The 113447-nt window shown below is 60.8% G+C and carries 100 protein-coding genes and 5 pseudogenes (2 of these 105 running past the window's edge); 48 read left to right on the top strand and 57 right to left on the bottom strand.

Annotation, left to right across the window (positions count from 1 at the left end; translation table 11 throughout):
• A protein-coding gene (locus ACK59Z_RS01035; RefSeq protein ID WP_108192086.1) for a peptidoglycan DD-metalloendopeptidase family protein crosses the window boundary here: on the top strand, positions 1-242 show its 3' portion. It extends 655 nt beyond the left edge of the window; the window shows 242 of its 897 coding nt (coding positions 656-897); its start codon lies beyond the left edge, outside the window; the stop codon is at positions 240-242.
• Between the two features lie 12 nt (positions 243-254).
• Here ACK59Z_RS01035 and ACK59Z_RS01030 read toward each other — a convergent pair whose 3' ends face one another.
• From ACK59Z_RS01030 to phoB, 3 genes are all read right to left on the bottom strand, one after another.
• Positions 255-1595, bottom strand: coding sequence for a hemolysin family protein (locus ACK59Z_RS01030; protein WP_003253336.1), 1341 nt, complete (start codon positions 1593-1595; stop codon positions 255-257).
• Positions 1596-1768: 173 nt separating this feature from the next.
• Entirely contained in the window at positions 1769-3076 is a 1308-nt protein-coding gene (gene phoR / locus ACK59Z_RS01025) for a phosphate regulon sensor histidine kinase PhoR (protein ID WP_108192085.1), read from the bottom strand.
• Between the two features lie 48 nt (positions 3077-3124).
• Positions 3125-3814, bottom strand: coding sequence for a phosphate regulon transcriptional regulator PhoB (gene phoB / locus ACK59Z_RS01020; protein ID WP_003253341.1), 690 nt, complete (start codon positions 3812-3814; stop codon positions 3125-3127).
• Positions 3815-3987: 173 nt separating this feature from the next.
• Between phoB and ACK59Z_RS01015 the strand changes: the two genes are divergently transcribed.
• Entirely contained in the window at positions 3988-4359 is a 372-nt protein-coding gene (locus tag ACK59Z_RS01015) for a hypothetical protein (RefSeq protein WP_020190123.1), read from the top strand.
• 120 nt (positions 4360-4479) lie between these two features.
• Here ACK59Z_RS01015 and ubiA read toward each other — a convergent pair whose 3' ends face one another.
• Both ubiA and ACK59Z_RS01005 read right to left on the bottom strand, forming a co-directional pair.
• Positions 4480-5370 carry a 4-hydroxybenzoate octaprenyltransferase gene (gene ubiA, locus ACK59Z_RS01010; RefSeq protein ID WP_004575206.1) on the bottom strand — a complete coding sequence of 297 codons (891 nt, stop codon included), beginning with the start codon at positions 5368-5370 and terminating at the stop codon, positions 4480-4482.
• Positions 5370-5927, bottom strand: coding sequence for a chorismate lyase (locus ACK59Z_RS01005; RefSeq protein ID WP_108192084.1), 558 nt, complete (start codon positions 5925-5927; stop codon positions 5370-5372). Before ACK59Z_RS01005 ends, ubiA begins: the two co-directional genes overlap by 1 nt.
• 225 nt (positions 5928-6152) lie before the next feature.
• Here ACK59Z_RS01005 and ACK59Z_RS01000 point away from each other — a divergent pair, with 225 nt between their 5' ends.
• The 4 genes from ACK59Z_RS01000 to ACK59Z_RS00985 all read left to right on the top strand — a co-directional run bounded on the left by ACK59Z_RS01000 (position 6153) and on the right by ACK59Z_RS00985 (position 8495).
• Positions 6153-6320: a rubredoxin gene (locus tag ACK59Z_RS01000; protein ID WP_003253349.1), complete on the top strand. Its 168-nt coding sequence runs from the start codon at positions 6153-6155 to the stop codon at positions 6318-6320.
• Between the two features lie 16 nt (positions 6321-6336).
• Positions 6337-7485, top strand: coding sequence for an NAD(P)/FAD-dependent oxidoreductase (locus ACK59Z_RS00995; RefSeq protein WP_060544887.1), 1149 nt, complete (start codon positions 6337-6339; stop codon positions 7483-7485).
• Between the two features lie 187 nt (positions 7486-7672).
• Positions 7673-7972: an HU family DNA-binding protein gene (locus ACK59Z_RS00990; protein WP_003253355.1), complete on the top strand. Its 300-nt coding sequence runs from the start codon at positions 7673-7675 to the stop codon at positions 7970-7972.
• Between the two features lie 148 nt (positions 7973-8120).
• On the top strand, positions 8121-8495 hold the full coding sequence (locus ACK59Z_RS00985) for an SCP2 sterol-binding domain-containing protein (RefSeq protein ID WP_014754871.1): 375 nt from the start codon (positions 8121-8123) through the stop codon (positions 8493-8495).
• 72 nt (positions 8496-8567) lie between these two features.
• Here the strand turns inward: ACK59Z_RS00985 and ACK59Z_RS00980 are convergent, their stop codons facing one another.
• The 6 genes from ACK59Z_RS00980 to exbB form a co-directional block, all read right to left on the bottom strand.
• Positions 8568-9971, bottom strand: a complete 1404-nt coding sequence (locus tag ACK59Z_RS00980; protein ID WP_003253359.1) for an aminoacyl-tRNA deacylase and HDOD domain-containing protein — start codon at positions 9969-9971, stop codon at positions 8568-8570.
• Between the two features lie 78 nt (positions 9972-10049).
• Positions 10050-12128, bottom strand: coding sequence for an ATP-dependent DNA helicase RecG (recG, locus tag ACK59Z_RS00975; protein WP_108192083.1), 2079 nt, complete (start codon positions 12126-12128; stop codon positions 10050-10052).
• 3 nt (positions 12129-12131) lie between these two features.
• On the bottom strand, positions 12132-13058 hold the full coding sequence (locus tag ACK59Z_RS00970; RefSeq protein ID WP_003253362.1) for a hydrogen peroxide-inducible genes activator: 927 nt from the start codon (positions 13056-13058) through the stop codon (positions 12132-12134).
• Between the two features lie 94 nt (positions 13059-13152).
• Entirely contained in the window at positions 13153-13884 is a 732-nt protein-coding gene (locus ACK59Z_RS00965; protein WP_003253366.1) for an energy transducer TonB, read from the bottom strand.
• Entirely contained in the window at positions 13881-14309 is a 429-nt protein-coding gene (gene exbD / locus ACK59Z_RS00960; protein WP_003253367.1) for a TonB system transport protein ExbD, read from the bottom strand. Before exbD ends, ACK59Z_RS00965 begins: the two co-directional genes overlap by 4 nt.
• 3 nt (positions 14310-14312) lie before the next feature.
• Positions 14313-15275 carry a tonB-system energizer ExbB gene (exbB, locus tag ACK59Z_RS00955; RefSeq protein WP_108192082.1) on the bottom strand — a complete coding sequence of 321 codons (963 nt, stop codon included), beginning with the start codon at positions 15273-15275 and terminating at the stop codon, positions 14313-14315.
• Between the two features lie 189 nt (positions 15276-15464).
• Here exbB and ACK59Z_RS00950 point away from each other — a divergent pair, with 189 nt between their 5' ends.
• Positions 15465-16322: an SDR family oxidoreductase gene (locus ACK59Z_RS00950; RefSeq protein WP_014861182.1), complete on the top strand. Its 858-nt coding sequence runs from the start codon at positions 15465-15467 to the stop codon at positions 16320-16322.
• Positions 16323-16491: 169 nt separating this feature from the next.
• On the opposite strand, the gene ACK59Z_RS00945 is transcribed toward ACK59Z_RS00950, so the two are convergent.
• The 5 genes from ACK59Z_RS00945 to ACK59Z_RS00925 all read right to left on the bottom strand — a co-directional run bounded on the left by ACK59Z_RS00945 (position 16492) and on the right by ACK59Z_RS00925 (position 21228).
• Positions 16492-17223: a hypothetical protein gene (locus tag ACK59Z_RS00945; RefSeq protein ID WP_004575213.1), complete on the bottom strand. Its 732-nt coding sequence runs from the start codon at positions 17221-17223 to the stop codon at positions 16492-16494.
• Positions 17224-17279: 56 nt separating this feature from the next.
• A complete protein-coding gene (locus tag ACK59Z_RS00940) occupies positions 17280-17660 on the bottom strand; it encodes a RidA family protein (RefSeq protein WP_003253379.1) in 381 nt (126 codons plus the stop codon).
• A 23-nt stretch (positions 17661-17683) separates the two neighbouring features.
• Positions 17684-19792, bottom strand: coding sequence for a bifunctional GTP diphosphokinase/guanosine-3',5'-bis pyrophosphate 3'-pyrophosphohydrolase (gene spoT, locus ACK59Z_RS00935; RefSeq protein ID WP_004575214.1), 2109 nt, complete (start codon positions 19790-19792; stop codon positions 17684-17686).
• 59 nt (positions 19793-19851) lie between these two features.
• A complete protein-coding gene (gene rpoZ, locus ACK59Z_RS00930) occupies positions 19852-20115 on the bottom strand; it encodes a DNA-directed RNA polymerase subunit omega (protein ID WP_003253383.1) in 264 nt (87 codons plus the stop codon).
• A 240-nt stretch (positions 20116-20355) separates the two neighbouring features.
• Positions 20356-21228, bottom strand: a complete 873-nt coding sequence (locus ACK59Z_RS00925) for a LysR family transcriptional regulator (protein ID WP_020192232.1) — start codon at positions 21226-21228, stop codon at positions 20356-20358.
• Positions 21229-21433: 205 nt separating this feature from the next.
• Between ACK59Z_RS00925 and ACK59Z_RS00920 the strand changes: the two genes are divergently transcribed.
• The 3 genes from ACK59Z_RS00920 to ACK59Z_RS00910 all read left to right on the top strand — a co-directional run bounded on the left by ACK59Z_RS00920 (position 21434) and on the right by ACK59Z_RS00910 (position 25249).
• Positions 21434-22816 (top strand): glutamine synthetase family protein, encoded by a 1383-nt coding sequence (locus tag ACK59Z_RS00920; RefSeq protein WP_003253387.1) that lies wholly within the window; start codon positions 21434-21436, stop codon positions 22814-22816.
• Positions 22817-22820: 4 nt separating this feature from the next.
• Positions 22821-23588 carry a gamma-glutamyl-gamma-aminobutyrate hydrolase family protein gene (locus ACK59Z_RS00915; RefSeq protein ID WP_108192081.1) on the top strand — a complete coding sequence of 256 codons (768 nt, stop codon included), beginning with the start codon at positions 22821-22823 and terminating at the stop codon, positions 23586-23588.
• Positions 23589-23707: 119 nt separating this feature from the next.
• Entirely contained in the window at positions 23708-25249 is a 1542-nt protein-coding gene (locus ACK59Z_RS00910; protein ID WP_108192080.1) for an APC family permease, read from the top strand.
• Between the two features lie 522 nt (positions 25250-25771).
• On the opposite strand, the gene gmk is transcribed toward ACK59Z_RS00910, so the two are convergent.
• Positions 25772-26392, bottom strand: coding sequence for a guanylate kinase (gmk, locus tag ACK59Z_RS00905; RefSeq protein ID WP_108191979.1), 621 nt, complete (start codon positions 26390-26392; stop codon positions 25772-25774).
• A 13-nt stretch (positions 26393-26405) separates the two neighbouring features.
• Positions 26406-27269 (bottom strand): YicC/YloC family endoribonuclease, encoded by an 864-nt coding sequence (locus tag ACK59Z_RS00900; RefSeq protein WP_108191980.1) that lies wholly within the window; start codon positions 27267-27269, stop codon positions 26406-26408.
• Positions 27270-27496: 227 nt separating this feature from the next.
• On the opposite strand from ACK59Z_RS00900, the gene rph reads away from it, so the two are divergent.
• Both rph and ACK59Z_RS00890 read left to right on the top strand, forming a co-directional pair.
• Positions 27497-28219, top strand: coding sequence for a ribonuclease PH (gene rph, locus ACK59Z_RS00895; protein WP_003253397.1), 723 nt, complete (start codon positions 27497-27499; stop codon positions 28217-28219).
• Between the two features lie 23 nt (positions 28220-28242).
• Positions 28243-28611, top strand: a complete 369-nt coding sequence (locus ACK59Z_RS00890; protein WP_003253399.1) for a DUF4870 domain-containing protein — start codon at positions 28243-28245, stop codon at positions 28609-28611.
• A gap of 33 nt (positions 28612-28644) precedes the next feature.
• Here ACK59Z_RS00890 and ACK59Z_RS00885 read toward each other — a convergent pair whose 3' ends face one another.
• The gene (locus tag ACK59Z_RS00885) at positions 28645-29424 is read right to left on the bottom strand and encodes an exodeoxyribonuclease III (RefSeq protein WP_003253401.1); all 780 of its coding nucleotides are present in this window, start codon (positions 29422-29424) and stop codon (positions 28645-28647) included.
• 80 nt (positions 29425-29504) lie between these two features.
• On the opposite strand from ACK59Z_RS00885, the gene pyrE reads away from it, so the two are divergent.
• On the top strand, positions 29505-30146 hold the full coding sequence (gene pyrE / locus ACK59Z_RS00880) for an orotate phosphoribosyltransferase (protein ID WP_003253405.1): 642 nt from the start codon (positions 29505-29507) through the stop codon (positions 30144-30146).
• A 158-nt stretch (positions 30147-30304) separates the two neighbouring features.
• Here pyrE and argB read toward each other — a convergent pair whose 3' ends face one another.
• The 4 genes and pseudogenes from argB to coaBC form a co-directional block, all read right to left on the bottom strand.
• Positions 30305-31210: an acetylglutamate kinase gene (gene argB / locus ACK59Z_RS00875; RefSeq protein WP_004575216.1), complete on the bottom strand. Its 906-nt coding sequence runs from the start codon at positions 31208-31210 to the stop codon at positions 30305-30307.
• 30 nt (positions 31211-31240) lie between these two features.
• A pseudogene (locus ACK59Z_RS00870) lies at positions 31241-32608 on the bottom strand (phosphomannomutase/phosphoglucomutase); the annotation flags it as partial.
• 144 nt (positions 32609-32752) lie between these two features.
• The gene (gene dut, locus ACK59Z_RS00865; protein WP_003253408.1) at positions 32753-33208 is read right to left on the bottom strand and encodes a dUTP diphosphatase; all 456 of its coding nucleotides are present in this window, start codon (positions 33206-33208) and stop codon (positions 32753-32755) included.
• A 5-nt stretch (positions 33209-33213) separates the two neighbouring features.
• The gene (coaBC, locus tag ACK59Z_RS00860) at positions 33214-34425 is read right to left on the bottom strand and encodes a bifunctional phosphopantothenoylcysteine decarboxylase/phosphopantothenate--cysteine ligase CoaBC (RefSeq protein ID WP_409292112.1); all 1212 of its coding nucleotides are present in this window, start codon (positions 34423-34425) and stop codon (positions 33214-33216) included.
• Positions 34426-34551: 126 nt separating this feature from the next.
• Between coaBC and radC the strand changes: the two genes are divergently transcribed.
• Positions 34552-35232 (top strand): RadC family protein, encoded by a 681-nt coding sequence (radC, locus tag ACK59Z_RS00855; RefSeq protein ID WP_020190327.1) that lies wholly within the window; start codon positions 34552-34554, stop codon positions 35230-35232.
• Between the two features lie 134 nt (positions 35233-35366).
• Here the strand turns inward: radC and ACK59Z_RS00850 are convergent, their stop codons facing one another.
• On the bottom strand, positions 35367-36956 hold the full coding sequence (locus tag ACK59Z_RS00850) for an ABC transporter substrate-binding protein (protein ID WP_409292110.1): 1590 nt from the start codon (positions 36954-36956) through the stop codon (positions 35367-35369).
• Between the two features lie 361 nt (positions 36957-37317).
• Here ACK59Z_RS00850 and rpmB point away from each other — a divergent pair, with 361 nt between their 5' ends.
• Positions 37318-37554 (top strand): 50S ribosomal protein L28, encoded by a 237-nt coding sequence (rpmB, locus tag ACK59Z_RS00845; protein ID WP_003253504.1) that lies wholly within the window; start codon positions 37318-37320, stop codon positions 37552-37554.
• 11 nt (positions 37555-37565) lie between these two features.
• Positions 37566-37721, top strand: a complete 156-nt coding sequence (gene rpmG / locus ACK59Z_RS00840; protein ID WP_003253507.1) for a 50S ribosomal protein L33 — start codon at positions 37566-37568, stop codon at positions 37719-37721.
• Between the two features lie 67 nt (positions 37722-37788).
• On the opposite strand, the gene ACK59Z_RS00835 is transcribed toward rpmG, so the two are convergent.
• Both ACK59Z_RS00835 and ACK59Z_RS00830 read right to left on the bottom strand, forming a co-directional pair.
• Entirely contained in the window at positions 37789-37992 is a 204-nt protein-coding gene (locus tag ACK59Z_RS00835) for a hypothetical protein (RefSeq protein WP_108191982.1), read from the bottom strand.
• Between the two features lie 83 nt (positions 37993-38075).
• A complete protein-coding gene (locus tag ACK59Z_RS00830; protein WP_003253509.1) occupies positions 38076-38435 on the bottom strand; it encodes a cupin domain-containing protein in 360 nt (119 codons plus the stop codon).
• Between the two features lie 196 nt (positions 38436-38631).
• Here ACK59Z_RS00830 and ACK59Z_RS00825 point away from each other — a divergent pair, with 196 nt between their 5' ends.
• Both ACK59Z_RS00825 and ACK59Z_RS00820 read left to right on the top strand, forming a co-directional pair.
• Positions 38632-40125: an aldehyde dehydrogenase gene (locus tag ACK59Z_RS00825; RefSeq protein ID WP_003253510.1), complete on the top strand. Its 1494-nt coding sequence runs from the start codon at positions 38632-38634 to the stop codon at positions 40123-40125.
• A 110-nt stretch (positions 40126-40235) separates the two neighbouring features.
• Positions 40236-41375, top strand: a complete 1140-nt coding sequence (locus ACK59Z_RS00820) for an MFS transporter (protein ID WP_003253511.1) — start codon at positions 40236-40238, stop codon at positions 41373-41375.
• A gap of 34 nt (positions 41376-41409) precedes the next feature.
• Here ACK59Z_RS00820 and ACK59Z_RS00815 read toward each other — a convergent pair whose 3' ends face one another.
• Both ACK59Z_RS00815 and ACK59Z_RS00810 read right to left on the bottom strand, forming a co-directional pair.
• Positions 41410-42963 carry a phospholipase D family protein gene (locus ACK59Z_RS00815; RefSeq protein ID WP_047603710.1) on the bottom strand — a complete coding sequence of 518 codons (1554 nt, stop codon included), beginning with the start codon at positions 42961-42963 and terminating at the stop codon, positions 41410-41412.
• Between the two features lie 60 nt (positions 42964-43023).
• A complete protein-coding gene (locus ACK59Z_RS00810; protein WP_409292107.1) occupies positions 43024-44454 on the bottom strand; it encodes a PLP-dependent aminotransferase family protein in 1431 nt (476 codons plus the stop codon).
• A gap of 178 nt (positions 44455-44632) precedes the next feature.
• Here ACK59Z_RS00810 and ACK59Z_RS00805 point away from each other — a divergent pair, with 178 nt between their 5' ends.
• The gene (locus ACK59Z_RS00805) at positions 44633-44863 is read left to right on the top strand and encodes a DUF1127 domain-containing protein (protein WP_019752785.1); all 231 of its coding nucleotides are present in this window, start codon (positions 44633-44635) and stop codon (positions 44861-44863) included.
• Positions 44864-45063: 200 nt separating this feature from the next.
• Here ACK59Z_RS00805 and ACK59Z_RS00800 read toward each other — a convergent pair whose 3' ends face one another.
• The gene (locus ACK59Z_RS00800; RefSeq protein ID WP_409292104.1) at positions 45064-46356 is read right to left on the bottom strand and encodes an NAD(P)/FAD-dependent oxidoreductase; all 1293 of its coding nucleotides are present in this window, start codon (positions 46354-46356) and stop codon (positions 45064-45066) included.
• Between the two features lie 143 nt (positions 46357-46499).
• Between ACK59Z_RS00800 and ACK59Z_RS00795 the strand changes: the two genes are divergently transcribed.
• Entirely contained in the window at positions 46500-46853 is a 354-nt protein-coding gene (locus ACK59Z_RS00795) for a YkgJ family cysteine cluster protein (RefSeq protein ID WP_003253518.1), read from the top strand.
• A gap of 2 nt (positions 46854-46855) precedes the next feature.
• On the opposite strand, the gene ACK59Z_RS00790 is transcribed toward ACK59Z_RS00795, so the two are convergent.
• The gene (locus ACK59Z_RS00790; protein WP_003253520.1) at positions 46856-47344 is read right to left on the bottom strand and encodes an Lrp/AsnC ligand binding domain-containing protein; all 489 of its coding nucleotides are present in this window, start codon (positions 47342-47344) and stop codon (positions 46856-46858) included.
• Positions 47345-47500: 156 nt separating this feature from the next.
• On the opposite strand from ACK59Z_RS00790, the gene dadA reads away from it, so the two are divergent.
• From dadA to ACK59Z_RS00765, 5 genes are all read left to right on the top strand, one after another.
• Entirely contained in the window at positions 47501-48805 is a 1305-nt protein-coding gene (gene dadA / locus ACK59Z_RS00785) for a D-amino acid dehydrogenase (RefSeq protein ID WP_003253522.1), read from the top strand.
• A gap of 144 nt (positions 48806-48949) precedes the next feature.
• Positions 48950-50023, top strand: coding sequence for an alanine racemase (gene alr, locus ACK59Z_RS00780; RefSeq protein WP_409292102.1), 1074 nt, complete (start codon positions 48950-48952; stop codon positions 50021-50023).
• A 107-nt stretch (positions 50024-50130) separates the two neighbouring features.
• Entirely contained in the window at positions 50131-50679 is a 549-nt protein-coding gene (locus ACK59Z_RS00775; RefSeq protein WP_003253526.1) for a cupin domain-containing protein, read from the top strand.
• 154 nt (positions 50680-50833) lie between these two features.
• Positions 50834-51238, top strand: a complete 405-nt coding sequence (locus tag ACK59Z_RS00770; protein WP_033723760.1) for a cytochrome c5 family protein — start codon at positions 50834-50836, stop codon at positions 51236-51238.
• A 227-nt stretch (positions 51239-51465) separates the two neighbouring features.
• Complete coding sequence (locus ACK59Z_RS00765) at positions 51466-53325, top strand: acetyl-CoA hydrolase/transferase C-terminal domain-containing protein (protein WP_409292100.1); 1860 nt, start codon at positions 51466-51468, stop codon at positions 53323-53325.
• Between the two features lie 110 nt (positions 53326-53435).
• Here the strand turns inward: ACK59Z_RS00765 and ACK59Z_RS00760 are convergent, their stop codons facing one another.
• Positions 53436-54008, bottom strand: a complete 573-nt coding sequence (locus ACK59Z_RS00760; protein ID WP_003253535.1) for a xanthine phosphoribosyltransferase — start codon at positions 54006-54008, stop codon at positions 53436-53438.
• A gap of 64 nt (positions 54009-54072) precedes the next feature.
• Complete coding sequence (rep, locus tag ACK59Z_RS00755; protein ID WP_003253537.1) at positions 54073-56082, bottom strand: DNA helicase Rep; 2010 nt, start codon at positions 56080-56082, stop codon at positions 54073-54075.
• Positions 56083-56379: 297 nt separating this feature from the next.
• Between rep and ACK59Z_RS00750 the strand changes: the two genes are divergently transcribed.
• A complete protein-coding gene (locus ACK59Z_RS00750) occupies positions 56380-58047 on the top strand; it encodes a putative bifunctional diguanylate cyclase/phosphodiesterase (protein ID WP_409292098.1) in 1668 nt (555 codons plus the stop codon).
• A 183-nt stretch (positions 58048-58230) separates the two neighbouring features.
• Here the strand turns inward: ACK59Z_RS00750 and ACK59Z_RS00745 are convergent, their stop codons facing one another.
• Positions 58231-59619, bottom strand: a complete 1389-nt coding sequence (locus ACK59Z_RS00745; protein WP_060538446.1) for a NorM family multidrug efflux MATE transporter — start codon at positions 59617-59619, stop codon at positions 58231-58233.
• A gap of 157 nt (positions 59620-59776) precedes the next feature.
• Here ACK59Z_RS00745 and ACK59Z_RS00740 point away from each other — a divergent pair, with 157 nt between their 5' ends.
• Positions 59777-60703: a LysR substrate-binding domain-containing protein gene (locus tag ACK59Z_RS00740; RefSeq protein ID WP_047603706.1), complete on the top strand. Its 927-nt coding sequence runs from the start codon at positions 59777-59779 to the stop codon at positions 60701-60703.
• 52 nt (positions 60704-60755) lie between these two features.
• Here the strand turns inward: ACK59Z_RS00740 and ACK59Z_RS00735 are convergent, their stop codons facing one another.
• Together ACK59Z_RS00735 and ACK59Z_RS00730 are read right to left on the bottom strand one after the other, a co-directional pair.
• On the bottom strand, positions 60756-62150 hold the full coding sequence (locus tag ACK59Z_RS00735) for a VOC family protein (protein ID WP_004575228.1): 1395 nt from the start codon (positions 62148-62150) through the stop codon (positions 60756-60758).
• A gap of 203 nt (positions 62151-62353) precedes the next feature.
• Positions 62354-63244: a LysR family transcriptional regulator gene (locus tag ACK59Z_RS00730; RefSeq protein ID WP_003253545.1), complete on the bottom strand. Its 891-nt coding sequence runs from the start codon at positions 63242-63244 to the stop codon at positions 62354-62356.
• Between the two features lie 135 nt (positions 63245-63379).
• Here ACK59Z_RS00730 and ACK59Z_RS00725 point away from each other — a divergent pair, with 135 nt between their 5' ends.
• Together ACK59Z_RS00725 and ACK59Z_RS00720 are read left to right on the top strand one after the other, a co-directional pair.
• Entirely contained in the window at positions 63380-64870 is a 1491-nt protein-coding gene (locus ACK59Z_RS00725) for an aldehyde dehydrogenase family protein (protein WP_003253547.1), read from the top strand.
• Positions 64871-65027: 157 nt separating this feature from the next.
• Positions 65028-66314: an FAD-binding oxidoreductase gene (locus ACK59Z_RS00720; protein WP_003253548.1), complete on the top strand. Its 1287-nt coding sequence runs from the start codon at positions 65028-65030 to the stop codon at positions 66312-66314.
• A gap of 108 nt (positions 66315-66422) precedes the next feature.
• On the opposite strand, the gene ACK59Z_RS00715 is transcribed toward ACK59Z_RS00720, so the two are convergent.
• Positions 66423-67850 (bottom strand): mechanosensitive ion channel domain-containing protein, encoded by a 1428-nt coding sequence (locus ACK59Z_RS00715; RefSeq protein ID WP_409292095.1) that lies wholly within the window; start codon positions 67848-67850, stop codon positions 66423-66425.
• A gap of 321 nt (positions 67851-68171) precedes the next feature.
• Here ACK59Z_RS00715 and ycaC (ACK59Z_RS00710) point away from each other — a divergent pair, with 321 nt between their 5' ends.
• The 4 genes from ycaC (ACK59Z_RS00710) to ACK59Z_RS00695 all read left to right on the top strand — a co-directional run bounded on the left by ycaC (ACK59Z_RS00710) (position 68172) and on the right by ACK59Z_RS00695 (position 72268).
• The gene (gene ycaC, locus ACK59Z_RS00710) at positions 68172-68801 is read left to right on the top strand and encodes an isochorismate family cysteine hydrolase YcaC (RefSeq protein ID WP_003253552.1); all 630 of its coding nucleotides are present in this window, start codon (positions 68172-68174) and stop codon (positions 68799-68801) included.
• 117 nt (positions 68802-68918) lie between these two features.
• Positions 68919-69227 (top strand): hypothetical protein, encoded by a 309-nt coding sequence (locus tag ACK59Z_RS00705; protein WP_108191097.1) that lies wholly within the window; start codon positions 68919-68921, stop codon positions 69225-69227.
• Positions 69228-69267: 40 nt separating this feature from the next.
• Positions 69268-70086 (top strand): alpha/beta fold hydrolase, encoded by an 819-nt coding sequence (locus ACK59Z_RS00700; RefSeq protein ID WP_003253555.1) that lies wholly within the window; start codon positions 69268-69270, stop codon positions 70084-70086.
• Positions 70087-70426: 340 nt separating this feature from the next.
• Positions 70427-72268, top strand: a complete 1842-nt coding sequence (locus tag ACK59Z_RS00695; RefSeq protein WP_409292161.1) for an amidohydrolase — start codon at positions 70427-70429, stop codon at positions 72266-72268.
• A 216-nt stretch (positions 72269-72484) separates the two neighbouring features.
• On the opposite strand, the pseudogene ACK59Z_RS00690 reads toward ACK59Z_RS00695, so the two are convergent.
• The 3 genes and pseudogenes from ACK59Z_RS00690 to ACK59Z_RS00680 form a co-directional block, all read right to left on the bottom strand.
• Positions 72485-74080: pseudogene (locus tag ACK59Z_RS00690) on the bottom strand (MFS transporter); the annotation flags it as partial.
• Between the two features lies 1 nt (position 74081).
• On the bottom strand, positions 74082-75344 hold the full coding sequence (locus ACK59Z_RS00685; protein ID WP_409292092.1) for an OprD family porin: 1263 nt from the start codon (positions 75342-75344) through the stop codon (positions 74082-74084).
• Positions 75345-75532: 188 nt separating this feature from the next.
• Positions 75533-76444: a LysR substrate-binding domain-containing protein gene (locus tag ACK59Z_RS00680; RefSeq protein WP_010955764.1), complete on the bottom strand. Its 912-nt coding sequence runs from the start codon at positions 76442-76444 to the stop codon at positions 75533-75535.
• A 228-nt stretch (positions 76445-76672) separates the two neighbouring features.
• Between ACK59Z_RS00680 and ycaC (ACK59Z_RS00675) the strand changes: the two genes are divergently transcribed.
• On the top strand, positions 76673-77302 hold the full coding sequence (ycaC, locus tag ACK59Z_RS00675) for an isochorismate family cysteine hydrolase YcaC (protein WP_012274792.1): 630 nt from the start codon (positions 76673-76675) through the stop codon (positions 77300-77302).
• A 195-nt stretch (positions 77303-77497) separates the two neighbouring features.
• Here the strand turns inward: ycaC (ACK59Z_RS00675) and ACK59Z_RS00670 are convergent, their stop codons facing one another.
• The 4 genes from ACK59Z_RS00670 to ACK59Z_RS00655 form a co-directional block, all read right to left on the bottom strand.
• Positions 77498-78076 (bottom strand): PBECR2 nuclease fold domain-containing protein, encoded by a 579-nt coding sequence (locus ACK59Z_RS00670; RefSeq protein ID WP_108191100.1) that lies wholly within the window; start codon positions 78074-78076, stop codon positions 77498-77500.
• A 170-nt stretch (positions 78077-78246) separates the two neighbouring features.
• Positions 78247-78540: a hypothetical protein gene (locus ACK59Z_RS00665; protein WP_108191101.1), complete on the bottom strand. Its 294-nt coding sequence runs from the start codon at positions 78538-78540 to the stop codon at positions 78247-78249.
• A 691-nt stretch (positions 78541-79231) separates the two neighbouring features.
• The gene (locus ACK59Z_RS00660; RefSeq protein WP_409292090.1) at positions 79232-81019 is read right to left on the bottom strand and encodes a monovalent cation:proton antiporter-2 (CPA2) family protein; all 1788 of its coding nucleotides are present in this window, start codon (positions 81017-81019) and stop codon (positions 79232-79234) included.
• Between the two features lie 199 nt (positions 81020-81218).
• Positions 81219-82205: a GlxA family transcriptional regulator gene (locus tag ACK59Z_RS00655; protein ID WP_409292088.1), complete on the bottom strand. Its 987-nt coding sequence runs from the start codon at positions 82203-82205 to the stop codon at positions 81219-81221.
• Between the two features lie 180 nt (positions 82206-82385).
• Here ACK59Z_RS00655 and ACK59Z_RS00650 point away from each other — a divergent pair, with 180 nt between their 5' ends.
• Positions 82386-82748 (top strand): helix-turn-helix domain-containing protein, encoded by a 363-nt coding sequence (locus ACK59Z_RS00650; protein WP_033726508.1) that lies wholly within the window; start codon positions 82386-82388, stop codon positions 82746-82748.
• Between the two features lie 73 nt (positions 82749-82821).
• Positions 82822-83448, top strand: a complete 627-nt coding sequence (gene ycaC / locus ACK59Z_RS00645; RefSeq protein WP_003253573.1) for an isochorismate family cysteine hydrolase YcaC — start codon at positions 82822-82824, stop codon at positions 83446-83448.
• 96 nt (positions 83449-83544) lie between these two features.
• Here the strand turns inward: ycaC (ACK59Z_RS00645) and ACK59Z_RS00640 are convergent, their stop codons facing one another.
• Positions 83545-88593, bottom strand: coding sequence for an AAA family ATPase (locus ACK59Z_RS00640; RefSeq protein WP_409292085.1), 5049 nt, complete (start codon positions 88591-88593; stop codon positions 83545-83547).
• Between the two features lie 239 nt (positions 88594-88832).
• On the opposite strand from ACK59Z_RS00640, the gene ACK59Z_RS00635 reads away from it, so the two are divergent.
• Positions 88833-89825 (top strand): response regulator, encoded by a 993-nt coding sequence (locus tag ACK59Z_RS00635; protein ID WP_004575820.1) that lies wholly within the window; start codon positions 88833-88835, stop codon positions 89823-89825.
• The gene (locus ACK59Z_RS00630) at positions 89822-90190 is read left to right on the top strand and encodes a response regulator transcription factor (RefSeq protein ID WP_173881306.1); all 369 of its coding nucleotides are present in this window, start codon (positions 89822-89824) and stop codon (positions 90188-90190) included. The genes ACK59Z_RS00635 and ACK59Z_RS00630 overlap by 4 nt, the downstream gene beginning before the upstream one ends.
• A 67-nt stretch (positions 90191-90257) precedes the next feature.
• On the opposite strand, the pseudogene ACK59Z_RS00625 reads toward ACK59Z_RS00630, so the two are convergent.
• A pseudogene (locus tag ACK59Z_RS00625) lies at positions 90258-91391 on the bottom strand (YifB family Mg chelatase-like AAA ATPase); the annotation flags it as partial.
• A gap of 371 nt (positions 91392-91762) precedes the next feature.
• Between ACK59Z_RS00625 and ACK59Z_RS00620 the strand changes: the two are divergent.
• The 4 genes from ACK59Z_RS00620 to ACK59Z_RS00605 are packed head-to-tail and all read left to right on the top strand — an operon-like array spanning position 91763 to position 97193.
• Positions 91763-92887 carry a tyrosine-type recombinase/integrase gene (locus tag ACK59Z_RS00620; protein ID WP_409292083.1) on the top strand — a complete coding sequence of 375 codons (1125 nt, stop codon included), beginning with the start codon at positions 91763-91765 and terminating at the stop codon, positions 92885-92887.
• Positions 92871-94913, top strand: a complete 2043-nt coding sequence (locus tag ACK59Z_RS00615; RefSeq protein WP_409292081.1) for a hypothetical protein — start codon at positions 92871-92873, stop codon at positions 94911-94913. The genes ACK59Z_RS00620 and ACK59Z_RS00615 overlap by 17 nt, the downstream gene beginning before the upstream one ends.
• A complete protein-coding gene (locus ACK59Z_RS00610; RefSeq protein ID WP_409292079.1) occupies positions 94888-96738 on the top strand; it encodes a tyrosine-type recombinase/integrase in 1851 nt (616 codons plus the stop codon). Before ACK59Z_RS00615 ends, ACK59Z_RS00610 begins: the two co-directional genes overlap by 26 nt.
• Positions 96738-97193, top strand: a complete 456-nt coding sequence (locus tag ACK59Z_RS00605; RefSeq protein ID WP_409292077.1) for a hypothetical protein — start codon at positions 96738-96740, stop codon at positions 97191-97193. The genes ACK59Z_RS00610 and ACK59Z_RS00605 overlap by 1 nt, the downstream gene beginning before the upstream one ends.
• Positions 97194-97232: 39 nt before the next feature.
• Here the strand turns inward: ACK59Z_RS00605 and ACK59Z_RS00600 are convergent, their stop codons facing one another.
• Entirely contained in the window at positions 97233-97529 is a 297-nt protein-coding gene (locus ACK59Z_RS00600) for a helix-turn-helix domain-containing protein (RefSeq protein ID WP_409292075.1), read from the bottom strand.
• 84 nt (positions 97530-97613) lie between these two features.
• Between ACK59Z_RS00600 and ACK59Z_RS00595 the strand changes: the two genes are divergently transcribed.
• The gene (locus ACK59Z_RS00595) at positions 97614-98030 is read left to right on the top strand and encodes a hypothetical protein (RefSeq protein ID WP_409292073.1); all 417 of its coding nucleotides are present in this window, start codon (positions 97614-97616) and stop codon (positions 98028-98030) included.
• Between the two features lie 340 nt (positions 98031-98370).
• Here ACK59Z_RS00595 and ACK59Z_RS00590 read toward each other — a convergent pair.
• From ACK59Z_RS00590 to ACK59Z_RS00565, 6 genes and pseudogenes are all read right to left on the bottom strand, one after another.
• A pseudogene (locus ACK59Z_RS00590) lies at positions 98371-98550 on the bottom strand (hypothetical protein); the annotation flags it as partial.
• A 226-nt stretch (positions 98551-98776) separates the two neighbouring features.
• A complete protein-coding gene (locus tag ACK59Z_RS00585; protein ID WP_409292071.1) occupies positions 98777-99196 on the bottom strand; it encodes a hypothetical protein in 420 nt (139 codons plus the stop codon).
• 435 nt (positions 99197-99631) lie between these two features.
• Positions 99632-100045, bottom strand: coding sequence for a hypothetical protein (locus tag ACK59Z_RS00580; RefSeq protein WP_409292069.1), 414 nt, complete (start codon positions 100043-100045; stop codon positions 99632-99634).
• A gap of 464 nt (positions 100046-100509) precedes the next feature.
• Positions 100510-101643, bottom strand: coding sequence for a DNA methyltransferase (locus tag ACK59Z_RS00575; protein WP_252378364.1), 1134 nt, complete (start codon positions 101641-101643; stop codon positions 100510-100512).
• 4 nt (positions 101644-101647) lie between these two features.
• The gene (locus tag ACK59Z_RS00570; protein WP_409292067.1) at positions 101648-102409 is read right to left on the bottom strand and encodes an SIR2 family NAD-dependent protein deacylase; all 762 of its coding nucleotides are present in this window, start codon (positions 102407-102409) and stop codon (positions 101648-101650) included.
• Positions 102410-102512: 103 nt separating this feature from the next.
• Positions 102513-103604 carry a ParA family protein gene (locus ACK59Z_RS00565; protein WP_409292065.1) on the bottom strand — a complete coding sequence of 364 codons (1092 nt, stop codon included), beginning with the start codon at positions 103602-103604 and terminating at the stop codon, positions 102513-102515.
• Between the two features lie 331 nt (positions 103605-103935).
• On the opposite strand from ACK59Z_RS00565, the gene ACK59Z_RS00560 reads away from it, so the two are divergent.
• Positions 103936-104886, top strand: a complete 951-nt coding sequence (locus ACK59Z_RS00560) for a DUF6896 domain-containing protein (RefSeq protein ID WP_409292063.1) — start codon at positions 103936-103938, stop codon at positions 104884-104886.
• A 63-nt stretch (positions 104887-104949) separates the two neighbouring features.
• Here ACK59Z_RS00560 and ACK59Z_RS00555 read toward each other — a convergent pair whose 3' ends face one another.
• Complete coding sequence (locus ACK59Z_RS00555) at positions 104950-105927, bottom strand: SMEK domain-containing protein (RefSeq protein WP_409292061.1); 978 nt, start codon at positions 105925-105927, stop codon at positions 104950-104952.
• 514 nt (positions 105928-106441) lie between these two features.
• A pseudogene (locus tag ACK59Z_RS00550) lies at positions 106442-106807 on the bottom strand (magnesium chelatase domain-containing protein); the annotation flags it as partial.
• A 262-nt stretch (positions 106808-107069) separates the two neighbouring features.
• Here ACK59Z_RS00550 and ACK59Z_RS00545 point away from each other — a divergent pair.
• A complete protein-coding gene (locus ACK59Z_RS00545; RefSeq protein WP_409292159.1) occupies positions 107070-109139 on the top strand; it encodes a DUF4034 domain-containing protein in 2070 nt (689 codons plus the stop codon).
• Here ACK59Z_RS00545 and ACK59Z_RS00540 read toward each other — a convergent pair.
• Positions 109093-109446 (bottom strand): gamma-glutamylcyclotransferase family protein, encoded by a 354-nt coding sequence (locus ACK59Z_RS00540; RefSeq protein ID WP_108191104.1) that lies wholly within the window; start codon positions 109444-109446, stop codon positions 109093-109095. The two genes, ACK59Z_RS00545 and ACK59Z_RS00540, sit on opposite strands and share 47 nt — an antisense overlap.
• Positions 109447-109713 (bottom strand): accessory factor UbiK family protein, encoded by a 267-nt coding sequence (locus tag ACK59Z_RS00535; protein WP_003253640.1) that lies wholly within the window; start codon positions 109711-109713, stop codon positions 109447-109449.
• Between the two features lie 519 nt (positions 109714-110232).
• Here ACK59Z_RS00535 and glnK point away from each other — a divergent pair.
• The 3 genes from glnK (at position 110233) to sutA (ending at position 112708) form a co-directional block, all read left to right on the top strand.
• Positions 110233-110571 carry a P-II family nitrogen regulator gene (gene glnK, locus ACK59Z_RS00530; RefSeq protein WP_002555808.1) on the top strand — a complete coding sequence of 113 codons (339 nt, stop codon included), beginning with the start codon at positions 110233-110235 and terminating at the stop codon, positions 110569-110571.
• 46 nt (positions 110572-110617) lie between these two features.
• Positions 110618-111949, top strand: coding sequence for an ammonium transporter (locus tag ACK59Z_RS00525; protein ID WP_003253642.1), 1332 nt, complete (start codon positions 110618-110620; stop codon positions 111947-111949).
• A 429-nt stretch (positions 111950-112378) separates the two neighbouring features.
• On the top strand, positions 112379-112708 hold the full coding sequence (sutA, locus tag ACK59Z_RS00520) for a transcriptional regulator SutA (protein WP_003253643.1): 330 nt from the start codon (positions 112379-112381) through the stop codon (positions 112706-112708).
• 180 nt (positions 112709-112888) lie between these two features.
• Here sutA and ACK59Z_RS00515 read toward each other — a convergent pair whose 3' ends face one another.
• On the bottom strand, positions 112889-113447 hold the 3' portion of the coding sequence (locus ACK59Z_RS00515) for an HAD family hydrolase (RefSeq protein WP_003253644.1). Its footprint extends 137 nt past the window's final position; only the last 559 of its 696 coding nucleotides appear in the window; its start codon lies off the right edge, out of view — the gene reads right to left on this strand; it ends in the stop codon at positions 112889-112891.

The following is a 113447-nucleotide window of genomic DNA, read 5'->3' as shown; positions in this document are numbered from 1 at the left end:
TGCACCCGGATGGCACCATGGGCGTATACCTCCACCTGATGCGTGGTTCGGTGGTGGTAGCGGAGGGGCAACGGGTACGGCAGGGCCAGATGCTGGCCAAGTCGGGCAATACCGGCAACAGCACTGGGCCGCACCTGCATTTTGTGGTGCAGCGCAATGTGGGGTTGGCGCTAGAGTCGATACCTTACCGCTTCGACAGGCCGATCAGCGGGTTGCCGGATTTCACTGCCGGCAACCCCTGACCGATTGGGCCATCAATCCAGCTTCAGCACCTTGGCCAGTACGATCTTGGGCCCTTTCATCTTCTTGATGATGATGCGCAGCCCTTCGACCTCCAGCACTTCCTCTTCTTCCGGCACGCGCTTGAGCGTCTCGTAGATCAACCCGGCCAGGGTTTCGGCCTCGATGTGGTCAAGGTCGATACCCAGCAGGCGTTCGACCTTGAACAGTGGGGTGTCGCCGCGCACCAGCAACTTGCCCGGCTGGTAGGCGAGAATGCCACGCTCGGTCTTGCGGTGCTCGTCCTGGATGTCGCCCACCAGCACTTCCAGCACGTCTTCCATGGTCAGGTAGCCGATCACCTTGCCATCGGCTTCCTCGACCAGCACGAAGTGCGCGCCGCCCTTACGGAACTGCTCCAGTAACTGTGCCAGCGGCATGTGCCGCGACACGCGTTCGAGTGGCCGGGCAAGGTCCTCCAGGTCGATGGTCTCTGGCAAGTGCTCCAGCTCAGCCAGCTCCAGCAGCAGGTCCTTGATATGCAGCAGGCCGGTGAATTCTTCGCGCTCGGCGTCGTACACCGGGTAGCGGCTGAACTTGTGGCGGCGCACCAGGGCCAGGATCTGCTTCAGAGGCGCATGGGCGTCGATGCTGATCATGTCCTCACGCGAGTTGGCCCAGTCGACCACTTCCAGCTCGCCCATTTCCACGGCCGAGGCCAGCACGCGCATGCCTTGGTCGCTTGGGTCCTGGCCACGGCTGGAGTGCAGGATCAGCTTAAGTTCTTCGCGGCTGTAGTGGTGCTCGTGGTGCGGGCCAGGCTCGCCCTGGCCGGCAATACGCAGGATGGTATTGGCGCTGGCATTGAGCAGGTAGATGGCCGGGTACATCGCCCAGTAGAACAGGTAAAGCGGCACGGCGGTCCACAGCGACAGCAGCTCTGGCTTACGGATAGCCCAGGACTTGGGGGCCAGCTCGCCAACCACGATGTGCAGGTACGAGATGACGAAGAAGGCGACGAAGAACGAGATCGCCTTGACCAGCTCGGCGCTGTCCACGCCGAAATAGGCCAGCAATGGTTCCAGCAGGTGGGCGAAGGCGGGCTCACCCACCCAGCCCAGGCCCAGCGAGGCGAGGGTAATGCCCAATTGGCAGGCCGACAGGTAGGCGTCGAGCTGGTTGTGAACCTTGCGCAGGATGTTGCCACGCCAGCCGTGCTTTTCGGCGATGGCCTCTACGCGTGTAGCGCGCAGCTTGACCATGGCGAACTCCGCAGCAACGAAGAAGCCGTTGAGCAGCACCAGCAGGAAGGCAAAGATGATCATGCCGAAGTCGGCGAATAACGAGGTGAGGCTAATACCAGAGGAAGGGTCCATGATGGAGTTTTTACGGGGTCCGTCTTTGAGATAGAGAGAAAAAAAGTGCCAGCTTTTGCTGGCACAGGGGATCCAATGTAGCGGCTGGGGCCGTAAAAGCAAAGGGCAGCGGACTCATTGCAGTCCCTGTGGGAGCAGGCATGCCCGCGAAGGCCCGCGCAGCAGCCTCAATCTCAAGCCTTTTCGTTGGCCAATTGTGCTGGCGCAAAGTGACAGGTAAAGGTGCTGCCATGCCCCGGTACACTGCTGATTTCCAGCTTGCCCCGGTGGCGCATCAGCACATGCTTGACGATTGCCAGCCCCAGCCCGGTACCGCCGGTATTCGATGCACGGCTGGAGTCTACGCGGTAGAAGCGCTCGGTCAGGCGTGGCAAGTGCTTGGCATCGATGCCCACCCCCGAGTCCTGCACCGACAGGTGTGCGCCCTGGGCATCGGCCCACCAGCGGATGCGGATGTTGCCTTCGTCCTGGGTGTACTTGACCGCATTGAACACCAGATTGGAAAAGGCACTGCGCAGTTCCGACTCGCTGCCCTTCAGCTTGATGCCAGGCGCAGCCTCCAGGCTGATGCGCTGGTTGCGCGGCCCGGACAGGGCCTGGGCGTCGTTCTTGATGGCGGCGAGCAGGGCATCGACCGCCACCGGCTGGTTGTCCGATGGGTAATCGGTGGCTTCCAGTTTGGCCAGTAGCAACAAATCGTTGAGCAGGGTTTGCATGCGCGAGCCTTGCTGGCTCATTTGCTGCAGGGCGCGGCTCCAACGCGGGTTCACGTCCTCGACGTTGTCCAGCAGGGTTTCCAGGTAGCCGGTGATTACCGTCAGCGGCGTGCGCAGCTCGTGAGACACGTTGGCGACGAAGTCCTTGCGCATCTGTTCCAGCTGGTGAATGCGGGTGACATCGCGCACCAGCATCAGGTGTTCATTGTTGCCGTAGCGGGTGATGTGCAACTGCACACGCATTCGGTCATTGATCGGCGAAGGGATTTCCAGCGGTTCGAGGTAGTTTTCTGCCTCGAAGTACTCTTTGAAGAGCGGGTGGCGCACCAGATTGGTCACTTGCTGGCCGCCGTCCTGTGGGGTCTTGAAGCCCAGCAGGGTCTCGGCGGCGCGGTTCCACCATTCCAGGTTGCCGTCGCTGTCGAGCATGATCACCGCGTCACGCAGCGCAGCGGTGGACTCCTGCACCCGGTCGATCACTGCCTGCAGGCGGCCCCGTACGCGCTGGTCGCGGCGTTGCAGGTGGTAGATGCTATCGAATACCTCGCCCCACAGGCCGTAGCCATCGGGCGGTGCTTCGTCGGGTTGGTGATTGCGCAGCCAATCGTGCAAGCGCAGCAGTTGCTTGAGGGTCCAGCCCAGATAGAGCGCCAGGCCTATGGCCAGGCTCCAGCCATAGTAGCCGCTGACCAGCCCGCCGATCAGGCAGACGGTAATCAGCAACAGCAGATGGCGAATCAGGGTTGCATGCCAGTTCTGGTTCAATTGACGATCCTTGTACAACGATGTGCAGCTTGGCGCTCCAGAGCTCGATCAGCTCTTGGTCGAGAAGCGGTAGCCAGTGCCCCGGACGGTTTGTACCAGATTCTCGTAAGCTTCACCCAGCGCCTTGCGCAGGCGACGGATGTGCACGTCGACGGTACGTTCCTCGACGTAGACGTTGCCGCCCCACACCTGGTCCAGCAATTGGCCTCGGGTGTAGGCGCGCTCCTGGTGGGTCATGAAAAACTGCAGCAGGCGGTATTCGGTAGGGCCCATCTCGGCCGGCTTGCCGTCGATGGTCACACGGTGGCTGATCGGGTCGAGCAGCAGGCCGCCGACCTCGATCGGCGCCTCGCTGTCGCTCGGGCCAGTGCGGCGCAGCACGGCTTTCAGTCGCGCTACCAGTTCACGCGGCGAGAACGGCTTGGTGATGTAGTCGTCGGCGCCCACTTCCAGGCCCTGGATCTTGTTGTCTTCTTCACCCTTGGCGGTGAGCATGATGATCGGAATATCACCGGTCAGCTCGTCGCGCTTCAGGCGGCGGGCCAGCTCGATGCCGGAGGTGCCCGGCAGCATCCAGTCGAGCAGGATCAGGTCCGGTTTGCGGTCGACGATGATCGCGTGGGCCTGTTGGGAGTTTTCCGCTTCCAGGCAGTCATAGCCGGCCATTTCCAGGGCAACGGCGATCATCTCGCGAATGGGCGCTTCGTCGTCGACGATCAGAATGTTCCTGCCTACCATGCTCAAAACCTCTCCTGGATTCGGTGTCTTGGCCCGCATTAGATAACGGAATTATTGCAGCTGTGTGACAGGGTGTTGGCCGTTCTGGCGACATTCCGTGACTGAACTAGGCTACAGAGGGCCGCTTTAATGGCAACCCGAACCCATTTCCCCCCGAAACAATGGTGAATCCAATGACACGACATACGCTGAGCTGGATGGCCCTTTTCACTGCGTTGGCGCTCCCGGGGGTGGCGTTGGCCCACCATGCCATGGAGAAGGATGGCATGTGGGTCGATCATGCCGGCATGACCCTGTACACCTTTGACAAGGATGCGGGTGGCAAGTCGATGTGCAATGGCGAGTGCGCCAAGAACTGGCCACCGTTGATGGTCAAGAAAGAAGACGAAGCACCGAAGGATAAATGGACCCATGTAACGCGTGACGACGGTTCGATGCAGTGGGCTTACGACGGCAAGCCGCTGTATACCTTCATCAAGGACAAGAAGGCCGGTGACATGACCGGTGACGGCATGAAAGACGTCTGGCACGTTGCCAAGCCTTGAGATAGCCGGGGCCGCTGTGCGGCCCATCGCGACACAAGGCCGCTCCCACATGGTTCGACGTACGCCGATCAATGTGTGCGGCCTTGTGTCGCGATGGGCTGCGCAGCAGCCCCAAACTACTCAGCGCAACGCGTAATCCAGCACCACCCCGATAAACACCAGCATCCCCGCCCAGTGGTTGTGCAGAAACGCCTTGAAGCACGATTCCCGGTCCAGCTTGCGCGTTGACCAGTATTCCCAGGCAAAGCAAGCCGCCGCGCCCAGCAACCCAAGGTGGAACCAGCCACCCAGGTCGAAGCGGCTACCGGCCAGCAACAGGCAGCCCAGCGACAGCAACTGCAGGGTCAGGATGATGCTGCGATCAGCGTCGCCGAACAGGATCGCAGTGGATTTCACACCAATTTTCAGGTCGTCATCGCGGTCGACCATGGCGTAATAGGTGTCATAACCCACCGTCCACAGCAGGTTGGCGATATACAGCAGCCAGGCGCCGGCCGGCAACTCACCGCCAGCGGCTGTGAAAGCCATGGGAATGCCCCACGAATACGCCGCCCCCAGCACCACCTGCGGGTAGTAGGTGTAGCGCTTCATGAACGGGTAGCAGAACGCCAAGGCCACCGCCCCGAACGACAGCCAGACGGTGCGGCTGTTGGTGCACAGCACCAGCAGGAAACTCACCCCGACCAGAATCGCGAACAGTGTCAGCGCCTCGCGTGGCCGCACCCGGCCACTGGCCAGGGGGCGGTCGGCGGTCCGCTTGACGTGGCCGTCAACCTTGCGGTCGGCAAAGTCGTTGATGCAGCAGCCGGCCGCGCGCATCAGCACCACACCAAGGCCGAAGATGAGCACATTGGCCAGGGTGGGTGACCCATTGCCGGCAATCCACACTGCCGACAGGGTCGGCCACAACAGCAGGTAGATGCCTATCGGCCGGTCCATACGGCTGAGCTGGACGAAGTCCCAGGCCCGTGGATGCAGGCGGTTGAGCGACTTGAGCAGTTGCAGGTACATCAGCGGATTTCCTCCTTGGCCGCTTGCCACAATGCCGGCAGAAACACTTCTGCCACCAGCAGGTCCAGACCGTTGCGCTCGAAGCGCGAGCGGCGGCCCCAAAGCGCCGCATGTGCAGCTTCGGACGGCAGCCAGGCCTGTGGATAAGTGCACACTTCGAGTGGATGACGGATGAACGCCTGGTCGCAGAACAGCAGCTCGCCCAGCGAGCGGCTGCCCAAGGATTCCAGGTCCAGACCGCCACGTTCCAGGGCGCTGCGGCTGGCCACGCTGCGGGCGAACACCCAAGGTTGGCCATGGCCGCGCAGGTACACTTCGCGCACCCAGCCTTCGGCGCCAGCAGCGATGCCCAGCGCTTGGCATTCGTCATCGCGCAGCAGCTGCCAGCCCTCGAACAGCGGGGTGACGGAAAAGTGATCGATGGACAGACGGGTCAGGCGGCGGGTCAGCGAGCCCTCGTCGAACAGCCAGTCAAGGGTGGGCTGGTCGATGTCGGTCGCCAGCTGTGAATACGGCAGCCACGCGACAGCGGCTGCTTGCGGGGATTCGTACGACACGTCGATATGCTTTGTTACAGCCAGAGAGGCGGCGAGCTTAGCATGATTGCCCCAACTGCTTGCATACTGCCGGCAGGGCCGCTACAAAGCCCCCACGCATTGCGCGCTGGCCCTGTTCGCGGGCAAGCCCGCCAGGCCTGCGCGGTCACTGTAGGCGCGGGCTTGCCCGCCAAAAGGCCATCAGCCGCAACACAAGCCCCAGCCTGAACCGAGGAAATAGACCTGATGAAAAAGTGGCAATGTATTGTCTGTGGCCTGATCTACGACGAAGCCGAAGGCTGGCCCGACGACGGCATCGCCCCCGGCACCCGTTGGGAGGATGTGCCTGAGGATTGGCTGTGCCCCGACTGTGGCGTCGGCAAAAGCGACTTTGAAATGATCTCCATCGGTTAATCGAGGAAAGCACGACATGACGTCCCCTGTGGTAATCATCGGTACCGGCCTTGCGGGCTACAACCTGGCCCGTGAATTTCGCAAGCTCGATACGCAGACGCCGCTGTTGCTGATCACCGCCGACGATGGTCGTTCGTACTCCAAGCCGATGCTTTCCATGGGCTTTGCCAAGCAGAAGGACGCCGACGGCCTGTGCATGGCTGAGGCGGGTGCTATGGCCGAGCAATTGAACGCCGAGGTCCGCACCCATACCCGCATCAGCGGCATCGACCCGGGCCACAAGCGGCTGTGGATCGGCGAAGAAGCCGTGGAATACCGCGATCTGGTGCTGGCCTGGGGGGCGCAGACCGTGCAGGTGCCGATCGAGGGTGATGGCGGCCATCTGGTATTCCCGATCAACGATCTGGAGGACTACGCGCGCTTCCGTGCTGCCGCCGCGGGCAAGCAGCGTGTCCTGATCCTTGGCGCCGGCCTGATCGGCTGCGAATTCGCAAACGACATGAGCCTGGGTGGTTTCAAGGTCGACGTTGTGGCGCCGTGTGAACAGGTCATGCCGACCCTGCTGCACCCAGCCGCTGCGGCGGCTGTACAGGGTGGGCTGGAGGGGCTGGGAGTACGCTTTCACTTGGGGCCGGTGCTGACCCGCCTGCAGCAGGTGACCCAAGGCCTGGAGGCGCACCTGTCGGATGGCAGCGTGATTGCCTGCGACCTGGTCGTTTCGGCCATCGGCCTGCGCCCACGTACCGACCTGGCTGCCGCAGCTGGGCTGCAGACCAATCGAGGTGTAAGCGTAGACCGCGAGCTACGTACATCACACGCCAACATCTTCGCCCTTGGCGACTGTGCCGAAGTCGATGGCATCAACCTGCTGTACGTGATGCCGCTGATGAGCTGTGCCCGGGCGCTGGCGCAAACCCTGGCCGGCAAGCCGACGGCAGTTTCCTACGGGCCGATGCCTATCACCGTGAAAACCCCGGCCTGTCCGCTGGTCGTCTCGCCAGCGCCACAGGGTTGCGAAGGCACCTGGCAGGTAGAGGGGCAGGGCAGTGACCTCAAGGTGCTCTGCCTTGATGCCGACGGCAAGTTGCTGGGCTACGCCCTGACCGGAGCGGCGGTGATGGAGAAGCTGGCGCTGAATCGTCAGTTACCAGCGGTTATGGCGTAAATAGCGGCTGTTCTGTCGGATTTATCCTGTTGTTGCCTGCACAATGGCCGCCCAGATACTGGCGCGGCCCCTGAGCTCGTGCCATTCTCACTCCCGTCTGCCGCAGATTAGAGCCTGCGGTGCCTTGAGCGCTGCTCCCAGAGGCAGCACGGCATAACAACAAGAATTCCGTCAAAGAGGCTTCACTATGCGCAAACCAGAACTCGCCGCCGTCATCGCCGATAAGGCTGATCTGACCAAGGAAAAGGCCAATCAGGTTTTGAACGCGATTCTCGACAGCATTACCGGTGCCCTGGACAAGGACACCGTGACCTTGGTCGGTTTCGGCACCTTCGAAAAACGTCATCGCGGCGCGCGTACCGGCAAGAACCCGCAAACTGGGGAACCGGTCAAGATCAAGGCCAGCAATACCGTGGCCTTCAAGCCTGGCAAGAACCTGCGCGACAGCGTTAACGCCCCCGCCAAGCCAGCCAAGAAAGGCAAGTGATCGCTCCCTGACAACCCCTGTGTCGGCCAAGCGGGCGCCCCAAGGCGCCCGTTGTGCTTTCTGCAGGCAAAATGTTTCGAACTTGCATAAATAGTTCTGTAAAAGGATAAACTGCGCGCCTTAGTCACTTTTCATTCGAGGCGCGTTGATGAAGTTCCGCTTTCTTCTCTGGGCCATGGGGCTGTTGATGGCCAGGGCCAGCCGAAATAACCCCGCATTCCAGCAGCAGCTCAAGGGCAAGGACTTGGTGTTCCAGATGCAGACCTTGGACGGCAAGGTCGCCCGACACTTCATCGTCAGCAACGAGCGCATCAGCAGCAAGGGCGGCGCGCACCCACAGCCGGCGTTCGCCATTGCCTTCAGGGACGCCGCTTATGGCTTCGCCACCATGCAGGCGGGTAACAAGCAGCTGGCGTTCATGCAGGGGATTCAGGAAAAGCACATCCAGATCAAGGGCAATCCGGCGTTGGTGATGTGGTTCCAAGGGTTGATGAAATACCTGAAACCTAAGAAGAAAGGCTGAAACCCGACGGGGATGCTGACGCTTCACCTGTGGGAGCGGGCATGCCCGCTCCCACAGGCTATGTGCTAATGCTTAATGCGGTGTGTGGAACTGCGAAGCCAGCTCACGCAACAGGTTCTCGGCTTCGAGCACCTTGTTCACCACATCCTCAGCCTTGTCCCGGGTAATGCTCAGGCGTTCCAACAGCTCGTCAGGAATCTCTTCCTGCGGCCCTGAGCCTATACCTCGCGAGCGCAGCAGGCGGGTGGCCAGGCACACCAAGTTGGGGAACGCGAAATATTCGCCGTCGTAGGCTGGATCGTGCTGAAAGCGCAAGGCAGTCGACAGCTCTTCTGGCATGTCCCACAGCTTCATCAGCCAGGCACCGATCTGTTCGCGGCTGATGCCCAGCAAGTGTTGTTCCACATAGGTGTGGTTCAAATGCGGGTTGACCTCAAGGTGGCGGCAAATCAGCGAAAAATGCGGTGGGAACACGTGCGCCAGCAGCAGGTAGCCAAAGTTGTGCAGTAGCCCGGCCAGGTAAGTCAGCCCGGCCTCGGGGCGTTCTGCGCGCGGCATGGCGCGGGTCAGGCCTTCGATGATCGCGGCGGTGTAGATCGATTGTTGCCAGTAGGGCGTGGCCTGCTGCGGGTGGTCTTTGGGCAGGCTCAAGGTCTTGCCCAGCGCCAGGCCCAAGGCCAGGTTGATCACCAGGTCGAAACCCAGCACACGCACGATGGCGTCTTCTACCGAGCGGATCTTGCCCGGTGATCCATAGTAGGGCGATGCAGCCCAGCTCACCACCTGTGCCGCCAGCGCCGGGTCGGTTTCGACTACGCCGGTGATGTCGTCGATGCTGGCGTTGGGATCTACCCGCAGCTTGATGATCTTCTGCGCGGTGTCGGCGAGCGGTGGAATTTCGATGGTCTCTTCCAGGCGTTTCTGAATGCGTCGGGCAGTGAAGGCCTGGACCGCATCGGTGATTTCCCGGGTGTCGTCATCGGGGCGGTCGAGATTGGGGCTGATCGCTTCGACTTGCTGGCCAAAGCTGCTGGCGCTGGCCTTGGCCAGCATGCGCTTGAAGTGTGCGCGTTCGATTTCCAGCAACAGGCCGGCTTCGCCTGACTGGATAAAGACAGTTTCGGCGTCGAGCAGGCTCTTTTCGTACTGGCATGGCGAGCTGGTCAGCGCCGGGATGCCCGGCAGGGCCTTGAGGTGGTGCTTGTCGAGCATCTGCTTCAGGCGCGGCACCGACACCGCGGTCAGCTTGCGCCCGGTCAGCTCGGCCAGGCGGTTGAGGTCCAGCAGGTGGCTCTGCGGGAACAGCACCATGAGGGCGCCGACCTCGTCGTCGAGAAGGACAGCCTGCACCCGCGAAGCCGCAGGCAGGTGCGAGTGTTCGACCACCTGGCGGTAGGGCACGCCGAGCTTGTCGAGCAGCAGCCTGATGACGGAGGGGGCGTGTGGGGTTGCGGTGTCCAGGGCAACTTCAGTCATGGTCCGTATCCACTGTTTCTTTTAAACGCGAAGTATAACCAGCCTGCGAGCAAATCTGGATCCATTCTGGGACTGGCGTCACACTTGGCCATATTGTTGGCCGTGGCGCAGCCAGCGGTCCAGCAGCGGGCTGACGTGTTCCGGCCAGCGTGATACCAAGGCCTGGGCCGCGTCGCGCACGGCCGGCAGCAGGTCGGCGTCGCGCATCAGGTCGGCGACCTTGAACTGCAGCAGACCGGTCTGGCGGGTGCCGAGCATCTCACCCGGGCCCCGCAGTTCAAGGTCTTTTTCGGCGATGATGAAGCCGTCGTTGGTCTCGCGCATGATCCCCAAGCGCTCGCGGCCGATCTGCGACAGCGGCGGGTGGTACAGCAGCACGCAATGGCTCACGGCACTGCCTCGGCCTACCCGGCCGCGCAGCTGGTGCAACTGTGCAAGGCCCAGGCGCTCGGGGTTCTCGATGATCATCAGGCTGGCGTTGGGCACGTCCACGCCCACCTCGATGACCGTGGTCGCGACCAGAAGCTGCAGGTTGCCAGCCTTGAACTCGGCCATGATCTCGGCTTTTTCCGCCGGTTTCATGCGCCCGTGGATCAACCCCACCCTCAGCTCGCCTAGCGCGCTGCCAAGCTCCTCGTAGGTGCTTTCGGCGGCCTGGCAGGTGAGTTCTTCGGACTCTTCGATCAGCGTGCATACCCAATAGGCCTGGCGCCCCTCGGCGCAGGCGGCGCGTACCCGCTCGACCACTTCGAAGCGGCGGCTGTCGGCCACCAGCACGGTGTTCACCGGCGTACGGCCTGGCGGCAATTCGTCGAGCACCGAGGTGTCCAGGTCGGCGTAGGCGCTCATGGCCAGCGTGCGCGGAATAGGTGTGGCGGTCATGATCAACTGGTGCGGGCACAGTTCGCCGGCCACGCCCTTCTTGCGCAGGGCCAGGCGCTGCTGCACGCCGAACCGGTGCTGTTCGTCGATGATCGCAAGGGCCAGGTGCTTGAACCTTACCTCTTCCTGGAACAGCGCGTGGGTGCCGACCACCATGGGTGCACCGTTGGCGATCTGCTCCAGGGAAGCAGCCCGGGCCTTGCCCTTGAGTTTGCCGGCTAGCCAGGCGACTTCGATGCCCAGCGGTTCCAGCCAGCGCTTGAAGGTAATGTAGTGCTGCTCGGCGAGGATCTCGGTGGGTGCCATCAATGCCACCTGGTAGCCAGCCTCCAGCGCCTGCAGCGCCGCCAGTGCTGCGACCACGGTCTTGCCGGCACCCACGTCGCCCTGCACCAGGCGCATCATCGGTTCGTGTTGGCTAAGGTCGTAGGCAATTTCGTTGGCTACCCGCTGCTGCGCGCTGGTCGGCTGGAAGCCCAGGTTAGCCAGGTATTGCGCCTGCAGGCGCGTGGCCTTGGGCAGTACCGGCGCACGCAGGCTGCGCAGGCTTTCGCGCAGGCGTTGCTGCGACAGCTGATGGGTCAGCAACTCTTCGAAGGCCAGGCGGTGTTGAGCCCAGTGCTGGCCTTCGGCGAGCTCGTCGAGGTCAGCGTCGGCCGGCGGGTTGTGCAGGTAGCGGATGGCTTCGTCCAAGGGTGCCAGTTGGTAGTCCCGGGCAAGCTCGTCAGGCAGCCAGTCGGGCAGGCTACGCGGGCCAAGCAGCGCAAGGCTCTGCTGGCACAACAGGCGCAGGCGTTGCTGGGTAAGGCCTTCGGTGGACGGGTAGATCGGCGTCAGGGTCTGCTCCACCGGTGGTGGTGGCTCGTTGCCGTTCAGCGCACGGTACTCCGGGTGGTAGATCTCCAGGCCCGAAGCGCCAGGGCGGGCTTCTCCGTAGCAGCGCAGGTGGGTGCCCCGCTTCAGGCCCTCCTTCTGCGCGTTGCTGAAGTGGTAGAAACGCAATGTCAGCACACCGCTCCCGTCGCCCAGGCGCACCACCAGGCTGCGGCGCTTGCCCATGGTCACATCGGCACCACTGACCACGCCCTCGATAACCGCGTCCTGGCCGGGACGCAGTTGGCCGATTGGCACCACGCGCGTACGGTCCTGGTAGCGCAGGGGCAGGTGGAACAACACGTCCTGCAGGTTTTCCAGGCCGACCTTGGCGAGTTTCTCCGCCATAGCCTCGCCCACGCCTTTCAGTACTGTGACCGGGACCTTCGACAGCTCACTCATGACTCAGGCCGGTTGTTCCGCAGGGTTTTTGGCGACCGAGCACAGGCGGATCGAATCGGCGAGGATCTCGATGGCCTTTGGCCGCGGGAAGCTGGCGCGCCAGGCGATGGCGACCGTGCGGAACGGTGCCGGTGCCGTCAGCGGGCGCACTTCGATGACGCCGGGGGCATAGTGATGGCTGTGCACTGCCGACAGCGGCAAGATTGATACGCCAAGGCCGGAAGCCACCATGTGACGGATGGTTTCCAGCGAGCTGGACTCAACCGTGGTGTGCCGTGAGCCTTCACCCCCCTTGTTCAGGGTAGGGCAGGCTTCCAGTACCTGGTCACGGAAGCAGTGGCCCTCACCAAGCAGCAGCAGGCTCTTGTCGTTGAGCATGGCGGTGTCGATGGTCTTCTTCGCCGTCCATGGGTGGTCGGCAGGCATCAGGGCGCAGAACGGTTCGTCGTATAGCGGTAGCGTCAGCACGTCGGCTTCGTTGAACGGCAGGGCGATGATCACCGCGTCCAGTTCACCATTGCGCAGCTTTTCGCGCAGTACGTGGGTGAAGTTTTCTTCGATGTACAGCGGCATTTGCGGCGCTACGCGGTGCAGCTGCGGGATCAGGTGCGGGAACAGGTAGGGGCCGACTGTGTAGATAGCGCCGACCTTGAGCGGAGCGGTCAGCTGATTTTTGCCGGCCTGGGCCAGCTCGCGAATGCCTTGGGCCTGCTCCAGTACCTTCTGCGCTTGGGCGACGATGTTTTCGCCGACCGGGGTCAGACGTACTGCGCTTTTGCTGCGCTCGAAGATCAGAACGCCAAGCTCGTCCTCGAGCTTCTTCACACCGACCGACAGGGTGGGTTGGCTCACATGACAGCGCTCGGCGGCATGGCCGAAGTGCTGTTCCTGGGCGAGTGTGACGATGTAGCGTAATTCTGTGAGGGTCATAACGTGCGTCCATGAAGTTGCGAGCCCAGCATAGCGGCTGCAATTGATAGACGCACGTTATCAGACTTGCCGAATTGTGACAGAAACAAAAGTCTTAGCGGCGGTCCAGTGAGTAGACGAACGGTGCCACGACTTCAATCGTGCCATTGTTCAGCAACTCGGGTGGTGGCTTGGGTACCGTGCCGGCCCGACGGATCATTTCCAGGGTCGCCCGGTCCAGTGCGGCACTGCCCGAGCCACCGGCCATGGAGTACGACACGACCTTGCCTTCGGCGTCGACCACGAAGCGCAGGCGGTTCATGCCTTGCAGGCCACGACGGCGCGCGTCTTCCGGGTAACGCTTGTACTTGGCAAGGTGGCGCAGCAGGTCGCTCTGCCAGGTTGGCAGGGCGTTGCTGTTGGACGCAATGCTCGGTGCCGGTGCCGCGGACTTCTGCGGTGGCGTGTTGCTGGGCGGTGCGTCCACCGTTTGCTCGGTGGGTGGTGCTTCCTTCGGCGGCTCAGGCTTTTTCTCGGGCTTGGGCGGCTGGGGCTTGGCCTTTGGCTTGGGCGGCTTGGGGATGGCGATCTTGGGCTTGGGCGCTTCTGCCAGCTTCGGCAACGGTGGTTCCTCGACCGGTGCCGGTGGCTGCGGAGCTGCCTTTGGGGGTGGTGGTGGCGCAGGCTCCGGCAACGGTGCCAGTTCGACCATCATCGCTGCCGGGGGCAGTTCGATGGCCTGTGGTACCGACCAGTTGAGCGTCAGCAGCACGGCGACCACGTGCACACCCAGCACGATCGCCAGGCTGCCACCGTAGCGCGCCATGTTAGAGCGCGTTTTCATCATTTCTTGGCTGCCGTCTCGAGACCTACCAGACCGACTTTCAGGTAGCCGGCCGCGCGCATGTTGTTCATCACCTCCATCAGGTCGCCGTAATCCACGCCTTTGTCAGCCTGGAAGAAGATGGTGGTTTCCTTGTCACCCTTGGTCTTGGCGTCGAGCATCGGGCCAAGCTGGTCGGGTGCAGCAACCTGATCGTCGCCGACATACAGCTTCTGGTCGGCCTTGACGCTGACGAACACCGGTTTCTCTGGCCTTGGCGCCGGTTTGGCGGTTGAGGCCGGCAGGTCGACCTTGATGTCGACCGTGGCCAAGGGGGCGGCGACCATGAAGATGATCAGCAGCACCAGCATCACGTCGATGAACGGCGTAACGTTGATTTCGTGGTTTTCGGCGAGGTCGTCGCCACCTTCGTTGAGATGCAGGCCCATGGCTTACCCCACTTTCACCATGTGCGGGGCGGCGCGCTCGCTACCCTGGTGGTCCAGATCACGGCTGACCAGCAGCAGTACCTGAGCGGAGGCATCGGACACCTGTGCCTTGTAACCGGCAATGGAGCGGGCGAAGACGTTGTAGATGACCACGGCCGGGATTGCCGCGACCAGGCCCAGAGCAGTGGCCAGCAGCGCTTCGGCGATACCTGGGGCAACGACGGCCAGGTTGGTGGTCTGGGTCTTGGCGATGCCGATGAAGCTGTTCATGATGCCCCATACGGTACCGAACAGGCCAACGAACGGTGCGGTCGAGCCGATGGTTGCGAGGACGCCGGTGCCGCTGCTCATGGTACGGCCGCTGGCATGCACCAGGCGCTCCAGACGGAAGCTGACGCGCTCCTTGATGCCTTCTTTTTCGCGAGCGTTAGTCGAAAGGCGCATCTCTTCGAGGGCATCGTGGACCAGGGTATGGGCCAGGGTGCCTTCCTTGTTGGAGACTTCGCTGGCTTCCTTCAGGGTGGTGGACTTCTTCAACTGGGCGATTTCACCCCGCAGGCGGCGCTTGGCGCCCATCAGCTCGAAGCCTTTGGCAATCCAGATGGTCCAGGTGATGATGGAGGCGATGGCCAGGCCGATCATGACGATCTTCACCACGATGTCGGCGTTCTTGTACATGCCCCATGGGGACAGGTCATGGGCCATGCCCAGCGAGGTGTCTTCGACCAGGGCTTGAACGCTTGGGTCTGCATCTGCCGGGTTGGTGGCAGTGGAACCAGGCGCCGGCGCATCGACCGGGGCAGCAGCGGGTGCGGCCGGGGCAGTAGCAGCCGCAGGTGTGGCGGCGTTGGTGGTTGGCTCATCGGCCATGGCCACCGGGGCCAGCACCAGGCTGAGTGTCAGCGCGGCGATGGCGCGCCAGGCGCGCGACGGGGTTGGCGAAGCGGAAGGTTGAGTACGTGTCATGCTGGCCGGACCTGATGAAGAAAAAGTGAACGTTCTCCAAGGCCTCGATGTAGGCCGAGAACAATTTGGCGGCCATTATTGCAAGTAATTCTTGTTAACAAAAGTAATATTGTAGCTTTTTTCGCCTATGGTCTAGCCGCCCATCGTGTAGCGTGGCCAGGCTGATCAATTGGTCTAGGGAGTTTAGAGATGTCAGACCTTTCCGTGATGGTGGTGGGTTGTGGTGATGTGGGTGGGCGTCTGGCCAAGCAGATGTTGGCTAAAGGCTGGCAGGTGAGCGGCCTGCGCCGTTCTGTTGGTCAGCTGCCCGCAGGGGTTCAGCCGGTTGCCGCAGATTTGGCCGAACCGTCGATACCGCAGGCCTGGCCACAGGGCCCGCTGGACTACCTGGTGTACTGCGTGGCGGCCAGCCAGCACGATGAGGCGGGTTACCAAGCAGCCTATGTCGATGGTTTGCGCCATGTGTTGGCCTGGTTGGCCGAGCGTGGCCAGCGCCCGCGTCGCCTGCTGTTCGTCTCAAGCAGCAGTGTGTATGCGCAGAAAGGCGGCGAGTGGATAGAGGAGGGCGCTGCCACCGAGCCTGAGGGCTATTCCGGGCGTGTGATGCTGGAGGCTGAACGGTTGGCACTGGCCAGCGGCATCCCGGCGAGCGTGGTCCGCCTGACCGGTATCTATGGCCCAGGGCGTGAGTGGTTGCTGAGCCAGGTGCGTCAGGGTTACCGCGTTGCCGAGGAGCCACCGCTGTATGGCAACCGCATTCATGCCGAAGATGCCGCCAGCCTGCTGGCGTTTCTGCTGCAGGCCGATGCTGATGGCAAGGCTCTGGACGACTGCTACATTGGCGTTGATGACGACCCGGCGCCGCTGGCCGATGTGGTGGCCTGGCTGCGGGCGTACATGGGGGTTACCGAATGGTCCGATGAGCAGCGGGTGCGGCGTACTGGCAGCAAGCGCTGCAGCAATGCGCGGGCGCGGGCGCTGGGCTGGGCGCCTGAGTATCCGAGCTACAAGGAAGGCTACGCCGCGATCCTGGCAGGGAAAGCCTAGCTGGCAAGTGGCGCGATGCCTTGTGGGAGCAAACGTCTTGCTCAATTTCTAAAAGCTGGCGCGATCCCTGTGGGGGCGGGCTTGCCCGCGAACACGGGCGAAGCCCGTGCCATCCACCGCGGTGTCTTCTTCGCGGGTAAACCCGCTCCTACAGGGGCCGCGCATCATCTCAGCTGCGCTCCAGCGCCCACTGACGCTTGCCCGCTGCCAGTTCTGGCATTTCATCGGGCTGGGCACGGTTCACTGCCTGGAAAATCTCCAGCTTGTCACCATCGCGCTTGATGATGAACGGTGCGCCACGCTGGTTGCGCTCCAGCCACAGGCTGTCATTGTTGCCACCCATGGTCGCGCAATCACCTGCCAGGCACAGGGCGAAGCGGTCCGGCCCCGGTAGGCCGGTGACGTTGCCGGTATCGCTGAAGCGTACACTGGCACCTTTGCCTTGGCCGTCGACGATCTTCCAGTCACCACCCAGGTAGGCCTGGTAAAGCGCTTTCTCGAAGCTGCTGCCCAGTGGTGCATTGGCTGTCGCCGGTGCCTTGGCGCGCACGAAGGTTTGCTTGGCGCCGTTCTGGGCGACGGCCAGCAGCTCGTCGCCATCGAGCGAAAGCTGCTCGGTCTGGCCGCCTTGGAAACGGGCCTGCCATTGCTTTTCATTGGCGCTCAGCTGGCCGTCAGCGGCCTCGAAACCATTGCTATAGCTAGCTTGCTGATTGGCCACGTCGAGCTTCCACTCGAACACTGGGCCGTGCTCATTCAGCGCCTGACGCAGGCTGCCGGCTTTGACCGCCGCAGTGATGGCTTCCTGGTTGATCCAGATACCGTTGAAATCTTCGGGTTTGTGGCTGGTGCAGCCGCCCAGTAGCAGGGCTGCCAGCGCAAAGGGCAGTGCTTGACGCATGACGGGGTAACCTTGCAGAGGAAGGAGGGTGACGGGCAGGGCCCGTCACCAGGGCATCATTCGATGACCAGGATGGCGTCCATTTCGACCTGGGAGCCTTTCGGCAACGCGGCAACGCCGATGGCGGCGCGGGCCGGGTAGGGCTGTTCGAAGTAGCGGCCCATCACCTCGTTTACCTTGGCGAAGTGGCTCAGGTCTGTGAGGAAGATGTTCAGTTTCACGATGTCCTTGAACGAACCGCCAGCAGCTTCAGCCACGGCCTTGAGGTTCTCGAACACCTGCACGGTCTGGGCTTCGAAGCCTTCGACCAGTTCCATGGTCTTCGGGTCCAGAGGGATTTGGCCCGACATGTACACGGTGTTGCCGGCCTTGATCGCCTGCGAGTAGGTGCCGATGGCGGCAGGGGCCTTGTCGCTGTTGATGACGGTTTTGCTCATGATGACTCCTTGCGGTTGGCGGACTACGTACGCATGCGGGTGATGCGGACCACACCGGTCAGGGTACGCAGCTTCTTGATCACACGCGCCAGGTGCACGCGGTCGTGCACGCTGACCACCAGTTGGACCACGCTGATACGGCCGTCGCGTTCGTCCATGCTGATCTTTTCAATGTTGCCGTCGGCGGCGTTGACGCTGCTGGCCAGCAGGGCGATCAGCCCGCGCTGGTGTTCCAGTTCGACACGCAGTTCGACATTGAACTCGCCAGTGATGTCCTTGGCCCAGGAGAGTTGCACGCACTTTTCGGGGTTGTGGCGGATTTCACTGATGTTGCGGCAGTTCTCCAGGTGCACGACCATGCCTTTGCCGGCTGACAGGTGGCCGACAATCGGGTCACCCGGGATCGGTGTGCAGCACTTGGCGTAGCTCAGCACCAGGCCTTCGGTACCGCGGATCGCCAGCGGGCCTTCTGGCGCCGGCAACTGTTCGCCTTCGGCCGACAGCAGGCGGCGCGCGACCACGTAGGCCATGCGGTTGCCCAGGCCGATGTCTTCGAGCAGGTCTTCTAGCAGCTCCAGGCGGTACTCGGCGAGAATAGACTCGATGCGTTCCTGGGGGATTTTCTCCAGGCTGCTGTCGAAGCCAGTGAGCACCTTGTTCAGCAGGCGCTCGCCCAGGCTGATGGATTCGGAACGGCGCTGTTGCTTGAGCGCGTGGCGGATATTCGTGCGTGCCTTGCCTGAGACCACAAAGTTGAGCCAGGCCGGGTTTGGCCGAGCGCCCGGGGCGCTGACGATTTCCACTGTCGAGCCGCTTTGCAGCGGTTCGGACAGCGGCGCCAGGCGGCGGTTGATGCGGCACGCGATGCAACTGTTGCCAACGTCGGTGTGCACCGCGTAGGCGAAGTCGACGGCCGTGGAGCCTTTGGGTAACTCCATGATCCGGCCTTTGGGCGTGAACACGTAGACCTCGTCCGGGAACAGGTCGATCTTCACGCTCTCGATGAATTCCAGGGAGTTGCCGGCACGTTGCTGCAGTTCGAGGATACCCTTGACCCACTGGCGGGCACGCGCGTGGCTGCCCTTGGGCTGCTCGTCGTCGTTTGACTTGTACAGCCAGTGCGCGGCGATGCCGTTGTTGGCCATCTCTTCCATTTCGCGGGTGCGGATCTGGATTTCGATGGGCACGCCGTGCATGCCGAACAGGGTCGTGTGCAACGACTGGTAGCCATTGGCCTTGGGGATCGCGATGTAATCCTTGAAGCGTCCGGGCAGCGGCTTGTACAGGTTGTGCACGGCGCCGAGCACGCGGTAGCAGGTGTCAACCTTGTCGACAATGATGCGGAAGGCATACACGTCCATGATCTCGTTGAAGGCACGGCGCTTGCCGCGCATCTTCTTGTAGATGCCATAGAGGTGTTTCTGCCGACCGCTGACCTCGCCCTCGATGCCGTCGGCGGACAGGCAGTTGGCCAGCGAGTGCTCGATCTTGGCGACGATTTCTTTGCGGTTGCCGCGTGCGCTCTTCACTGCTCGATGAATCAGCGACGAGCGCATCGGGTGCATGGCCTTGAAGCCAAGGTCTTCGAACTCCACGCGCACGGTGTGCATCCCCAGGCGGTTGGCGATGGGGGCGTAGATCTCGAGGGTTTCCTTGGCGATGCGCCGGCGTTTTTCGCCAGACAGCACTTCCAGGGTGCGCATGTTGTGCAGGCGGTCGGCCAACTTGACCAGGATCACGCGGATATCGCGGGCCATGGCCATGGCCATCTTCTGGAAGTTTTCCGCCTGTGCCTCGGCCTTGGTCTCGAAATTCATCTGGGTCAGCTTGCTGACCCCATCGACCAGTTCGGCCACGGTCTCGCCAAACTGCTGGCTGAGGGCTTCCTTGGCGATGCCGGTGTCTTCGATCACATCGTGCAGCATGGCCGCCATCAGGCTCTGATGGTCCATGTGCATGTCGGCGAGGATGCTGGCCACGGCCAGCGGGTGGGTCACGTAGGGCTCGCCACTGCGGCGGCGTTGCCCATCGTGAGCCTGTTCGGCGTAGAAATAGGCACGCCGAACCAGGTTGACCTGTTCGGGGCCAAGATAGGTCGACAGCCGTTCGGCCAAGGCTTCTATACCCGGCATGGGTTCACCTCCTGCCGAGGAAGAGGGCCTTGCGCCGTACGACGTCGACCTGGCATCAATCAGACAGCCTCGTTGTTCTCGTCCTCGAACGCGGCGAACACCGGATCCTCGGTGACGATCTCTTCAGCGGCGATGAACTCGTTGGTGACGATGCCTTCGGCAATTTCACGCAGGGCAACAACGGTTGGCTTGTCGTTTTCCCACGCAACGCGTGGCTCTTTGCCGCCGGTCGCCAGCTGGCGAGCGCGCTTGGTCGAGAGCATGACCAGCTCAAAGCGGTTATCCACGTGTTCCAGGCAGTCTTCAACAGTTACGCGGGCCATGGTCTTCCTCAGTAGCAATTGCGGTGGGCGTGCAGCCCATTAATGGGCAGGCGGACTCGATAGTATAAAAATTCACCAGCCAATAGGGAAGCGCTGTTTTGCCGGGCGGTACCTGCAAACCCTGCGATGCCTTCTTCGCGGGTGAACCCGCTCCTACAGGGACCGCGTAGCTTGTCGCGGCGGGTTTACCCGCGAAAGGGCCGGAACAGACACCCTCAGTGCATGAGCCTGACGATAACCTCAGAGCATCGCGTCACGCAACCGCGGGGTCAGCTCTTCGAACAAGGTTTGCACCGAGCGCAACGCACGGCAATCCGGCCGGGTCAGCAACCACAGCTGAGTGTCGCAGCCGGGCAGGGGGCCGCTGAGTGCATCCACCCCGGGCAGCGCATGCACCATGTAGTCCGGCAGTGCTGCCACGCCCAGGCCGGCCATTACCAACTGGGCGATGGTCGACATGCTGCTGCACTGGTAGCGCGGGCTCAGGCCCGGGTGTTGTTGGTTGCGCCAGACCACCGTAGGGTGGTCCTGCATCGAGTCGTCTGGTGCGATCCACGGCACGCTGGCGGGGGACTCACTCAGGCGCTCGCGCCACTGTGGCTGGCCGCAGACTACATAGGAGGTCGAACCCAGGTTGCGGCCAACCAGGTGCTCCGGAGGTGTGTTGGTCAGGCGCAGGGCGATGTCGGCGTCGCGCCGGCTGAGGTTGGCGAAGGTGTTGGAGGTGCCCATCTCCAGCGACAAGGCCGGGTAGTTGGGCATGAACTCGGCCAGTGCCGGCAGCAACAGGCTGTGCATCACCGCCTCCGTGCAGGTCAGGCGCACCGTGCCGCTGACCACCTGCTCGCCACTGGTCATGGCAATGCGCGCCGCTTCCAGCGCCTGCTCGGCACGTTCGGCCTGCTCGGCCAAGGCCTGGGCGGTGTCAGTCGGCAGATAGCCCTTTCGGCTCTTGACGAACAAAGCAGTGCCCAGCGCCGACTCCAATCGGCGGATCGAGCGGAATACGGTCGAAACGTCGACTTTGAGCAGTTCGGCGGCTTTGGCCAGCGAGCGGCCACGTTCCAGTGCCAGGACCAGAGAGAGGTCTGCGTGGGTTATCTGATATTGCATTGGTGCACGCTCTGCTTGCCAAATTGCCAATGTCTGTTGCGTCTGGGCCATTTTATAGTGAAACGGCCCCCCGGAATCAATGCGCCCGGTCGGGTAACCAGTCCCCACGATGGGAAAGTGAAAAGAACAACAGCTGCAACCATCGTCGCCCGTGAGGCGCCAGCCGTATCCCCACATCGCCGCAGCACATCAAAGGATGTACACCATGACGTCGGTAACCCCGTGCGCCAGTTCTTCCAGCGAGATGAATGACTTCCTCCAGGCCCATCCGGACACGCAGTACGTAGACCTGCTGATCTCCGACATGAATGGCGTGGTACGTGGCAAGCGCATCGAGCGGGCCAGCCTGCACAAGGTGTACGAGAAGGGCATCAACCTGCCCGCATCGCTGTTCGCCCTTGATATCAACGGTTCCACTGTCGAAAGCACCGGCCTTGGCCTGGACATCGGCGACGCCGACCGTATCTGTTTCCCGATCCCCGGCACCTTGTCGGACGAGCCGTGGCAGAAGCGCCCCACCGCCCAGCTGCTGATGACCATGCACGAGCTGGATGGCCAGCCGTTCTTCGCCGACCCGCGTGAAGTGCTGCGCCAGGTGGTGAGCAAGTTCGACGACCTGGGCCTGGATATTTGCGCCGCGTTCGAGCTGGAGTTCTACCTGATCGACCAGGACAACCTCAACGGCCGCCCGCAGCCGCCGCGCTCGCCGATCTCCGGCAAGCGCCCGCAGTCGACCCAGGTGTACCTGATCGACGACCTCGACGAGTACGCCGACTGCTTGCAGGACATGCTCGAAGCAGCCAAGGAGCAGGGCCTGCCTGCCGACGCCATCGTCAAGGAAAGCGCCCCAGCGCAGTTCGAGGTCAACTTGCACCACGTGGCGGATCCGCTGAAGGCCTGCGACTATGCGATCCTGCTCAAGCGCCTGATCAAGAACGTCGCCTACGACCATGAAATGGACACCACCTTCATGGCCAAGCCCTACCCGGGCCAGGCAGGCAACGGCCTGCATGTGCACATTTCATTGCTGGACAAGAAAACCGGCAAGAACATCTTCGCCAGTGACGATCCGCTGCAAAGCGATACGCTGCGCCACGCCATTGGTGGCGTGCTGGAAACCATGCCGGCGTCGATGGCTTTCCTTTGCCCCAACATCAACTCCTACCGCCGCTTCGGTGCGCAGTTCTACGTGCCCAATGCGCCGAGCTGGGGCCTGGACAACCGCACCGTGGCCGTACGCGTGCCCACCGACAGCAGCGACAACGTGCGCCTTGAGCACCGAGTAGCCGGCGCCGATGCCAACCCGTACCTGATGCTCGCGGCGATCCTTGCCGGCGTTCACCATGGCCTGACCAACAAGGTCGAGCCCGAGGCGCCGATCGAAGGCAACTCCTACGAGCAGCTGGAGCAAAGCCTGCCGAACAACCTGCGCGATGCCCTGCGCGCGCTGGATGACAGCGAAGTCCTCAACCAATACATCAGCCCGGACTACATCGATATCTTCGTGGCCTGCAAGGAAAGCGAACTGGCCGAGTTCGAAGTGTCGATTTCCGACCTCGAGTACAACTGGTACCTGCACACGGTGTAAGCCCATGAGCGCAAATGCGGTCCCTTTGATCGGTGTCAGCGCCTGCCGTCAGCAGGTAGGGAAGAACTCCTCGCACACGGTCGGCGACAAGTATGTCGAGGCGGCTGGCTTTGCCGGCTTGCCACTGATCTTGCCGGCTCGTGATGGCGGCAGCGACACGCAAGCGCTGCTGGCCCGCCTGCACGGCATTGTTTTTACCGGCTCGCCTTCAAATATCGAGCCGCATCATTACAATGGCGCCCCCAGTGTGGCGGGTACCCGGCATGATCTGGCGCGTGATCGCCTGACCCTGCCGCTGCTGCAGGCAGCCATTGCCGTCGGTGTGCCCGTATTCTGCATCTGCCGAGGCTATCAGGAGCTGAACGTGGCCCTTGGCGGCAGCCTGCACCAGCGTGTGCAGGAACTGCCTGGCTACCTTGACCACCGCGAACCTGAGGACGCCCCCCTGGAGGTGCAATACGGCCCTCGCCACTCGGTCAGCATCGAGCCTGGCGGGTTGTTCGAGCGCATGGGGCTGGTGGCGCAGTTCGAGGTCAATTCGCTGCACAGCCAGGGCATCGATCGTCTGGCGCCGGGCCTGCGCGTCGAGGCACGGGCCCCGGATGGCCTGATCGAGGCGGTGTCCATGCCTGCGGCGCCGGGCTTTGTGCTTGGGGTGCAGTGGCACCCGGAGTGGCGCTTCAAAGAAAACCCGGTCTCGCTGCGTCTGTTTCAGGCGTTTCGCGAGGCCTGCAATGCCTACGCAGCACGGGAGGGCTCACGGCAGGGATGATTCTGGCGTCAGCCGAAGGTCTCGGATGACTCGTCCCCGATAGCAAGCTTTCAATGAGTGAAAGCGAGCCTTGTACCCAAGGCTTGTTAAAACAATTCCAAAATTTACGGCAAATACTCATGAGCAATTACACAGAAGCCGGCCGCCCACCCGATGTGGCGGCCGACGCGGGCAGCACTCAGCGCAGCAAAGGCCTGGCCAAGGGCCGCTTGGGCCTGCTGGCCAGCGTGGTGCTGGGCATTTCCACCATCGCCCCTGTCTATACCCTGACCGGGGCCCTTGGCCCGACCGTACGTGAGGTGGGCGCCCACCTGCCGGCCGTGTTCATCGTGGGCTTCCTGCCGATGCTGCTGGTTGCCCTGGGCTATCGCGAGCTGAACTCGGCGGAGCCGGACAGCGGTACTTCGTTTACCTGGTCGGCGCGTGCATTCGGCCCGATGATCGGCTGGATCGGCGGCTGGGGACTGGTGGTTGCCACCACGATCGTGCTGTCAAACCTGGCAGGTGTGGCGGTGGACTTCTTCTACCTGTTCCTTGGCCAGATCACCGGCAAGCATGAGCTGGCAGCGTTGGCCGACAACCTGTTGATCAACATCGTTACCTGTTGCGTGTTCATTGGTTTGGCAGTGTGGATCTGCTGTCGGGGTATCGCCACCACAATGACTGTGCAGTACGGCTTGGTGGCCCTGCAGTTGCTGGTGTTGATCGGCTTTGCTTTCGCCGCTTTCGGCGGCACCACCGCGCCGCCACCGCTGGCGTTCGATTTCGCCTGGTTCAACCCGTTCGGTGTCGAGTCGTTCTCGGCCTTTGCCGCTGGCCTGTCACTGTCGATCTTCATCTTCTGGGGCTGGGACACTTGCCTGACCGTCAGTGAAGAATCGGTGGGCAGCGAAGAGGTGCCGGGCAAGGCCGCTACCTGGACCGTGATGTTGATTCTCGGCCTGTACCTGTTCACCGCCATCGCCACCCTGCAGTTTGCCGGTATCAGTGAAACGGGTCTGGGCCTGAACAACCCGCGCATCCAGGAGAACGTCTTTGCCCACCTGGCCGGCCCGGTCATGGGGCCGCTGGCGATCCTGATGTCCATCGCTGTGCTGGCCAGTACGGCGGCGTCGCTGCAGTCCACCTTCGTGGCGCCGGCGCGCACCCTGTTGGCCATGGGTTATTACGGCGCTGTACCGCAGAAGTTCGCCAGCGTCTGCCCGCGCTCGCAAACGCCGCGCTATGCCACCATCTGCGCCGGCCTGGCCGCAGGCCTGTTCTACGTGACCATGCGTACGCTGAGCGAGAACGTGCTGGCAGATACCATCACGGCATTGGGCATGATGATCTGCTTCTACTATTCGCTGACCGCGTTTGCCTGCGTCTGGTATTTCCGCGGCAGCCTGTTCGACAGCCTGCGCCATTTCATCATGCGCGGCCTGTGCCCGCTGGTGGGTGGGGTTATCTTGTCGGTGATCTTCGTGCGTACCGCCATCGACAGTGCGTCGCCGGACTTCGGCAGCGGCTCGCATGTGGGCGGTCTGGGGCTGGTGTTCGTGATTGCCGCGATCATCTCGGTGCTTGGTATCGGCCTGATGATGCTGTCGCGCATGCGTGCGCCGGCGTACTTCCTCGGGGCTACCCTGCGTCAGCAGGCTACCTTGCCACTGCAGGAATAAACCAATGGGGCCGCTCTGCGGCCCTTCGCGGGCACGCCCGCTCCCACAGGCCGGTGCTCAGCCTCAGCCCAGCGCGGTATCGAGAAACATCATCACCGCAAACCCACCCATCAACCCTAGGATCGCCGTTGTGTCCTACAGGTATGAACTGCAGATGGTCATGGTGGGGCAGCAGGACCTGGCACGGGTAATGGACTGGTGGCAGTGCTGGGCATCAAGGTCGAACCGGCGCTGAAAGCCCTAAAAGTCGCCGTCCACATCTAAAGCCTGGCGCAGTCCTTGTGGGAGCGGCCTTGTGTTGCGAAAAGGCTGCACAGCAGCCCCGGGATTTCAGCGTCGATGCAAATGATGCGGGGGCCGCTTCGCGGACCTTTCGCGACACAAGGCCGCTCCCACTCGCGCCAGCTTTTAGAAATTGAGCAAGACAGTTGCTCCCAAAGGTGTGGCACAAGCCTCAAGGCAGTGATTAACCCGTGGGAGCGGGCGTGCCCGCGAAGGGCTGCAATGCAGCCCCATCGATCTTTAGCCGATCATTTGCTTCAGCAGCGCCGCATGACGCTGCTGCTGCTTCTTCAACAGCAGCCGATTCGAGCGGAACACCGCTTTCAAGTCTGCCAGCGCCGCGTTGAAATCATCATTGATGATCACGTAGTCATACTCGTCGTAGTGCACCATCTCGCTGACCGCTTCCTTCATGCGCCCGGCAATGATCTCTTCGCTGTCCTGCCCGCGACCGTCCAGGCGGTGGCGAAGCGCCTCCTGGCTTGGAGGCAGGATGAACACCGACAGCGCCTGTGGCATCAGCTTGCGCACCTGCTGGGCACCTTGCCAGTCGATTTCCAGGATCAGGTCGTAGCCTTGGTCCAGGGTGTGCTGCAGCGCGCTGCGCGAAGTACCGTAGAAGTTGCCGAACACTTCGGCATGCTCCAGAAAGTCTCCTTGCGCGATCAGCGTCTTGAACTCCTCGTGGACGACGAAGTGATAGTTCACCCCGTGCTGCTCGCCCGGGCGCATGGCGCGGGTAGTGTGCGAGACCGAGACGCGAATCTGCTGGTCGTCTTTGGTCAGGGCGGTGACCAGACTGGTCTTGCCGGCACCCGAGGGGGCCGAAACGATGTAGAGGGTGCCGCTGCTGTGGTTCATGGTCGGGGTGGCCTTACTCGATGTTCTGTACTTGTTCACGCATCTGTTCGATCAGTACCTTCAGGTTGACCGCCGCTTGCGTGCTGCGTGGGTCGAAGGCCTTGGAGCCAAGGGTGTTGGCCTCGCGGTTGAGCTCCTGCATCAGGAAGTCCAGGCGCCGGCCAGCGGCGCCGCCACCCTTGAGCACGCGGCGCACTTCGGTGACGTGGGTGCTGAGGCGGTCGAGCTCCTCTGCCACGTCGCTTTTCTGGGCCAGCAGTACCATCTCTTGCTCCAGGCGCTGTGGGTCCAGCTCGGCTTGCATGTCGCCGAAGCGGTCGAGAATCTTCTGCCGCTGCGCCGCCAGCATCTGCGGCACCAGGGCGCGCAGGGTCGTGACTTCGCTGGCCATGTTGTCCAGGCGTTCGTTGATCAGCCGCGCCAGTTCCTGGCCTTCGCGCTGGCGCCCGGCCTTGAGTTCGGCCAACGCTTCGTCGAACAGCGCCATGGCTTCGGCGTTCAGTGCCTGTGGGTCGCTGGTGTCGGCCACCAGCACGCCTGGCCATGACAGCACTTCCAGCGGGTTCAGGGGGGCAGGCTGCTTGATCAGGTCCGCCACTTCTTCGGCGGCGGCAACCAGTTGCTTGGCGCGCTCATGGTCCACTTTCAGCGGTTTGCCATTGCTGTCCTCGTTGAGGCGCAAGGTGCATTCCACCTTGCCTCGTGACAGGCCCTGGCGCAGGCCTTCACGTACACCGCCTTCGAGGTCGCGCAGGGCCTCGGGCAGGCGCAGGTGCGGCTCCAGGTAACGGTGGTTGACCGAACGCAGCTCCCAGACCAGGGTGCCTTGGCTGCCGGCGCGCTCGACACGAGCAAAAGCGGTCATGCTGTGCACCATGGGGAGTACCTCGCGTAATGAATGAACGGTGGGAGCCTCTCGGCTGCAAGGCGCAGGATTGTAGCGCAGTGTCGCCGTGGCGCCCAATCCGCCTATGTTACCGACGGGTGGCTACTGCGGTAGGAAAAGGCGACGGGCTGTGCCGGGCGCGACAATAGGCATGTCTTCCCCGGGCTGCGGGCTCTATAATGCTCGGCAGATTCAAAGTCCCAGTACAGGTATCCCAGATGAAACGTCCAAGTGGTCGCGTTGCCGATCAGCTCCGCTCGATCCGCATCACCCGCAACTACACCAAGCACGCCGAAGGGTCGGTACTGGTCGAGTTCGGTGACACCAAAGTCATCTGCACGGTCAGCGTTGAAAACGGTGTACCGCGCTTCCTCAAAGGCCAGGGCCAAGGCTGGCTGACCGCCGAGTATGGCATGCTGCCGCGCTCCACCGGCGAACGTAACCAGCGCGAAGCCAGCCGTGGCAAGCAGGGTGGCCGCACTCTGGAAATCCAGCGCCTGATCGGCCGTTCGCTGCGCGCCGCGCTGGACATGAGCAAGCTCGGTGACATCACCCTGTACGTCGATTGCGACGTGATCCAGGCCGATGGCGGTACCCGTACCGCGTCCATCACCGGCGCCATGGTTGCCTTGTGCGACGCTTTGGCAGTGATCAAGAAGCGCGGCGGCCTCAAGGGCGGCAACCCGCTCAAGCACATGATCGCAGCGGTATCTGTCGGCATGTACCAAGGCGAAGCGGTGCTCGACCTGGACTACCTGGAAGACTCCGCAGCCGAAACCGACCTGAATGTGGTCATGACCAGCGCTGGTGGTTTCATCGAAGTGCAGGGTACTGCCGAAGGCGCACCGTTCCAGCCGGAAGATTTCAACGCCATGCTCGCTCTGGCGCAGAAGGGCATGAACGAGATTTTCGAGCTGCAGCAGGCAGCACTGGCTGACTGAAGCCAGCCACGGAGGTGCGGGGCATGAGCGATTCGAACCTGTCGATCACCCCGCCCAATGCCGAAATCCGGCAATGGGCGATGTTCTGCCACCTCTCCGCGCTGTTGGGCCTGGTAGTGCCGCTCGGGCACCTGCTGGGTCCGCTGGTGCTATGGCACCTCAAGCGCGAGCAAGACCCTTTTATCGACGCCCAGGGCAAAGAGGCGCTGAACTTTCAAATCAGCGTGACCATTGCCGGGTTCATCTGCTTTCTGCTGATGTTCGTGTTTATCGGGCTGGTGCTGTTTGCCATGCTCACGGTGGCAGTGATGATATTGATCATCATTGCGGCGGTGCGGGCGAATGAGGGCAAGCCCTATCGCTACCCGATGATCTGGCGGCCGATCAAATAGCCATTGGGGCTGCAACGCAGCCCCAATGGCCTTTTAGATGGTCAGCGTCCAGTCATAGTCGACGATCAGCGGCGCATGCTGGGAGAAGCGTGGCTGACGCGGCAGGCGAGCGTTGCGTACGAAGCGGCGCAGGCCCGGGGTGAGAATCTGGTAGTCGAACCGGTAGCCCAGGTTGAGCATCTCGGCCTGCTCGTTGTCTGGCCACCAGCTGTACTGGTCGCCTTCACGGCTGACTTCGCGCAAGGCATCGACATACCCCATCTCGCCAGTGATTGCATCCATCCAGGCGCGTTCTGGCGCCAGGAAGCCTGGCGACTGCTGGCTGTCACGCCAGTTTTTGATGTCGAGCTTCTGCTGCGCCACGTAGAACGAGCCGCAATAGATGTATTCGCGACGCTTGCGACGCTGCTTGTCCAGGTACTTGGCGAAGTCGTCCATCAACTTGAACTTCTGGTTCAAGTCTTCGTCGCCGTTCATGCCCGAAGGCAGCAGCAGGCTGGCAATACTGACTTTGTCGAAATCTGCTTGCAGGTAACGCCCGTAGCGGTCGGCTGTCTCGAAGCCCAGGCCGGTGATGACTGCCTTGGGCTGCATGCGCGAGTAAAGGGCCACACCACCTTGGGCAGGCACCTCCGCGTCGCAGGCATAAAGGAAATAGCCATCGAGCTGGAAAGCTGGGTCGTCGAGTTCAAAGGCCGAGGCGCGGGTATCCTGAAGGCAGATGACGTCGGCATTCTGGGCTTGCAGCCAGCTGAGCAAACCACGCTCGGCCGCAGCCTGAATGCCATTTACGTTCACACTGATGATCCGCATAAATGGCCCCATAAATCTCGTGCGTGTATGATACCCGAGCTCAACCCATTTAGCTAAATCCGTGGTGTCCGGGACTATTCATGCAGCCGTATCAGCGCGACTTTATCCGTTTTGCCATCGATCGCGGGGTACTGCGTTTCGGTGAATTCACCCTGAAATCGGGGCGTACCAGCCCGTATTTCTTCAATGCCGGCCTGTTCAACACCGGTTCCGCCCTGGCGGAACTGGGCCGTTGCTACGCCGCCGCCATCGTCGACAGCAAAATCCCCTTCGATGTGCTGTTCGGCCCGGCCTACAAGGGTATCCCTTTGGCGGCGACTACCGCCGTGGCCCTTGCCGACCAGCATCAGCTCGACGTGCCATGGTGCTTCAACCGCAAGGAAGCCAAGGACCACGGCGAAGGTGGCAGCCTGGTCGGCGCGCCGCTGGCCGGTGACGTGCTGATCATCGACGACGTGATTACTGCCGGTACCGCCATTCGTGAGGTCATGCAGATCATCAACGCCCAGCAGGCCAAGGCCGCTGGTGTACTGATCGCGCTGAACCGGGAAGAGCGCGGCAATGGCGAACTGTCGGCGATCCAGGAAGTGGAACGCGACTTCGGTATCCCGGTGGTCAGCATTGTTTCGCTGACCCAGGTGCTGGAGTTCCTGGCTGACGATCCACAGTTGAAGCAGCACCTGCCGGCTGTCGAGGCCTATCGGGCGCAGTACGGGATCTGATCCTGGCCTAGGAATGAAAAAGGCGACCTTCTTCAGAGGGTCGCCTTTTTTTGTGCCGCCTGATCTGGCCCTTTCGCGGGTAAACCCGCTCCTACACGGGATTTCCTTTGTAGGAGCGGGTTTACCCGCGAAGAGGCCAGTGCAGGCTAACCGATCAATCAGCGCGGCTTGCGGTTGGTAATGAGGGTGCCCACGCCGCTGTCGGTGAAAATCTCCAGCAGCACTGCATTCGGCACGCGGCCATCAATGATGTGCGAGCTGTTCACGCCGCCCTGTACCGCATCCAGCGCGCACTTGATCTTCGGCAGCATGCCGCCATAAATGGTGCCGTCAGCGATCAGTTCGTTGACCTGCTCGGTGGTCAGGCCTGTCAACACCTGGCCCTGCTTGTCCATCAGGCCGGCGATGTTGGTCAGCAGCATCAGCTTCTCGGCCTTCAGCGCCTCGGCAACCTTGCCCGCCACCAGGTCGGCGTTGATGTTGTACGACTCACCGTTGGCACCCACGCCGATTGGCGCAATGACCGGGATGAAGTCGCCCTTCACCAGCATGTTCAGCAGGTCGGTGTTCACGCTCACCACTTCACCGACGTGGCCGATGTCGATGATTTCCGGAGTGGTCATCTCTGGCGTCTGGCGGCTGACGGTCAGCTTGCGGGCGCGGATCAGCTCCGCGTCCTTGCCGGTCAGGCCGATGGCGCTGCCGCCGTGGCGGTTGATCAGGTTGACGATGTCTTTGTTGACCTGGCCACCCAGCACCATCTCCACCACGTCCATGGTCGCCGAGTCGGTGACGCGCATGCCGTCGATGAAGTGGCTCTCGATCGACAAGCGCTTGAGCAGGTCGCCGATCTGCGGGCCACCGCCGTGGACCACCACCGGGTTGATGCCCACAGCCTTCATCAGCACGATGTCACGGGCGAAGCCCGTCTTGAGCTCCTCGCTCTCCATCGCGTTGCCGCCGTACTTGATCACCAGGGTCTTGCCGACAAAGCGGCGGATGTAAGGCAGTGCTTCGGACAAAACCTCGGCTACATGGGAAGCGGCATCGCGATCGAGGGTCATGCAGGGCTCCTGTAAGGAACAGATAGTCGGTCAGAACGGCAGTTGCAGCTCAGGCTCTACCCGCAGCAACTGGGTGCGGAAAACATCCTTGATACGTTGCAATTCGGCGTCGCTGTCGGCCTCGAAACGCAGCACCAGCACCGGGGTGGTGTTGGAGGCGCGAACCAGGCCCCAGCCATTGGCGTAGTCGACCCGCACACCGTCAATGGTGGTCAGGTGGGCTTCGCCCCAGTCGGCGTCGCGTTGCAGTGCATCAATGATGCTGAATTTACCCTCGTCGGTCACATCAATATTGATTTCCGGCGTGGAAATATCATTCGGGAAGGCGGCAAACAGGTCTTCGGCGCTCTGCTGGGTCTTGCTGAGGATCTCCAACAGGCGCGCGGCGCTGTAGATACCGTCGTCAAAACCGTACCAACGTTCCTTGATGAAGATGTGACCGCTCATCTCGCCTGCCAGCAGCGAACCGGTCTGCTTCATCTTCTTCTTGATCAGCGAATGGCCGGTTTTCCACATCAAGGCGCTGCCACCGTGCTGTTCGATCAGCGGGGTCAGGCGGCGGGTGCATTTGACGTCGAAGATGATCTCGGCACCTGGGTTGCGCGACAGCACGTCCTGGGCAAACAGCATCAGCAGGCGGTCGGGGTAGACGATGCTGCCGGTGTTGGTCACCACGCCGACGCGGTCGCCGTCACCGTCGAAGGCCAGGCCGATATCGGCACCGGTTTCCTTGACCTTGGCGATCAGGTCTTCGAGGTTCTCCGGCTTGCCCGGGTCCGGGTGGTGGTTGGGGAAGTTGCCGTCGACCTCGCAGAACAGCGGGGTCACTTCGCAGCCCAGGGCTTCGATCAATTGCGGTGCAACCACGCCAGCGGCGCCGTTGCCGCAGTCCACCACCACCTTGAGCTTTTTCGCCAGCTTTACGTCGCCGACGATCTGCTGGAAGTAGCGGTCGAGGATCTCGACCTTTTCCACGCGGCCTTGGGCCAGGGTCAGGTCGTTGGTTTTCAGGCGGGTCAGCAGGGCCTGGATCTGTTCGTTGGCCAAGGTGTCACCGGCGATGACGATCTTGAAACCGTTGTAGTCCGAAGGGTTGTGGCTGCCAGTCAGCATCACACCGGACTTGCCGGCCAGCACGTTGGCTGCGTAGTACAGCGCCGGGGTAGGCACCAGGCCGACGTCGCTGACGTGGCAGCCCGCATCGACCAGGCCTTTGATCAGCTGTTCCACCAGCATCGGGCCCGACAGGCGGCCATCGCGCCCTACCGAAACCTGCGGTTCGCCCTGGGCCAGGCTTTGCGCGCCGATGGCGCGGCCGATCCAGTAGGCGGTTTCGGCGTGAAGGGTCTTGCCGACCACGCCGCGTATGTCATATGCGCGGAAAATGCTGTCGGGCAATGCGGCGGGGACCAGGTGGGCCATGTCGTTCATCTCTGGAAGCTCCATTAGTCAAAGGCTTTCTGGGCAGGCGCAAACTGAACGCTTGGACGGTGGTTTCGCCAGAGAGTTCGCCATCCTTGGCCTGAACGGTCATTTGCCGGCTCAGTGGCTGCCGGAGTGACCGAAGCCGCCAGCGCCACGCTGGCTTTCGTCGAATGCTTCGACGATGTCGAAGTGAGCCTGCACCACCGGTACCAGCACCAGCTGGGCGATGCGCTCGCCCACCGCGATGGTGAACGGCGTGTTGCCGCGGTTCCAGCACGACACCATCAGCTCGCCCTGGTAGTCCGAATCGATCAGGCCGACCAGGTTGCCCAGCACGATGCCATGCTTATGGCCCAGGCCCGAGCGCGGCAGGATGACTGCCGCCAGGCCCGGGTCGCCGATGTAGATCGACAGGCCGGTAGGAATCAGGATGGTCTGGCCCGGTTCGAGGAGGGTGTCTTCCTTGAGCAGGGCGCGCAGGTCGAGGCCGGCGGAGCCGGGGGTGGCGTACGCGGGTAGCGGGAATTCGCTGCCCAGGCGTGGGTCGAGGATCTTGGCTTGAAGAGCGTGCATGTAACTTATTGAACCTGGTTAAGCCGTTCGGCGATGAAGGCGACCAGTTGCCGGGCAATCTTGCCCTTGCTGGTCTGCGCGAAGAGGGTCTGGTGCTGCTGGCGGTCGATCACGGTCAAGGCATTTTCTTCGCTGTTGAAGCCGATGCTGGGGTTGGCCACATCATTGGCGACAATCAGGTCGAGGTTCTTGTCCTTGAGCTTGCGCGTGGCGTAATCGAGCAGGTGCTCGGTTTCGGCGGCAAAGCCGACGCTGAACGGGCGGTCGGCGCGGCCAGCAATGGTGGCAAGGATATCGGGATTACGCACCATCTGCAGCAGCATGCCGTCGCCGGTCGTAGGATCTTTCTTCAGTTTTTGTGTGGCAACCACTTCGGGGCGGTAGTCCGCAACCGCTGCCGAGGCAATGAACAGGTCGCACGGCATGGCCACTTCACAGGCCGCGAGCATGTCTCGCGCGCTGACGACGTCGATGCGGCTGACCCGGTCAGGGGTTGGCAAGTGCACAGGGCCCGTGACGAGGGTCACCCGAGCCCCTGCTTCGGCGGCCGCTTCGGCCAGGGCGAAGCCCATCTTGCCGGAGCTATGATTGGTGATGTAGCGCACCGGGTCGATGTTTTCCTGGGTAGGCCCGGCGGTGATCAGCACGTGCTTGCCGGTCAGTGCCTGGCGCTTGAAGCTTTCCGCGGCGCACCAGGCCAGGTCGGTAGCTTCGAGCATGCGCCCCAGGCCGACGTCGCCGCAGGCCTGGCTGCCGGATGCCGGGCCGAACACCTGAATGCCACGGCTCTTGAGCAGCTCGAGGTTGGCTTGGGTGGCCGGGTCACGCCACATGGCCTGGTTCATCGCCGGCGCCACGGCGACGGTGGCGTCAGTGGCCAGCACCAGCGTGGTCAGCAGGTCGTCTGCCATGCCTTGGGCCATGCGTGCCATGAGGTCGGCGGTGGCAGGGGCGATCAACACCAGGTCCGCCCACTTGGCCAGTTCGATATGGCCCATGGCTGCTTCGGCGGCCGGGTCGAGCAGGTCCATGTGCACGGGGTGGCCCGACAGCGCCTGCAGGGTCAGCGGGGTGATGAATTCGGCACCACCCCGTGTCATGACGACGCGCACCTGCGCGCCGTGCTCGAGGAGACGGCGAATCAGCTCGGCGCTTTTGTAGGCGGCAATGCCGCCACCCACGCCGAGAACGATGCGCTTGCGATACAGCCGCTGCATAGGCTTGCCTTTTTCCAGTGAGAGCGGGCGGCGACGTTTGAAAATGCCTGCGGCGGAACGTCGCATGTACGAGGCGAAATAGATTAACACAGGGCCGAAATGGGCCGCAGCAAAGGCAGGGGTGGAATGAACATCAGGGAGTGGCCGGCGGAAGAACGGCCTAGGGAGAAGTTGTTGCAGCGAGGGGCAGGGAGCCTGACAGATACGGAGCTGCTGGCCGTTTTTCTCGGCTCAGGCGTACGTGGGCGTAATGTCGTGGAGCTTTCGCGAGGCTTGTTGGTGAAGTTCGGCAGCTTGCGCCGGTTGCTGGAGGCCGACCGCGAGGCCTTCGTCGGCGAGCTTGGGTTGGGCCCGGTGAGGTACAGCCAGCTGCAGGCTCTGCTTGAGATCGGCCGCAGGCACCTTGCAACGTCGATTGAGCGCGAGTCTGCCATGGACAGCCCGGCAGCGGTGCGACGCTACCTGAAAGCCATGCTCAGGCATGAGGCCAGCGAGGTGTTCGGGTGTCTGTTTCTCGATACCAAGCACCGGCCACTGGCATTTGAGATCCTGTTCAGGGGCACGATAGATCGGGCGAGTGTCTATCCGCGAGAGGTGGTGCGGCGGGCGTTGGTGCACAACGCTGCGGCATTGATCCTGTGCCACAACCATCCTTCAGGGATCAGTGAGCCGAGTCAGGACGATGTGCATTTGACCCTGTCGTTGAAGCGGGGGCTGGCGTTGATCGATGTGCGGGTGCTGGATCACATCATCATTGGTGATGGGGAGCCGTTGTCGATGGTCGAGCATGGGTGGATTGTGGCCTGAGGGACTACTGAGAGCCTTATAGGGTCAGTACGGGCCCTTTCGCGGGTAAACCCGCTCCTACAGGGGTAGCGTCAACTGCCAGGCTGGCGCTGTCCTGTAGGAGCGGGTTTACCCGCGAAGAGGCCGGTACAGGCTTACTTGGTCACCGTCACCTTGCTGAAATCCAGCCGCCCGAACGGGCTCACCTGGTACCCCTCGACGCCTTGGCGCAGCAAGGTCGCCGCCGTCGGGTGCGCCAGTGGCACCCACAGCGCCTGCTGCTGAATCAGTGTCTGCGCCTGTTGGTACAGCCGGCTGCGCACGCTCTGGTCGTTGGTGGTGCGCCCGGCGCTGATCAGCTGGTCGAGGCGGCTGTCGCAGAAGCGTGCGAAGTTGGTCCCTGACTCGACCGACGCACAGGAAAACTGCGGGCTGAGGAAGTTGTCCGGGTCGCCGTTGTCGCCCGCCCAGCCCATGAACAGCAAGTCATGCTCGCCGGCCTTGGCGCGGCGTATCAGTTCGCCCCACTCGATCACGCGGATCTCCGCTTTCACGCCAATCTTCGCCAGGTCGGCTTGCAGCATCTGCGCGCCAAGGCTGGGGTTGGGGTTAAGCAGGCTACCCGAGGGCCGGGTCCAGATGGTGGTACTGAAGCCTTCGGCCAGCCCGGCCTTGGCCAGCAGGGCTTTGGCTTTCTTCAGGTCCAGTGGGTAGCCGGGCAGGTCCTTGGCGTAGCTCCAGGTGTTAGGCGGGTAGGGGCCGTTGGCAGCCACCGCAGAGTCTTCGAACACGGCCTTGAGGTAGGCCTGCCTGTCGAAGGCCAGGTTGATCGCCTGGCGCACTTCCGGCTTGTCCAGCGGCGGGTGCTGGCTGTTGATGGCGACGAAGGCAGTCATGAATGCCGGGGTGGTGGCCACCTTGAGGTTACTGTCCTTGCCCGCTTCGGCAATGTCCAACGGCTTGGGCGACAGGGCAACCTGGCACTCGCCACGCTTGAGCTTCTGCAGGCGCACGTTGGCATCGGTGGTGATGGCGAAGATCAGCGGGTCGACCGCCGGCTTGCCGGCGAAGTAGTCCGGGTTGGCGCGGTAGCGCACCACGGCGTCTTTCTGGAAACGCTGGAACACGAACGGCCCGGTGCCGATCGGTTGGTTGTTGAGATTTTCCGGTGTGCCGGCCTTGAGCAGCTTGTCGGCGTATTCGGCGGAGTAGATCGAGGCGAAGCCCATGCTCAGGGTGGCCAGGAAGGTGGCGTCCGGGTGGCTGAGGGTGAAGCGCACGGTGTTCGGCGACGGTGCCTCGATCGCCTTGATCAGGCTGCCCAGCTGCAGCGATTGGGCATGCGGGTAGCCGCCCGGCGCAGTCTTGTGCCAGGCATGGGCCGGGTAGAGCATGCGCTGGAAGCTGAACAGCACGTCGTCGGCATTCAGCTTGCGGCTTGGCTTGAAGTAGGGGGTGCTGTGAAACTTGACGTCATCGCGCAGGGTGAAGTCATACACCAGGCCGTCGGCCGATACCGTCCAGCTGGTCGCCAGGCTCGGCACCACCTTGCCTTGCGCCGCATCGAACTCCACCAGGCGGTTCATCAGCACGTCGGCGGTGGCGTTGGTGGTAGTGAGCGAATTGTACTGCACCACGTCGAAACCTTCGGGGCTGGCCTCGCTGCAAACGCTCAGCGGAGCGGCCTGGGCAACGCCGGCGGCGAACAGGGAGGTGAACAATAAGGAAAGTGCGGCGGCACGCATGGTGGCTCCTTGGCTGTCAGTGGCCCATCTGCCAGTGCAGTCTGTAAAAGGCCTACCCTAGTGCGCCCGCCGGCAAATGACCACACCCTTTTTTGCAAATCTTGCGACGAGCGGTCGACGACTGGCGGGGCCTGCCGCTATGCTGGCCCGGCGCGTTCTGGCTAGCGGTAATGTGCATCTACTGTTGTTGCAGCCAAGTCTTTCTGGTATAAAGCAGCGCTCTTTTCTAGGGGCTCGGCCTGTCGCATCAGCGGATCCGGTCGATAAGGCCTCCAGAATCACGGCGCCCAGGCGCCAAAGACTGAGAGATTAAGCGGCCAACCCATGCCGGGTTGGGCATGTGGTTTTAGAGGGCTGAGTCATGTCGAGAGTCTGTCAAGTTACTGGTAAGGGTCCAGTAACCGGGAACAACATTTCCCACGCAAACAACAAAACCCGTCGTCGTTTCCTGCCGAACCTGCAGCACCACCGTTTCTGGGTTGAATCCGAGAAGCGTTTCGTGCGTCTGCGCGTTTCCGCCAAAGGCATGCGTATCATCGACAAGCGCGGCATCGACGCCGTTCTGGTTGACATCCGTAAAGCTGGCGCCAAGGTTTAAGGGAGAGCATCATGCGTGAATTGATCCGTCTGGTTTCGAGTGCCGGTACCGGCCACTTCTACACCACCGACAAGAACAAGCGCACCACCCCGGACAAAATCGAGATCAAGAAATATGATCCGGTTGTTCGCAAGCACGTGGTGTACAAGGAAGCCAAGATCAAGTAATTGATCGGCGACCTGAAAAAAAACCCGCATCCGAAAGGACGCGGGTTTTTTTTGGGCTGCAGCAGGGTCAGTTGAAGGCGAAGCTCTGGATCATCAGGTCGGCGTCGGCCTTGATCTGGATGCGCTCGGCGTCGTAGTCGTGGGTGGACATCTCGTTGGGGCCAACCACGCGAGTGCGCCCGGTGAGGGCGCAGATGGTGCCTTTCAGTTCCGGCACGTAGCGGGTGCCGACCAGGTGAGCGAGGGTTTGCAGAACTTCTTCGTTGGTCATGCTGATTTTCCTTGTGAGGCTGAATGGCCCGAAACGGGCAGGGTCATCCTCACGCATGCCTGCAAAATCCCTGCGCTACATAATTATTTCTGCTCGAACATCACATAGATCTTGCGGCACGGCTCCAGCACCTCCCAAGTGCCTTTGAAGCCGGCGGGGATGACAAACCGATCGCCGGCACGCAGGGTTTTAGCCCCACCGTCCTGGTCGCGCAGCACCGAAACGCCCTGGACGATCTCGCAGTATTCGTGCTCCGTGTAGTTCACTGTCCACTGGCCCACCTCACCTTCCCATACGCCAGCGGCAAACTGCCCACACGGGCTGGAATAATGGTTGTAGACCGCCTGGTCCGGTTCGCCCTTGAGAATTTTCTCTGCAGCCGGGCGGTAGCGTTCGGCTTCGGTGAGGACCTGCGCGAAGTCGATGATGCTATCGATACTCATGGTTCGGCTCCTGTTGTTGTTTAATAAAATGAACATCAGTAGGCTTTTGAGCCTCTCGTGTCAAATATATTGATAGTTTACACCGGCTGGTTTAGGGTATCGCTTGCCAGTGTGCGCTTGGCGCCCGGCCAGAATTCTGACAACGCCTGTGAGTCCTCAGTGCGGCGTTGCACCTAAACAAGAGGAGGAGTTTCGTATGACCACCCTGACCCGTGCGGACTGGGAACAACGTGCCCAGCAACTGAAGATCGAAGGCCGTGCCTTCATCAACGGCGAATACACCGATGCCGCATCCGGTGAAACCTTCGAGTGCCTGAGCCCGGTCGACGGACGCTTCCTGGCCAAGGTTGCCAGCTGCGACCTGGCCGATGCCAACCGCGCTGTTGAAAACGCCCGTGCCACCTTCAACTCCGGCGTGTGGTCGCAGCTGGCCCCGGCCAAGCGCAAGGCCAAGCTGATCCGTTTCGCCGACCTGCTGCGCAAGAACGTCGAAGAGCTGGCGCTGCTGGAAACGCTGGACATGGGCAAGCCGATTGGCGACTCCTCCAGTATCGACATCCCAGGTGCGGCCCAAGCCATCCACTGGACTGCCGAAGCCATCGACAAGGTCTACGACGAAGTTGCCCCGACCCCGCATGACCAGCTTGGCCTGGTTACCCGCGAGCCGGTAGGTGTGGTCGGTGCCATCGTTCCTTGGAACTTCCCGCTGCTGATGGCCTGCTGGAAGCTCGGCCCGGCGTTGGCCACCGGTAACTCGGTCGTGCTCAAGCCGTCCGAAAAATCGCCGCTGACTGCCATCCGCATCGCCCAACTGGCGATCGAAGCCGGTATCCCGGCTGGCGTGCTGAACGTGCTGCCAGGCTATGGCCACACCGTGGGCAAAGCACTGGCCCTGCACATGGACGTCGATACCCTGGTGTTCACCGGTTCGACCAAGATCGCCAAGCAGCTGATGGTTTACGCGGGCGAGTCGAACATGAAGCGCATCTGGCTGGAAGCCGGTGGCAAGAGCCCGAACATCGTCTTTGCCGACGCCCCGGACCTGCAAGCTGCCGCCGAAGCCGCCGCCAGCGCCATCGCCTTCAACCAGGGCGAAGTGTGCACTGCAGGTTCCCGACTGCTGGTCGAGCGTTCGATCAAGGACAAGTTCCTGCCGATGGTGGTAGAAGCCCTGAAAGGCTGGAAGCCAGGCAACCCGCTGGACCCGCAGACCACTGTCGGTGCCTTGGTCGATACCCAGCAGATGAACACCGTGCTGTCGTATATCGAGGCTGGCCACAAGGACGGCGCCAAGCTGCTGGCCGGCGGCAAGCGCACCCTGGAAGAGACCGGCGGCACCTACGTCGAGCCGACCATCTTCGACGGCGTGACTAACGCCATGCGCATTGCCCAGGAAGAAATCTTCGGCCCGGTGCTGTCGGTGATTGCCTTCGACACCGCCGAAGAAGCCGTGGCCATTGCCAACGACACCCCGTATGGCCTGGCCGCTGGTATCTGGACTTCGGACATTTCCAAAGCCCACAAGACCGCTCGTGCCGTGCGTGCAGGCAGCGTCTGGGTCAACCAGTACGATGGTGGCGACATGACCGCGCCGTTCGGTGGCTTCAAACAGTCGGGCAACGGCCGTGACAAGTCGCTGCACGCACTGGAGAAGTACACCGAGCTGAAGGCGACCTGGATCAAGCTGTAACCCGGTAGGTCCTTTTCGCGGGCAAGCCCGCTCCTGCAGGTCTTCGCGACCGTTGCAGGAGCGGGCTTGCCCGCAATTGGGCCCTTGGAAATATTGGCTGGGAGGCTGTAATGCGTTGGGGTACCTACTTCGCCGTACTGGCATCGGTGCTCAGTGTCGGGCTGGCGCTTGGCGTGAGCATGCCGCTGGTGTCCCTGCGCCTGGAGGCCTGGGGCTACGGCAGCTTCGCCATCGGCGTGATGGCGGCAATGCCGGCGTTGGGCGTACTGGCCGGCGCCAGCCTGGCCAGCCGCCTGGCAGGTTGGGTTGGCGTACCGTCGGCGATGCGCCTGTGCCTGTGGGGCGGGGCGCTGTCGATTGGCCTGCTCGCGTTGCTGCCTAGTTACCCGTTATGGCTGCTGCTGCGGCTGATGATCGGCATGTCCCTGACCGTGGTGTTCATCCTTGGCGAAAGCTGGATCAACCAACTGGTGGTCGAACAGTGGCGTGGCCGGTTGGTGGCGCTATATGGCAGCAGCTACGCCCTGAGCCAGTTGGCCGGGCCGTTGGTGCTGGGTTTCCTCGGCTCTGATGACGACTTCGGCTTCTGGGCGGCGACCGGCCTGCTGCTGGCCGCGCCGCTGGTTCTGCTGGGGCGTGGTGGGGCGCCGAGCACGGAAGCCTGCAGTGTCACCTTTGGCGACCTGTTCGCCTTCTGCCGACGCTTACCGGTAATTGCCTGGGCCATTGCCCTGTTCGCCTCGTTCGAGGCGATGATCCTCACGTTGCTGCCGGTGTATTGCCTGCAGCAGGGCTTCAGCACCGAAATCGCCTTGTTCATGGTGAGTACCGTGGTGGTGGGTGATGCAGTGCTGCAATTGCCCATCGGCGCGCTGGCCGACCATATGTCGCGACGTACCCTGTTCACTGGCTGTGCGGTGACCCTGCTGGTGTCCAGTCTGGCGATCCCGCTGCTGTTGCACACCCCGGTTATCTGGCCGTTGTGGGTGTTGTTCGGCGCCAGTGCCGGCGGCTTGTTCACCTTGTCGCTGGTGCTGATCGGTGAGCGCTACCGCGATGATGAGTTGGTACGGGCCAATGCCCACGTGGCCCAGCTGTGGGGCATTGGCTGTTTGCTCGGGCCGTTGTTGGCGGGGGCGGGGAGCCAGTGGATCAGCGGGCATGCGTTGCTGTTCCTGATGGCGGCCGGGGCTGCGGGGTTGGTGGTATTGACCCGGCGGCGCGGAGCCTTCGAGCCGGTTTCTGCCTGATGATTTTTGGGGCCGCAAGGCCCCGGAATCGCCGCTACAGCATTTTCTCCAAGCCAACCGCCTTGCTGATCCAGGCATTGAGCCGTCGCCAGATCCCGCCCGGCTCAGACGTCAGCACGTGCCGTTGGCCATTGTCCTCGGTTGCCCACACCAGCTTGTTACCTATCAGTTTCACCTGATAGCTCAGCGCAGGCGCCATACCCTGCTGGGCCAGCTCGCGGGTGTATTCGGCCAGCTCCGGGCTGTCCACCAGTACCCCGACCTCGGTGTTCCACAATACTGAGCGCGGGTCGAAGTTGAACGAGCCGATGAAGGTCTTGCGCCGGTCGAACACGATCGCCTTGGTGTGCAGGCTCGAATCCGAGCTGCCACGGAAACTCAGTCGCCCCGCGCTGGGGTCGCCTGGCTGGCGGCGAAGCTCGTAAAGCTGCACCCCGTGCTCAAGCAAGGCACGACGATAGGGTGCATAGCCTCCATGCACTGCCGGCACGTCGGTGGCTTCCAGCGAGTTGGTCAGCAGCTTCACCGAAACGCCAGCGTCGGCGCGGCCGGTCAGGTACAGCAGCCCCGGTTCGCCCGGTACAAAGTAGGCCGATGCCAGGACCAACTCGCGGTGCACGTTAGCCAGGTCCGGTGCCAGTTGCTGGCTCAGCAGTAATTGCGGGTCCGGTTCGTCTTCGGCCAACACCTTGCTGGGCGCATCCCATAGCGCCTGGGCGTGAGCCCAGATCAGCTCGTTGCGCCACACATCCAGGCGCGGCTGCGACTGGTAGGCCATCAAGCGGTCGTACAGGGCCTTGCGCTGGGTCCTGGCTTTGGCCAGCGACACTTCCAGGCGCTGGCGGCTGGCCCGCAGGTCATTGGCATCCGGGTCATGCCAGAGGAAGTCGGTGATCGGCCGGCTGAGGGCGCTGTTCCAGTACTGGTCGAAGCTGTGCCCCAACTGCTCGGCTACCGGGCCCACGCCCAGCAGGTCGATGTCGGTGAAGTTGAGGTTGGGCTCGGCATCGAAATACTCGTCGCCCAGGTTGCGCCCGCCGACGATGGCCATGCTGTTGTCCACCAGGAACAGCTTGTTGTGCATGCGCCGGTGCTGGCGCGACAAGTTGAACAGCCGGCCCACGGCGCGCGTAACGCCGGTACTGCGCCCCAGATGCAGTGGGTTGAACACTCGAATCTGGATGTTCGGGTGGGCATTAAGGGTGCCCATGACGGTGTCCAGGCCGTCGCTGGTGGTGTCGTCGAGCAGGATGCGCACGCGCACGCCACGGTCGGCAGCGCGCAGCAGTTCATGCACAAGGGCGCGGGTACTGAGGCCGTCGTGGACGATGTAGTACTGCAGGTCGATGCTCGCCTGGGCGTTGCGTATCAGTTCGGCGCGGGCGCGAAATGCCTCGTTGCTGTTGGGCAGCAGGCGAAAGCCCGAGCGGCCGCCATAGGGCGCGGCTTGGCGCAGCACCGAGCGGCCAAAGGCCGAGTCGTGGGCAGGCAACGCCTGACTGGTTTCGCGGGGCGCGCTGATGCTTGTGCAACCGGCAAGGCCGAGCAACAACACCAGCAGCAGAGGCAAGGCTCGCTGGAGTCTCAAGGGTGGACCGTCCTGTGCAGCAAGGGCTTTAGGGGTTTGACCGTGACGGGCGGCGCAAAGTTACGCGTCGGCGCTTTCGTCATCCAGTAGACGAAGGGCGGTTTCACCTACCTTACGCACGGAGGCTTCGATTTGCGGCGTTGGCCTGGCGGCGAAATTCATGCGCAGGCAGTGGCGGAACTTGCCCGAGGCCGAAAAGATGCTGCCCACGGCAACCTGCACGCCCTGCTCCAGTAAAGCGCGGTTCAGCCGAAGCGTATCGAGATGTTCGGGTAATTCCACCCACAGCATGAAGCCGCCCTGGGGCCGGCTCACCCGGGTGCCCGCCGGGAAGTGGCGGGTCACCCAGTCGCCCATCAGGTCGCGGCCACGCTGGTACTGGCTGCGCATGCGCCGCACATGGGGCTGGTAGTGGCCGCCGGCGATGAAGTCAGCGATGGCCAGCTGAGGCTGGCTGGCGGTGCTGCCGGTGCTGATGTACTTCATGTGCAGCACGCGCTCCAGGTAGCGCCCGGGCGCCACCCAGCCGATCCGCAGGCCGGGCGCGAGGGTTTTGGAGAACGAACTGCAGAGCAGCACGCGGCCATCGTCGTCGAACGACTTCAGGGTGCGTGGGCGTGGGTAGGTATAGGCCAGGTCGCCGTACACATCGTCTTCCAGAATTGCCACGTCATAGCGTTGGGCGAGGCTCAACAGGGCCTTCTTGCGTGCCTCGGGCATGATGTAGCCCAGCGGGTTGTTGCAGTTGGGGGTGATCTGGATGAGCTTGATCGGCCACTGCTCCAGGGCCAGCTCCAGCGCCTCCAGGCTGATGCCGGTGACCGGGTCCGTGGGGATTTCCAGCGCTTTCATGCCCAAGCCTTTGAGGGTTTGCATGGCGCCGTGGAAGCTGGGCGAGTCGACCGCGACGATGTCGCCTGGCTCGCAGACCGCTCGGATGCTGCATGACAGCGCCTCATGGCAGCCGGTGGTGATCACCAGGTCGGCCGGCCCCAGGCGGCAGCCGGAGTCGAGCATCAGCCGGGCCACCTGTTCGCGCAGGGCCAGGTTACCGTGGATGTTGTCGTAGTACAGGCCAGGCATGTCCTGGCGCCGGCTCAACTGGGCAAGGCTGCGCAGCAGCGGCTTCAGGGTAGGGCTGTCGATGTCGGGCATGCCGCGGCCGAGTTGCACCACATCCTGGCGCGGCGTACTGCGCACCAGCTCCAGCACCTGTTCCCACTGCGAGATGTCCACCGGGCGCTGGGCTGGGCGGCTGACTGCGGGCAGTGCCGGCAACTGCCGTTGGTCGCTGACGAAGTAGCCGGACTTGGGCCGCGGCGAGACCATGCCGCTGTCTTCGAGCATGCGATAGGCCTGCTGCACGGTGCTCAGGCTGACCCCGTGCTCCTCACTCAGTGCGCGCACGGACGGCAGGCGCTGGCCGGGGCGATAGAGCCCCTGCTCGATGCGGGCGCCGAGTATTTCGGCGAGATTCAGGTAGAGGGTCACGGCATACTCCTGCGCTGCATTGGCATAGCGACCGGTACAGTTGGCCCGAAAATACAGCATTCAGTCGGCCAGCGGCCAATTCTGTATGGGAATAATAAGGCTGTATTGGATCTGTATTGTCGAGGGTGCCGACGCGCATGCTTTCTCCACGGTAACCACTGAACGGGAGGATGCGGTGATGGGTGGCATGAGCGATGTGCGCTTGCAACTGTTGGCCAAGGAACTGGAAGCCGGGCAGCAGGCCAAGGTGTTCAACGCGCCAGAGGGTTTGGGGCGTTGGGGGCTGATGCGGCATCGCTGGCATACCCGCAGGGCGTTGCTGCAGCTGACCGATGACGAGTTGCGCGATGTTGGGCTGAGCTGGGAGCAGGCCCGGATAGAAGGGCGGAAACCCTTCTGGAAGGACTGACACGGTGGTCGCTGAAGGGCCTGTTGTGCCCCAGACTTGAAACTTGCTCCGACCCTGTGGGAGCGGGCATGCCCGCGAAGCAGGCGTCGCGGAGGATGGCACGGGCTTCGCCCGTGTTCGCGGGCACGCCCGCTCCCACAGGGGGCTAGTCAGCTCTTAGATTTTAAGCAAGACAGTTGCTGCCACAAGGATGGGGACTTTCAGGCCAGCTCTTTCAGGCGATGCCACAGCATCCCCAGCGCCAGCAGTGGCGAGCGCAGGTGCTTGCCGCCAGGGAAGGTGATGTGCGGCACCTTGTTGAAAAGGTCGAAGCGCCCGCTTTCCTGGCCACTGATGGCTTCACCCAGCAGGCGTGCGGCCAGGTGGGTGGCGTTGAGCCCATGGCCCGAGTAGGCCTGGGCGTAATACACGTTCGGCTGGCTGGCCAGGCGGCCAACCTGCGGCAGGCGATTGGCACCAATGCCGATCATGCCACCCCACTGGTAGTCGATGCGCACGTCGGCAAGCTGCGGGAACACCTTGAGCATCTTTGGCCGCATGTAGGCGGCGATGTCCTTCGGGTCGCGGCCTGAATAGTGGCAGGCACCGCCAAACAGCAGGCGGTGATCCGCGGACAGGCGGTAGTAGTCCAGCGCCACGCGCTGGTCACACACCGCCATGTTCTGCGGCAGCAAGGCGCGTGCGCGTTCTTCGCCCAGCGGCTCGGTGGCGATGATGTAGCTGCCGGCCGGCAGCACCTTGCCGCCCAGCTCGCGGTTGAGGTCGTTGTGGTAGGCGTTGCAGCACAGTACCAGGGTCTTGGCGCGTACCCGGCCTTGGGCAGTATGCACCTGCACTTCAGTGCCGTAGTCGATGCGGGTGACTTCGGATTGCTCGAACAACTTCACGCCCAGGCGGGCGGCTGCGGCGGCTTCACCCAGTGCCAGATTGAGCGGATGCAGATGCCCGGAGCCCATGTCGATCAACCCGCCCACGTAGCAATCGGCACCGACCACGCTGTGGATATCGTCCTTGCCGACCAGCCGCAGCTCATGTGCATAGCCCAGGCTGCGCAGTTCCTCGGCGTCTTGGGCAAAGCCCAGCAGCTCGGCGGGTTTGTTGGCCAGGTCGCAGTAGCCCCAGGCCAGGTCGCAGGCGATGGCATGCTTTTTAACCCGCTCGCGCACGATCTGTACGGCCTCCAGGCCCATCAGTTTCATGGTGCGCACGCCTTCTTCGCCGATGACCGGGAGGAACTGCTCCAGACCATGGCCGACCCCTCGGATCAGTTGCCCGCCATTGCGCCCACTGGCGCCCCAGCCAAGTTTGCGCGCTTCCAGCAGGATGACCGAGAAACCACGCTCGGCCAGCTCGATGGCGGTGTTCAGGCCGGAGTAGCCGCCGCCGATGATGCACACGTCGGCGTTGTGTTCGCCTTGCAGGTAGGCGTGGTCGGGGTGTGGCGCGCTGCTGGCGGCGTAATAGGAGGCGGCGTGCTGCGCGCTGTGGATCATTGGGGCGGCCCTGAAAAATGGAGGGGGGACGAGGATAAGCTGTGCCATCGCGGCCGGGCAACCCGCGAGGGCTTCATGCTCGTTCTCGGGTGAGCCCGCGATTAAGCCTATAATCCAATCACTTTTTCAGCTTGTATCCCGTCATGTCCTGTAACCGCCACAAGATCCACTTCCTGCGCGAACTCATCCCCTCTTTCGAGTGCGAGCCCGGCTGCCACGACTGCTGCGGCCCGGTCACCACCTCGGCGGAAGAAATGGCCCGGCTGCCGCGCAAGTCCCAGGCCGAGCAGGACGCTGCTCTGGAGCGTCTGGACTGCGTGCACCTGGGCCCCAACGGCTGCACGGTGTATGAAGAGCGGCCGATGATCTGCCGGCTGTTCGGTACCACCCCGCGCATGGCCTGCCCGCGGGGTCGTGGCCCTGAACCGATGATCGACCCCGCCGCTGAACAGTTGGTCCACCAGTTCATTGCCACCACCCGCCAGGTGCTGGTCTAGCCTCAGTCCGGGATCGGCAGGCAGAGGCTCTCCTTCACCTCTTCCATTACGATGTAGCTCTTCGATTCGCGCACGTGCGGCAGTTTCAGCAGGATGTCCCCGAGCAGCTTGCGGTACGAGGCCATTTCCGAAATACGCGCTTTCACCAGGTAGTCGAAGTCGCCCGACACCAGGTGGCATTCCAGCACGTGGGGCAGCTTCAAGACCGCGCGGCGGAACTCCTCGAAGGTATCGCCTGACTTGTAGTCCAGGCTGATTTCCACGAACACCAGCAGGCTGCCCTTGAGGTGCTGCGGGTTCAGGCGGGCGTTGTAGCCCATGATGATGCCCTCGCGCTCGAGGCGGCGAACCCGCTCGGTACAAGGGGTGGTGGACAGCCCAACTTTCTCGCCCAGTTCGGTGAAGGAAATACGCCCGTCATTCTGCAGGATACGCAGGATGTTGCGGTCGATCTTGTCCAGTTCACGCTTGGTCTGGTGCTGGGTTCTCATAGGGGATGCCCCTCCGTGAAAGGCGATTTTGCCGAGAATTCTCGCCAATAATAGGCTTTTATATAGTGAATTGCACTGGTCTCAAATTCCTATACTGCGCCCATTCATGCCATTTCAATAAAAGTGTGCGGCGCGCCGCGTGTGAGGGATAAAACGATGCGAGTTCTGGTACTTGGTAGCGGTGTAATCGGAACCGCCAGTGCCTACTACCTGGCCCGGCAAGGTTTCGAAGTGACGGTGGTCGACCGCCAGCCGGCGGTGGCCATGGAAACCAGCTTTGCCAACGCCGGCCAGATCTCGCCCGGCTATGCCTCGCCCTGGGCTGCCCCTGGTGTACCGCTCAAAGCCATCAAATGGCTGCTGGAGCGTCACGCTCCCCTGGCCATCAAGCTCACGGGCGATGTCGACCAGTACCTGTGGATGGCACAGATGCTGCGCAACTGCACCGCCAGCCGCTACGCGGTGAACAAGGAGCGTATGGTGCGCCTGTCCGAGTACAGCCGTGACTGCCTCGACGAGCTGCGCGCCGAAACCGGCATCAACTACGAAAACCGCAGCCTGGGTACCACCCAGCTGTTCCGCACCCAGGCCCAGGTCGATGCTGCGGCCAAGGACATTGCCGTACTCGAACAGTCCGGTGTGCCCTACGAGCTGCTCGACCGCGACGGCATTGCCCGCGTCGAACCCGCCCTGGCCGGCGTGAAAGATATCCTGGCCGGCGCCCTGCGCCTGCCGAACGACCAGACTGGCGACTGCCAGCTGTTTACCACCAAGCTCGCCGACATGGCGTTGAAGCTGGGCGTGGAGTTCCGCTTCGGCCAGGACATCCAGCGCCTGGACTTCGCCGGTGACCGCATCAATGGCGTGTGGATCGACGGCAAGCTGGAGACGGCAGACCGCTACGTGCTGGCGCTGGGCAGCTACTCGCCACAGATGCTCAAGCCGCTGGGCATCAAGGCTCCGGTGTACCCGCTGAAAGGTTATTCGCTGACCGTGCCGATCACCAACGCCGACATGGCTCCGACCTCGACCATTCTCGACGAGACCTACAAGGTTGCGATCACCCGTTTCGATAACCGCATCCGCGTTGGCGGGATGGCTGAAATCGCCGGCTTTGACCTGTCGCTGAACCCGCGCCGGCGCGAAACACTGGAGATGATCGTCAACGACCTTTATCCTCGCGGCGGTGACTTGAGCCAGGCCAGCTTCTGGACCGGCCTGCGCCCGGCGACCCCGGACGGCACGCCGATCGTGGGTGCCACGGCGTTCCGCAACCTGTTCCTGAACACCGGTCACGGTACCTTGGGCTGGACCATGGCGTGCGGTTCCGGTCGCTTGCTGGCCGACCTGATTGCGCGCAAGAAGCCGCAGATCAGTGCCGAAGGCCTGGATATCTCCCGGTATGGCAACAGCCGGGAAGTGGCCAAGCACGGGCAAAGCGCGCCGGCTCACCAGCAGTAATAGCCTGTGCCGGCCCATTCGCGGGCTTGCCCGCTCCCACAGGAACACCACCGCTTTTGAAAGCTGTGCACGACCTGTGGGAGCGGGCAAGCCCGCGAAGAATCCACCACCGATTTCAACCCGAACCACCATAAGGCAGCCGCCATGCGTCCCGCCCGCGCCCTGATCGACCTCCAGGCCCTGCGCCACAACTACCGTCTGGCCCGTGAACTGACCGGTGCCAAAGCCCTCGCCGTGATCAAGGCCGACGCCTATGGCCACGGCGCCGTGCGCTGCGCCCTGGCCTTGGAGGCCGAGGCCGACGGCTTTGCGGTGGCCTGCATCGAGGAGGCACTGGAACTGCGCGCCGCCGGTATCAATGCCCCGGTGCTGCTGCTGGAAGGTTTTTTCGAAGCCAGCGAACTGGCACTGATCGCCGAGCACGACCTGTGGTGCGTGGTGCACTCGCTGTGGCAGCTGGAAGCCATCGAGAAAACCCCGCTGCACAAGCCGCTCACCGTCTGGCTGAAGCTGGACAGTGGCATGCACCGCGTTGGCCTGCACCCCAAGGACTACCACGATGCCTACCAGCGACTGCTGGCCAGTGGCAAGGTTTCGCGCATCGTGTTGATGAGCCACTTCGCTCGCGCCGACGAACTGGACGCTGACGCTACCGCCCAGCAAATTGCCGTGTTCGAAGCTGCCCGACAGGGCCTGGCCGCCGAATGCAGCCTGCGTAACTCACCCGGCGTGCTGGGCTGGCCGCAAGCGCCCAGCGACTGGGTACGCCCAGGCCTGATGCTGTACGGCACCACGCCGTTCGAAGTGGCGCAGGCCGAGGCCGCACGCCTGCAACCGGTGATGACCCTGCAATCGCGGGTGATCAGCGTGCGCGAGCTGCCTGCCGGCGAGCCGGTGGGCTATGGTGCCAAGTTCGTCAGCCCTCGGCCGACCCGCGTGGGTGTGGTCGCCATGGGCTATGCCGATGGCTACCCGCGCCAGGCGCCCAACGGCACCCCAGTGCTGGTCGCCGGCAAGCGTACCCACCTGATCGGCCGGGTGTCGATGGACATGCTCAGCATCGACCTCACCGACGTACCGCAAGCCACTGTCGGCAGCCCGGTCGAACTCTGGGGCAAGCAGGTGCTGGCCAGTGAAGTGGCCGCACAGGCGGGCACCATTCCGTACCAGATCTTCTGCAACCTGAAGCGAGTACCACGGGACTACGTCGGCGAATGAGACGCTGAAGCGGACAGGTTGGGGGCGGTGTGTTGTAAATACTGAACGGCATTGCCATGATATCGTTCACATCCACCCCCCTTTCACCGTTTCAGGAGGCTCCAGCTTTGGACGTCGGCGAACGACTGCAAGCCATCCGCAAGCTCAAGGGCCTGTCGCAGCGCGAACTCGCCAAGCGTGCTGGCGTGACCAACAGCACCATCTCGATGATCGAGAAGAACAGCGTAAGCCCCTCTATCAGCTCGCTGCGCAAAGTGCTGAGCGGCATTCCCATGTCCATGGTCGAATTCTTTTCGGTCGAGCTGGAGCCGCAAAGCCCGACTCAGATCGTCTACAAGGCCCACGAGCTGATCGATATCTCGGACGGTGCGGTGACCATGAAGCTGGTGGGCAAGTCGCACCCCAACCGTGCCATCGCTTTTCTGACCGAGGTGTACCCGCCAGGTGCGGACACCGGTGCCGAGATGCTGACCCACGACGGCGAGGAGACCGGTATCCTGCTTGAAGGCCGCCTGGAACTGGTGGTCGGCAACGAGATTTTCGTTCTCGAAGAAGGCGACAGCTACTACTTCGAAAGCACCCGCCCGCACCGCTTCCGCAACCCTTTCGACCAGCCGGCGCGGCTGATCAGTGCGGCGACGCCTTCAAACTTTTGATCCAGCGCAGTGCATTGATTCGGCAATACCCCTTTCCTGTGTGGGGTCGTTTCACGGCCTCTGGGTTCCCGCTATACTTTTCAACGCTCGCCGATCCGTGGCCGCGAGCGTGATTAGCCACCATGAGGGTGTTCGCGTGAATCAAATCAAGAAGATGCTGGCCGTACCAGCAGCCGTATTCGCCCTCTGGGCAATGAGCGCAACCGCTGCGACCAATGACGACATCGCCAAACGCCTGGAGCCGGTTGGCCAGGTGTGCGTCCAGGGCCAGGAGTGCAAAGGCATGGAAGTGGCCGCTGCAGCGGGTGGCGGGGGAGCCAAGACGCCGGATGAAATCATCGCCAAGCACTGCAATGCCTGCCATGGCAGCGGCTTGCTCGGCGCGCCTAAAATTGGTGACACCGCCGCGTGGAAAGAACGCGCCGACCACCAGGGCGGCCTGGATGGCATCCTGGCCAAGGCCATTACTGGCATCAACGCCATGCCGCCAAAGGGCACCTGTGCAGACTGCTCGGATGAAGACCTGAAAGGGGCGATCAAGAAAATGTCCGGGTTGTGATTTACAGCTGAATTGCATGAGGCCCGCCGTTGATGGCGGGCTTTGTTTTTTTGTTGCCTGGGCCGGCCTCTTCGCGGGCAAGCCCGCTCCCACAGGTACCCCACAGGACCTGAAGGTTGTGTTAATCCTGTGGGAGCGGGCTTGCCCGCGAAAGGGCCGGTACAGGCAACCAATTACTTCAGCCCTATGTCCAACCCCTGAACCCATGGATGTTTCAGGAGGCCCAGATGCACCTCTGCTCCATCGACCAGGCTGTCGAGCAGGTTTTGTCCCGGCTGCCAACCCATATCCACATGGGGCTGCCTTTGGGCCTGGGCAAACCCAATGCCTTCGTCAACGCGCTTTACGCCCGCGTACGCGAGCTGCCCGAACGGCGCCTGACCATCTATACCGCACTTTCCCTCGGCCGCCCGCCACTGGGCGATGGCCTGCAGCGGCGCTTTCTCGAACCCTTCGTCGAGCGTGTCTTCGCTGACTACGAAGAGCTCAGTTACCTTGCAGACCTGCGCAACGACACGTTGCCACCCAATATTCGGGTCGAACAGTTCTTCATGCAGCCCGGCAGCCTGCTGCACAGCGAATCGGCGCAGCAGGACTACGTCAGCAGCAACTACAGCCATGCCGCACGGGATATCAACGCCAAAGGCCTGAACCTGATCGCCCAGTTGGTGGCCGCCACCCCTGAAAAGCCCGTGCACCTGAACCTGGCCTGCAACCCAGACATCACCCTCGACCTGCTGCCGATGATCGCCAAGCGCCGCGCGGCTGGCGAAACCATCCTTATGCTGGGCCAGGTGCATGCCGAACTGCCCTACATGCCAGGCGATGCCGAGCTGCCCATCGATGCCTTCGACCTGCTGCTCGATGAAGTCGAGCAACGCCGGCTGTTTTCCACACCAAACATGCCGGTTGGCATTCAGGACCACTGCATCGGCCTGCACGCCAGCAGCCTGGTACGCGATGGCGGTACGCTGCAGATCGGCATTGGTGCCATGGGCGACGCGGTTGCCGCGGCATTGCTGGCACGTCAGGGCGACAACGCCGGTTACCGTGCGGTGCTCAAGGCGCTGGATGTCGGACCGTGGCAGGCGTTGATCGAGCGAGAAGGGGGCCTGGACACCCTTACCCACGGCTTGTACGGCTGCAGCGAGATGTTCGTCAACGGCCTGCTGGTGCTGGCCGAAGCAGGGCTGCTACGACGCCCGGCGGACGAGCAGGGCGCAATACTGCATGGCGGCTTTTTCCTCGGCCCGCAAGCGTTCTACCAGCGCTTGCGCGAGATGCCGCTGGAGCAGCGCGCGCAGTTTGTCATGACCCGTATCAGCTTCATCAACGAGCTCTATGGGCAGGAGGCACTCAAGCGCCGACAACGTCGTGATGCGCGCTTCATCAACACCGCGTTTGGCATGACCCTGCTCGGCGCCGGGGTGGCCGACCAGCTGGAAGACGGCCGCGTGCTCAGTGGCGTGGGCGGGCAGTACAACTTCGTTGCCCAGGGCCATGCGCTGGAGGGCGGGCGTTCGATCCTGCTCTTGCGCAGCTGGCGCGAGGCAGGCGGGGAGGTGACCTCGAACCTGTTCTGGACCTATGGCCACTGCACCATTCCCCGGCACCTGCGCGATATCGTGGTGACCGAGTACGGCATTGCTGACTTGCGTGGGCAGACTGACAGCGAAGTGATTGCGCGGTTGTTGGCGGTGAGCGATTCGCGGTTCCAGCCGGGCCTGATCAAGCAGGCCAAAGACGCTGGCAAGCTTGCCGACGACTTTCAGCTGGAGGCGCGCTTTACCGACAATACCCCGCAACGCCTGGAGGCGATCAGGGCACAGCATGCGCGGCTGTTCCCGGAGTATCCGATGGGCACGGACTTTACGGCCGAGGAGCGGGATCTGTTGCGAGCGCTGAACTGGTTGAAGAGCAAGTTCAAGCTGAGCGAGGTGCTGGAGCTGGGCAAGGCAGCGTTGGATGCACCGGGGCCGGAAGGGTATGAGCGGCATCTGGCGCGGATGGGGCTGGAGGTTCCGCAAGGGTTGAAAGAGGAGCTTTATCAGCGGCTACTGCTGGCAGGGTTACAGGCTACAAGTTAATCGCTTGTGCACACTGGCCCCGTGTAGGAGCGGGTTTACCCGCGAATGCGATATTGAATCTGCCATCGCATTCGCAGGTAAACCCGTTCCTACGCCGGGGCGGTGAGGCCTTATTCGATGAAGCTGACCACACCACCTTCCAGCGACTTCACCCGGGCCAGCGATTCAACGCGGTAGCCCTGGCTGTCCAGTTCGGCACGGCCGCCCTGGAACGACTTCTCGATCACGATACCCAGGCCCGCCACGGTGGCACCTGCCTGCTTGATGATCGAGATCAGCGCCTGCGAGGCTTTGCCGTTGGCCAGGAAGTCATCGATTACCAGCACGCGGTCGCTGCTGTTGAGGTGACGCGGCGAAATGGCCACGGTGTTCTCGGTCTGCTTGGTGAAGGAATACACCGAGGCGGTCAGCAGGTTTTCGGTCAGGGTCAGCGACTGGTGCTTGCGAGCGAAGATGACCGGCACACCCAGTTTCAGGCCGGTCATCACCGCCGGGGCAATGCCCGAGGCTTCGATGGTGACGATCTTGGTCACGCCGGCATCGGCGAACAGGCGGGCAAACTCGTCACCGATCAGCTGCATCAGCGCCGGATCGATCTGGTGGTTGAGAAACGCGTCGACTTTGAGAACCTGATCGGAAAGCACGATGCCTTCTTCGCGAATCTTCTGATGCAGTGCTTCCACTGTGATTTCCTCGATGTAACAAAGGTTGCCGCTGGAGGCGGCAAAGTTAAAGAGTAATGGTTGATCAGCGTTTGAGCATTGCCCGGATATCGGCCAGGGCGTTGTTGCCGCGAGCGGCCTTCACCTCGACCGGCGCATCGTCCAGGCCCTCCCAGGCCAGGTCGTCCGGTGGCAGTTCGTCGAGGAACCGGCTGGGCGTGCAGTCGATGATTTCACCGTACTGCTTGCGCTTGGCGGCGAAGGTGAAGGCCAGGGTCTGGCGCGCGCGGGTGATACCCACGTAGGCCAGGCGGCGTTCCTCTTCGATGGTGTCGGCCTCGATGCTGGAGCGGTGCGGGAGGATTTCCTCTTCCATGCCCATGATGAACACGTAGGGGAATTCCAAGCCCTTGGAGGCATGCAGGGTCATCATCTGCACACCTTCGGCGTTCTCTTCTTCTTCCTGCTGGCGCTCGAGCATGTCGCGCAGCACCAGCTTGCCGATGGCGTCCTCGATGGTCATGTCACCCTCTTCGTCCTTCTCGAGGGTGTTCTTCAGCGCTTCGACCAGGAACCAGACGTTGCTGATGCGGAACTCGGCAGCTTTGTCGCTGGCGGTCTGCTGGCGGATCCAGTTTTCGTAGTCGATGTCGCGGATCATCTCGTGCAGCGCGGCAATCGGGTCTTCCAGGGCAACCTTGTGGCGCACCCCGTCCAGCCAGTGCTTGAAACGCTGCAAGCGCTCGGTGTAGCGCGCGTCCAGGTGCTCGCCCAGGCCCAGCTCTTCGCTGGCGGCGTACATCGAAATGCCGCGCTCGGTGGCGTAGTTGCCGAGCTTTTCCAGGGTGGTGGAGCCGATCTCGCGGCGCGGCACGTTGATTACCCGCAGGTAGGCGTTGTCATCGTCCGGGTTCACCAGCAGGCGCAGGTAGGCCATCAGGTCCTTGACCTCCTGGCGGCCGAAGAAGCTGTTACCGCCCGACAGGCGATACGGCACCTGGTGGTGCTGCAGCTTCAGTTCGATCAGCTTGGCCTGGTAGTTGCCGCGGTAAAGGATGGCAAAGTCGCTGTACGGGCGGTTGGTGCGCAGGTGCAAGGTGAGGATTTCCATGGCCACGCGTTCGGCCTCGGCTTCCTCGTTCTTGCAGCGGATCACGCGGATCTCGTCGCCCACGCCCATTTCGCTCCACAGCTGCTTTTCGAACGCATGCGGATTGTTGGCGATCAACACGTTGGCGCAGCGCAGGATGCGGCTGGTGGAGCGGTAGTTCTGTTCGAGCATGACGATCTTCAGGGAGGGGTAGTCCTCCTTGAGCAGCATCAGGTTCTCGGGGCGTGCACCCCGCCAGGCGTAGATCGACTGGTCGTCGTCGCCCACCACGGTGAACTGGTTGCGCATGCCGATCAGCATTTTCACCAGCAGGTACTGGCTGGCGTTGGTGTCCTGGTATTCGTCCACCAGCAGGTAGCGCACGCGGTTCTGCCAGCGCTCCAGCACCTCGGGGTGCTCCTGGAACAGCTTGACCGGCTGCAGGATCAGGTCGTCGAAGTCCACCGCGTTGAACGCCTTGAGCGTGCGCTGATAGTGGGTGTAGACGATGGCGGCGGTCTGCTCGCGCGGGTTGCGCGCCTTTTCCAGGGCTTCTGGCGGCAGGACCAGGTCGTTCTTCCAGGCACCGATCATGTTCTTGATCTCGTCGATGCCGTCGTCGCCGGAGTATTCCTTCTGCATGATGTCCGACAGCAACGCCTTGATGTCGGACTCGTCGAAGATCGAGAAACCCGGCTTGTAGCCCAGGCGCTCGTGTTCCTTGCGGATGATGTTCAGGCCTAGGTTGTGGAACGTACACACGGTCAGGCCACGGCCTTCCCCCGGGCGCAGCAAGGTGGCGACCCGCTCCTTCATCTCGCGCGCGGCCTTGTTGGTGAAGGTCATCGCCACGATGTACTGGGCGCGGATGCCGCAGTTCTGGATGAGGTGGGCAATCTTGCGCGTGATCACGCTGGTCTTGCCCGAACCTGCACCGGCGAGCACCAAAAGAGGGCCGCCGACATAGTCACGGGCTTCCTGCTGCCGGGGATTGAGTCGGGACATGCTAGAAACCGGGGGTCGCCAGAAAATAGCCGCGCATTCTAACAGGCATGGGGCCGTTGTGGCGCGACCGTCTGACGTCTGAGTCAGACTTTTGTCCGCCTAATTATTAGTGTCACTAATGCTAGTAGCTGAAAAAATCATATTTGCCGGTTTGACTCGTTTCGCGCAGGATGCACGACAAAATACGTCGGAATGCTACGCTCGAAAAAACCATGTATAAAAGTGAAAATCATTTTCATTGAATGCAGTAGCATCCCCTCCAGATCTCGTTGCACCGTCAAGCCCTAAGGAGCCCGCTTGTCCACGCCTGTCGAACCTTTGCGTTTGCTGCTGTTGGCCGATGAGCCGGAATGGGCTGCCTCGTTGCACGCGTGCATGCCCGCACTGGGTGGCAGCGCCGTGTTACTGACTGCGCCAAACTGGGAGGCGGTCGACAGCCTGTTCAGCCATGATCGTCAGGCCGTCGTGCTGGCAACACCCGCCTTGCAGCCCGCCCCCGGGCGTTGCGAGCTGCCGACTATTCTGCTGCTTGAACACGAGCCTGAGGCAGCGCCCAGCGCTGTCAGTGACTGGCTGGTGCGCGACCAGCTCAACGCCGATACCCTGCGCCGCTCACTGCGCCATGTGCGAGAGCGAGGGGTGCTGGTCGCCACCTTGCAGCGCCTTGCCGAGCAGGACCCGCTGACCGGCATCGCCAACCGCCAGGGCTTCCAGGCTTTGCTCAATGCACGCCTGGCCGAAAACGAAGGCCGTGGTGTCGCGCTTGGCCACCTGGACCTGGACAACTTCCGCCACGTCAACGACGCCCTGGGCCACCAGAGCGGTGACCGGTTGATCCTGCAGGTGGTGGCACGGCTGAAGCATCAGCTGGAGGCGGGCGACCAGCTGGCACGTCTGGGTAGCGACGAGTTCGCCCTGCTGATCGACACCCGTCGCGATGCCAACCGCGCCGAATGGATTGCCGAACGCATCGTCGAGGCCTTGGCAGAGCCCTACTGGATCGACGGCGAAAGCCTGCTGCTGGGCTGCAGCCTGGGCATTGCACATGCTCGCGCGCAGAGCGGCGCCGATCCGCTGATGTGGCACGCGCACATCGCCATGCGTCAGGCCAAGGGCAGCCAAGGCTGCACCTTCCATGTGTTCAACGAACGCATCAACCGCAACGCCCGCAGCCTTGCCGACCTGGAAAGCGAGTTGCGCCGCGCCCTGCGCCGCGATGAACTGGATCTGCACTATCAGCCCCGCCTGAACCTGGCTGACGGGCGCATTGTTGGCCTGGAGGCGCTGGTGCGCTGGCGCCATGCCGAGCGCGGGCTGCTGCCACCCAGTGAGTTCGTGCCACTGGCCGAGCAGAGCGGCCTGATCGTGCCCTTGGGTTATTGGGTTATTTCCCGTGCCCTGCGTGACATGCAGGCATTGTGCGAGCGTGGCCTGGAACCGCTGCACATGGCGGTCAACCTGAGTTTTCGCCAATTCCAGGACAGCCAGCTACTGGCCACGTTGAGTCGCCTGATCCTCGAGCACGGTGTGGATGCCCGCTGGCTTGAGTTCGAGCTGACCGAGACGGCGGTGATGCGCCGCAACGAGGTGGTGCGCCAGACCATGGACGCGCTGGGTCGCCTGGGCGTGCGCTTCTCGCTCGATGATTTCGGCACCGGGTTTTCTTCGTTCGTGCACCTCAACAGCCTGCCGATCACCTTGCTCAAGGTGGACCGCAGCTTTGTTGCGGAAATGGAAATGCGTGAAGAGAACCGCAAGCTGGTACACGCCATGATCAACCTGGCGCACAACCTCAACCTCGAGGTGGTGGCCGAGGGTGTGGAGAGTGAAGAGCAACTGGCGTTGCTGCGTGGGTTTGGTTGCGACCAGGTGCAGGGGTTCCTGGTCAGCAAGCCGCTACCGATAGGGGAATTGATGGCGTATTTGCTGCAGGCGCCCGGACGCCAGTTGGAGGCTGTCCTGTAGGAGCGGGTTTACCCGCGAATGGGCCGGGCCTGCTGGCCAATCTCCACCAGACGTTCACCGTTGCCGCCACCACCGTATTCGCGGGCAAGCCCGCTCCTGCACACTGATCTGCGGTGGACACACACACCGGCGTTGGACACAGGCCGTTGTAGGAGCGGGTTTACCCGCGAAGAGGCCCCCACGTCAGGCCGAAGCCGTCGCCTTTCCGGTAGCCCAAGCCTTCCCCAACAACCGCTTCATCCGCCACTCAAAGCCAAAGGTCAGCGCCACCGCCGCACATGCCAGCCCCAGCGCCAGCCCCCACCAGATCCCTACTGCACCACCGCCCAGCGTAAAGGTGAACAGCCAGGCACTCGGCGCCCCCACCAGCCAATAGCACACCAGCCCGATCAGGAAGGTGGTCTTGGCATCTTTCAGCCCACGGATCGAGCCCATGGCAATCGTCTGCATGCCGTCGAACAGTTCGAACCACGCCGCCACCATCAACAACTGCACGGCCACCTGGAAGATCGCGGTAAAGGCCGGGTCATTACGGTCGATGAACAGCCCTACCAGTGCTTCGGGCAGCAGCAGGAACAGCGCGGCGAAGGCAAACATGATCATGGCCCCGAACCCGATGCCCACCCGCCCGGCGCTGCGCGCCGCCAGCAGGTTGCCAGCGCCGTAGTACAGGCCGACGCGCATGGTCACCGCATAGGACAAGCCCGTCGGCACCATGAATGCCGTGGACACGATCTGCAGGGCAATCTGGTGCGCCGCCAACTCGGTGCTACCCAGCACGCCCATGCACAGCGCGGCGAAGGCGAACAGGCCCACTTCCACCATGTAGGTACCGCCAATCGGCAGGCCCAGCCGCCACAGCTCGCGCAGGGCCGCCAGTGATGGGCGTGACAGGCCTTTGCGCAGCGGGTAGGCGGCATAGGCCGAATGCCAGCGGATATACAACGCCAAGGCAGCGGCCATGCCCATCGACACCACTGCAGTGACCAGGCCGATACCCATCAGGCCCAGCTTGGGCAGGCCGAACATGCCTTCGATCAGTGCCACGTTGAACAGGTAGTTGAGCACTGTGCCGAACAAACTGATGACCATCACCGGGGTCGAGCGGCCCAGCGCGCTGGTGAAGCCACGCAAGGCCATGAAGGTCAGATAGCCGGGCAGGGCCAGTGGCAGCAGGGTGAGAAATTCGGCGGCCGATGCCACGTTCTCGGGCTTCTGCCCGAACAGCAGCAGCACAGGTTCAAGGTTCCACAGCACCAGCGCGGCGAACAGCGCCAAGGCCCAGGCCAGCCACAGGCCGTTCTGCGCCAGCCGGGTGGCGCCCTCGATGTCGTTGGCACCCTTGCGAATGGCCACCAGCGTGCCGACTGCGGCGATCACGCCCAGGCAGAAGATCGATACGAACGAATAGCTGGCTGCCCCCAGGCCACCCCCCGCCAAGGCCTGGGGGCTGATGCGGGCCATCATCAGGGTGTCGGTCAGCACCATCAGCATGTGCGCCAACTGCGAGGCAATCAGCGGCCCGGCCAGGCGCAGCAAAGCCTTGAGTTCTGTGGTGGGCGCGACGTGCATGGGGGCAGTCCTTCATTCTGAGGTGATCAACGAAGGGCGATTCTGAGGCTTCGGTCAACTTTGCACAAAAGGATAAAAGCGATAGTTGGCATGAGTTGAACTCATGTATATAGGCTTCTCGGTGATTTGCCTCACACGCCCATATTGCAGGTGCCTCATGCCACGCCAGCTACCACCGCTGTATGCCCTGCGCGCATTCGAAGCTGCCGCGCGGCTAAGCTCCTTCACCCGTGCGGGCGAAGAGCTTTCTATCACCCAAAGCGCCATCAGCCGGCATATCCGTACGCTGGAGGAGCATTTTGCCTGCCGCCTGTTCGTGCGCAGTGGCCGCAGCCTGCAACTTACCGAAGCGGGGCGGGTACTGCTGCCGGGCGTGCGCGAGGGCTTCGCGGCGTTTGAGCGGGCCTGTGAAACCTTGTGCGGTGAAGACGAGATATTGCGCATGAAAGCCCCTTCGACCCTGACCATGCGCTGGTTGCTGGCGTGCCTCAGCCGCTTTCGCCACCTGCAGCCGGGCAATGAGGTGCAACTGACCAGTGCCTGGATGGATGTCGACCATGTGGACTTCAACCAGGAGCCGTTCGATTGCGCGGTGTTGCTCAGTGATGGGGTGTTCCCGGCGGAGTGGGAGGTGCGCAAGCTGTTCCCTGAGTTACTGATCCCGGTCGGTGCGCCGGACCTGCTCGACGAGGAACCTTGGGATGTACGTAGGCTGGCCTCTATCGAGCTGCTGCACCCTACGGTGGACAAGCGTGACTGGCGGGAATGGCTGGAGCGTATGGGGCTTGGCGACGAGGTGTCGCTCAAGGGCGGCCAGGTGTTCGATACCCTTGAGCTGGGCATGATTGCCGCGGCGCGTGGCTATGGAATATCCATGGGCGATTTGCTGATGGTGGCCGAAGATGTGGCGCAGAAGCGCTTGAGCCTGCCATGGCCGACGGCGGTGCCCAGCGGCATGGATTACTACCTGGTGTGGCCGCGCACCCGGCGAGGCGGCGAGCGGTTGCGGCGGTTGAGTGCGTTCCTGGAAGGCGAGGTGGCGGCAATGGATTTGCCGGATGTGGAAATCCTGCCGCCTCTTTGATCACCTGCACCGGCCTCTTCGCGGGCTCGCCCGCGAAGAGGCCGGTGCGGTTTTACATCGAGCCCAGGTTCAACGCCTGTGCGCAGGCCTGCAGCGACCGGCGCTCGCTTTGCGCATACAGCGCCAGCTCATCCTGTACCTGCAACCCCAGCGCCGCTTCGAACGCTTCGCGGTTGGCGTTGCTGCCGTATTCGGCCTGCGCATCGTCACCCAGGTTGGACTGGAAGATCCCCGCCGCACTCACCGGCAGGAAGTCCTCGTACACCAGCGCCTCGAAGTGCACGTGGCCCGCGTCGATCAAGCCTTGCAGGGTGGTCGGGCGGCCTTCCTGGTCGCGTGCGGCCAGGCCCTTCTCGGTGGCGAAGTAGCGGAAGTACGCCAAGCCCTGTTCACGCATCTGCGCCAGGTCATCCGGGAATTCGGCAAAGTTTGCCTGCAGCAGCGCCATGTAACGCTCGGCATTGGCTTCGGCCGGAGCGCCACCCAGCGCAGCGCGGGTAGCGTCGAGCAACTTGTCGTAAAGCTGGCGACCTTTCGGCGTCAGCGCCGCGCCGCGTTGCTCGATTTCGCCAAAGCGCGCGGTGTGGCTGCCTTCGCGGCCTTGCTGGTCGCGGAAGGCGACCGTTTCCTGCAGGGCCTTGAAACTGGTCTGGCGCAGCAGGATCGGGTGGCGGCGGGTGGGCGGGCCTTCAACCACGGCCTTCGGCGGGATGCCCTTGGCAGGCATGCCGAGCTGGATTGCATCGATATCCAGGGTACGCGGGGTCAGGTGGTTGATGTGCGGGCCCTTGAAGGCCACCACATCTGCGATCAGGCGGTGTTGGTCGTGCAGCTGCTGGTACTGCTCGGCCGTAACGGTAGCGTCCTGGTGCCAGCGGAAGGTGTGCAGCGCCTCCTGCACGAACGTCTCTGCATCCGCGGCGTCAAGGCCACCCTCGCGCTCACACTGGGCGATCAGTTCGAGGGCGCGGGAGGTGAAGATCTGGCGCTTGGCCAGGATGCTCTGTGCCAGCTCGCGCAACTGCGGGTTGTCGATCAGCTCCAGGCGCAGCAGCGAGGTGAACACACGGAACGGGCTGACATGCAGCGATTGCTCGTGCACCGCGCGGAAGGCAGTGGAATGCACCGGTACGCCAGCGGAGCTGAGGTCATAGTAGCCGACCGGCTGCATGCCCATGACGGCGAACAGGCGGGCGATGGTGGCCAGTTCTTCGGCGGTGCCGACGCGGATGGCGCCGTGACGTTCCTGGTCCAGGCGCTCGATTTCGCCGGTCCAGCGCAGGGCCTCGGCCACTTCGGGTTGCTGGGCCATGACCTGCTGGTTGATTTCGCTCACCAGCTCCAGCAGCGTGCCGTACAGCGGCACTTCCTGTTTGTACATGAGCGACATGGCGGCAGAGAACTGCGCGCGGATGCTGTCTGGGCTGACGAAATCGTTGGCGGGCATCGCTAGCTTCCTGGTTGGGTTCGGACGCTTACATGAAAGCTGGGAATGCACTTTGCTCACAAGCGAAAAAAAGTGAGTGTGTCATTCCTTTTTTGATCGACCTCGACGGCCGTTTCACGGCTAAAGCCGCTCCTACAGGGACCGTGCAAGGTTGGGGTCTTGCGCAGGGCCCCGTAGGAGCGGCTTTAGCCGCGAAGAGGCCCTCAAGCCTGGAGCTGTTCGTGGATCCACTCCACCAGCGCCCGCACCTTGGGCACCTCCGCCGCATGTTCAGCGTACGCCAGATAGTGCGCCCCGGCACTGCGCATCGCATGGTTCCACGGCACCACCAGGCTACCGTCGGCCAGTTCCTTCGCCGCCAGGTAGCGCGGCACCAGCGCTACCCCGCACCCGGCCTGTGCTGCGCTCAACGCCATATAGAACGTATCGAAGCGCGGCCCGTGGTAGGCGCTGACGCTCTGCAGGTCCTGCTCCAGGAACCACTCATGCCAGGCCTCCGGGCGCGAGGTGCTTTGCAGCAGCACCAGCTCGGCCAGCTCCTCGGCACCGGCCAGCTTGCGCCCGGCCAGCAGCTCTGGCGCACACACCGGCACCACTTCTTCGCGAAACAACTCCACGCAAGTGGCCCCCGGCCAGGTCCCCTGGCCATAGAAGAACACCACGTCAGCCGAGCCTTGCAGCAGGGCGAACGGCTCCATTTCGTTGCGAATGTCCAGGTGGATATTGCTGTGCCGTTTGCCAAACCCCTTGAGGTGCGGGATCAACCAGCGCACGCCAAAACTCGGTTGAGTGGCTACCTTCAATATCTCGGTCTGCTCGCCGTAGGTGAGTACGTAGCGGCTGGACATGTCCACCTGGGTGAGGATTTTGTTGACCTCGGCCAGGTACAGGCTGCCGGCCGGGGTCAGCTGCAAGCGCCGGCGGATGCGCAGGAACAGGTGGTGGCGCAGCATGTCTTCCAGCTGCGCCACCTGCTTGCTGACCGCGCTCTGGGTCAGGTGCAGTTCTTCGGCGGCACGGGTAAAACTCAGATGGCGGGCTGCAGCTTCAAAGCACTGCAGGGCGGTCATGGAGGGTACCAGGCGTTTTGACATAGCGGTCTCTGCGGCTCAAATCATTACCTGACGGAATGATATGCGGAATAAAGGTCGTTTGTTGTACCTATGTGATCGGATTAATACTGATCCACATCATTTTTCCACCCCATCACCGATGTAGGAGATGCACAAATGGTTGCTGGATTGCTCGAGCGCCTTGGCGTTGCCGCCGAGGCTTACACCCAGGGCGACTACCCTGTTCACACGCCGATCGACGGCAGCCAGATCGCCTCGGTGAAACTGCTCGGCAAGGCCGAGACCATCGCCCGCATCGATCAGGCCCAGAGCGCTTTCGAAGCCTGGCGCAGTGTGCCTGCTCCGCGCCGTGGCGAACTGGTGCGCCTGTTCGGCGAAGTGCTGCGTGAGCACAAGGCCGACCTCGGCGAGCTGGTCTCGATCGAAGCCGGCAAGATCACCCAGGAAGGCCTGGGCGAAGTGCAGGAAATGATCGACATCTGCGACTTCGCCGTTGGCCTGTCGCGCCAGCTGTACGGCCTGACCATCGCTTCCGAGCGCCCGGGCCACCACATGCGTGAAACCTGGCACCCGCTGGGTGTGGTCGGCGTGATCAGCGCCTTCAACTTCCCGGTTGCCGTGTGGGCCTGGAACACCGCCCTGGCCCTGGTGGCCGGCAACTCGGTGGTATGGAAACCGTCCGAGAAGACTCCGCTGACCGCCCTGGCCTGCCAGGCGTTGTTCGAAAAAGCCCTGAAAGCCTTCGGCGATGCTCCGGCTGGCTTGGCACAACTGGTGATCGGCGGCCGTGAAGCTGGCGAAGCCATGGTCGACGACCCGCGTGTACCGCTGGTCAGCGCCACCGGCAGCACCCGCATGGGTCGCGAAGTCGGCCCACGCGTTGCTGCCCGCTTCGGCCGCAGCATCCTGGAACTGGGCGGCAACAACGCCATGATCCTGGCCCCGAGCGCCGACCTGGACCTGGCCGTGCGCGGCATCCTGTTCTCGGCTGTCGGCACTGCCGGCCAGCGTTGCACCACCCTGCGCCGCCTGATCGTGCACCGCTCGATCAAGGACGAAGTGGTTGCCCGCGTCAAAGCCGCCTACGGCAAAGTGCGTATCGGCGACCCACGTAAAGACAACCTGGTCGGCCCGCTGATCGACAAGCAGTCGTTCGACGCCATGCAGGGTGCACTGGCCAAGGCCCGTGACGAAGGTGGCCAGGTATTTGGTGGCGAGCGTCAGCTGGCCGACCAGTACCCGAACGCCTACTACGTTTCGCCAGCCATTGCTGAAATGCCGGCGCAAAGTGACGTGGTGCGCCACGAAACCTTCGCACCGATCCTGTACGTGCTGGCCTACGACGACTTCGAGGAGGCCCTGCGCCTGAACAACGAAGTGCCACAAGGCCTGTCGTCGTGCATTTTCACCACCGACATCCGTGAAGCCGAGCGCTTCCAGAGCGCCTCGGGCAGCGACTGCGGCATCGCCAACGTCAACATCGGTACCAGCGGCGCCGAGATTGGCGGTGCGTTTGGTGGCGAGAAGGAAACCGGCGGTGGCCGTGAGTCGGGCTCGGATGCCTGGAAAGGCTACATGCGTCGCCAGACCAATACCGTGAACTACTCGCGCGAGCTGCCGCTGGCGCAGGGTATCGTGTTCGACTGATGTATTGATGCTGCATGGCCGGGGGCCTGGCCCCCGGTTCGCGGGTAGACCCGCTCCTACAGGGTTCGTCCAAGCGACACCGATCCTTGTAGGAGCGGGTTTACCCGCGAATGGGCCGCCCTGCGGCCCCAACAAGAACAAATTGCTGGAGCCGGCCATGTCCGAACTGCGTCAACAATGCTTGTGGGAACACGTCAGCAAACCGACCGTCGCCGCCCAGGCCCTGGCCGGTGAGCACAAGGCCGATGTCTGTGTGATCGGCGGCGGTATTACCGGCCTGTCGGCGGCCATCCACCTGCTCGAACAGGGCAAGTCGGTGATCGTGCTGGAGGCCTGGAAGATCGGCCACGGTGGCTCCGGGCGCAACGTCGGCTTGGTCAACGCCGGTACCTGGATCCGCCCCGACGACGTCGAGGCCACCCTTGGCCAGAAGCAGGGCAGCCGCCTGAACAAGGTGCTTGGCGAAGCCCCGGCTGAAGTGTTCGCCATGATCGAGCGCCTCGGCATCGACTGCCAGGCCCAGCACAAAGGCACGCTGCACATGGCGCACAACGCCACCGGTATCGCCGACCTCGAAGCGCGTCACGAACAATGGCGCCGCCGAGGTGCCGACGTCGAGCTGCTGACCGGTGCCCAGTGCCAGGAATACTGCGGTACTGACAAGATTTCCGCTGCGCTGCTTGATCGCCGTGCCGGCACCATCAACCCCATGGGCTACACCCAGGGTCTGGCGGCTGCTGTAACGCGCCTGGGCGGCAAGATTTTCCAGCAGTCTTCGGTCGAAGGCCTGGAGCGTGAAGGTGATGGCTGGCGGGTGAAGACTGCGCGTGGCGCTGTGCGCGCCGAAAAGGTGGTGATTTCCACCGGCGCCTACACCGAAGGCGACTGGAGCAACCTGCAGAAGCAGTTCTTCCGCGGTTATTACTATCAGGTAGCCTCCAAACCGCTGCAGGGCACCGCAGCCGACAAGGTGCTGCCACATGGCCAAGGTTCGTGGGACACCCGCACCGTGCTCAGCAGCATCCGCCGCGACGATCAGGGCCGCCTGCTGCTCGGCAGCCTGGGCCGGGTCGACAACAAGCCGGCGTGGTTCGTGCGCAGCTGGGCCGACCGCATCCAGGGCCATTACTACCCGGAGCTGGGCAAGGTCGAGTGGGAAATGCACTGGACCGGCTGCATCGACTTCACGCCTGACCACCTGATGCGCCTGTTCGAGCCGGCGCCTGGGTTGGTGGCGGTGACCGGGTACAACGGGCGCGGTAATACCACCGGCACCGTGATTGGCCGGGCGTTTGCCGAGTTCCTGCTCAAGGGCGAGGCGGACAGCCTGCCGATTCCGTTTTCGCCGATGAGCGGTGTGAGCGCGCCTTCGCTGCGCACGGCGTTCTATGAGTCCGGTTTTTCGCTGTACCACGCGGGGCAGTGCCTGAGGGTTGTGTTGTAAGTACTGGCCTCTTCGCGGGTAAACCCGCTCCTACAGGTTCACCACAGCCCTCGAGGGCGGTGCACTACTTGTAGGAGCGGGTTTACCCGCGAAGAGGCCGGCACAGGCTCACTTGTGCAACCAACTCAGGAAGCCACCCTTCTTGATTGAAGTCGGCTTCTGCAGCAACAACGACTCCCGGCTCTGCCGCCGGAACCGCTGCAATTTGCTCAACGCCGTCTGCACTTCGCCACGCTGCTGCAAACAGCTCTTCACCTGTTCCTTGTCGATCCGGTACAGCACGCAACTGGTCAGCGTGCGGAACTCGGCCAGCGAATCTTCTTCGTCGATGATCCCCTCGATCCCCAGCACCTCACCCGGCCCCATGCGCCCGGCTTCCAACAGTTTGTCTCCGTCGCGCACCGAGGCCGATACCACACCGCTGCCAATCACCAGCAGATGATCGGAATGCTCGCCCACCCCCAGGATCACCTGGTCCGCCAGATACTCGACTGCAGTCATGCGCTGGCTCAACGCATCGCGCTCTTCGTCACTCAGCGAGCGGAACACTCGCACCTCATCCAGCACCTCGCGCTGGCGGCTGCGCGGCGGCACGGCCAGGTCGACGTTCCACATCACCCCGCTGGCCTCCAGATGCCGGTGCGCCAGGTCGAACAACTGGTTACGTGCATCGCCCTTGGTGCCCGCATCGGCCACGAAGCCGCTGGCCTCGTACTCCACCGACTCCAGAGTCGAGGCCTTTACCGTCACCTTCGGCTTCGGGGTCGCAAGGATGGCACTGACGCCCTGCAAGGCTTTTTCCAGCGCATCGAACACGCGCTTGGGCCGCACCTTGGCCGGGACCACCACGCTGATCGATACCCCGTGCACATCGGCCGGGCGACTGTGGTTGAGCAGCCGCGCCTTGGCCGCCACCGAGTTGGGGATCACCGCCAGGCTGCCGGTACCGGTCAGCAGGCGCGTGGCGCGCCAGTCGATGTCCAGGACCTTGCCTTCGGTGCCGTCGATGGAGATTGAATCGCCAATCTGATAGGGCCGCGTGGTGTTCAGCACGATGCCGCTGAAGACGTCAGCCAGTGTGCTCTGCAGCGCCAGGCCGATGACGATGGCCATTACCCCGGAGGTGGCCAGCAGGCCCTTCACCGGCAGTTGCAGCACGTAGCCTGCGGCCGCGACCACGGCGGCGAGGAAGATCAACGCCCCCAGCACATCCTGCAGCAAGCGCCCGCCATGGCTGCCACGGGCCACCAGCAACAGGCCGAACACCACGGTCACCGTGCGCGCACCGAACAGCCACCAGCCGATGGCCAATACCGTGGCCATCAGGTTGCGCGAAAGATCGTCGGGCCACGGCGGTGGTTGCAGCGGGCTCATGCCGGCGGCCATCAGCACCGCGCTGAACAGCAGGAAGATCACCAGGCGCGCGCTGATGCGCCAGGCATGGCGCTGAATGGGGATCAGTTGCCAAAGCACGAGGTCGAGCAGGATCAGGGCGCAACCGAGCAACAACGGGGACGACTGGATGAACGCCAGCATGGTGGTCTCGGGGGTGAGGGGAGGGCTGTGGGTAGTAATAGAGCAGGTTTGCCGGGCAGGCAATGCAAGCCTGTGCTGGCCCCTTCGCGGGTTTGCCCGCTCCCACAGGTAAAGCGCTGGTTTTGAACCTTGTGCGATCCCTGTGGGAGCGGGCGAGCCCGCGAAGAGGCCAGCAAAACCAACGCCAATCTATCGTTCCTAAAACAGAACGCTAAAGCCAAAAACCGCTATCTACCGCTCCAAAGGTGGTGGTTTTAATCTTCTCCCATCAACGCGAAACACCCAACTTACTGAACATCAAAACCCTTAGGAGCTACCCCCATGACCCACTTCAAATACAACCGCCTGAACAAAGACGACGCCGCCGTACTGCTGGTCGATCACCAGGCTGGCCTGCTGTCCCTGGTTCGCGACATCGAGCCGGACGCGTTCAAGAACAACGTGCTGGCCCTGGCCGACCTGGCCAAGTTCTTCAACCTGCCGACCATCCTCACCACCAGCTTCGAGCAAGGCCCCAACGGCCCACTGGTGCCAGAACTGAAAGCCCTGTTCCCGGACGCCCCGTACATTGCCCGCCCTGGCCAGATCAACGCCTGGGACAACGAAGACTTCGTCAAGGCCGTGAAGGCCACTGGCAAGAAGCAACTGATCATCGCCGGCGTTGTGACTGAAGTGTGCGTAGCTTTCCCGGCCCTGTCTGCCCTGGAAGAAGAGTTCGACGTGTTCGTGGTCACTGATGCCTCCGGTACCTTCAACGCCATGACCCGCGACGCCGCCCACGACCGCATGAGCCAGGCGGGTGCGCAATTGATGACCTGGTTCGGCGTGGCCTGCGAGCTGCACCGCGACTGGCGCAACGACATCGAAGGCCTGGCCGCGCTGTGCTCCAACCACATCCCGGATTACCGCAACCTGATGACCAGCTACAACGCCTTCAACGCCAACAAGTAAGCGCAAACGCCGCGGGCGCCGCCAATCGGTGCCCGCCCAGGGCAGCACACCTATCCAATCCAGCGCCCGTCCGCCGTTGCACAGTGGATGCGGGCAAGCTCATCCCAAGGAACGCCGATGAACACCGCACTCCATGACAACCGCGAAGTGGTGACCGTATGCCTGCAACACAAGGTGCTTGATAGCTCGCCGGGCACCCCGGCAGCGCAACCGCCGCGCTGGAAACAGGCGCTGCTGACCTACCTGGTGATCTGCCCGATGACCATGGTCGTCCCGCAACTGCTGGCGCCGCTGTTTGCACGCTTCCCGCAGTTGGGCGGCGTGATCACCGGCAACCTGATCGTCAACCTGTTCGTCATCCTGCCCGTGGTGTTCTACATCATGCCTTGGGTAACCCGCCGCTGCGCCAACTGGCTGCGCGGCTGAGCCGACGCCTTCACCTCGAAACGTTCAAGGAGATACCGCTATGAGCACGTTCGTTACCCGCGATGGCACTTCGATCTATTTCAAGGACTGGGGCAGCGGCAAGCCCGTGCTGTTCAGCCACGGCTGGCCGCTGGATGCCGACATGTGGGATTCGCAGATGGAGTTCCTGGCCAGCCGCGGTTACCGCGCCATCGCCTTCGACCGCCGGGGTTTCGGCCGCTCGAGCCAGCCGTGGAACGGTTACGACTACGACACCTTCGCCGATGACATTGCCCAGCTGATCGAGCACCTCGACCTGCGCGACGTCACCCTGGTGGGCTTCTCGATGGGGGGCGGTGATGTCAGCCGCTACATCGCCCGCCACGGCAGCGAGCGGGTGGCCGGGCTGGTGTTGCTGGGCGCGGTGACGCCAGTATTCGGCAAGCGTGAGGACAACCCTGACGGTGTCGACCTGTCGGTGTTCGAGGGCATCCAGGCCGGCCTGCGTGCCGACCGCGCGCAGTTCATCGCCGATTTCGCCACGCCGTTCTACGGCCTGAACCATGGGCAGCAGGTGTCCCAGGGTGTGCAGACGCAGACCCTGAACATTGCGCTGATGGCGTCAATCAAAGGCACCCTGGACTGTGTGACGGCCTTCTCGGAGACCGATTTCCGTCCCGACATGGCCAAGGTCGATGTGCCGACGTTGGTGATCCATGGCGATGACGACCAGATCGTGCCGTTCGAGACCACCGGCAAGCAGGCGGCGGAGCTGATTCGCGGTGCCGAGCTGAAGGTGTATGCCGGGGCGCCGCACGGGTTTGCGGTGACCCATGCACAGCAACTGAATGAGGACCTGCTGGCGTTCCTTCAGCGGTAATGGTGGAAAACATTCGCGGGTAAAGCCGCTCCTACAGACGTTGTAGGAGCGGGTTTACCCGCGAAGAGGCCGGCCCAGGCAGCAAAAAGCTTGACCAGGACTAACCTTCTTCAACCCACCGCACATCCATTCAAGCCCAGGCCTTGCATCAACCGGCATGCTTCGCAGTCCCCCTGCCGGCCCCTAGTCGGAGAAGCCCATGTCCCAGGATCGCAACGACAAGACCCGTCGCCAGTTCCTCGCCACCAGCACTGTGCTCGGTGCCGCTGGCGCGCTCTGGTCCGCATTGCCCTTCACCGGCCAAGCCGGTTCCGCTCACGCATCCACGCAAGGAGGTTCCATGACCGCCGACCTGATTCTGTTCAACGGCAAACTGCACACCGTTGACCGCGAAAAGCCCACCGCGAACGCCGTCGCCATCAAGGACGGCCGCTTCATCGCCGTGGGCAGCGACGCCGAGGCCATGGCCCACAAGGGCGCCGCCACGCAAATCGTCGACCTCAAGCAGCGCACGGTGATCCCGGGCCTCAATGACTCGCACCTGCACCTGATCCGCGGTGGCCTGAACTACAACCTCGAACTGCGCTGGGAAGGGGTGCCGTCGGTGGCCGATGCCCTGCGCATGCTCAAGGACCAGGCCGCGCGCACGCCAACCCCGCAGTGGGTGCGGGTAGTCGGTGGCTGGAACGAATTCCAGTTCGCCGAAAAACGCATGCCCACCCTGGAAGAAATCAACCAGGCTGCGCCTGATACCCCGGTATTCCTGTTGCACCTGTATGACCGCGCGCTGCTCAACCGCGCTGCGCTCAAGGCCGTCGGCTACGACAAGAGCACCCCGAACCCGCCAGGTGGCGAAATCCAGCGTGACAAGTTCGGCAACCCGACCGGCATGCTGATCGCCCGCCCCAACGCAATGATCCTCTACGCCACCCTGGCCAAGGGGCCGAAGCTGCCGCTGGAGTACCAGGTCAACTCCACCCGCCAGTTCATGCGCGAACTCAACCGCCTGGGCCTGACCAGCGCCATCGACGCCGGTGGCGGCTACCAGAACTTCCCCGATGACTACTCGGTGATCCAGGAGCTGGCCGACAACGATCAGCTGACCGTACGCATCGCCTACAACCTGTTCACCCAGAAGCCCAAGGAAGAACTGGACGACTTCAAGAAGTGGACCTCCAGCGTCAAGCTGCACAGCGGTACCGACTTCTTGCGCCACAACGGCGCTGGCGAAATGCTGGTGTTCTCTGCCGCCGACTTCGAGGACTTCCTCGAGCCGCGCCCGGACCTGCCGCAGACCATGGAAGAAGAACTGGAGCCGGTGGTGCGCCACCTGGTCGAGCAGCGCTGGCCGTTCCGCCTGCACGCCACCTACAACGAATCGATCACGCGCATGCTCGACGTGTTCGAGAAGGTCAACCGCGACATTCCATTCAACGGCCTGCCCTGGTTCTTCGACCACGCCGAAACCATCACCCCGCAGAACATCGAGCGCGTGCGTGCGCTGGGCGGTGGTATTGCCATCCAGGACCGCATGGCCTTCCAGGGTGAGTACTTCGTCGACCGCTACGGCGCCAAGGCCGCCGAGCAGACCCCGCCGATCAAACGCATGCTCGAGATGGGCGTGCCGGTCGGTGCCGGTACCGATGCCACCCGAGTGTCCAGCTACAACCCGTGGACTTCGCTGTACTGGCTGGTCAGCGGCAAGACGGTCGGTGGCATGGAGCTGTACCCGGAAGGCCTGAGCCGTGACACCGCGCTGCAATTGTTCACCCAGGGCAGCGCCTGGTTCTCCAGCGAGCAAGGCAAGAAGGGCCAGATCAAGGTAGGCCAGCTGGCTGACCTGGCAGCATTGTCGCTGGACTTCTTCAGTGTCGATGAAGAGGCGATCAAGGGCATCGAGTCGGTGCTGACCATCGTTGATGGCAAGGTGGTGTACGGTGCTGGCGAGTTCGACAAGCTTGGCCCGCCGCAGGTGCCGGTGCTGCCAGAGTGGTCGCCGGTGACCAAGGTGCCTGGGCACTGGCGCGTTGGTACGCCATCGTTGGCAGCCGCGGTGCACCAGTGCTCGGGGCCGTGCGGGGTGCATGCACACAGCCATGACAAGGCGCGCAAATCGAGTGTCCCGGTCAATGACTTCCAGGGATTCTGGGGTGCGCTGGGCTGTTCGTGCTTCGCTTTCTAAGGTGAGCTGATGTGAAGAACGGGGGCCAATATCTGGCCCCTTTTTTGTGTCTTCAGTGCCGGCCCTTTCGCGGGTAAACCCGCTCCTACAGGGCCTTTGCTGCCTTTTCGCAGGTAACCCGCACCTACGGGGCCTTTGTGGTCCTTTCGCGGGTAAACCCGCGCATACGGGGGCTGCGCGGTCCTTGTAGCGAAAGGGCCGCAAAGGCCAGCACCAATGGTGAGCCTTATGCTCCCCGCCAGCCAACAAATGCCGAATTCGCACTTCAACCCCATCGGTCTGCAGCATCCTGACCCGCGCCTCGATCTTCAGTTCACCACGGGTCACCCGGTGGTGATGCCGCAGATGCTCCAGCCACGATTCCTCGAAGAAGAACTCCAGCCACAACGCCGGATCAGCACTGTCCCGCATCAACCCCCACGACAATGCGCCATTGCGCTTGCGCATCGCTTCCAGCTCCCGCGCCGCCTGCTGGAAGGCCTCGGCCTTGGTGGGGGCGATGTGGTACTCGACGGTGACCATCACCGGTCCGACTTCCGTGTCCATGTCATCGCTGAGCACCGGCACCGGCCAATGCAGCGATGGCGTCAGCTCCTCTGCCTCGGTTTCCGGCAGCGTCACCTTGCAGGTCAGCAAGGTACCCAGCGCCAGGCCGCCTGCGGCCAGCAGCAGGCTGAAGGTGATCGTTGCATGGCTGGCCAGCGTGCCCCACAGCAGGCCGCCACAGGCCATGGCGCCGAAGAAGATCAGAATGTATACCGACAAAGCCCGCGCCCTTACCCAGGCGGGCACCGAAGTCTGCGCAGCCACCTGCAGGTTGGACAGCACCGCGATCCACGCCGCGCCACTGAGCAGCATCGCGGGCAGCAGCGCATAGAAGTTGCGCACCAGCGCCAGGGCCAGCAGGAACAGGGCATACAGCAGGCTGGCCAGTAACACCAGGCGGTCACGGCTGATGCGCTCACGCAGGCGCGGCAGCAAGGTGGCACCCGCCACTGCGCCAATACCGATGGCCGCCAGCAGCAGGCCGAAGTCCGCTGCGGTGCCGCGCATCTCGCCACGCACGATCAGCGGCAGCAGCGAAGTGCCGGCGCTGGCGCAGAAAAAGAACGCCAACGCGCGTAGCATCACGGCCTGCAAAGGCTTGGCGCTGCGGGCAAAGCGCAGCCCAGTGCGCATGGCGCCAACGAAGCGTTCGGCCGGCAGCAGTGGTTCCTTCACCTCACGCTTCCACAGGAACAACACCAGGATCACACCCGCGAATGAGATGGCATTCAGGGCAAAGGTCAGCCACGGGCCGACCATGCTCACCACCACCCCCGCCAGTGCCGGGCCGATGGCCCGTGACACGTTGATGCCGACACTGGAAAGCGCCACCGCGTTGGCCAGGTCCTCCTTGCCCACCAGTTCCGGTGTCAGTGCGCTCCACGCCGGCATCATCAGCGCTGTACCAATGCCCAGTGCCAGGGTCAGCACCAGCAGCAAGGTGACGTTCATCATCCCGAGCAAGGTCAGGGCCGCCAGCACAACCGCTACGCAAGACATCCACAGTTGCACCAGCAACAGGTAGCGGCGTTTGTCGACGATGTCCGCCGCTGCGCCCGCCGGCAGGGCCAGGAAGAACATAGGCAACGAGCCGGCTACCTGGATCAACGCCACGTGCAGCGGGCTGGCCGACAGCGTGGTCATCAGCCAGCCGGCGCCCACCTCGTGCATCCAGGTGCCGATGTTGGAGGCGATGGTGGCGATCCACAGCATGCGGAAGGTGGTGTTACGCAACGGGCTCCAGGCACCTGAAGGGGATGTACTCATGTCAGAAGCTGCCTTTGAGTGGGTATTCGATGATCAGGTAGATGCGGTCGATATCATTGCCCGCCTGGGCCTGGTTGGCGCGGTGGCTGACGTGGGAGAACGACAGGCTCAGGTCCTTGGCAGCCCCCGACTGCACCACGTATTTCAGGTCGATGTCGCGTTCCCAGTGCTTGCCGCCGTCGCCGTACTGGTTCACATAGGCGCCGCCCGCCGGCGCATGGCTGCCGTCGATGCCGCGGCCGCTGACATAGCGGCCCATCAGGCTCAGGCCAGGTGCGCCGAGGGTGGCGAAGTTCAGGTCATAGCGCAGTTGCCACGAGTGCTCGCCAGGGCCGTTGAAGTCGGCGTACTTGATCGCGTTGGCCAGGTAGATGGCGTCGCCGCCGACGAAGTCGAACGGGGTGTCGCCCTCGACCTTCTGGTAGGCCAGGCTCAGCGCCTGGGCGCCGAAGCTGTACCTGGCCAGCAGGCTGTAGGCGAGGGTGTCGATCGCCCCGGCGCTGGCGTTGCCGGTGTCGCGGGTTTTGTACAGGTTGCCGTCCAGGCGCCAGTTGCCCTCGGCCACGTTCAGGTTGAGGTAGGCCTGGCGCCAGGTGTTTTCCAGCTGCCCGGCATACACTGCGGCGCCGAACGGCCCGTTGGGTGCGAAGGTGGCACCGGCCAGGCTGATGGCCCGGTTGTGGGTGGTCGCGCCGTAGCCGCTGAAGTCGTCGTGGGTGGAGCTGTTGTCCTGGTTGTTGAAGGCAGTGAAACGCCCGGCCTGCAGGCGCCAGTCGGGCTGGTCGGTGTTTTCCACCCACCAGCCGGTGGCGTATTCCGGGTGCAGGCGTTTGTCACCGGTGTCGAACACCGGGGTTTCCACCATCATCTCGCCATAGCGCAGTTGGGTGTTGCCTAACTGCATTTTGAGCGCGGCACCGGCGCTGGAGTACTCGGACTCGGCGCGGCCATCGCTGTCGCGTGGCAGCAGGCCGGTGCCGCTATGGCCGCGGCCGCCGTCGAGCTTGAGGCCAAGAAAGCCATGGGCATCGATGCCGACGCCGACAGTGCCTTCGGTGAAGCCGGAACGGACCTCGCCGATGAAGCCTTGGGCCCATTCCTGGCGGTAGTTCTGGCCGCTGCCGGAGGGCGAGCGGAAGTCACTGTGCAGGAAATAGTTGCGGCTGAGCAGCGACCAGCCGGGCGCCTCGGCGTGGCTCAGCGCCGGCCCGAGGGCGAGGGTGGCGAGCAGGGCGCGGCCTGGTCCGTGTGTGGCGCGGATCATGGGGAGCTCCGGGGGATGATCCGGGACTGTGGAGCAAGGATAGGCCAGGGGTCTTGTAAGGGTGTGCTGGGGGAGCGGTTTACCTGTGCCGGCCTTTTCGCCACGGGTTTGCCACTGGCCCCGAGCCTTGTGCAATACCTGTGGGAGCGGGCATGCCCGCGAAGAGGCCGGCTCAGCCAGCTAGGCACTCAAGCCATGTCGCTGATGGCGAACTCCTCAGCCAGATGATCAATCAGCGCCCGCACCGAAGGCAGCAACCCACGTCGCGATGGGAAGATCGCATGCACGATGCCGCAACGCGGGTGCCAGTCCGGAATCAGCTCAACCAGACGTCCCGCCGCCAGGTCCTCACGCACCGCCACCCGCGGCAAGTGTGCGATCCCCACTCCGGCTACCACGAAGTGGCGCAAGGCAAACAGGTCATCAGTCACCATGCGTGGTGTATGCGGGATGACGATGCTGCGGCTGTTGTCCTCACCCTGGAACAGTTCCCACTGGTACTCGCGCTGTGCACTGCCCCAATGCACGCTGGGTAGTGTGCCCAGCAGCTGTGGGTCAAACCCTTTGGGCAGTTGCGCCAGGTATTGAGGCTGGCCGACCAGGCACTGGGTGCTGTTGCTCAGCACCTTCATCACCATGTCAGTGTTCTCCAGCGGCGGAAAGCGCACCCGCAGGGCGATGTCGAAGCCCTCGTGCAACAGGTCGACACGGCGGTTGGTACTTTCGATGAACAGCTCCACCTGCGGGTACTTGAGCATGTAGCGGGTCAGCATCGGCCCGACCCAGGAGTTGAGCAGGGTGGTCGGGCAACTGATGCGCACCAGGCCGCGCGGTTCGCTGCGGTTGCGCTCGATGATTTCCGCCGCGCCCTCGGCCTCCACGCGCATGGCCAGGCAGCGGTTGTAATAGGCCTGGCCGATTTCGGTCAGCGAGCAGTGGCGGCTGGTGCGGTTCAACAGCCGCACACCCAGGCGGTCTTCAAGGTCGGCGATTCGCCGGCTGAGCTTCGACTTGGGCATGTCCAGCGCCCGCCCGGCCGGGGCGAAGCCGCCATGTTCGACGACCTGGGTGAAGTAGTAGAGGGAGTTGAGGTCTTCCAAGGATCGGTCTCCGGGTATTTGGTTGCCTGTGCCGGCCTCTTCGCTTGTAGGAGCGGCTTTAGCCGCGAAGAGGCCGGCACAGCCCCTACAAATCCATCGTTCATAAATCAGAACGCTAAAGCCAGATTCTGCTAACTACCGCCGCAAAGGTGATGATTTTAATCTGTGCCCATCAACGCGAAACACCCCGGATTGCTGAAAAATTCATAACCCTTGGGAGCACAGACCATGAGCAAATTCACCTACAACCGCCTGAACAAAGACGACGCTGCCGTACTGCTGGTTGACCACCAGGCTGGCCTGCTGTCGCTGGTGCGCGATATCGAGCCGGACAAGTTCAAGAACAACGTGCTGGCGCTGGCTGACCTGGCCAAGTTCTTCAACCTGCCGACCATCCTCACCACCAGCTTCGAGCAAGGCCCTAACGGCCCGCTGGTGCCGGAACTGAAAGCCCTGTTCCCTGATGCCCCGTACATCGCCCGCCCAGGTCAGATCAACGCCTGGGACAACGAGGATTTCGTCAAGGCGGTGAAGGCGACTGGCAAGAAGCAACTGATCATTGCCGGTGTGGTGACTGAGGTCTGTGTAGCTTTCCCGGCCCTGTCGGCCCTGGAAGAAGAGTTCGACGTGTTCGTGGTGACTGATGCTTCCGGCACCTTCAACGAGATGACCCGCGATGCTGCGCATGACCGCATGAGCCAGGCGGGTGCCCAACTGATGACCTGGTTCGGCGTGGCCTGCGAGCTGCACCGCGACTGGCGCAACGATGTCGAAGGGCTGGCAGCACTTTGCTCCAACCACATTCCGGATTATCGCAACCTGATGACCAGCTATAACGCGCTGACTGCGGGTAAGTAACACTAAGTAACCTGATGGGTAGCCTCCCCTTGGGGCTACCGTTGACTTGATCGTAGAGTGTTGTTAGCGTTTGAACTGAGCGCGAAACCAGCTGCCATTCAGCGGTAAAAGCTGGCGTAGGAACCCCGTCGATGGCTGAATCATCAGCGTCGGGTGAGACCTCCACACCCCTGCTTGAGGGTGTGTATATGAATATCAAGCGCAAATACAGGGCCACTGGTGACAGTGGCCCTTTTCTTTTCTTGGCAGAAAATTGTACCGCTTGTAGAGCAGCAGCCCGTGGCGATGTTTGTTCAGTGCTTTTGCATCGCACTGCATGAAATTCCACAGCGTTTTGCCGTTGTCGAGGGTCACGATTACCAGCATCTGGCGCTTGGTTTCGTAGACGCCGATGAAGGCCAGCCTGAAAGTGTCATTGGTGTAAGCGACCTGCCATACCTCAAATGGTCCGATTAACGTATCCAGCGCTACCTTTACATAGCGTTCCCGGGCGTCCTGTCTCTTCTCGACGATGTGGTAGATACAGCTGCGCTGAATCCGGATGTCGCCCAGTGGGCTGCTGATGCTGACTACCTCAACGTTTTCGCTGTCCAAGCCCAGATGCCGTGCAGCAACCTCGACTGCAGCGTCATGCGAATCAGCAGGCGCTAGTTCTTCGATAGCCTGGGCGCGTAGTTCACGCGCAAGTGTTCTGAGGTCGGGTAATTGTTCGTCCAGCCAGGAGTTCTGGCCTTTCTTTTCGGCATTTTTTGCGGCTGGGCTGTTGGGGGTCAATGAAATACCTGACTGGGAACAGTCGCTGATGTGGCGGCGGCCAGGTAAGCCTATGGCGAAGGGGGCCCCCTAACAATCAGACGGAGGGTGACGCGTTGTGTAGGGTATTTCCGGCATTTGGGCAGAGCAGGCTAGTCATTGCAGCCTGCTCAGGGCTGATGTAAATCACTTCAACTTACTGGCTGTGACTCAATCCCATCCAGCAATGCCTCAACCAACCCTTCTGCCATTTCGAGTGCGTTCAGGTTGCTCCAGAACAGGCTCTTGCCTGTGTCATCCAGATGCTCCAAGGCTTTGTAGCCACAGTCGTAGGCGTCGCGCAGGTATTGGGCGACATGCACCAGGGCATCGTGGGCGGAAACGCCGGGGTTTACGGTGAACAATGGGGGATGGCCGGCATCGCAGCGGCTGAAAGAGCGTTGTGTGGTGTTGGGGAGGGGTGGATCGGGGACAATCTTTTTCATAGCCAAACTCCGATAGAGGTTGGCCGGCACCATCCGTTTCCACGCGAAGGGTGGCGGCTGCACGCGGGGTGGAAAGCCGGGCTATCGGAACCCCGGCAGGCCATTCGGCCTCCCGCGCGCAGCTGCCATGACAACTGCCATTCCGATTACCTGCCGGGTTTCCACACCCGATCGCTGAACCGACAGCGACCCGGTCAGCCTAGAGAGCAGGCCTTCCCTGGACAATCAGACGGGCGTCGACACGGTGTGTAGGATAATTCCTTGGGATTGGCGTGAACGTAGGAAATGGTTCGCGGGGAAGTAGGACCTAGCTGAGAATTAGACGATTTTTTGATGGTTTTTGTGTGTTCGCGTCATGGCGGCGAGGTGATCGTCAGGACATTGCAGGATGGCTTCCAGGTGCCTGGCGATAGTTTTTGGGCGCCCATGAGATCGAGCGCCGCCCGCGCGGCGCTTCGCGGGTAAACCCGCTCCTACGTTTGTTTCTGGCCAGTCCCTCCTGTGCCAGGCGCGCGCGACCGCCTTGTTTGTACGACGCGATATCGAGGCGTGCGCCAGGGGGCTCGCGTGCGCGTCCCACAGGAATAACTGGCCCGAAACAAACGTAGGAGCGGGTTTACCCGCGAAGCGCCGCGCGGGCGGCGCTCGATCTCACACGCACTACAACCCTCAAGGCATGCGCCAAAAGGCCTCAATCCGCATCCGAATCAAACAACCTTTCCAACTCCACCCGCGCCTCCTTGGCCGTCTGCATCACCTTGGCCCGGTCATCACGCACTTGCCCCTGGGCCTCCAGCACCTCTTCGTCATGCTGGGTGAACCGCGCAATGCGGTCCGCCGCCTGTTCATCGCTCAGGCCCAACCCCACCAGTGCCCGGCGAGTCATTTCCAGGCTGGAATAAAACGTCTCGCGAATCGGCTCGGCGCCCACATCCGCCAGTTTGTGCACATGCTGTCGGTTGCGCGCCCGGGCCAGCACCTTCAGGTGAGGGTACAGACGCTTCACCCGTGCGGCGGTGTGAATGGCGGCTTCAGGGTCATCAATGGTGATGATGAAGTACTCCGCTTCACCCACCTTGGCGGCGTGCAACACCTCCGGGCGCAGCGGGTCGCCATAGAACACCGGCACCTGTTCGAACATACGAGTCATCTCGATGGTGTCCACCGAGGTTTCCAGGGCAACGAACGGGATCTTCTGTGCCCGCAGGATGCGCGCGACGATCTGGCCCATGCGGCCCATGCCGACGATCACCACCCGCGGCGTATCCGTCTGGATCTGCTTGTATTGCTCGGGCACTTCACGCGCCGGTTGCGGGCGTTTGAGGGCGCGGGCGCAACCCAGCATCAGCAGCGGGGTGATGGCCATCGACAGGGTAATGGTCATCAGCAGCAGGTCGTAGGTCTGGGTGTCGAACAGGCCCTGGTCCTTGCCCAGCTTGAACACCACGAAGGCGAACTCGCCACCGGCCGCCAGCACCATGCCCAGGCGCAGGGCGCTGGCGCTGTTCAGGCCGCCGACCCAGCGGCCGACGCCTATCAGCAACAGCAGCTTCACGGCCACCAGCAACAGGGTCAGGCCCAGCACCACCAGTGGCATTTCCAGCAGCAGGCGCAGGTTGGCGCCCATGCCCACGCTGATGAAGAACAGCCCCAGCAGCAGGCCCTTGAAGGGTTCGATCTGCGATTCCAGCTCGTGACGGTATTCCGAGTCGGCCAGCAGCAGGCCGGCGAGGAAAGCGCCAAGGGCCATGGAGATACCCGCTTCTTCCATCAGCCAGGCGGTGCCGATCACCACCAGCAGTGCGGTGGCAGTAGACACCTCCGGCAGGCCGGTGCGGGCCACGGTGCGGAACACCGGGCGCAACAGGTAGCGACCGCCGATGATCACCACGGCGATGCTGGCGAATACCTTCAGGCCGTGTTGCAGGCTGTCGCCTTGGCTGGTGTCCGGGCCACTGGCGGCCAGCAGCGGTACCAAGGCGATCAGCGGAATCGCGGCGATATCCTGGAACAACAGGATGGCGAACGCCAGACGGCCGTGCGGTGCATTGAGCTGCTTGCTCTCGGCCAGGCTCTGCAGGCCAAGGGCGGTGGACGAAAGCGCCAGGCCCAGGCCGAGCACGATGGCTGCTGGCAGCGTCTGGCTGAAGCCGAACAGGGCGATGGCGCCGATGACTGCACCGGTCAGCACCACCTGGGCAGTGCCGACACCAAACACCGACTTGCGCATCAGCCACAAGCGTTTGGGCGACAGTTCCAGGCCGATGATGAACAGCAGCAAGACCACGCCCAGTTCGGAAATGTGCGCCACGCTTTCTGTGTCGCGGATCAGGCCAAGTGCTTGCGGGCCGATGATCACACCGGCGAGCAGGTAGCCGAGCACGGCACCCAGTTGCAGGCGCTTGGCCAGGGGGACGGCGAGGACGGCGGCAAGCAGGAAGATCACCGCGGTTTGCAGAAGGCTGCCTTCGTGTGGCATTGGCTCGTACTCCATGAGCTGCCGGGGCAGCGTTCGAACAGTTTGACGGACAATTCTGAGGGGTAGGGAGGGGTCAGACAATCATCTGACGGGAAGAAACATTGTCCTGTTCAGGGTGACAATCGGTGCCGGCGCCTACCCAGGCTTCAAGGCCATTGCTGTCTCTGTGGGAGCGGGCGCGCCCGCGAGGAAGGCAGCGCTAATCCGACTGTTCACTGCCACCAAACTGTGCCCGATACTGCGCCGGCGTCATGCCAATTCGCTCAAAGAATACCTTGCGCATGTGTCGGTCACTGCCAAACCCGCACTGCGCCGCCACCACCTTCATCGGCAGGTCACCGCATTCGAGCAGCTTGCGTGCGCGATCGATGCGCGCATTCTGCAGGTACTGCAGCGGCGTAATGCCCACCTCACGCTGAAACGTCCGGGCAAAGTTGCGCCCGCTCATGGCCACCAGTTCGGCCATTTTCTGCACGGTGAACGCCTGCTCGATGTGGTCGACGATATAGGCCTGTACCCGGGCAATCGGCGAGTCATCGCGTGGTACCGCAGCCAGCAACGGCCCGTAGGGTGTCTGCCCGCCCTGACGGTGGCGGGCAACCAGCAGTACCTTGGCCACTTCCAGGGCCAGCGCCTTGCCATGGTCCTCGGCCACCACCGCCAATGCCAGGTCGATCCCAGCAGTGATACCGCCCGAGGTGATCAGGCAGCGGTCCATCACGTAGATCTGCTCGGTCTCCACCTTGGCCTCGGGGAACGCCTGTGCCAGGCGCTCCACGTAGTTCCAGTGGGTGGTACAGCGATAGCCATTCAGTAACCCGGCCCGCCCCAGCAGGAACACCCCGGTGCAGATGGCGCCGAAGCGCTTCGCCTGGCGTACGGCCTTGGGCAGCCAGCGCTCGATCCCTGGCAGGGCGGTGTCATAGGCCCCTGGGCCGCCCGGCACCAGCAACAGGTCGACGGCCTCCGGCAAGTCCTCCAGGCGCTGGTCTGCCACCACCTTCAGGCCGCATGAGCCGCGCACCACTGCTTGCCCCTCGGCCAAGGTCAGCAGCCGATATTGCCGTGCTGCAGGCAAGAACCGGTTGGCGATGGCGAATGCATCCATGGGGCCGGTGACATCCAGCAGTAGCACATCGTTGAACAGCACCATGGCCACGGTGCGGTGGGCGGGTTTTTCCTGCATGCCTCTGTCGCCTTGAATGCCGGCCGCAGGTAGCGGCCAGAAGCTGAATACGAAACGCATCTTAAGATATCGGCAAAACGCCCAGGGCCAGCAGCGCACAATTAACAACAATTCAGGTTTGGCTCAGGACTTCGTCATGTGCCGGGGGCGAGACTTTCTGCATTGAACAGGAGAGTCGCCATGTACCCTGGGACGCCCGAAGCGCCGCTGCAACCCCCCGGCGCACTCACGCCCGCGCGGCTGCGCCGGGCCAAGGAGCTGATGTTGCACAGCCCGTTGTCGATCATTGAGATCGCTGCGGTATGCAACCTCACACGCAGCCACTTTTCCCGCGCCTTCAAAGTCAACACCGGCCTTTCGCCGCAGGCCTGGCGCCTGCTGGCGCGCATGGAAAAGGCCAAGCGCTTGCTCGCCACCGAGGCGCCTATCACCCATGTGAGCCTGGAGTGCGGCTTTTGTGACCAGGCCCATTTCACCCGCGCTTTCAGCCGCCTGGTCGGCCAGCCACCCAAGGCCTGGCGGCAGGCGCAGGTACTTTCTTAAGCCGAAGCTATCCACCGGTATAACCCCCTGCGGACAGTGCCCGCCCGTTATCCCAACCCAAGGAGTCACCCCCATGAGCCAACCCGATTACAAGCGCCTGAACAAAGACGACGCCGTGGTGCTGCTGGTCGACCACCAGACCGGTCTGATCTCGCTGGTGCAGGATTTTTCGCCCAACGAATTCAAGAACAACGTGCTGGCCTTGGGCGACCTGGCCAAGTTCTTTGGCCTGCCGACCATCCTCACCACCAGCTTCGAGCAAGGCCCGAATGGCCCGCTGGTGCCTGAGCTGAAAGAGATGTTCCCGGATGCGCCGTACATTGCCCGTCCGGGCCAGATCAACGCCTGGGACAACGAAGACTTCGTCAAGGCAATCAAGGCCACGGGCCGCAAGCAACTGATCATCGCCGGTGTGGTGACCGATGTGTGCGTCGCCTTCCCGACCCTGTCGGCGCTGGCGGAAGGCTTTGAAGTGTTCGTGGTGACCGATGCCTCGGGCACCTTCAACGAAACCGTGCAGCAAGCGGCTTGGGTGCGCATGACCCAGGCGGGTGCGCAGATGATGAACTGGTTCTCGGTGGCCTGCGAACTGCACCGCGACTGGCGCAACGACATCGAAGGGCTGGGTAACCTGCTGTCGCAGCGTATTCCCAACTACCGCAACCTGATGAACAGCTACGCGGCGCTGGCCTCGCGCTGATGTAATCCTGTATTGACCTCTTCGCGGATAAACCCGCCCCTACAATGGCCGCGCCGACTGTAGGCGCGGGTTTACCCGCGAAGAGGCCGGCATAGGCTATGCGTGACGCACAGGCAGACTGAAACGAATCCGGCATCCACCCAACTGCGACACCAGCGCCTGCAACTGCCCGCCGTGGGCCTGGGCCACTGAACTGCAGATCGCCAAGCCCATCCCCATGCCACCGGTCTTGGTGGAGTGAAAGGCATCGAATACACGCTCCCGCTCGTCCGCCGCGATACCCGGCCCGTTGTCGTCCACGCAGACCTCCACCCCATCCTCGACCACCGCCGACGCAATCTTCAGCACCCCGTCACTGCGATACCCCGACAACGCTTCCAGGGCATTGGTAATCAGGTTGAATACCAACTGCTGCAACTGCACCGGGTCGGCTGTCACGCACACCCCGGCCTTCAGCTGCGTCTGCACATCCACCTTGCCCTTGGCGGCGTCGGCCGAGGTCAGGCGCACCACCTCGCGGATCAATTCGTCCAGCTTCACCGCCTTGAGTTGCATCGGTGACTGCTTGGCCAGGGACCGCAGCGCCCGCACGATGTTGCCGGCCCGTTCGCTGTCGTTGCGGATGTCTTCCAGGCCGGCAATTGCTTCTTCCAGGTCGGGATTGGGGCGTTTCAACCAGCGCAGGCTGGCCGCGGCATTGGAGGCGATGCCCAGTAGCGGTTGGCTGATCTCGTGGGCGATGGACGCTGACAGCTCATTCATCGCCTGCAAGTGCGCACTGCGCGCCAGTTCCGCACGCGAGCGGCGCAACTCAGCCTCCATCTGTGCGCGGATCTGGTTTTCTTCGGCCAGGCGTGTGTAGAACTTGGCCGTTTGTAGCGACACCGCTGCCTGTGAGGCGAGGATTTCCAGCATGGCCAGGCGCTGACCGCCGAACAGGTTGGGCACAAGGCGGTTTTCCAGGTACACCAGGCCGATCAGCACGCCTTGGATCACCAGCGGCAGGCACAGTACCGAGCGGGCGTTGCGCGCCTGCAGCTGTTGGCGGAAGGCCTCCGGGCACTCACTGAGGGCATCGTTGAGAACCAGCGGTTTGCGGGTGCGCATGGTGGTGTTGATGACTGACAGCGGTGCCTGGGTCATGAACTTCTGGCAGTTGTCCATGCTCACGTGCAGCCCGGCATCGTCGATGTAGGCCAGGGCGGCCATCTGGAATTCGGCGCCGCTTACAATCAGCAGCGCGCCATGGTCGGCGCCGGAGTGCTGGGTCAGGTGGCCCATCAGGGTTTCGATCAGGCCTTCGAGCAGCACTTCCTCGGACAGCGCCCGCGCGGCTTCGATGCCGGCTTCGAGGTCCAGCCTGGCCTGGTGGGTGGCACGGTGGGTCTCCTGAATCGGCTGGGTGCGCAGAAACGGATGCAACGTCTCAAGCTGGTGCACCTTGCCGGTCGCGCCCCAGATATGGAAGCAGTCGCGGGCGATACGCAGGTGCAGGTTGGCGCCGGAGATCAGGCCGCTGGGGATGCACACCTCGGCCAGCTGTTCGTGGGCCAGTGCCTGCTCGTGGATGAAACCGGCAGCGGTGGCGGCGATTTGCGCCTGGTCGAAGCAGCGGATCGCGGCCAGGCCGTCGCCTTCGAGCTTGGCGATGACGCCCTCGATCAGCAACTGCTTGCTGCGGAAGGTGGCCGGGTTGAAGCCGGCCCAGCGGCTGAAGCGCTCGCGCAGGGCCTGCAACTGGCGCAGCTTGTCGGCAAGACTGCCCGGGGCCTCGGGGCTGCCCAGGGCCAGGCCGCGGAACAGATGATAGTCAGCCAGGTTGATGTGCGCCGGTGCCGCCCAGCTGTTGTCACCGGCCAATGCCAGGTCGCGCATGGCCTTCGGGATATTGCCCATGTAGAAGGCGCACATGGCGGCGAACAGGTGCTGGAAGAACCGCGTGGTGGGCGACCTCGAGGCGGTGGCCGGGGCGGGGCAGGGCGTGCCGCTCAGGTTGGCGACGAACGCTTGCTGGGCCAGCAGGATCTGCTCGATATCGCCGTAGCCGTGGCGACGCACAGTGGCCAGGCCTTGCGCCACTTCCTCGACCACGTCCGGCAGGTAGCGGCCCATGAACAGCGAATCTGAAACCAGGTGGTTGCAGGCATAGCAGCTCATCGCCAGGTCACCGCTCAGGCGCGCCGAGTCGACCGCGTCCTGCGCGGTACGTCGGGCGAATTCCATGGGCGAGGTCCAGGCGCTGACCTGGTCCAGGGCCAGCAACGCGCTGGTCAAATCAGCGTCGAAACCGTGCCGCTCGATCAGCTTGAGCGCGGCCAGGCAACAGGCATGGCCATCATGGTAAGCGCCAAAACGCTCGGCAATCATCACGCCGTACCAGGCCATGCCGTAGGTGCTGCCAGGGGCAACGCCGTGCAGTAGCGACATCTCCATGAGCTTGGCCAGGTGCAGGAAGCAGATGTCGTCCTTCACGAAGAAGGATGATGACAGAGTGGCCAGCAGGCTGATGGCAACCGTCACTTCCTCCGAATCGGTGCGCGGCAGTGACTCCAGGCAATGCCGGTCCTTCTGTTCGATCAACGCCTGCACATGGGCATGACTGGCCTCGACCTCTTGCCAGTCGACGCCCCGCACCGGGCTTATGCCCAGCAAGTCCAGGCCGTCCAGGGCGCTGTCGATAGCCGCCTGATAGTCACCGTGCAAGGTGTACAGCAGTGCCTGCAGCCGGCACGCCCGCGCCTGGTCCAACACCGAGCGGGCACGCTGGCGGCATTCAGTGAGGCGGGCCTGCGCTGCGATCGTTCGCGACAGTTGCATGTCGCACTCCGTCGCCATGCAGGCGACGGCAAAGCCATGCGTGGCGCGGCTTTCCAGCGTGGCGCTGTGGTGCAGCAACTGCTCGGCGGTGTGCAGGTAGCCAGCGGCCTGTTCGAAGGCGCCGGTGTCGCGTGCGCGGGATGCGGCTTCGCGTAAAAGCTGCAGGAACGCTTCGCAGTCATCCGCTGCAAACCCGCATGGGCTGGCGCGTTGCAGCTGGCTGGCGAGCTCGAACAACACCTCGTGCGTTCGCCCTGGCCAAGCCTGACGCATGGCCAGGGCGATGCGTGCATGCAGCGAGGCGCGCTCGTGCACGGGCGTGAGTGCATAAGCGGCCTCCATCACCCGGTCATGAGTGCAGCCTAAGCCATTCTGGCCCGGTTGCAGGAAACCGGCGCGAATCAAGGCTTTCAACGGTTCGCCCGGCGGTTGGGCGAGTACCTGCCGAAGCAGGCGTTCATCGCAGTGGCTGCCCGCCGCGCTGACGACCCGCAACAGGTCGCGTTGCGGTGCAGTCAGGCGCTCCAGGCGGTGGACCATCAAGTCGGCGACATTGTCGGAATAGCAGTGCCGGGCCACGGCCTGCAGGCACCATGACCAGCGCATGGCCTGGGTGTCGAAGATGAACAGCTGGTCTTCGACCATGGCCCTGAGTATCTGGTTGATGAAAAACGGGTTGCCCGCCGTCTTGCCGTGCACCCGTTCGGCCAGCTGATATGCGTCTTCAGGGGCAACATGGAAGCGCTCGCCAATCAGCTCGGTCACTGCCCCCACGGCCAGTGGCCGCAGGTTCAGCGTGGTGCTTCGCACCGTTGCGGGTATGGCCAACGGTGCGCTGGTGGTGGGCGTATCGTTGCACTGGGTGACAATCAGCAGCAGGTTAGCCGGCACGTTAGCCAGCAGTTGGGCCAGCAGTTGCCGGGTGGCGTCGTCGGCCCATTGCAAGTCGTCGAAGAACAGCACCAGCGGTTGGCCAGGCCGGCTGAAAACCTGCAGGAATTCAATGATCGCGTGCAGTTCCTTGTGCAACGCAAGGCGCGTGGGCTTGGCGGGTAATTGGGGCAAGGGGCCGAGAATCAGTTGCAGGTCCGGGGCCAGCTTGCCGAGCAGACGACCGTGACCTTTGATACGGCGCTGGATTTCGCGGCGCAAGGTGACGAGGTCCTGACTGTTCTTGGCCAGCAACTGGGTAGTCAGGGCACCGAGTACTTCGATCCAGGGCGTGTAGGGCACTGCTTGGGCGTGGCTGTTGCACGTGCCGACGGCCCAGTAACCTTCGGCGTTGGCCTTGAGAGCTGCTTTGACCAGGCTCGACTTGCCCATGCCAGCAGCGCCGTAGATGACCAGGGCTTGTGGTTTGCTGTCGCGATGCAAGGCCTTGAGCAGCAGGGCGATAGCCTTTTGCTCGGCGCTGCGGCCATACAGGCGTGCGTGGTCGGGCGCTACCGGGTCGGCGCAGCCTGGGGTGAAGGGTGCCATGGTTTTGTGGGCGGCCCACTGCCGCTGGCAGTGAGCCAAGTCCACTGCAAAGGCGCGCGCGCTCTGGTAGCGGGCGTCCGGCTCTTTGGCCAAGGCCTTTGCCAGGACCAGGCTGAGGGGGGGCGGCACCTTGCTGTCCACTTCGCTGGCCGCCCGCGGCTGCACACCAGCATGCAGCTGTCGCCAGTGCTGGGTGTCGCGCCCGGCCAGCGGCAGTTCGCCTACCAGTAACTGGTAGAGGATTGCCCCCAGGGCATAGATATCACTGCGTCGGTCGCTGCTGCTTCCGTGCGGGCAAACCTGCTCCGGCGCCAGGTAGGCCCAGTTGCCGAGCGGGGTGCCCTGTTCGCTGATCCGTTCTGCTGGGTCGGCGCGAAAGAAGCCCAGGCGCACCCGCTGGTGGGCGCGCAGGTACACATGTTCGGGCTGCAATGTACCGTGCAGCGCATTGCGTTCGTGCGCTTGCGCCAACGCATGGGCAGCGTTCACCGCGATGTCGAGAAACGGCTCCAGCGCCGCAGGGCCTTCAGCAATCAGGTCGGCGACTGAGCGTCCGGCCGGGTACACCAGTAACGGGCCTTCGGCCGAGCGCACGAACGCCGAGGGGATCACCGCCCACTGCGGGTCCAGTTGCAGGCGGTAGTCACGCTCCAGGCGCTGACAGGCGGAAGGTGCCTCGAGCGGCGCGCGCACGGCGATCCAGGCTTGATGTGAAGCGGGGTCGCGCAGGCGGAAATAGCTGAGCTCACCTTCCTGGCCCAGCGGGCTGATCTCGCACCGGTTCAGCCAGCCCTCGTCGATTGACTGGTCGTAATCGATGGGCCTGTGGGCAAGGCGTTCATCGAGCATAAAGCACCCCCGCTAGCGACATCCTGAGGCGCGAGTATACGCAGCGGGCCCAGCGTGGATGCGGGTTACAGCCTGCTTGGCAGGAACGGGCACGCTGTTGTCCGTTATCGTCCCCTGAGGGCTGGCGGGCTTTTGTATAGTCCTTTGGCCAACCTATCCCTCGGGATAATTGTCTGAACGCGTACGCTGGCCTAGGCTGCCCAGGGCAGCGAAAACGCCTGTGCCCGCGCGAGGAAGCCATGATCCGAATAGGCAATGCCCAGGTGTCGCTGGAGCGGCGCGAAGTCTTTGTCGACGGCAAGCCGATCCTGTTGGGTGGGCGTGCTTTCGACGTGCTGGCCACGCTGATCAGGGCCAAGGGCCGCGTGGTCGGCAAGGACGAGTTGTTCAGCCAGGTGTGGTCCGGCACGGTGGTCGAGGACAATAACTTGCAGGTTCAGGTGTCCTTGCTGCGCAAGGCCTTTGGCGACCGTAGCCTGATCCAGACCGTGCCGCGCCGGGGCTATCGCCTGGCCGCGCAGATCAGCCTCGAGGTGCCTGGTCAGGCACTGGGCAGGTCATTGCTGCGCAGCCTGGCCGAGACTGTCGAGCCGCTCGATGAGCGCGTGAATGTGCCGGTGCTGGTGGTGGATGACGACCCGTCAGTGCGCACCGCGTTGGGCCGGCTGTTGCGCTCGCAGGACATCCCGCACCACTTGTTTGCCAGTGCCGAGGCGCTGTTCGAGGCCCGCCTGGAAACCCCCTGTGCCTGCCTGCTGCTGGACATGCACTTGCCGGGTACAAGCGGCCTGGAGGTACAGGATGCGCTGTGCCGGCTGGCGCTGCCCTGGCCGATCGTGTTCATGACCGGCTTCGGCACCATCCCGATGACCGTCCAGGCCATGCGCGCCGGGGCGGTGGAGTTTCTGACCAAACCGTTCGATGAAGACCAGTTGCTGACCCTGTTGCAGGCAGTGCGCGCCCGTGCCGTGGCCGAAGGCCGCAAGTGGCTGCAGGCGCGGCAGGTCGAGGAAAAGTACCAGCGCCTGACTCAGCGTGAGCGCCAGGTTTTCTCGCTGGTGGTAGGCGGCTTGTCGCACAAGCAGATCGCCAGGCAGATCGGCACCAGCGAGGTGACGACCAAGGTGCACAAGAAGAACATCATGAACAAGATGCAGTCCCGCTCGCTGCTGGAGCTTGCGGCCATGCACAACCTCCTCGGAGCGCGGTCTGCGAGCCTGGGCGGCGCATGAGCAGAGGGGTGTGCATCGTCGACGACGATGCCTCGGTGCGCAAAAGCCTGGCCAACCTGCTGCGCTCGGCGGGGTTCGAGACCTTGTCGTTTTCCGCCGGGCACGCCTTCCTGGCCTCGCCACTGGCGGGCGAGGCGGGTTGTGTGTTGCTGGACCTGAAGATGCCGGGAATGAGCGGGCTGGAGGTACAGCGTGAGTTGGCACAGCGGGGGAGGCGCTTGCCGGTGATCTGCATGTCGGCACATTGGGATGATGGCTCGGTACGGGCAGCGATGGGCCTTGGGGCACTGGCCTGCCTGGGCAAGCCATTTTCTGAAGAGGTGCTGCTGAAGGTGGTTGAAGAGGCTTTGGCTGGCGGTCAGTGAGGTATGGCTGTTCCGGCCTCTTCGCGGGTAAACCCGCGCCTGCAGGGGGCATCACAGCCCTGGCAATCTAACTGCTCCCCGGCCGGTACTGCAGGGCCTCGGCCAGGTGCGTCCGGCCAATCGTCTCGCATCCCTCCAGGTCCGCCAACGTCCGCGCCACCTTCAACAACCGGTGCGCCGCGCGTAGCGACAAGGTCAGCCGCTCGCAGGCCCCTTCCAGCCAGACTTGGTCCGCCGCTACCAACCCACAGTGATGCCTTAAACCTTCAAGGTCGAGAAATGCATTCGCACACCCTTGTCGCCTGTGCTGCAGCTCCCGCGCTTCAGCCACCCTGACGGCGACATCGGCACTGGTTTCACCGCAAGGCTGGTTGTTCAATGTAGTGCTCTCGCGAGCCACGGTCAGGTGCAGGTCGATGCGGTCCAGCAGTGGCCCGGACAGCTTGTTGCGATAGCGCGCGATCTGCTCGGTGCTGCAACGGCAGCGGCCAGTGGGGTCGCCCAGGTAGCCGCAAGGGCAGGGGTTCATCGCCGCCACCAGCTGGAAGCGCGCGGGGAAACGCACTTTGTCGCGGGCACGGGCAATCACGATTTCACCTGACTCCAGTGGCTCGCGAAGCACTTCCAGTACGCGCCGCTCAAACTCCGGAAGTTCGTCGAGAAACAACACGCCGTGATGGGCGAGCGTGATTTCACCTGGTTGCGGTCGGCTACCGCCACCGACCAGCGCCGGGCCGGACGCAGAGTGATGGGGATGGCGAAAGGGGCGCTGTGGCCAGCTGTTCAGCGGCGCTTTCCCGCTGACCGACTGGATTGCCGCCACTTCCAGCGCTTCGTGCTCGTCCAGCGGTGGCAGCAGCCCGGGCAGGCGGCTGGCGAGCAAGGTCTTGCCGGTGCCGGGCGGCCCGGTGAACAACAGGTTGTGCGCCCCGGCCGCAGCCAGCAGCAAGGCACGCTTGGCTGCCAGTTGGCCCTGCACTTCGCTCAGGTCCGGGTAGGGGCGTTGCTGCAGGATCAGGCCGTTGGCTGCGTAGGGCGGCAGCGGCACCTGGCCGTTCAGGTGGGCGACCAACTCCAGCAGGTGGCCCACCGCATACACCACCAACCCGCCGGCCAGGCTGGCTTCCTCGGCATTTTCCCGTGGTACCACCAGCGCCCGGCCTGCTTCGCGTGCCGCCAGTGCCGCAGGCAGCACGCCCTGTTAGTCGGACCTGGAATCTGCACATGATTTATGTAATTGGTTGAGAGCTCTATGGCCACGTTTAGATAGTATTTTGAATATAAATTAGCTCTACCTGATAAATATCAGTGGGTTAGCTGGTCGGTTCTTGATATATGCGAATCCTGTTAGGTCTGGGGTAGGTCGTATTCGTAAAAATAACGGCGTACGTCTGAAAAGCTCTAAATAGTGGGTGCGCAGTGGAAAGTCTCCAATAGGGTGTGGTAGATGTTGAATGTAGGTACGATTCAATACATAACACATAGCTATATGGCGTTTGTATTAGGAAACACGCTTCTGGCGCTTTTTGCATATCTGACTATCCTGAGTTCCACTATCTAAGGTGGATGCTCATGACTACTCTTCTGAAAGTAAACTTCACCAGTTCGTTAAATCCCGCAATATCTCAAATTCCTCATTCTATACCCCAGATTTTTTTCAGTGACATGCAGCCTGTTTCGCCAGTCAATAGATATCTGCGTAACTGCTCTAGGCGCATGTTGCCAAAAAGTTTGAGCACCCTGGCCGAACACCTTAAGGAGTTTGTAAGCTGGCTTGAAGGCTCTGGGCTGGATGTGGAAGATGTGACCGATGTTTACTTCGATGCATACATTGATGCTCTCTGTGCGTATCGCCGAAGAAGTGGGTGTGGGCTAAGTTGGAATACGATAAACGCTCGCGTCGGAGGTGCGTTTAGATTTTTGAGATGGGCATGGCAAAATGGTTATTGTCCTGATCTCAAAGCCGGTGATGTGGAAAATTCATATCGGTCTTCACGTAAAAAATATCTCGTGAAGGCGCATCCGGCGAAAAAATTTGAAGAGCCGATTCGTTTTTTGCAATTGAGTGAAGCAATCACGTTTATCGAGTATTTGGCAGATAGTGACAGCATAGCTGATGACGGAATTCGGCTCCGGAACAAGCTGATGGCTTCGTTGATGCTTCAGGTAGGTCTTCGAGTCTCCGAAGTCACAGGCTTCCCTTTAAAAGATCTCCCTGAAGTAAACGCTCGCGGCTATTTTACGCCAGCAAGGGTTGTGGGGAAGGGCATGAAGGCGCGGTGTGTGTTAATCCCAAATTCACTATTGTTAAAGATATGGGAGTACGTGGATTTTACGCGCGAAAGGATTTGTGAGTCAGTCGAAATTAACCCGGACTCATTAGGGTTTTTGTTTTTGAGTGCTCAAGGACATCCAGTTACTCGCAACTGGATGGAGAAACAATTTGCTTTGGCCAGTAAGAAGCTTGGTATTCGCTCGACACCTCACTCTCTCCGACACACTTTTGGGACCTACCATTATCTGCTTAATAGAGATCTGCCAAGTCTCGCAAATCTAATGGGTCATGCCAGCGAGACCACAACACGGAGATTCTACGTTCATACGGCGCTGCTCGTTTCCTATGCCGGTACCTATAACGCTTTTCAAGCAGAGATTGATCGACTCGTAGGAGCCACGTACTATGGCGACGAAGTATAAAACTCTGGGCTTTATCAAGCGCGCTGAAGCAGTAGTCGAAAAGGAACTAAAATTTTCTGCAGTTTGTAAAAATACCGGTAAGCTACACAGCTACGACTTCAATTCAAAAATATACGCTAGCGAATGCCGTCGCATCTGCGCGATTTTTGTTTGGGCGATGTATCGACGTAGGGATGCACTAGGGCACAGCTCTAGAATTGCATTGATAGATAAGGCTAGTTGTTTTTTTAAGTACTTGGCGTGGGCAAATGTCACTTTGCCTGAAGAGCTAAGTCGCGCCACTTTAGTAGGGTTCTCCGATTGGTTAAAGTCGGAGTCTGCATTGAGTTACCCCACTGCAGCAACTACATATCGCTCTTTATCTACAATATTTCAAGAGATGAGCAGGCATCCTGAGATTTCAAGCGAATTCGAAATACAGAGGAATTCGTTCCCTAAATCGTCAAGCCAAATAATGTCATCCCCTGGTTACGATGAAGATGAATTGAAAAGCATTTTAAAAGCCACAGTCATTGGTGTCCGTGAGAGTGCAGCCAAACTGGAGCGAGCTTATCAGCCGAAGTGGATTGGATGCCGACCTCCTTTAGATGATGTAGCTCCACAGACTGCCAGAGGGGGATACTCACGTTGGGAGAGTAAAGAGCACAGGATTTGGTGGTGGGAGAATAACTGTGGCTGCCAAAGGCTAAGGGCTAAGTATTTAACCAAGAAACCACAGGGGCAGAGTTTTTTGGCTGGGATGTCGCCAAGTGGGCACGGGTCGGTTGCACTACTGGAAGAGTTCTATGACGAAATTGGTGCAGGTGAAGGGTATCAACCGCGTTATCTTGGAATGCCGTCGCCAATCAAGTACCGTTCGCCCTGGGCAAAAAAAGAATACTTGGTATGGTACTGGGAAAATTATCTTGACTGTGTTCCCCTGACTAAAAAAGAGGCCAATGAAAAAAATTCGAGATTCCTTCAGGCTATCTCGGATAATTTCAATGGCCGTATCAAGCAGTTTTTTAGTTCGCTGGGGCTTGCAAGGTGGATAGGGGCGTCGGACCTAATTCCGTATTATTTGATGCTGCTAATTCGCACGGGGCTAAACCCGACCACCATCCAAAGGCTGACAATCGACTGCCTGATTCAAGATCCAACTGACCCCGAGAGATTTAGCATTAACTGGGAGAAATTTCGTTCATCTAAGCGGGGCGCTACCATTCCCTCTAGTCCCATAAATGATAAATGGCCCATTTCTTTGATTAAACGCGTAATTCAGATTACCGCAAGCATCCGCGAGCCTGGCCAGACGGAGCTTTGGATTGCGAATGCCAACAAACACAAAAAAAGCCTGCCATTAGGAGATTCTGCATTCAAGCGAGGATTGCAACAGTTCTCACGTAAGAATGAGTTGCGCGATCGTGATGGCCAGCCTCTGGATATCCAAGCAAGGCTTTTTAGGCCGACGCTAGCTTGGCATGAGTACGTTAGAACGGAAGATCTTAACTATTTAAACCAGTTGTTAGGTCATACGAAGTTGGCCACAACGGCTGAGTATATTAGGCGCGTCGACGACCCCGTTCTACGTACTAGGCGCGGAATTCACCAGGATGCAATGTTTCTAGGGCTGTTGAATGGAGACCTCAACGAGCTCGATAAGGCACCCGATTCAATAATCGTATCAGATTGCGTTTTGAACCATTGTAGAGACCAGTTGAACTCGCCTCAGCCCGGTCAAAAGTCCGGCGCAATCTGTTCAAAAGGTCATGAAGTTTGTTTGGGGTGTCAGAATTTAATTATAACGCTTGAAGATATAAAGAAATACAAGTGCTTCGTTGCGTTTCATGAGCATTTGTTACATGTGGGTGATATCAGTGAAATGGAGTTCTCTCAAGCAGTCAGTGAAAAGAAATATTTTTGGGAAACCTATATTCTTATAAAGTACCCTCAAGATGTAGTTCAGCGCATAGCAACTGACGCGCTCCGCTCTCCTATTGAAGCCTGGGATATCGCTAAGTATGAGCAAGATAAGAAAATTGCCTAGTGCCGGTGCCGAGCTAGCTTCAAATCAGGCAGAGGCTTTTCGCCCGTCGACTCTGTTATTGATGGCCGAAGAAGATCGAAATACGATCAAGGTCTCACGTAAGTCCTACTATGCAGATAATGTGTGGGATTTCAGCGCGGATAATCCTTACCTGTCACCTAAGTCGTCTGTTATCACCTTTTCTAATCTTTCCTTTGGAAATGGGACAAAATTAACGTGCGCCTGCAACAGGCACTACTTGGCTGCCGTTAAAGAGTATATCTATTCTTTGATTGTGAATCCTCCATATACAAGGCCGACCTTGTCATCAATATGCCAGTCAATGAGGAAAGGTCTACGGAACTTGTTGCTTTATATGTGGGGGGCCGGTCTGCTCAGATTTTCTGATCTTACCGAAGCGGATATGCAATCTTTTACTGACTCCATCGCACGCAAGTCGAATGGCTCTGGTGGTGTACTGACAGATCGTACCTTAAGAACGCGCATCTACGGGTTGCCATGGCTTTATGAGCAGTCTAGGTCGGGAAAACTGACTGATGGATTGTCCGTCTGGCCTTTCGGTGAGTGCGAGTCCGCCAGTGAATGGAGTAAATCAAACGCGCAAAAAGTTATGGACCGCACGGTATTTACTACCCCCGACATGCCAGATGAGGTGGCAATCAAAATCATCCAGAAAGCGGTGGAAGAAATCGAAATATCTTATTTCATTGAGGAAGTCAGGCGTGCGCAAGCTAGTCAGAAGACAATTGGAGGTAAAATGATTATCCAGACGTCTTATGGGGAAGTAGTATGCGATACGCGAAAATTTCCGTGGCATAAATTCGGGCTGACATCATATTGGGATCTTCACGCGTTAGAGGGGCGAGTGCAAACGTCGGGATATATATTAATTTCATTTTTGACAGGAATGCGTTTTCACGAAGTCGTCAATATAAAGAAGAATGATTGCTGGATTAAAAATACGATCAGTATTCAAGGGGGTATGAGGTCCTTCTGCTTCGTAAAGTCGACTACAACCAAGCTCGAAGCTGTACCAGTTCTCACTGAATGGCAAACGGTACCTTTCATTGAGTATGTCATTGATGCTTTGAAACGATGCTACCGCCATGGCTCTACCGAAGCTAGCTCTTGGCTGTTCAGCACTCGTGAGGGTGGGGGCCGTCTGGGTATAAGTACTATCAATCATCGGTTGAAACAATTTGTTGAATTACATGATATTCGCTTCAGCGGTGAGCTATGGTCGTTGGCGAGCCATCAGTTTAGAAAAAAGCACGCGCGGCTTATGATTCGCCAAGGATTGGGGTTGATGTGGTTGAAAGATCAACTCAAGCATTGGGATATTGAAATGACAAAAGGCTACGGCGATTTGAGTCTCTATACTGAGCTTCAGCAAGAAAAATTTGCTCTGTCATCTGAGAAATATGCTGAATTGATAGGTGGTCAATTTCCCATCATCGGTGGTGGTGCGAATGATTTAAATGAGATACGTAAGGTATTTTCGGGAATGATCTCTTCTGAGAAGGAGGAATTTCTAAACGATTTGCCGAAAAAGGCGCTAATTGAGCAGACAGACGACGGACTTTGTATGTATCGGCCTAGCAAGGCTATGTGTGGAGGAGATCGGAGCAATTGTCGCCCTGCCGATTGCAACAACTCCATGGTACCAGCCCTGAGCCTCAAACGAACCTTAAAATGGCGTCTGACTGAAAATGCTAGGCTTAGAACTTTTTTCATTAAAGAACCGCATAAGATTGCGCACCTGGATGATCGTATTGGTGAGCTGATCAAACTACTTCAGCAACTCGAAAGCGTCGGAGGTACATGATGAAAAATAAGCCGAGAGGAAGTCAGGTTGGTCTGAAAAAGAATAGAGAAGATACGAAGGCTAAAAATACCTCCACCATGTGGGCGGTGATCCAGCGACTTCGAAAGGAAAAGCCCTCGGTCATCTGGAGCTACAAAGAGGTGTGGTGGGGTGCAGGGCTCAAAAGCCATGTTCCGCTCTCAAGCCCGTGGAATGTAAGCGTGCGAGGTGCGATTGACGCGCACAATGCTGAGGTCCAGCAAAGGATAGAACAGGGCTCGCCTGTATTGGTTCAGCGACGGACACAGAGAGACGCCAATCGCGAGCTGCAGAAACAGATCAAGGTACTCACAGCCGAAAGGGACCTAGCGCTATCCAAAATCGCAGTGTACGAAGCCGATGCCGATTACTACCGTGCCGAATGCCAAAACCTTACCCTGATCAACACCCGACTTCGCCAACGACGATCGGAGTAGCCCTCATGGCGCCTTCTCTAGTTATGTGAGAGGTAATCATCATTCGGAAGCAGTGAAGGGCGGCTGCGCGCTATCGATGTCCTCGCGCACCCTCTGTAATAGAGCGTCGGGAGATACGCCATCTTTGGCAGCATAGGTACACACGAGCAAGGTGATCGGATGAACCCTTAGCATCGGTGCGAGAGCTTCGAGTCTGTCGATCGTGGGAGAGTGTATGCCCCGTTCGAGCGTGCTGATGTACGTTCGACCGCTAACATCCGAGAAATCCTCCTGGCTGAGTCCATTGTTGGTCCGGAACCAGCGGAACACCTTCCCGAAAGCTTTTTTCAGTTCCATTTGCACAATCCGCAAAAGGAACGATGAAGCCGTTTTGAATAGTATATCACTACACAGTATACTGTTCATTTTGAGGCATTTGGTATGTTCGTTTCTGACAGTAAGGCGCAAGCCAGAGGATTGGCTCCGCTTCTTGAGCCAGGCCAGCAGGGCTGGCACGTCATGCTGAAACCACAAATCTCACCCTGGTTCCATGCCACTGTGATCAGAAGCGACGATGGATTTGAAACCCGTCATGTAGTCCTCATCGACTCGTTGCCCACGCTCAGTTATTGGATTGAGCAGGTGGAGTGTGAGATCCGCTTGGAGTCGCTTCAGCTGGTTTCGCCTGGATGGCTGAATGGAAATCAATCCTGGGAAATGGATGTTCTCAGAGAGATAGTCCAGAATCCTCAGACTGGTGAGACGAGGATGTCGCTTCAGGATGGCAGGGTTATGTACTTTCCGGATGTCTCCCCAATCAATCGGGAAGATTACTCAAGAGTTCTTTACCGCTTGTAGCAGGCATAGGCTCGCTGAGATTCAAGGCATTCGTAGGACAGCCTTGACCGCGTCAACGGGTAGCTCGCCTAAGCACTGCACATTGCAGGTGACCCAAGGGAGGGTTACGTTCGATGCCTTCGCCAACGAACATACTACCGCCTGATCATCAAGCGTACGCGGATGCAGTGGAGGCTATGCGCCTGTACGACGAGGCGAAAGCATCGGGACTACCTGATCAAGCAGTGGAGCGCTTGCGCCTCATTGCTGAGGCGCAATTCCAGGCGCTTAACAACTACCAGCTCAATGCCTGGGGGCGGCAGCCTAAGCCAGTGCATTGATTGATGTCATTTGCTCGGTTTCAGGCCCTCACCGACTGTGACTGACGAGCTCGGCGTACCCAGCCAAGCAACAATGCGGCCATCAAAACGACGCCTAAGTATCCGAAGACGGGATACACCTCACCAAACAGGTAGATAAATCCTACAAGGCTGAACACGAAGGCGACGATGCCACTAGCCAGACAGCCCCATCGGAACTGCCTAACCCGCGACGCGCACTTCTGCGGTGCAACCGGTCTTTCGCCTAGGATATACGCACCTTGTAAACCACTTTTTTTCACTGTAAACCACTGTGGTTAACAGTGAAAAAAATTGGTTTACAAGGTGCGGCTAGCGATGCTTTCAGGTGTGCTCTGCATCAGTGATCAGAACCACATGAAGCATGTATCACGTCATTCGTTCGTCTGTGCGGAAACTGCGGCCGGCTCAGCCGGTTTTCACGTATCTCGGAACCTTGATCGTTTCCATCGAAAGCAGGTAGAGCGTGAAAAGCCGAATAAAGTCAACGTCGGCCAAGATCTTGAAACTCAGAGGGTCCGGGGTATGGGAGACGTACCAGGCCGCTACGCACAGGCAGAAAGCCAAACCTGACCCACCTATCAACATGCTCCAGTCGCCCCGATCCAGATCGGTGAGTCTGTAGTTCAAACCCCTTACTAACTGTATCCAAAAGCCCACAAGCAGGTGTGCAGTGGCTATAAGAAGAGGGATCGCCGCACTGATCAGTGAGAATGGATCATTCAATGGTCCAGGACCAGGAATGAACGTTGTGAGCGTTATGCCAAGAAATACGGTAAGTAATGGGCGAATCTCTGCTCGGAAAAACCAATCCAGCACATCCTTCAACAGATCTGTTCCTTTCGTGAGTAGGTGGGCAAGGCAACCTGCAGGATGGAAAAGCACCTATCCGCAAAACTTCTTTTTTCTGCAGGTGACGCGCATTGCTAGCCCTTTACTGAGGCCTGATAACCAGAGGTGAGCGAGACAGGCATCGAATGATTGGGTGTGACTAACGGCTGCTGGGTGAGCCAATGAAGCACTAGCCCCCCCAGAATGCTTGAGATGACATTTACTGAGATTGCGACGATAGCTTTATGCATTTCAAGGTCCAGTGATGAAGTGGACCCCTACTTAATACGCAGAATTGGCGTGTCACCACCACCTGAGGAAAAATTTCGTCAGATCCCATGCTTGGGAGTGAGGGGGCCAATCCATACCTTTGGCTGTGCCACAAGCCCCAACCGATATCAATAGGCGAGCCATCGATCCCGGACCTACTGATCAGTACGTCGTCGCCATCCAGGCAATATTCGGTCTTTGCTCGCCGTCGATGTGAACCCAGCCCAGATGCTGGAGAACGGGTAGTACGTAGGTGATCCAGCGAGTCTCCCCATTCACACCGCGGGAGATCGCGCAGAGACCACCCAACACTGGTTCTTGGTTGCTTGAGCCAACAACTGAAGGACGTGGAGCAACGGCTTCAGACGCGTGCATGTGAGCCAGTGTCCGCACGAAGGCCTGTAGCGGTATACGGATTTCACTACCGCCTTGGGTCTGCACATACAGAGCATCGGCCCGATACCCTAAAATTGAAAATTGACGGGCTCGCCGGCGGTCTGGTGTGTGCAGAAGGGTGCCGTGGGGGAGGTTTTGAAGCTGTGCGGATAGGGTGGCGGTGAGGTTATGGATATTCATGGTCGAGTGCCTAGGGGGAGTCCAAAGCATGCCAATGTTAAACCCATATTTCCACGGGCAACCCGCGGGATGCCGTTCCCACATCAGTTGCTAGGCGAAATGAGCACCGAAGGGTTGCCCTTTCAGTAAATCTGAGGAGTAGTCGCAGCGATCCTTTAGCTCCCAGCCTGGCGACCTTGGGTTCAGGATCCGACCGGCTATGCCCGTCGTCACTACTTCAGAGAAACCAGCTTTCCCTGCTGCCAAAATTGCGGGGGGCTTTTGCTGGTAGCCAGTCCCGGCGGATGCGCAGTTGCAGTCCTCAACCGTAAGGATATACGAGGTGATACACGTTTCAACCAGATTTGATGAACAGGCCTCCATGGCGCGCCGACTACAGCGTAGCCTGACAGAGAGTCCTTGACCCTCCGGCGGCACTGGGGCGACGTTGAGTACCCAAAAGCGATGATGTCTTGTGATTCGTCCTATCCTTGATTGATTTTTCTAAATACTAGAATGTGCTCTGCTTTAGTCGCGGCGCCATTTTTCCTCGTCCGCCTTATGTCCGGAATATTATCCCGTATGGCATTGGTGAGTTCAAAACAGCCAGTGGATAAAAGCGCATCAATGTAAGAGCTGGATGGGTGTGTCTGTGTGCGTTTCCTAATCACCGTTTCTCCAATGACCAGTATCACTACACCGCCAGTTTTCAGCGAGTTAAGTGAATGATTTACTAGCGAGGAGACCATTGCTTCCAGACCTTTCACTTTGTCTGTAGGCTCAGTAGAGTAGTTCTGTGTGGTACGGTCAAGAATCCAAAGACGTAGTCGGTTGTCACGCCTGTAGTCCAGCGCGTTCATATAAGGAGGACTAGTAATAATTGCATCGACAGTATTTGGTAGGGCTAGGCCTTCAATGCTAGATTTTTTTACGAGTTGTGACTCGGTAGCTGTAAATATAGAGTTTTTGAATGCTCTTGTGATTTTAGCGCGCATCCTAGGCAGTAGTGCGCGATATTCATACATCTCAGGGAATTCACTTTTCGGGTATTTCTTGTCTCGCAAGTAGGGGACAAGATGGCTACTTGGATAAGACAAGAAGCCAGGGCGCTGATGGTGAAGAATACCCAGCAAGCAGCCTAGTAAAAACCAGTTTCGACTAGCAATACACTCATCTGCGAATTTAACAAGCTCTTTGAAACTTTCAGGATGGAAGAATGACCGAACCCAATCGGGCGCCTCATTTGAGTTGTCCTCACTTCGAGTGATGGACTTAGCATATGTCTTTTCCAGTTGGCTTAGGGCGTTTTCCAAGGAAGCCGGTGGCGCAAGTTTTGCTTTGGTCAAAACGAATGCATAGGGATTCGCGTCACTTGCTATTACATTCCTTCCTGCTAGGAAAGCCTCAAGTGGAACAGTGCCTGACCCGCAGAAAGGATCTACAACGAGCTGGCCAGGTTGGGTGTAGTTGTGTATCAACTCCCGTGCAATATTAGGCTTTAACTTACCTATGTAAGGGGAGAGCTGATGTAATGATGAGTATGTAGAGTCCGATCTTGCTGCCCAATGTTCCGGAGCATCAGTGAACTCGAGGCCGCCAATTAAAGTATGAGTGTTCATCGTGTTACCAGTCCATCGTCTCAAGAAGGCCCATGCGAGCCTGCTCGACTTGAATTCGTAGCTCTTTGATGCTCAGCCCTAACTGTGCATGGTTATCGCTGGAGTCATACGGGATGGTCTGGAAATTCATAGATTGTTCCATAACATCAAGTACTTGGGAGGGCAAACTGTCTTCTGGCATAACTACATAATGCGGGCGTGAACCTTTATAGCGGAGGGAGTAGTCTTCAAGAAGAAGTGCCATATCCGGGTCCCGCATCGAGGCACCAAGAAATAGGAATGTGTGGGTCATAAATAGCGCTTCCAGCACTGAATAAAAGTGTGAGTGCTTGGTGCGCGCGTCAGCATAGTCGATGCGAGTAAAAATAGTAGAGCCTGGAGTGTCAATTGTGCCGTGTACTTTGATAATGCACCGATTCTGTCTTCGGATTACATCTGCAACATCTATATCCGAGTGCGCCTTAACAATTACATCACCGTGTAAAAGTGTATTGGCTGTCGTATCATAGAGCTTGTCAACGTTAGTTGTTAAGACAACTCTAGAGTCGATCCCAACAAGGTCGTTGTGAATTTCGCCAGGTTGAAACCTTTTTTCAGAGAAACACCGTAACAGTTCTGAATTGAAATGCGGAATTCTTAGTGCTTTCCTTGCAATTTCGCATGCGGTGAGCAGGTCTCCAGCAGCGATGCATTCCCGTACAACTGTGGCTGCTGAAGCATCAGAGATCAGCGATGCCAAGTGCGCAAGGAATTCGGTCCAGTCCATGGGCCGCTCGCCTCTTTCGTTGCAAGAGTTCTTTGAAACCCCAGCCCCTAAAAATATTACGCATCGACGGCGAGCAATATCGTTAACCAGGTCTTTTGGCCAGTTAATCATGCTTTACGGCCCCTTTAATGATCTTCAAATTACGTATAAGAGAGCCGGATAGAGCAGCAATAAACTTTATATAAGCGCCTTGCTGGTTGTACTGCCCGCCTGAAAGTCCATCTTTGGAGGTCAAAAGGTCAATAGGTGATGCCGCGCTTTGCGCGAGCGGTACCAGGCTAAACATATGTGGGACATCACCCAGCTTTAGCATGTCGGCGTTCAAACCAGGCGCCATCATATCGCCTAAGCTTGAATTAATATTTTTAGGAATTGAATTAAGGATTTCGTCATATGCTGCGGTAGCACGCCGTTCATCCCTAATGGTTTTGGTTATGTATTGTTGTACAGTGTAGCCGACAAATCGGCACATCTCTGATTTGTCAGTCTTGATCGGATAACTAGAAATTTGATCTGCAAAATTTCTCTTGCACAGCTCTAGACCTTGGAAATATAGGGTGTTCCAATCTTCAAGCCAATCTGCAATGTTTTCGATGCCTATTAAGCTGAAAATGTCGCAGCCCATTGGAGCCAGAAAGTAGTCTACCCCTACTAGCACTGCACGGTTCAGTGCGCCGAGACTCGGTCCAATATCGAAAACTATTAAGTCGTAACGACCCTCAAATGCCCGTAAGAAATCTGTATTCCAGTTGGTAACCCGGGCACCACCCAAGTCGCCACCGACAAAAGAGGTCCAGTTTGTACTAAGCTTATCTTCTAGCAGCGCAATTTTGGGATGGCCTGGCAGAAGATCAATACCAAACCGATTGTGCTTATGAGACACCACATTGAAGTCTTTTCGTGGTGCGGGCTCTCCCGCACTAAGCGGGGATAGCACATCTTTTAGTGTGTCAACGGAAACACTTTCTCCATTAACGTTTAGCGTTCCACCGCTATAAATTTCTGCCGCAACCGCAGAGCCCAGGACAAGCTGAGAGGCATTGCATTGGGGGTCAGCATCAACCAGAAGCACCCTTAGATTTTCAGTTCGTGCTAAATAGGAGGCAACATTGCAAGCAAGCGTCGTCTTGCCCACCCCACCTTTGTTATTAAAGAAACATAACGTCCAAGGTTTTTCTAATGTCTTTGTTTCCATGACTGTCTCTGTGGGTTGCGGCTGTGTTGGCATTTCGACATGATACAATACCAAGACGCCGTTTGCATCGGGGCGTCGAGGTTGAGATGCTGCCTATGTGTGCATTTCCTTCAGATAGCTGATGTGCGGGGAGTGCTCTAGGGGCAGGCCGGATCAGCATCCGACGAACGGTGTGGTTAAGATGTTGTCATGTCTACTGTCGGGCAGAGCCCTGATGTGACCTTCAAGACACCAAGTAGCTTCCTTGTGGGGAGTTAACTCAGTGGGTGAAGAAAATTTTCATTTACAATGTTTAGGTATTTTCTTGGATTAGAAATGGAATTTCGTTTGTATGGATTCAGGTCTCAGTAGGCTTATTCTGGATTATCAAGTTGCCGTGCGCTCTGCTTTAAAAGCAATGCGCAAAGCTGGAATTACCATGCCTTTCACCTACGAGGAATGGTTTCAGTCTGATACATCAGTCATTTCGTTGCATAGTGATGGTGTAATAGTTGATAAGCATGGTAGAGGCTGTAGGGTGCGTTGGAATGGCGGTATTGTAGATTTCGATTTTGGAGATCTTGGTGAGATCGACGGTTTTGATCCCTGGAGACTCTATAAGTTTGCGGGCGAAGATATCCAGTGTTATGGCTTTGAGGATCGGGCCTCATTTGATCAGTCTTTTGCAATATCCGTCGAGCTTGGAGATATATTGTATTCCGGAAATGTTTTATATTATTTAAAGGGTGGGTCTCGTAAGTTTGCTGTTGATGTAGACATAATTGAGGATGGCGACCTGTTGCCCCATCGTGACTTAGATGGGGTGCTCGCGTTGTATATCCATTATTTTAATGCTGCTGACTTGATGCGCAAAAATTATGAAGCAATTTCCAAAAGCTTTGCCAAGCGAGCGCCAACTAGAAGGCAAAAAATGGATCTTAGTATTTATCTTTCCTCATGGTTAGGATTTTTAGCGGTTACATGTGAAGGGTATCAGAAGCTCAGGATGAGGGTTCTTTTGACTAGTGAGAGACCTCAGAATTTTCAAGAGCTAATTCCACAAAGCGATGCGCTTGGTCGGTTGATTAATATGCATAAAGACAAGCTCAGAAATCTGCGGAACAATATTTTTCATCTTCGGGAGGACTTAACGGCCATCCGGGACTTTTTTTGCGGAGTTGAAAATCGTCTTGAGTGGGCGAGGAGGCTGCACGTCGATTTCGAGCACTTTTTCTCAGACTATCGGATTCTTTGTGAGGTCCACTACCTTATGAATAATAGAAGGGCAGAAAGTGATGTTTAGTTGTAATCCAGTACCCGCACCAATAGTAAAAAAGCCCCATGAGGGGGCTTTTTTATTGAGAAATCAATTCAATGCAGAAAAGTCGCAATTTATAAATACCCTGCGAAGAGCATTTGTTTCACCTCTAAGGAAACTCTTGATTTTTGCAATGTAGTTAAAGTCTGGGACCAATCCTCTAAAGTAAATATCTATCGCTGTGCTGTATCTTTCGTCGCCATGCTGGTCATAGTCATCATCCAACTTAACCAAATCCAAAGCCTTCAGCGAATTAAATAGCTTTAGTCCAGTGAAATACTGTTGCTCCAGATCTGTGGGGGTGTAGATGTGATCTTCTCGATCCCAAAAACCACCTGTTTTAGGCGTATGACCAGAATTGACCAGAAAATTCACGTAAACCCTTTGTGCATTGTTAAGCTCTGACAGTTTAATTGCCAGCGCTTTCAAGTCTTCGCGCATATTGCCTTCATCACTAGGATCGACATTTGCCCACTCTATAAATTTTTGAGCATTGCCTAGCGTGTAGGTTATTCCATGATTCATACCTAGATTGGAATTGTCTCGTACACGCAAATACTCTTTGATATATTTATCCAGGTAGTCAATGTCGTTATCTGATAAGCCGCCAATGTCTCGATTGAGCCTAGTGAGGTCAATGATTTCTGTATCCAGATCAGACTTAGCCGTGATCGAATGCTCAGCGTTCAGGATCATAAAAAATAATTTGGTATATTTTTCTTCAAATTTATTTTTCTTGAAGATCCGGATTGTTTCTTTGAACTTTTCATTGGTCCCTGAGGTGGTTACTTGGAAACAGACCCGCCTTCTGTCATCTGCCAAATCGATAGCCGGGAAATTCGGCTTTTCACAATTCACGTCACGTAGGGCATAATTATAAGTGACGTTCAAAATCTCAATAAAAAAACGCTCCGCGTCACTATTGAAATCTGTGTATCCTGAGCCATTAGTAATAGTCAGATAATTACCAATCACAGAAAAGCTTTCAGCAATACTTCTTTTTAATTCACCAATCTTAAAATGCACAACAAATCTCCCTATCTGCATTGGGCTTAAGTTAACGCCAATATACTCCAAAGAGCTCCGTGGCACAATGCCACTATCAGGCTAAAGCGCCACATCTGTGTTTTTGAATGTCCTAACTGCTAACCCTATTCTTTACACTACTGCCATAGGTACATTAGGTAAACTTTGAAGAGGATTTCCAGATTTGGCAGAATGCCTAATCTCAGGCGTTGAAACTCCTGATGAAGCGGATGTCCTTCGCTGATGCCGAGTACGCAGGCAGGCGTAAGCAGACTCGCAACGCCTCGTGGGTTCGGAATTTCAAGGCACCAGTCAGGCGAGTGAAAGGGCTCATTGCTTGATTCCCCGAAGGCTCCAAACAATGCGGATTTTTTGGTTACCTACGGCCTGTGCCTTAGGCTCGCCCATATTTGACACACGCGTGCACTACGTGGATGCGGTGCTCAACGTACGATATACGTTAAAGACGTTTGATCACGGCTCCGGAGCGTACATCGCTCCTTGACGATCCGCCTAATCCCTGCACCGGGCGCAATTTTCCCGACAGCGCCAGTTCGCCCAGGCATTCCATATCGGCCAGGGTGGCAATCGGCACCTGGCCGTCGGCGGCGAGGATGCCCAGGGCGATGGCCAGGTCATATCGGCCGCCATCCTTGGGCAGGTCGGCGGGGGCGAGGTTCTGGGTAATGCGCCGCTGCGGGTACTTCAGCCCGGAGTTGACGATGGCGCTGCGCACCCGGTCCTTGCTTTCCTTGACCGTGGTTTCCGGCAGGCCGACCAGGGTGAGATGAGGCAGGCCGTTGGCCAGGTGGGTTTCGACGCTGACCGCCGGTGCCTGCACGCCGACCTGGGCGCGGCTGTGGACGAGGGCTAGGGACATGAACACTCCATTGTTGCTGGAAAATGCCGCTTCCTGCGGCTGGGCAAAGAATAGCCAGTGCTGCCATGGCAGGCGCAACAAGTGTGCGTCGTGGTTTTTCAAGGCAGGGGTTTTCCCTGCGCTTTCATGCGCTTCGACAAAAATGGATCCAATAGGCTTTGCGCAGTCGTCAGGTATGACTTAGTGTTGTTGGGCAACCGCAGTTGCCATGGGATGGCACTGCGTCTTCTTTCAAATGGACTTGAGGTATTGCACCGTGCAAATGCTCACCCGCACGCACCAGGCAATTCGCGAACTGGTGCAGGCCAGTGCATTCGTTGAACTCAACCGCTTTTTCGACAAGCTTGAGGCTCAATGGCGCCAAGCCCCGCCCGGCGAGTTCCCGGCCTACCTGGCGGCCATTGAAGGGCACATGCTGCTCGACCAGGAAAACCAGGGCGACAGGGCCCTGAGCCAAGTGCTCAGAGCCTGGATTGACGCGTGCCCCAGGGCTTACCACCCACAAGTGGTAATGGGTATGCACTGCTTTCACCGGGCCTGCCAGGTGCAGGTTGATGGCCCACGCAACGCTGCACGCTTGCTGGCGGTCGCGCAAATTTGTGAATCCGCCACCGCGCACCTGTTGCGTGCAATGGACCGCTCTGCGCACCCCGTGGCAGCGGCCATTGGCATGCTGCGTATCAGTGCGCAGCTCCATGAGCCTGGTTGGTTGCTCCAATTGTTCCAGGGGGAGCCTGCACGCTTCAGGCCCAGTGCCCATGCCGATGTAGAGGTACAGGAAACTGCAGCGCCGTTGCTGGTGAGGCATGGGTTGTTGCCCTTGGCCGAGCTGCCACAGGCGCTGCCGCACTACCTGGGCAAGCGGGTCGACCATGAAAACGAGGACCCTCGCTATTACTGGCTGCGCCATGCGCTGATCGCCCGCCCCGGTTGCTTCGAAGCGATCCAGGCCCTTGCTGTGTACCTGCTGCCCCGCTGGGGCGGCAGCCTCGATGCGTTCGAGCTGTTGGTCAATGGCCCGTTGTGCGCAACCTGGGACGAGCGTTTGCGTAATGCGCTGCGCTGGATGGCTGTCGAAGGCCGGCTGAAGCTGCCACAGGCTGACAAGGTGCAGGCCGTCGCCGACTGGCAGCACGTGTTCGAAGACTGGTCACAACGCCCGTTGAGGCCCAGGGAACGTGCTGTCGTTCTGGCATGGCGGGGGGCGCTGCACAGCAGGGCATTGGGCGACCATGCTGGCGCTATGCGCGACTTTGCCGCGAGCGTGGCGTGCAATGCCGATCTTGGCGCCATCCGCGCCATGGGCGTGCCGTTTCGCTGTTTGGTCGAGCTGATACTGCGCGATGGCATGGTAGATGAGAGGCAACTGCTACACGGCGCTATTGAGCGCCTGTGTGACGGCCGTTCACATGCTGCTGCCTGTGCATTACGCGCGGCCGGGCACCGTTTTGGGCTGTGGGCGCTGCCACGCTCGGCCGAGCAGGCAAGGCTATGGTTGCAACGGGCGGTGAATCGCCAGTGCGCGGGCCAGGCACCGGAGTTCGAAGTGCTTGAAGTGGCACGGGTGCTGTGGGCAGCCAACCGGCATGAAGTGGCCTGCTACCTGTACGAACGCTTCGCCGAACTGAACCTGCCGGGTGCTGCCCTGGCCTTGTACGAGCTGCACCATGGCTGTCTGGCCAACACCCCGGCGCATTACCTGGATGACGAGGCCGCCGGGTACTGGCTGCAGCGTGCGGTGGAGGCGGGCAGCAGGCAGGCCAAATACAACCTGGCCTGCCTGCGCATGGACGGCGATGAGGATTTGAACGAGCGCAGTGCCATGCTGGCGGTCAGGCGCCTGCTTGTCGACGCGCTGGGCAACCCGCAGATCAACGCGCGTGCGCGTTTGCATCTGGGGATTTTGTTGCGCCGGTTTGGTGAGGCGCAGGAGCGGACCGAGGCGGTTGCTTACCTGCTGAGCCTGGTTGAGCACCCGGACCCGTGGCTTGCAGGGCGTGCCAGCGCCGAACTGGGGCTGGCCTGGATGCAGGGGCGTGGCACCCGCAAGCAAAGCCGCTTTGCCGCCATCGAATGGGTCAACCGAGCGGCCAGCTTGCAACCAAGGGATACGGCCATTGGTGATATCCAGGCCCAGATCCTCAATTCGCACAACCGGGTGAAGACATTGTTTACTCAGTGCGGGGCGGCGTTGTTCCGCGGCACCTTGCATGCAAGTGAGCTACCACCGAAACAGGCCTTTACCCACGCCGAGTCGTTACGGGTTCAACCTGCATCGGAGGGGCTCAGGCGCGCACATAAACCCAGGCTGTCAGGCCCGATGCGAGGGTGACGGCGACACGCTTGTAGTCGGCAACTTCATAGCGGTCCGCCGCTGCCAGTTCGTCTTCGCTGATCTGGAAGACCATACCGGCCACGCTGTCGTTGGCCTGGCTGCTGGGGGAAACGATGGGATGATGGGACTTGCCGCTGGTCGCCAGTACGTCCGGGTCAGTGATCTCGACCCAGTCCAGGCGGTAGCCCGGCATACGGTCGGCCTGGCCGTTCAGCTCACGGCCAAAGTTGGCCAGTTGCACGGCTTTATCCTGCAAGGTGCCGTAGGAAAACAACAGTACCGGGTATGTGCTGGAGGGCTGCATTCACTCATCCTGTGAAGTTGGGTTCAGCCGCGCTTCCAGCTCGGCTACCTGTTTTTCCAAGGCCTCGAGGCGTGCGCGGGTGCGCGCCAGTACGACCATTTGGCTGTCGAACTCATCGCGGCTGACCAGGTCCAGCTTGCTGAAGGCACCTTGCATCAACACTTTGAACTGGCTTTCCAGTTCCGCACGGGGCTGGGCGGCATCGCTGCTGAACAGGCGCGAGGCCTGGTCGCTCAGGGCATCGAGAAGGGCTTTGGGCGCGAGCATGGGGCTGTCCACTGAAACGGAGAAATGGCCGCCAGTGTAGCACGCACAAACCTGGCGCCTGAGTGCACATTGGCCTTTGTGGGAATGGCCTTGCGTGGCGATTGGGCTGCACAGCGGCCCCGGCAATATCGGCACCAAGGCACAAATCGTAGGGACGCTTCGCAGCCCCATCGCGACGCAAGGCCGCCCCCACAAGGAGCGCGTGCGGTTTTCAATCAGTTGCACATTTTTCGCGCAACTTGCCCCGCCTCGGCGCACCGAAATTGTGCATGTTTCCAATGCTGGCGACTGGCCAATCCCGACCAAATCACATAACGCTCTGTTTTTCGGCGCTTTGTCCGAACTGGCAAGGTTTCTGCAAAGACCTGTACGAGCCATGCACTGAAGCAGTTCCTTGTGACCAGGCAGTGCGCACGCGGAGCCGGATGCCGACGACGCGTTACAAAGCCAACCGCTGCGCTTAGACTTGAGACGGGTTTGTTTTCCTGGGGCAAGTCCACCAAATCGGGAGAGAGTTTCATGAAGCTAGTCACAGCCATCATCAAGCCGTTCAAGCTGGACGACGTGCGCGAGTCGTTGTCGGAAATCGGCGTGCAGGGCATCACCGTCACCGAAGTCAAAGGTTTCGGTCGGCAGAAGGGCCACACCGAGCTGTATCGCGGTGCTGAATATGTGGTCGATTTCCTGCCCAAGGTGAAGATCGATGTCGCCATCGATGACAAGGACCTTGATCGGGTAATCGAAGCCATCACCAAGGCAGCCAACACCGGCAAGATTGGTGACGGCAAGATTTTCGTGGTGAATCTGGAGCAGGCAATCCGCATCCGTACCGGCGAAACCGATACCGACGCGATCTAAGCAGCAACAAAGCCTCACCAAACCCAACGCCCCAGGAGAAAACAACATGACTCTGCGTAAGATCGCAGGGCTAGGAGCCCTATTGTCCCTCGTAATGCCCGGGCTTGCCCTGGCAGAGGAAGCTGCCCCAGCGCTGAACTCCGGCGACACCGCCTGGATGCTGACCGCAACGGCGCTGGTGCTGTTCATGACCATTCCAGGCCTGGCCCTGTTCTATGGCGGCATGGTGCGTTCCAAGAACGTGCTGTCGGTGATGATGCAGTGCTTTGCAATTACCGGCCTGATGAGCATTCTCTGGGTCGTCTACGGCTACAGCATGGCCTTCGATACCGCCGGTATGGAAAAGGGCGTGCTCAACTTCAACTCTTTCGTTGGCGGCTTCTCCAAGGCCTTCCTCAGCGGCGTCACGCCCAACAGCCTGACCTCGGCCACCGCGCTGTTCCCTGAAGCGGTGTTCATCACCTTCCAGATGACGTTCGCCATCATCACCCCGGCCTTGATCGTCGGCGCCTTTGCCGAGCGCATGAAGTTCTCGGCGATGCTGGTATTCATGGGCATCTGGTTCACCCTGGTGTATGCGCCGATCGCACACATGGTGTGGAGCGGTGACGGTGCCCTGATGTGGGACTGGGGCGTACTGGACTTCGCTGGCGGCACCGTGGTGCACATCAACGCTGGTATCGCAGGCCTGGTCTGCTGCCTGGTACTGGGCAAGCGCAAGGGCTACCCGACCACGCCAATGGCCCCGCACAACCTCGGCTATACCCTGATGGGCGCAGCGATGCTGTGGATCGGCTGGTTCGGTTTCAACGCAGGCTCTGCTGCTGCCGCCAACGGTACTGCCGGCATGGCCATGCTGGTCACTCAGATCGCGACCGCCGCAGCCGCCCTGGGCTGGATGTTCGCCGAGTGGGTCGGTCACGGTAAGCCAAGTGCTCTGGGCATCGCTTCGGGCGTGGTTGCTGGCCTGGTTGCCATCACCCCGGCTGCGGGCACCGTCGGGCCGATTGGTGCGCTGATTATCGGCCTGGTTTCGGGTGTGCTCTGCTACTTCTGCGCCACCACGCTCAAGCGCAAACTCGGCTATGACGATTCCCTGGATGCCTTCGGCGTGCACGGTGTTGGCGGCATCATCGGTGCCATCCTCACGGGTGTGTTCGCGGCCCCGGCGCTGGGCGGCTTCGGTACCGTCACCGACATCGGCATGCAAGTCTGGATCCAGGCCAAAGGTGTGATTTTCACCGTGGTCTACACCGCCATCGTCACCTACGTGATTCTCAAGGTGCTGGATGTGGTGATGGGCCTGCGGGTCAACGAAGAAGAAGAGTCGGTCGGCCTCGACCTGGCTCAGCACAACGAACGCGGCTACAACCTGTAACTGCGACGCGGTAAAAAATTGCCCGGCTTGCCGGGCATTTTTTTGCCAGTTTTTCAGCATTTCCCGCACGGCAAACGGTTTATTCGGCACGTTCGTGACGTAGGTAAAAAACTTACAAGCCACAGGGCGTTTATGGTGCTTTGCTTTTTCCACGGGCGCGCTAGAATGCGCGCCGAAGGGTGTTTGACGAGTAGTCCACACACTTCGCCAGCCTTTGCTAGGCTTGCCAATAGCGTGTGGCCAGCAGGGGCTAATGGATTTGTCAGGTCCTGCCAGGAGCAGGGCCTGCTGGGTGCCGCCTCCCATCAGGAGTGCCGACCCAAGGGCAGTGGCCTAACCCACGGCCAGTTGAATTTTCACTGGTGGCTGCCGGTCTACGGCTGCACTGGTCTATAACCAACCTGCTTTTCGCAAGTCATGAGGTAGAACATGAGCGACGACGATCTGGAAAATGATGACCTCGAAGTAGGCGACGAAGACGAGGGTGATGAGGTCCTTGAAGGGGCGGCTGATGACGGCGTTGAAGACGCTGGCGATGACGACAGCAGCCCGGCACCCGTTGCCAAGGGCAAATCCAAGGCCGCAGTCTCGGTAGACGAGATGCCGAGCATGGAAGCCAAGCAGAAAGAGCGTGATGCACTGGCCAAGGCGATGGAAGAATTCCTTTCTCGTGGTGGCAAGGTGCAGGAAGTCGAGGCCAACGTGGTCGCTGACCCGCCCAAGAAGCCGGACAACAAGTACGGCAGCCGCCCTATCTGAGTGGCTGATCGCAAAAAAGCCCGCCGTCGCTGCGGGCTTTTTTACGCCTGTGGGTTTTGTGTTGCCCGTGCCGGCCTCTTCGCGGGCATGCCCGCTCCCACAGGTTCACCACAGGGTTCAGGACCTGCGCGGTCCCTGTGGGGGCGGGCGTGCCCGCGAATGGGCCGCAAAGCGGCCCCGTCAGCGCCAGCGTGCAAGCACGTCAGGTAGTTGCGACAGGCGCTGGATCTCGGCGTCCGGCGCCTGATCGCCAGCCCAGGCCTTGCCTTGCGGGTTGAACCACACCGCCCGCAACCCGGCGCGCTGGGCACCGGCAATGTCATCGCCAGGGTGATCGCCGATGTGCACTGCCGCACCCGCGTCCACCTCGCCGCGGCGCAACGCTTCAAGGAATGGTGCAGGGTCTGGTTTGCCGATGCCCAGGTCCTCGGCGCACAGGGCAAAGCGGAAGTAATCCGCCAGCCCTAGCCGGCTGACGTCGGCATTGCCGTTGGTGACCACGCCCAGGATGTATTGATGGCGCAAGATTTCAAGCACCGGCTGCACCTCTGGGAAGATCTCCACCTGGTGGCGGGCATGCAGGAACACTTCGAAGCCTTCGTTGGCCAGCGCCTGTGCGTGCTGCTCGCTGTAGCCGACCTCTTCCAGAGCATGAAACAGCACGCGCCTGCGTAGGGCGCTGATGCGGTGCTTGAGGCCGGGCTCTGCTTGCACCAGGCGCTCGCGGATGGCGAACAGG

Origin of the sequence: Pseudomonas sp. KCJK9058, assembly GCF_046230975.1 — a bacterium.
Taxonomy (GTDB): domain Bacteria; phylum Pseudomonadota; class Gammaproteobacteria; order Pseudomonadales; family Pseudomonadaceae; genus Aquipseudomonas; species Aquipseudomonas alloputida.
This window is presented reverse-complemented; position numbering and strand designations above follow the sequence as displayed.

Bases quoted from the DNA above. Each gene is read 5' to 3' on its own strand.
- ACK59Z_RS01030 (WP_003253336.1), bottom strand. From the start codon at position 1,595: ATGGACCCTTCCTCTGGTATTAGCCTCACCTCGTTATTCGCCGACTTC.
- phoB (WP_003253341.1), bottom strand. From the start codon at position 3,814: ATGGTAGGCAGGAACATTCTGATCGTCGACGACGAAGCGCCCATTCGC.
- ACK59Z_RS01015 (WP_020190123.1), top strand. From the start codon at position 3,988: ATGACACGACATACGCTGAGCTGGATGGCCCTTTTCACTGCGTTGGCG.
- ubiA (WP_004575206.1), bottom strand. From the start codon at position 5,370: ATGTACCTGCAACTGCTCAAGTCGCTCAACCGCCTGCATCCACGGGCC.
- ACK59Z_RS01000 (WP_003253349.1), top strand. From the start codon at position 6,153: ATGAAAAAGTGGCAATGTATTGTCTGTGGCCTGATCTACGACGAAGCC.
- ACK59Z_RS00995 (WP_060544887.1), top strand. From the start codon at position 6,337: ATGACGTCCCCTGTGGTAATCATCGGTACCGGCCTTGCGGGCTACAAC.
- ACK59Z_RS00990 (WP_003253355.1), top strand. From the start codon at position 7,673: ATGCGCAAACCAGAACTCGCCGCCGTCATCGCCGATAAGGCTGATCTG.
- ACK59Z_RS00985 (WP_014754871.1), top strand. From the start codon at position 8,121: ATGAAGTTCCGCTTTCTTCTCTGGGCCATGGGGCTGTTGATGGCCAGG.
- ACK59Z_RS00980 (WP_003253359.1), bottom strand. From the start codon at position 9,971: ATGACTGAAGTTGCCCTGGACACCGCAACCCCACACGCCCCCTCCGTC.
- recG (WP_108192083.1), bottom strand. From the start codon at position 12,128: ATGAGTGAGCTGTCGAAGGTCCCGGTCACAGTACTGAAAGGCGTGGGC.
- ACK59Z_RS00970 (WP_003253362.1), bottom strand. From the start codon at position 13,058: ATGACCCTCACAGAATTACGCTACATCGTCACACTCGCCCAGGAACAG.
- ACK59Z_RS00965 (WP_003253366.1), bottom strand. From the start codon at position 13,884: ATGATGAAAACGCGCTCTAACATGGCGCGCTACGGTGGCAGCCTGGCG.
- exbD (WP_003253367.1), bottom strand. From the start codon at position 14,309: ATGGGCCTGCATCTCAACGAAGGTGGCGACGACCTCGCCGAAAACCAC.
- exbB (WP_108192082.1), bottom strand. From the start codon at position 15,275: ATGACACGTACTCAACCTTCCGCTTCGCCAACCCCGTCGCGCGCCTGG.
- ACK59Z_RS00950 (WP_014861182.1), top strand. From the start codon at position 15,465: ATGTCAGACCTTTCCGTGATGGTGGTGGGTTGTGGTGATGTGGGTGGG.
- ACK59Z_RS00945 (WP_004575213.1), bottom strand. From the start codon at position 17,223: ATGCGTCAAGCACTGCCCTTTGCGCTGGCAGCCCTGCTACTGGGCGGC.
- ACK59Z_RS00940 (WP_003253379.1), bottom strand. From the start codon at position 17,660: ATGAGCAAAACCGTCATCAACAGCGACAAGGCCCCTGCCGCCATCGGC.
- spoT (WP_004575214.1), bottom strand. From the start codon at position 19,792: ATGCCGGGTATAGAAGCCTTGGCCGAACGGCTGTCGACCTATCTTGGC.
- rpoZ (WP_003253383.1), bottom strand. From the start codon at position 20,115: ATGGCCCGCGTAACTGTTGAAGACTGCCTGGAACACGTGGATAACCGC.
- ACK59Z_RS00925 (WP_020192232.1), bottom strand. From the start codon at position 21,228: ATGCAATATCAGATAACCCACGCAGACCTCTCTCTGGTCCTGGCACTG.
- ACK59Z_RS00920 (WP_003253387.1), top strand. From the start codon at position 21,434: ATGACGTCGGTAACCCCGTGCGCCAGTTCTTCCAGCGAGATGAATGAC.
- ACK59Z_RS00915 (WP_108192081.1), top strand. From the start codon at position 22,821: ATGAGCGCAAATGCGGTCCCTTTGATCGGTGTCAGCGCCTGCCGTCAG.
- ACK59Z_RS00910 (WP_108192080.1), top strand. From the start codon at position 23,708: ATGAGCAATTACACAGAAGCCGGCCGCCCACCCGATGTGGCGGCCGAC.
- gmk (WP_108191979.1), bottom strand. From the start codon at position 26,392: ATGAACCACAGCAGCGGCACCCTCTACATCGTTTCGGCCCCCTCGGGT.
- ACK59Z_RS00900 (WP_108191980.1), bottom strand. From the start codon at position 27,269: ATGGTGCACAGCATGACCGCTTTTGCTCGTGTCGAGCGCGCCGGCAGC.
- rph (WP_003253397.1), top strand. From the start codon at position 27,497: ATGAAACGTCCAAGTGGTCGCGTTGCCGATCAGCTCCGCTCGATCCGC.
- ACK59Z_RS00890 (WP_003253399.1), top strand. From the start codon at position 28,243: ATGAGCGATTCGAACCTGTCGATCACCCCGCCCAATGCCGAAATCCGG.
- ACK59Z_RS00885 (WP_003253401.1), bottom strand. From the start codon at position 29,424: ATGCGGATCATCAGTGTGAACGTAAATGGCATTCAGGCTGCGGCCGAG.
- pyrE (WP_003253405.1), top strand. From the start codon at position 29,505: ATGCAGCCGTATCAGCGCGACTTTATCCGTTTTGCCATCGATCGCGGG.
- argB (WP_004575216.1), bottom strand. From the start codon at position 31,210: ATGACCCTCGATCGCGATGCCGCTTCCCATGTAGCCGAGGTTTTGTCC.
- dut (WP_003253408.1), bottom strand. From the start codon at position 33,208: ATGCACGCTCTTCAAGCCAAGATCCTCGACCCACGCCTGGGCAGCGAA.
- coaBC (WP_409292112.1), bottom strand. From the start codon at position 34,425: ATGCAGCGGCTGTATCGCAAGCGCATCGTTCTCGGCGTGGGTGGCGGC.
- radC (WP_020190327.1), top strand. From the start codon at position 34,552: ATGAACATCAGGGAGTGGCCGGCGGAAGAACGGCCTAGGGAGAAGTTG.
- ACK59Z_RS00850 (WP_409292110.1), bottom strand. From the start codon at position 36,956: ATGCGTGCCGCCGCACTTTCCTTATTGTTCACCTCCCTGTTCGCCGCC.
- rpmB (WP_003253504.1), top strand. From the start codon at position 37,318: ATGTCGAGAGTCTGTCAAGTTACTGGTAAGGGTCCAGTAACCGGGAAC.
- rpmG (WP_003253507.1), top strand. From the start codon at position 37,566: ATGCGTGAATTGATCCGTCTGGTTTCGAGTGCCGGTACCGGCCACTTC.
- ACK59Z_RS00835 (WP_108191982.1), bottom strand. From the start codon at position 37,992: ATGACCAACGAAGAAGTTCTGCAAACCCTCGCTCACCTGGTCGGCACC.
- ACK59Z_RS00830 (WP_003253509.1), bottom strand. From the start codon at position 38,435: ATGAGTATCGATAGCATCATCGACTTCGCGCAGGTCCTCACCGAAGCC.
- ACK59Z_RS00825 (WP_003253510.1), top strand. From the start codon at position 38,632: ATGACCACCCTGACCCGTGCGGACTGGGAACAACGTGCCCAGCAACTG.
- ACK59Z_RS00820 (WP_003253511.1), top strand. From the start codon at position 40,236: ATGCGTTGGGGTACCTACTTCGCCGTACTGGCATCGGTGCTCAGTGTC.
- ACK59Z_RS00805 (WP_019752785.1), top strand. From the start codon at position 44,633: ATGGGTGGCATGAGCGATGTGCGCTTGCAACTGTTGGCCAAGGAACTG.
- ACK59Z_RS00800 (WP_409292104.1), bottom strand. From the start codon at position 46,356: ATGATCCACAGCGCGCAGCACGCCGCCTCCTATTACGCCGCCAGCAGC.
- ACK59Z_RS00795 (WP_003253518.1), top strand. From the start codon at position 46,500: ATGTCCTGTAACCGCCACAAGATCCACTTCCTGCGCGAACTCATCCCC.
- ACK59Z_RS00790 (WP_003253520.1), bottom strand. From the start codon at position 47,344: ATGAGAACCCAGCACCAGACCAAGCGTGAACTGGACAAGATCGACCGC.
- dadA (WP_003253522.1), top strand. From the start codon at position 47,501: ATGCGAGTTCTGGTACTTGGTAGCGGTGTAATCGGAACCGCCAGTGCC.
- alr (WP_409292102.1), top strand. From the start codon at position 48,950: ATGCGTCCCGCCCGCGCCCTGATCGACCTCCAGGCCCTGCGCCACAAC.
- ACK59Z_RS00770 (WP_033723760.1), top strand. From the start codon at position 50,834: ATGCTGGCCGTACCAGCAGCCGTATTCGCCCTCTGGGCAATGAGCGCA.
- ACK59Z_RS00765 (WP_409292100.1), top strand. From the start codon at position 51,466: ATGCACCTCTGCTCCATCGACCAGGCTGTCGAGCAGGTTTTGTCCCGG.
- rep (WP_003253537.1), bottom strand. From the start codon at position 56,082: ATGTCCCGACTCAATCCCCGGCAGCAGGAAGCCCGTGACTATGTCGGC.
- ACK59Z_RS00745 (WP_060538446.1), bottom strand. From the start codon at position 59,619: ATGCACGTCGCGCCCACCACAGAACTCAAGGCTTTGCTGCGCCTGGCC.
- ACK59Z_RS00740 (WP_047603706.1), top strand. From the start codon at position 59,777: ATGCCACGCCAGCTACCACCGCTGTATGCCCTGCGCGCATTCGAAGCT.
- ACK59Z_RS00735 (WP_004575228.1), bottom strand. From the start codon at position 62,150: ATGCCCGCCAACGATTTCGTCAGCCCAGACAGCATCCGCGCGCAGTTC.
- ACK59Z_RS00730 (WP_003253545.1), bottom strand. From the start codon at position 63,244: ATGTCAAAACGCCTGGTACCCTCCATGACCGCCCTGCAGTGCTTTGAA.
- ACK59Z_RS00725 (WP_003253547.1), top strand. From the start codon at position 63,380: ATGGTTGCTGGATTGCTCGAGCGCCTTGGCGTTGCCGCCGAGGCTTAC.
- ACK59Z_RS00720 (WP_003253548.1), top strand. From the start codon at position 65,028: ATGTCCGAACTGCGTCAACAATGCTTGTGGGAACACGTCAGCAAACCG.
- ACK59Z_RS00715 (WP_409292095.1), bottom strand. From the start codon at position 67,850: ATGCTGGCGTTCATCCAGTCGTCCCCGTTGTTGCTCGGTTGCGCCCTG.
- ycaC (WP_003253552.1), top strand. From the start codon at position 68,172: ATGACCCACTTCAAATACAACCGCCTGAACAAAGACGACGCCGCCGTA.
- ACK59Z_RS00705 (WP_108191097.1), top strand. From the start codon at position 68,919: ATGAACACCGCACTCCATGACAACCGCGAAGTGGTGACCGTATGCCTG.
- ACK59Z_RS00700 (WP_003253555.1), top strand. From the start codon at position 69,268: ATGAGCACGTTCGTTACCCGCGATGGCACTTCGATCTATTTCAAGGAC.
- ACK59Z_RS00695 (WP_409292161.1), top strand. From the start codon at position 70,427: ATGACCGCCGACCTGATTCTGTTCAACGGCAAACTGCACACCGTTGAC.
- ACK59Z_RS00685 (WP_409292092.1), bottom strand. From the start codon at position 75,344: ATGATCCGCGCCACACACGGACCAGGCCGCGCCCTGCTCGCCACCCTC.
- ycaC (WP_012274792.1), top strand. From the start codon at position 76,673: ATGAGCAAATTCACCTACAACCGCCTGAACAAAGACGACGCTGCCGTA.
- ACK59Z_RS00665 (WP_108191101.1), bottom strand. From the start codon at position 78,540: ATGAAAAAGATTGTCCCCGATCCACCCCTCCCCAACACCACACAACGC.
- ACK59Z_RS00660 (WP_409292090.1), bottom strand. From the start codon at position 81,019: ATGCCACACGAAGGCAGCCTTCTGCAAACCGCGGTGATCTTCCTGCTT.
- ACK59Z_RS00655 (WP_409292088.1), bottom strand. From the start codon at position 82,205: ATGCAGGAAAAACCCGCCCACCGCACCGTGGCCATGGTGCTGTTCAAC.
- ACK59Z_RS00650 (WP_033726508.1), top strand. From the start codon at position 82,386: ATGTACCCTGGGACGCCCGAAGCGCCGCTGCAACCCCCCGGCGCACTC.
- ycaC (WP_003253573.1), top strand. From the start codon at position 82,822: ATGAGCCAACCCGATTACAAGCGCCTGAACAAAGACGACGCCGTGGTG.
- ACK59Z_RS00640 (WP_409292085.1), bottom strand. From the start codon at position 88,593: ATGCTCGATGAACGCCTTGCCCACAGGCCCATCGATTACGACCAGTCA.
- ACK59Z_RS00635 (WP_004575820.1), top strand. From the start codon at position 88,833: ATGATCCGAATAGGCAATGCCCAGGTGTCGCTGGAGCGGCGCGAAGTC.
- ACK59Z_RS00630 (WP_173881306.1), top strand. From the start codon at position 89,822: ATGAGCAGAGGGGTGTGCATCGTCGACGACGATGCCTCGGTGCGCAAA.
- ACK59Z_RS00620 (WP_409292083.1), top strand. From the start codon at position 91,763: ATGACTACTCTTCTGAAAGTAAACTTCACCAGTTCGTTAAATCCCGCA.
- ACK59Z_RS00615 (WP_409292081.1), top strand. From the start codon at position 92,871: ATGGCGACGAAGTATAAAACTCTGGGCTTTATCAAGCGCGCTGAAGCA.
- ACK59Z_RS00610 (WP_409292079.1), top strand. From the start codon at position 94,888: ATGAGCAAGATAAGAAAATTGCCTAGTGCCGGTGCCGAGCTAGCTTCA.
- ACK59Z_RS00605 (WP_409292077.1), top strand. From the start codon at position 96,738: ATGAAAAATAAGCCGAGAGGAAGTCAGGTTGGTCTGAAAAAGAATAGA.
- ACK59Z_RS00600 (WP_409292075.1), bottom strand. From the start codon at position 97,529: ATGGAACTGAAAAAAGCTTTCGGGAAGGTGTTCCGCTGGTTCCGGACC.
- ACK59Z_RS00595 (WP_409292073.1), top strand. From the start codon at position 97,614: ATGTTCGTTTCTGACAGTAAGGCGCAAGCCAGAGGATTGGCTCCGCTT.
- ACK59Z_RS00580 (WP_409292069.1), bottom strand. From the start codon at position 100,045: ATGAATATCCATAACCTCACCGCCACCCTATCCGCACAGCTTCAAAAC.
- ACK59Z_RS00575 (WP_252378364.1), bottom strand. From the start codon at position 101,643: ATGAACACTCATACTTTAATTGGCGGCCTCGAGTTCACTGATGCTCCG.
- ACK59Z_RS00570 (WP_409292067.1), bottom strand. From the start codon at position 102,409: ATGGACTGGACCGAATTCCTTGCGCACTTGGCATCGCTGATCTCTGAT.
- ACK59Z_RS00565 (WP_409292065.1), bottom strand. From the start codon at position 103,604: ATGGAAACAAAGACATTAGAAAAACCTTGGACGTTATGTTTCTTTAAT.
- ACK59Z_RS00560 (WP_409292063.1), top strand. From the start codon at position 103,936: ATGGATTCAGGTCTCAGTAGGCTTATTCTGGATTATCAAGTTGCCGTG.
- ACK59Z_RS00545 (WP_409292159.1), top strand. From the start codon at position 107,070: ATGCTCACCCGCACGCACCAGGCAATTCGCGAACTGGTGCAGGCCAGT.
- ACK59Z_RS00540 (WP_108191104.1), bottom strand. From the start codon at position 109,446: ATGCAGCCCTCCAGCACATACCCGGTACTGTTGTTTTCCTACGGCACC.
- ACK59Z_RS00535 (WP_003253640.1), bottom strand. From the start codon at position 109,713: ATGCTCGCGCCCAAAGCCCTTCTCGATGCCCTGAGCGACCAGGCCTCG.
- glnK (WP_002555808.1), top strand. From the start codon at position 110,233: ATGAAGCTAGTCACAGCCATCATCAAGCCGTTCAAGCTGGACGACGTG.
- ACK59Z_RS00525 (WP_003253642.1), top strand. From the start codon at position 110,618: ATGACTCTGCGTAAGATCGCAGGGCTAGGAGCCCTATTGTCCCTCGTA.
- sutA (WP_003253643.1), top strand. From the start codon at position 112,379: ATGAGCGACGACGATCTGGAAAATGATGACCTCGAAGTAGGCGACGAA.